The sequence below is a fragment of the Alcaligenes sp. NLF5-7 genome, from assembly GCF_024266725.1.
Classification (GTDB): domain Bacteria; phylum Pseudomonadota; class Gammaproteobacteria; order Burkholderiales; family Burkholderiaceae_B; genus Alcaligenes; species Alcaligenes phenolicus.
Genome location: NZ_CP100755.1, coordinates 3,493,516 through 3,608,858 on the forward strand (window position 1 = coordinate 3,493,516; position 115,343 = coordinate 3,608,858).

Consider the following 115,343-nt stretch of genomic DNA (forward strand, 5'->3'; position numbering starts at 1 on the left):
AGCAGCAAGCTGCGCCTGTACAGATCTTCCTGGCTGATACTCAGGAACAAGCGGGTTGGGCACGTGTCGACGTGCAACCTAATGGTGTCTTGTTTGTGAATCCGCGTGCCGTGGTGGTGCGTGAGGATCTGGTTGGCGTGCAAGCCGGCACCAACGACAGCAAAGAAGGTTTGCTGGCTTTGGATCTGACTCCAGAGGCTGCTCAGCGTCTGCTGCAAGTTACCACTCAGTTCCCCAAAAAGCGTCTGGCTTTGGTCGTGGGTGACACCATGCTGGCTGCCCCTGCTTACGGTTCGCCCGTTAAAGATGGTCGCCTGATTTTCATGGTCGGTACGGAAGCTAACGCTTTGGCTGCTGCCCGCGCGATTGCCGGTCCACAGGCTACCCAGACCAACGGTAAGAAGTAAGCGCTGCTGGCTCGTCTGAATGCTGTCCTGGTCCTGGGTTCACCCATGCCCGGCTTTTTGAAAAACGCGGTGGGTGCAAACCCGCCGCTCTTGTTACTAACAGGAAAGTCGGTATGGTGACCCCGCCAGGCAGTCTCGCTTTTTATATTCTTTCTTTTCGGGTTCTGGTCTGCCTGCATGGGGCTGCGCTGCTGTTCATCATGCTGATGGGCACTGGAGCGATTGGATCTGTTTTCGTCCCCGCTTTTTTGCGCCTGCCCTTGTTCGTTTTTCTGATGGGGCTGGTTTCGGCGTTTCTGGCCTTGTGCTGGAGTCACTGGACCCTGGCGTGGCACAGCTCCAAAGCAGGGCGACGCTGGGCCTGGATACCCGGTTTCTGTTCGGCCTTCTTTCTGGCCTTGAGCCTGGCTCTTTTTGTAATTGGCGTATGGGGTACCTTGGGCCTGGCCGATTTTGCCTATCAGCATAGCGAGTGGCTTACCTCCGGCCAGCAAGATTACGACGGTTTTGTCGTTCCCAATAATGACGAAGCCCAGCCCTACACTATGCCTTATCGGCAACATCCTTAGCTTGCCTTCCATTTGAACGCTACGTTCAGACAGCAGCGTTTCAAGCCTGCTGCGTAGAGTGTCGTTGTATTTTCTGCAATAGTCTCAATTCTTGCTCGCTTTTTTATCAGCCGCAGTCTTAAAATGTGCGCATTGCGTATATTTCATAAGCGAGAGCTAATATGGCCGTCTCCCAACAAGTTTTTTTGCGTGATGCAATGCGTCGCCTGAACCTGACTCGTGACGTTTTTGCGGCACGTATTGGGGTGAAGCGTCGTGCACTGGATACCTGGCTGCTGCCTGAAGGCTCTTTGGAGTCGCGGGCCATGCCCGAAGTGGTGCAGCGTTTTGTCACGGAAATCGTGGAAAACGAAGCCTTGCTGAGCAAGTATGCGCAAAGCGCACAGTCCGGTCCTTTGCGTGACCGTATTGCCACCGGCGGCAAGCATCAGCTCTTGTCCGTAGACCAGTTCACCCGCGAAACCGTGGAAGAACTGTGCAGCCTGGCCGATATCATGCAGCCCATCGCCCGCCGTCAAAAAGTGTCGCGCGTGCTGGAAGGGGCGGTGCTGGGTAACCTGTTTTTTGAAGCCTCCACCCGTACTCGCGTCAGCTTCGGCTCGGCCTTCTGCCGCCTGGGTGGTTCGGTGTGCGATACCACTGGCTTTACCTTTTCTTCCATGGCCAAAGGCGAATCCATTTACGACACCAGCCGCGTCATGAGCGGCTATGTGGATGCCATGGTGATTCGTCACCCTGAGCAAGGTTCGGTCGCGGAATTTGCGCGTGCCACCAACATTCCTGTGGTGAACGGTGGTGACGGTGCGGGTGAACACCCCAGCCAGGCGCTGCTGGATTTGTACACCATCAGCACTGAATTTTCCCGCCTGGGCAAATTGCTGGATGGCGCACATATCGCTCTGGTGGGTGACTTGAAGTATGGCCGTACCGTGCATTCGCTGATCAAGTTGCTGGGCATGTACCGTGGCCTGAAATTCACCCTGATCTCGCCCCCCGGCCTGGAAATGCCCGAGCACATTGTGGAGCAGGTGGCCAAGCAAGGTAAGCACGTCATCGAGCAGACGACGTCCCTGGAAAAGGGCTTGCCTGGTGTGGATGTAATTTACGCTACGCGTGTGCAGAAAGAGCGTTTCGAAGAAGGGCAGGACGGCAGCTTCACGGCGGACTTCCAGGTCAATAAAGCCATTATCGACCGCTGCTGCGGCCCCGATGTAATTGTGATGCATCCACTGCCACGCGATAGCCGTGAAGGTGCCCACGATTTGAGCGTGGATCTGAACCACGACCCTCGACTGGCCATCTTCCGTCAGGCTGACAATGGTATTCCCGTGCGTATGGCGATTTTTGCTGTGCTGCTGGGTGTGGAAACGCTGGTGCAGCATTCCATGCGCGATGTGACCTGGAATCCTCCTTCGCACATCGGCCCGGATGATGCGGTTTTCCACGGCATGTACTAAGTTGAGCAGGTGTCAGCGCTAAGTACACGCAAGCATTAAAAAAAACCGGGGCTCTGATTCAGAGCCCCGGTTTTTTGTTCGTGATTTACTTGGACGTAGGCATGGCGAATTCCGCACCCTTGGAGATGCTTTCAGGCCAGCGCTGCATGATGGATTTCTGGCGGGTGTAAAAGCGGACACCTTCTTCACCATAAGCGTGCATATCGCCAAACAGGCTCTTCTTCCAGCCACCAAAACCGTGCCAGGCCATTGGCACTGGAATTGGCACGTTGATACCAACCATACCCACGTGGATGCGGCGGCCAAATTCACGGGCCACGTTGCCGTCGCTGGTAAAGCACGCTACGCCGTTGCCGAACTGGTGCTTGTTGATCAGTTCAATGGCACTGGCCAGATCCGGTACGCGTACGCAGCACAGCACAGGGCCGAAAATTTCTTCCTGATACACGCTCATGTCGGGGGTGACGTGATCGAACAGGGTGCCACCCATCCAGAAGCCGTTCTCGCAACCTTCACCGGTTTTGGCGCCGTCAAATTCGCGACCGTCGACCAACAGTTTGGCGCCTTCCTGTACACCTTTGTCTATGCAGCTGCTGATGCGCTCGCGCGCTTGCTGTGTCACGATGGGGCCCATTTCGGCGGCGGCATTGGTGCCGTTCAGAATCTTCAGGCTGCGAGTACGTTCTTCCAGCTTGGGCAGGATGCGCTCGGCAGAGTCCCCCACCAGCACGGCTACCGAGATGGCCATGCAACGCTCGCCAGCCGAGCCGTAGGCGGCACCGATCAGGGCGTCCACGGTCAGGTCGATGTCGGCATCCGGCATGACGACCAGATGGTTCTTGGCACCGCCCAGGGCTTGCACGCGTTTGCCGCCGATGGCGCCCATTTCATAAATGCGATTGGCAATCGGGGTGGAGCCCACGAAGGAGACGGCTTGCACGTCCTGGTGATTGACCAGCGCCTCAACCGCGTCTTTATCACCTTGCACCACGTTGAACACGCCATCGGGCAGACCGGCTTGTTTCAGCAGTTCGGCAATGAACAGGCTGGGGCTGGGGTCGATAGGGCTGGGCTTGAGCACAAAGGTGTTACCCGCCGCGATGGCGACAGGGAACATCCACATGGGCACCATGACAGGGAAGTTGAACGGGGTGATACCGGCCACCACACCCAAGGGCTGGCGCATGGTCCAGTTGTCGATATTGGTGCTGACTTGTTCGGTGAAATCGCCTTTGAGCAGTTGAGGAATGCCGCAAGCAAATTCCACAATTTCAATACCGCGGGTGACTTCGCCCATTGCATCGGACAGAACCTTGCCATGCTCGGCCGTAATCATGGCTGCCAGCTTTTCCTTGTTCTCGTTGAGCAAGGATAAAAAGTTGAACAGCACACGGGCGCGGCGTAGCGGTGGGGTGTCGGCCCAGGCGGGGAAAGCGGCCTGGGCGCTGGCCACAGCGGCGTCAATATCTTGCTGGCTACCCAGTTTGACTTTGGCGCTGACCTGGCCGGTGGCCGGGTTGTACACCGGTTGAGTACGTGTACCGGCGCCAGCCTGCTGGCCACCTCCGATGTAGTGAGCAATTTCGGGGGTGTTTAACTCTGTCATGGTGATGCTCCTGCTGGGATGAATTAAAACAAGGGGCGGTAACCCGATCGGGCTGGGCTACCGCCAGAGTACCAAGTATCTAGTGAGAGACAGCGGCAATACCGACTGCAGTTTCAGCGCGGACCTGTTGGGCGTCAAAGCCATCCCGGTCTTCGCTGGCGCGGCGGCTGCTGTCCAGTTTCGATACAAAGTAAATCATGAAGAATGCCAAAGGCATGGAAATCAGGGTGGGGAAGTCGTAAGGGAATACAGCTTCGGAAAAGCCCAGAATGCGAACCCAGACGGCTGGCGACAGAATCACCAGACCCAGGGCCACAAGCAGGCCGCTCAAACCGCCATAAATGGCACCGCGAGTGGTCATGCCGCGCCAGTACATGGACATCAGCAAGACCGGGAAGTTGGCCGAGGCGGCAATACTGAAGGCCAGGGCAACCAGGAACGCCACGTTCTGGTCACGGAACAGCAGGCCCAGGAAAATAGCGACAATGCCAATGCCGATCGAGGCCAGACGGTTGACGCGCATGGCTTGCGAGGGTGTGACATCGTCGCGGCGGATGACTTTGGCGTACAGGTCATGTGCAACTGCCGAGGCACCGGCCAGGGTCAAACCACTGACCACGGCCAGAATCGTGGCAAAGGACACGGCGGCCAGCAAACCAAACAGCAGGTTGCCACCCAAAGCCGTTGCCAGGTGCATGATGGGCATGTTCGAGCCGCCCAGCACCATGCCGCCTACCTTGCCGTCCACATAGAACTCGGGGTAGTTGGGCAGGATGGCCATGGCAGCCAGACCCAGGAAGCAGATCACCACAAAGAAGACGCCCATCAAACCCGTTGCGACGAAGACCGATTTACGGGCAGCGCGTGCATCAGGCACGGTGAAGAAACGCATCATGATGTGAGGCAGACCGGCAATACCAAACACCAGTGACACCGCCAGAGACAGGCCCGAGAACGGATCAGCCATCAGCTTCCAGGGGCCTTTCATGGCCGCGCCAGCCTGGTGGTGTTCGGCCGCCGCACTGACCAGGGCGGAAAAGTCGAAGTTGAAGTAGTACAGGGCCAGGCCAGCCATCAAGAAGCCATTACCCATCATCAAGATAGCCTTGATGATTTGTACCCAGGTGGTTGCCACCATGCCACCCACCACGACGTACACCATCATGAGCAAGCCCACGGCCACCACGGCATAGGTGTAGTCGATGCCAAACAGCAGTTGCACCAGTTGTCCTGCGCCGACCATTTGCACGATCAGGTAGAACAGCACCACGGTCAGCGAGCTGATCGCGGTAAAGATGCGAGTGCTGCGTTCATCCAGGCGGTACGAGACGATGTCGCTCAGGGTGTAGCGGCCCAGATTGCGCAAGCGCTCGGCAATCAGAAACATGATGACCGGCCAGCCCATGAAGGCGCAGACCGCATACAACAGCGAGTCAAAGCCGTTGGTAAAGGCCAGGGACGAAATACCCAGCAAGGTGGCGGCGGACATGTAGTCACCCACAATGGCCAGCCCATTTTGCGTGCCGGTAATGCCACCCCCGGCGGTGTAAAAGTCCGAGCTGGAACGAGTGCGCGACGAGGCCCAGTAGGTGATGCCCAGGGTCACGACCACAAAGGCGGCAAAAATCAGAATCGCTTGTGTATTCATGGGCGCACCTTTGCCAGTACACGTTCGCAAAGCGGATCAAAGCGCGTGTTGGCGACGTGGATATACACGCCTGTTAATAACCAGGACACAAGAATCAGTCCTACCCCGTACACCATGCCGCTGTTGACAGCTCCTCCACTGCCCAGGTCATGGGTTAGAACGCCGGGCCAAAAAATGGCCGTCACGATAAACAGGCCGGTCAGCCCCAGGCAGATGCCGGCGCAGGCAAATGCCAGACGCCGACGCTGCGACTTGAGTTGCTCATATTCCTGTAGCCCGGCTAGTTGCCGGCTTAACTCTTGATGCGACAGCATGGTTTTGTCTCCGTATTGTTGTGATTACTGCCCATGTCCGCCTGGCCGATATTATTTGGTCGGCTTCACTTTATGAGCTTTCTTATTAACAAACTCCCCCAAGCGTTCCTGCACGTCCCGCCCGGTTTGAACTACTGCTGCCATCAAGCCCTCGGCAAAGAGGCCATCGGTGGCAGACATATCGGCAATGCGGCTGATCGAGCTGACAATGGCGTAGTTCGACAAGATGGCATTGCCTGCAATGCGCTGGGCCAGTTCCAGGCTCAGCTCATAGGCTGTTTTGGGGTTGGCTTCGTTGTTGCACACGTAGTGCGCCAGCCCCAGTCGCTCTCCTTCCACGGCATCGAGCACGCGGCCTGTCAGCATCAGTTCGATCATGCGGTTGGGAGAAATGATTTTTGCGGTGCGAACGGTCGCGCCACCGCCGGTAAAGATGCCGCGTGTACCTTCAGGCAGGGCAAAGAAGGTGCTGCTGTCGGCCACGCGAATGTGCGCTGCGCTAGCCAGTTCCAGGCCCCCACCCACGACCGCGCCTTGCAGGCAGGCAATGACGGGGATGCCGCCGTGTTCGATCTTGTCAAAAGCACGGTGCCAGCTTTGGCAGACGCGCAGAAAATCCACGGCGCCGCGTTCCTTGTCATGGTGTTCTTTCAGATCCAGGCCCGCGCAGAAATGGTCGCCTTCTGCCTTCATCAGAATGACCCGGATGTGCTCGGGAATATTGGAGAAGTACGCATCAATTTCAGCAATGGCATCTTCATCCAGGGCGTTGCGCTTGTGCGCCTTGTTCAGCGTGACAATTCCGATGTTGTCCAACTCGGTGGTGAGCAGGAAAGGGGCGGCCATAAAAAACTCCTTGTGTTACGTAAATGCGAGGGCAGTGGTGCAAATCAGCTGGGGTCGGTTTGATCCGCCAGCATTTTGCGCAGTGCCATTTTTTGAATCTTTCCAGTTGCCGTCATCGGCATCTGGTCGATGAAAATTACTTTGTCGGGTACGGACCAGCGGGTGACGCGATCCTGATAGCGCTCCAGCATGTGGGCCTCGTCCAGCTCAGCGCCTTCGCGTGGCACCACGAACAGCACGGGGCGTTCGCCCCATTTGTCGTCGGCCTGGGCGATGCAGGCAGCCAGCTCAACCAAAGGCTCTTCCATGGCGATGTTCTCAATCTCGATCGAGGAGATCCATTCGCCACCGGACTTGATTACATCCTTGCTGCGGTCGGTAATGTAGACGTAGCCATCGGCGTCGATGGAGCCTACGTCGCCCGTGCGGAACCAGCCGTTTTCACTGGCCAGATCGGGTTTGCCGTAATAGCGATCCAAGATCCAGTTGCCCTGGATCAGCAGGTGGCCACTGCTCTTGCCGTCGCGTGGCAAGGTATTGCCTTCGTCGTCAACAGTTTTCAGGCGTGCGCCGAACAGGGCACGGCCTTGCGAGGCCAGCACGTGCTGCTTCTGGGCTTCGGGCAGATCGCTGTGTTTGGGTAGCAATTGGCAAACAGTGCCCAGCGGCGAGGTTTCCGTCATGCCCCAGGCGTGGCGCACGGTAATGCCGTAGCCCGCCCAGGCGGCAATCATATTGGGTGGGCAAGCGGAACCGCCGATCAGGATGCGGCTCAGGGTAGTGAATTGCTTGCCATTGGCTTTGGCATAGTCCAGCACGGTTTTCCAGATGGTGGGTACACCGGCGGACAAGGTGACGCCAGCGCGTTCGCAGAGGGAGTAAATGCGCTCTCCCTGCAAATTTGCACCGGGCAGAACAATTTTGGCTCCGGACATCAGGCCGGAGTAAGGCAGGCCCCAGGCATTGACGTGAAACATGGGGACCAAAGGCATGACGGCGTCAGCGCTGGCAATGCACAGTGCGTTCGGGTGGGCCGAGGCGTAGGCATGCAAGAGGGTGGAGCGATGGGTGTACAGGGCACCTTTGGGATCGCCCGTGGTGCCGGAGGTGTAGCACAGGCCGCTGGCAGTATTTTCATCAAACACAGGCCACTCAAAGCCCGTGCTGTCATTGCCCAGCCAGCTTTCGTATTCATCGGCCAAAGGGCCTTGAGCCTGGCTGCCCATGCGTACCCACTGCTTGACGGTGGGGCACTGGCCGCGCAGATAGCTGATCATTTCTTCAAAATGTTCGTCGTAGAACATCACCGTGTCTTGAGCATCATTGATGATGAAGGCAATTTGCTCGCGCGTCAGGCGCGGGTTCACGGTGTGACAGATCAGACCGATGCCCGAGGTGGCGTAGTAAATTTCCAGATGGCGGTAGGTGTTCCATGCCAAAGTTGCCACGCGTTCGCCGGGCTGCAGGCCTTCTCGGCGCAGTCCCAGAGCCAGATCCTGAACCCGGTGGGCAAATTCAAGATAGCTGTAGCGATGAAGCTCGCCATTATCCAAAGCGGTAACAATCTCCTGCTCAGGGTTATTCTCTACGGCGTGGGTGAGAATTGAACTGATGAGCAAGGGCATATGCATCATATTTCCAGTGCCTAACATGGTGATGTCTCCTTGTATTATGTGTGTCAGCATAGGATGGTTTAGCACCTTACCCAATAGCGAATACTGACGTCGAATATGCAAAAAGTGACAATCTTTGAGAGGTCATAGGAAATGAATGCTTTGCCCGGCACGCTCCCGGTGCCCGTTGATGCAGCCCATACGGCCACCGTGGCGCTGGATCTGGTTCAGGACTGGTTTCATAGCCTGCGCACCAGCTATTCCGAACATGTGCTGGATCATTGCCTGAAGCAGGCGGGCATCGTGAAAGATTTTATTGATCGGCCCGGCGCTCGTTTGACGCGTGATCAACTGGTGCGCCTGTATCAGGAAAGCGCCAGGAAAACGGGCGATGAGATGATGGGTTTCTGGACTCGGCCCATACGCGCCGGGGCCTTGAAATACATTGTGCGCACCGTGCGGGACGCGCCATCCATCAATGTGGCCTTGTACCGTTTCACCCAGTTCTGGAATCTGCTGCTGGATGATTTCAGCCTGAATCTGATACGCACGGATAAAGAGTTGGGCATTGAGCTGGTGCCGCGTTATCCCACCGCCTATGTGCATCGTTTCGGCCATGCACTGATGCTGAAGCTGACGCACGGAATTGTGTCCTGGCTGATGGGGCGCGAGGTGCCGGTGCAGCAAGTGGCCTTTGCATTTCCCAGACCGGCTTTTGCGGCGGACTATTCGGTGCTGTTTCCCGCTTCAGTCAGTTTTGATGCGCCGTGCTCGCATATCTTGTTTGGCGTGGAGTTGGGGCAGGTACGGCCACAACGCACTCAGGTTGAGGCCAGAGCCTTTCTGGAGCGTGCGCCGCGTGACTGGATTTTTACCTCCTATCACGAGCATGCCTTGCGCCTCAAAGTGCGGGAAATCTTGCATACCGACCTAGGCTACACCTTGCAGGATGTGTCCGGCAAATTGCATATGTCGGCGCGCACGCTGATACGCAGGCTGCAAGATGAAGGCCTGTCGTTTCAGGGGATCAAGGATGAGCTGCGCCGAGATTTGGCGATTTTCAAATTGCTGCGCAAAGATATGTCGCTGGCTGAAATTGCTTACGCATTGAAGTTCAGTTCGCCAGCGACATTTCACCGGGCTTTCCGCCATTGGACGGGCATGACGCCCGGTGTGTATCGCGCCGCCCAGCAGGAGCTGGCCTGAAGGGCGGTTCAGCCAAGCGGGCTGTGTGGTCCGGGCTTACTTGCGTTCGCCGCCCAGGACTTCGACCAGATCGCTGATCATCTTGGCCAGCTCGGAGGTCATCAAGGTCATGTCAGCGTCAAAGATTTCGTCATCGTTGACGGCCGTCACATCTTGTTTTTCAGTCAGGATGTCCAGTGGGGCCACGCGTTTGACGTCCAGCGCATCGGTCAGCACAAAGCTGATGCGATCCGCCCAGGTCATGGCCAAACGGGTGCATTGCTTGCCGGCTTCAACGTGCTTGCGCACTTCGTCAATGTCGGCGCTTTGCTTCACGTAGCGCACGGCAGCACCGCTATCGCCGGTGGAGCGCAGTTCAGTGTCCTGGTCCACAGTAAAGTTGGCCAGTTGCTCTTCGCCCACCAGCCAGGAGGTCATGGCGGCACCGGGTGATTGCTCGGTATACAGAGGCTGCACGGGGAAAGGTTCCACGCTCTTGGCCAGCAGGCCCAGAACTTCGTCGCTCTTGGCGGTAGCCGCGGCATCAATAGCCAGCCAGTGGTTGCGGGTATCCAGCCAGACGCGGGTGTCGCGCGAGACGGCGAAGGCACGAGGCATCAAGTCCACAATGACTTGTTCCTTGATTTCCTTCATTTGCTTGCGGCCAGGTTTGTAGCCTTGCTGCTCTTCGATATCACGAGCCTTCTCACGAGCGACTTGGTTGATCACTGTGGTGGGCAGCAGCTTCTTTTCGGCGCGCAGAGCGATCAGGTACTGACCGTTAACTTCGTGCACCAGAGCACTGTTCTCGCGTGGGCTGACCCAGCCCAGGCTTAGCGGTTCCTGGCTGGAACCAGGGGTGAAGCTGTGTTTGGAAAGAGCTTCTTCCAGCTCTTCGGCGGAACATACCCAGTCGGGGGAGAGGCGATAGATGCGTAGATTCTTAAACCACATGGATACGAAGATAAATAAACAGAAGAAAAAGGGCGGGCGTAAAGCCCGAGGCAATGTTCGATTGTACGCGCAGATCTTCCTGTGCCGCCCCGCCATTTACGGACCCTTGCATTTGCTTGACAGAGCGCGGGAAATGGCCGGTGCAACGCGTTTTTTGCCTGGACTGGCTAACGATTGATGTCGTTATGGCGGGTTTCCCGCACAAAGGGCGCACCAATCGCAACCGTCACCAGACAGATCAGAATCGGGTACCACAAACCATCGTAAATATTGCCAGTGACGGCAATCATGGCAAAGGACAGGGTGGGCAAAAAACCCCCGAACCAGCCATTGCCAATGTGATAAGGCAGGCTCATGGAGGTGTAGCGGATGCGGATCGGGAACATCTCCACCAGCATGGCCGCAATGGGGCCGTAGACCGCGGTTACCAGCCCCACCAGATAGGTCAGCAGAACCACCAGCATCACTTTATTGATCTGCTCCGGGTCTGCGCCGTCCGGGTAGCCGTACTGGCGCATGGTCTGAGTCAACTCATTGCGCAACTCTTGCGAGTGACGGGCAAAATCGGCGCGGCTCAGATGTCCGCCTTCAAAACCATCGATCACATGATCGCCAATGCGTACCTGGGCCACCTGACCGGGTGAACCCTTGACGTTGTTGTAGCTGACCGCGTGGCTGGCCATGTAGGACTTCACGATATCGCAAGAGCTGGTGAAGGTGTGGCTGCCCACCGGATTGAACTGGAAGGAGCAACTGGCCGGGTCGGTAATAACAGTGACGGGCGCGTTGCGCTGCGCCTGGACCAAAGCGGGGTTGGCAAAATAGGCCAGGCCCTGGAAGACCGGGTAGTAGGTCAGGGCGGCCAGCAAACAGCCCGTCAGGATGATGGGCTTGCGCCCGATTTGATCCGACAGCCAGCCAAAAAAGATAAATAGCGGGGTGGCCAGTAGCAGTGAAATTACCATCAAGGTTTGCGCCAAGGTGGCATGCAAACCCAGCATTTGGGTGATGAAGAACAAGGCGTAGAACTGCCCCGTGTACCAGACCACGCCTTGGCCGGCCGTCAGGCCGAACAGTGCCAGCAAGGCGATGCGCAGATTCGCCCAGCGCCCGAAGGATTCGGTAATGGGCGAGGTCGACAGCGTGCCTTCTTCCTTGATGTGCTGGAAGGCAGGTGACTCTTTCAGGTTCATCCGTATCCAGACGGAAATCGCCAGCAGCAGCACGGAAATCAGAAAGGGAATGCGCCAGCCCCAAACCACAAATGCTTCTTCCCCGACCAGACTGCGTATGCCCATGATGACCAGCAGGGACAGCAGCAAACCCACGGATGCGGTGGTCTGAATCCAGCTGGTGTAAAAACCGCGACGGTGCTGGGGCGCGTACTCAGCCACATAGGTGGCGGCACCGCCGTATTCGCCACCCATGGCCAGGCCTTGCAGCAGACGTAGGACGATCAGCATGATGGGGGCGGCAATCCCGATGGCTTCATAGCTCGGTAGTACGCCGACCAAAAAGGTGGACAGTCCCATCAGCAAGATGGTGATCAGAAAGGTGTACTTGCGGCCCACGCGGTCGCCAATACGACCAAAGAGCAAGGCTCCAAAGGGGCGTACGGCAAAACCGGCGGCAAAGGCCAACAAGGCAAAGATAAAGCCGGCTGTCGGATTAACGGCGGAAAAGAAGTGTTGCGCCAGAATGGCGGCCATGGAGCCGTACAGATAGAAGTCGTACCACTCGAACATGGTGCCCAGGGCGGAGGCAAAAATAACTTTGCGACCCTGGGTGTCCAGCTTATTCTTGGCTTTCGGGAAGGTTGCACTGGTGATTGTCTGGGGCATGTGCTCAGGCTCTCCAAGGCAAAGACAGTGGGAAACTGACGCGTAAGCGCAGGCCGCTTTCCTGGCCCCCAGTCAGTGGCATGAAGTCGATGGAGGCGCCGTGAATGTCGGCAATCTCCCGCACAATGGCCAGCCCCAGGCCACTACCGTCTGCCTGGTTGCCCATGATGCGATAAAAACGATCAAAAATTCGTGCTTTATGTTCCGTGGGAATGCCGGGGCCGTTGTCCTCGATTTCCAACCAGCCCTTGCCTTGAGTCTGGCCGGTACGCATGGTGATCCAGCCGCCAGCAGGGGTGTAGATCAGGGCGTTATCCAGCAAATTGTTGATCAGCTCATCGAGCAGGACCGGATCCGCTTGCAAGAGGATAGCCTTGGCAGTGTTTTCCAGCCCCAGATCCAGCCCCAGTTTCAAGGCATCGGGCACACGCTGGCCTACATGCAATTCAGTCAGGGTATTCAGGTCCAGGGTTTGCTTGGTAGGGGCGTACAGGGCATCGCTGCTTTCGGCACGGGCCAAGGCCAACATTTGGGTGACCAGGCGCGTGGCCCGGTCGGTGCCGCGTACCAGTTGTTGCAAGCTGGCTTCGGTCTGCCTGGGGTCGCGCTCGCGCAGGGCCAGTTCGGCTTGGGTGCGTATCCCCGCCAGCGGCGTTTTCAACTGGTGGGCCGCATTGGCCACAAACTGCCTTTGAGTGGCTGAAAATTGTGCCTGCTGGGCCAGGAGTCCATTCATGGCATCAATCAGCGGCACAATTTCGGCAGGCGCCTGCTCTTGATCTACCGGCGATAAATCACCGGGCGCACGAGCACGCAAGCGCGCTTGCAGCAGGTTCAGCGGCTCCAGGCCATGTGTCAGCCCCAGGCCCGCCAGCATGGCCGCCAACGGTACCAGAATGAATTGCGGTGTCAGCATCCCGATCAGAATTTCTCTGTGTAGCACCGCTCTATGTTCATTGGTTTCGGCAGCAACCGCCAGAAAGGGCGTGTCGTTTTTGTCCTTGCCCCCCCAGACATAGGCCAGCCGCAGGCTTTGATCATCCAGAATAACGTCCCGGTAGCGCAGTAGGTCGGTGTCATATCCCCAACTGTCGGGAACCGGCAAATTCGCGTTGCCAGCCAGTGGCTCGCCATTGGCATCGCGGATTTGCCATAGCGTAGGGGTCGGGCTTTCCTGGCGCAAAATTGTCTGTGCCCCGTGCGATAAATGGATGGGCTGGCTCAGATCCTGATGGCTGATTTCCACTCGCAACAAGTCCAGGTGATCGCGCAAGGTGCGGTCGTAAGGGGAGTTCGCAATGTGCTGGGCGATGAAGTAGGTAATGACAATGCCTACCGTCCACAGCAAAAACAAAGGCCCGAAAATCCAGATCATGATCTTGTGAATGAGCGGGCGTGGTGCGACACGCTTGCCTTTGGCAGGCGCAGCCTTGTTGCTGGTTGGGGGCGTAGCGTGCTGCATGGACGATCCTTTAGGCTGGAGCGTCTTCTCGCAATTTTTCCGGTTCCAGACAGTATCCCAGACCACGCACGGTCAGGATGCGTACGCCGCTAGGCTCCAGTTTTTTGCGCAGGCGGTGGATATAGACCTCGATGGCGTTAGGGGTGACTTCCTCACCCCACTCACAGAGCAGATCCACAAACTGGTTCTTGCTGATCATGCGGCCGCTGCGCGACAGGAAAATCTCCAGCAAGCTGGTTTCACGCGCCGACAGCTCCAGGGGCTGATTGTCTATATAAGCCATGCGACCTTTCAGGTCGAAGCTTAGTCGTTTGTGATGCAGCAAGGCGCTGCTGGTGCCGGTGCTGCGACGCGTCAGGGCGCGTACACGGGCTTCCAGTTCGGTCAGGGCAAAGGGTTTGGACATATAGTCGTCCGCGCCCAGGTCCAGACCGCGCACACGCTGTTCGACCGTATCGCTGGCAGTCAGGATCAGAACGGGGAGGGTGTCCTGGCGTTGGCGGATTGACTGCAGCACCGACAGGCCGGGCTTTTTGGGCAGGTCCAGGTCCAGGATCAGAAGGTCAAAGCTTTGCAGCTGCAAGGCCGAGTCGGCGCTATCGCCATCGTGCACGACATCAACCGCATAGCCTTCGTAGCGTAAGGAGCGAGAAAGTCCATCCGCGAGAATACTGTCGTCTTCAGCTATTAGTATGCGCATGACCCTACACAAACAGATGATTGAGTGGCTGTTCGGCATTGTTGCACAAGGCTGTAAGGCTGGTCAGTAGGGGATAACGATGCCGGCTAGTTAATTTATTTGAATATCTGTGTATATATACAGTATAATTTGATGCAATAATTAGGTTTGATTTTTAATTGCCGTGCCCGTCCGTTGGGGCGCCATTCCACAGTCAAGGATTTTTCATGGACGATAAAAACAGCAAAGCAGTGGCCTCGGAACGTTCCAAAGCGCTGGCCGCCGCTCTGTCGCAAATCGAAAAGCAGTTCGGCAAGGGCTCGATCATGCGTTATGGCGACGACAACGTCGAGCATGACATCCAGGTGGTCTCCACGGGTTCCTTGGGTCTGGACATTGCTTTGGGCGTCGGTGGTCTGCCACGTGGTCGCGTTATTGAAATTTACGGCCCGGAATCTTCGGGTAAAACCACGCTGACCCTGCAAGTGATTGCAGAGATGCAAAAGCTCAAAGGCACATGTGCCTTTATTGACGCCGAACACGCGCTGGACGTGCAATACGCTCAAAAACTGGGCGTGAATCTGGGTGATCTGTTGATCTCCCAGCCTGATACCGGCGAGCAGGCTCTGGAAATTACCGAAGCCCTGGTGCGTTCGGGTTCGGTAGACCTGATTGTTATCGACTCGGTGGCTGCCTTGACTCCCAAGGCTGAAATTGAAGGCGATATGGGCGATTCCTTGCCCGGTCTGCAGGCCCGTCTGATGAGCCAGGCCCTGCGTAAATTGACGGCCACCATCAAACGCGCTAACTGCATGGTCATCTTCATTAACCAGATCCGTATGAAGATTGGCGTCATGTTCGGCAACCCTGAAACCACCACGGGTGGTAACGCGCTGAAGTTTTACTCCTCCGTGCGTCTGGATATTCGCCGTATCGGTTCCATCAAGCGTGGCGACGAAATGGTGGGTAACGAGACCCGCGTTAAAGTGGTCAAGAACAAGGTTGCGCCTCCTTTCAAGCAAACCGAATTCGACATCATGTATGGCAGCGGTATTTCCCGTGAAGGCGAGATTATCGATCTGGGTGTACAAACCGGCGTGGTCGACAAGGCAGGTGCCTGGTATAGCTACGACGGCAACCGCATTGGTCAGGGTAAGGACAATGTGCGCGAATTCCTGAAAGAGCGCCCCGAGTTGGCCCGCGAAATCGAAAACAAAGTGCGTGAAAAGCTGGGCGTTGCCCTGATGAGCGCTGCTGTCAGCCGTCCAGCCGCTGCTCCTGTGGTTGATCCGGCCGAGGGAGAAGTCTGATTTTTCCCCCAGAGTTCGATGACGAACCCTTTGAGACAGACCCGGAGGAAATCCGGGAACGTAAACAAGCTCAAAGGGAGCGCGTTGCTGCGCTTTCTGCCCGGCCCACTCGGGCGGGCAGAAACGTAGAAGATAGCTTGGGCGACAATGCTCCTGCTGCTGAAAAGAAAGCCCCGTCCAAACGGCCGGGGCTGTCTCTTAAAGCCAGAGCGTTGAATTTTTTATCCCGACGCGAATACTCGCGCCTGGAGTTGGGCCGCCGTCTGGCGCCCCATGCAGAAAGTGCTGAAGAAGTGGAGGCCTTGCTCGACGCCCTGGTCGAACAGAAATGGCTGTCCAACGAGCGCTTCGCACATAGTGTCGTCAATCGCCGTGCCTCGCGTGTGGGCACCCGAGTCATTCTGCAAGAACTGCGTCAGCATGGCGTGGATGTGGAACAGACCGAAATTATCAAAGAAGAGTTGATGGCAACCGAACTGGAACGGGCCAAGCAAGTGTGGGGCAAGAAATTCAGTGCGCCGCCCGATGATCCCCGCAGTTACGCCAAGCAATATCGCTTCATGGCCAGCCGAGGCTTCTCGGGCCGTATCTTGCAGCAGATTCTGGGTGATTGGGAAGACGATCCGGCTTGAATAAGCCATCTGTAATACTTCGTTTTGCTGTGTTTCTTGCTTGTCTGCTGCCGCCATCAAAAAACGAGGTCTCGTTCAAGTTGGCATGAGCCCGCCCGCCTGTACTTTTCCTCTATCTACATAGTGCTTGCGACAGAGTTTTGCCATGCCATTGCTAAATGGCTCAAGACTGCGCCGCCACGATTCCTTGCAGGCTTTTGAAGCAGGTCTCTCGTGCCTGTGCCAAAAAGGCCTGCACATAATCCGCTTGTAAATCCTCACTACGTACCGTGGCGTATAGGGTGCGCCAGATACCGTGCTCTCCCAAACGGCAAGTGCGAATCGAGGTCGGGTTCAAGAACTCCGTCAAGGCCCAGTTTGGCAACGCCGTCACACCACGCTGGCTGGCAACCAGTTGCACGATCATGGGCGTTAGCTCGGCCTGCCGAATCGCAGCGGGCTCCACATCGGCTGGCGTCAGGAACTGCGTAAAAATATCCAGACGATTGCGTTCTACCGGGTAGGTAATCAGAACCTGATCGGTCAATTGGAAAGGTTCTACATAGCGGTACTGCGACAAGGGGTGCTGGTTGGAGACAGCCAGCACCAGCTCGTAGCGAAACAGGGGTTCGTAATGGACAGCCGGATTGTCCTGCGGGTCCGAGGTGATCACCACATCCAGATCCCCGCGCATCAAGGCGGGCAAGGGCGCAAAGGAAAAAGCCGCGCTCAAGTCCAGCGTGACGTCAGGCCATTGCTGCCTGAATGCGTCCAGTGCTGGCATCAGCCATTGAAAGCAGGAGTGGCAATCAATGGCCACATGCAGGCGTCCCGTGCGTCCGGCGGCCAGTCTTTGCAAATCGCGCTCGGTGGCGCGTACACGCGGCAGGATGTCATCGGCCAGCGTCAGGATACGCAGAGCGGCGGTGGTCAGGCGGGCAGGGCGGGTGCGGCGGTTCAGCAATTGCACTTGAAGCCGCACTTCCAGGTCGCGAAGCTGGTGCGAGAGGGCGGACTGCGTAACATGCAGGCGCTCGGCGGCTTCTTGCAAGCTGCCGCTGTCGCGGATGGCGCTCAGGGTTTCGAGATGGCGGATTTCAAGCATGTTGAGGAAAATTCATAATTAGCATGGTGTATTTGATTTTTTTTCAAGTAAGTATACAGGCACAATAGATTTCAGGCGCCTGATACGGGCCTTTTATTTCTAATTTATGGGCTTACTATGACTATTATTCATAATCTGGGTTTTCCTCGCATGGGCGCACAGCGCGAATTGAAGCGCTCTTTGGAAGCCTATTGGGCCGGTCAGGTAAGCCAGCAAGAGCTTTTGGAGACTGGCAAAGCTCTGCGCGCTCAGAATTGGGGTTTGCAAGGCAAGGCTGGGCTGGATACGGTGCCTGTGGGCGATTTTGCCTGGTATGACCAGATTCTGGAGTGGAGCACCTTGCTGGGAGCGGTTCCTGCCCGTTTCGGCCAGGCTGAAAATGCACCCGTGTCATTGGATACCTTGTTTCGCATGGCGCGTGGCCGTGCGCCCAGCGGCACCCCTGCCGCTGCTTGTGAAATGACCAAGTGGTTCGATACAAACTACCACTACATCGTGCCCGAATTCACACCAGGTCAAAGCTTCCGGATTGCCCGTGAATTCTTGTTTGAGCAGATTGAAGAGGCCAAGGCTCTGGGGCACAAGGTCAAGCCCGTGATTCCCGGACCCTTGACCTGGTTGTGGCTGGGCAAGGGCGATGCCTATGAGGGCTTGGCAGACGCGGGCAAGCTGGCCTTGCTGGATACTTTGCTGCCTGTGTATGAACAAGTGCTGGCCCGTTTCAAAGCTCAGGGTGTGGAATGGGTACAGATTGACGAACCTGTTCTGGTTCTGGATTTGCCTCAAGCGTGGCAAGACGCCTTCCGTCGCGTTTATCAAGGTCTGAATCAATCCGGCTTGAAGCTGCTGCTGGCGACTTATTTTGATGATCTGCATAAGAACGTCGCGGTATTGAAGGATTTACCCGTGGCGGGTGTGCATGTGGATGCGGTGCGCGCTCCGGCTGCTTTGCAGGCCGTACAAGCGGTATTGGGGCAAGACCAGGTGCTGTCTGCCGGTGTGATTTCGGGTCGGGATATTTGGCGCACGGATCTGCAAAAAACGGTTCAAACCTTGAAGCCCTTGAAAGCGGTTTTGGGCGAGCGCCTGTGGATTGCGCCATCCTGCTCGCTGCAGCATGTCCCTGTGGATGTGCAAAGTGAAACCGGCCTGGACGCTGAATTAAAGAGCTGGCTGTCCTTTGCGGTGCAAAAACTGGATGAGCTGAAACTGTTGCAAGGATTGCTGGATGGCACTTTGGACGAAGCGGGTCAGCAAGCGGTTCAAGCTCAGCAAGCTGCTTTGCAAACGCGCCGTGAGTCCAAGCGCACGCATAATCCTGCCGTACAAGCCCAGATGGCCAAGATTGACCAGCTCAAGCGTCAACGTACGCCCTTCGCGCAGCGTATCCAGGCCCAGCGCAACAAGCTGAAGTTACCTGCCTATCCCACCACCACGATCGGTTCGTTTCCTCAGACCACGGAAATTCGTACTGCTCGCCGCGACTGGCGTGGGGGAGCCCTGAGTGATGCGGCTTATGAAAAAGCCATGCAGGCAGAAATCGAGCAAGTTATTCGTTTTCAGGAGCGGATCGGTCTGGACGTGCTGGTGCATGGCGAGGCCGAGCGCAACGATATGGTGGAGTACTTTGGTGAACTGCTGGGTGGTTTTGCCTTTACACAAAACGGTTGGGTACAAAGCTACGGGTCGCGTTGCGTAAAGCCGCCTATTATCTTTGGGGATGTGCTGCGCATCACGCCCATGAGTGTGGCCTGGTCCTCCTACGCCCAATCACTGACTGATCGGCCCGTCAAAGGCATGTTGACGGGGCCAGTGACGATGTTGCAGTGGTCTTTTGTTCGTGACGACCAGCCCCGTGCCGATACTTGTCGCCAGCTGGCTTTGGCCTTGCGGGATGAAGTTTCTGATCTGGAACAGGCCGGCATTCGTGTCATCCAGCTGGATGAACCCGCTTTCCGCGAAGGCTTGCCGCTCCGTCAGGGTGATTGGCAGGCCTACCTGGATTGGGCGGTGGATTGCTTTCGCCTGTCCACCAGCGCGGTGTCCGATGAAACCCAGATTCACACGCATATGTGCTATTCGGAGTTCAACGACATCATGCAGTCCATTGCCGATATGGACGCGGATGTGATCACGATTGAAACCTCGCGTTCCAATATGCTCTTGCTGAATGCCTTCGAGAATTTTGAGTATCCCAATCATATAGGCCCAGGCGTTTATGACATTCACTCGCCCAATGTGCCTGATAAGGACTGGATAGTGCGCTTGATGGGGGAGGCGGCCAAGCGCTTGCCCGCCGACCGTTTGTGGGTGAATCCCGACTGCGGTTTGAAGACGCGGGCGTGGTCTGAAACTGAGGCTGCCTTGCTGGCCATGGTGGATGCGGCCAAAGCATTGCGGGCGGCAGCCTGATTTGGTGCAGGCTTGAAATAAGCCGCTTGAATAGATTGACAGGGCAGGGCGCTTTTCGTCCTGCCACTCGATTTCCCAGGCTGGATGAAAACGACCGCCCGTCAGGTGGTCGTTTTTTTCATGCAAATTTGGTATACCGTAGGATCGACACCGCGTAGATCCTGTGTTTGGCCCGCTTGGGATGCGCTTACAGATTATGTAAGTGGCTGATACGGAACATACGAGGTGCGTTATACTTGATCAGTTTCAATCTTGCCGCCCCGTTCATATCAATGCCTTTGCCCCCGCCGTCCGTCGCCCGTGAACCATTGCATACGCGTACCATCACGGTAGAGTCGTTTGCACGGGAAGATGGCCTCTGGGACCTGGAGGCCTCGCTGCTGGATGTGAAGTCCTACGACTTTCCCATACGCAACGGCCAAACCCATAAGGCAGGTGATCCTGTCCACCTGATGCATCTGCGTATCACTATCGATAGCAGCTTTGCCATTGTGGATGCCGTGGCGGTCTACGATGCAGCCCCTTACCAGGACAACTGTTCGTCCATTGCGGACGCCTACCAGAAGTTGGTGGGCCTGAATTTGCTCAAGCAGTTTCGTCAGGGTGTCAAAGAGCGCTTTGGGCGTTCGGCTGGCTGTACGCACATGAGCGAGCTGGCACAAGTGCTGCCAACCGCCGCCGTACAAACCATGGCCGGGCGACGTCGCAGCAGCGGGGAATCAGAGATTTATCGCACCGACAAGCAGCCTTTCCATCTGGATGGCTGCCATGCCTTGCGTTTGAGCGGTCCCGTGGTTGAGGAGTTTTATCCCGTCTGGTATCGACCTAAAGTCACAGACGGGGTGGATTAGTTTTTTGTTTTAGTCAGGTCTCGGGCTCAGGCCTGGAGTTCCTGCCTTCTTTTTTTATTGTGTTTTTAGACTGACAGGTATCACATGAAAATTCACGAATATCAGGGCAAAGCACTGCTTAAGCAGTTTGGCGTTGCCGTGCCACGCGGAATTCCTGCCTTCTCCGTCGATGAAGCGGTTGCAGCTGCGCAGGAGCTGGGTGGCTCTGTGTGGGTTGTCAAAGCCCAGATTCACGCCGGTGGCCGTGGCAAGGGCGGTGGCGTCAAGCTGGCTCGCTCGATGGACGAAGTGCGTCAACTGGCCTCGGAAATCCTGGGCATGCAGCTGATCACTCACCAAACTGGCCCTGAAGGCCAGAAAGTGGGTCGCCTGCTGATCGAGGAAGGCGCGGACATCAAGAAGGAATACTACGTCGGTATCGTTACCGACCGTGCTACCCAGCGCGTGGCCGTGATGGCTTCCAGCGAAGGCGGTATGGAAATTGAAGAAGTGGCCGAGCGCGACCCCGACGCCATTTTGAAAGAATTCGTGGACCCTGCTGTTGGCCTGACCAACGAGCAAGCCACCAAGCTGGCTCGCGGTATCGGCGTTCCTGACGCTTCTATCGAAAAAGCCGTTGCTGAATTCCAGAAGCTGTACAAGTGCTACACCGAAACCGACGCTGAACTGGCCGAGATCAACCCTCTGATCCTGACCGGCTCGGGCGACATCATCGCTCTGGACGCCAAGTTCAACTTCGACGGCAACGCTTTGTTCCGTCACCCCGATATCGTGGCTTTCCGTGACCTGGCTGAAGAAGATCCTGCTGAAGTTGAAGCCAGCAAGTACGACCTGGCCTACATCCAGCTGGACGGCAACATTGGCTGCCTGGTGAACGGTGCAGGTCTGGCCATGGCGACCATGGACACCATCAAGCTGTTTGGCGGCGAGCCTGCCAACTTCCTGGACGTGGGCGGTGGCGCTACGGCCGAAAAAGTTACTGAAGCCTTCAAGATCATGTTGGCCAACAAGGGCGTCAAAGCCATTCTGGTTAACATCTTCGGCGGCATCATGCGCTGCGACGTGATCGCTGAAGGCGTGATCGCTGCGTGCAAGGCCGTCAACCTGAACGTGCCTCTGGTGGTACGCATGAAGGGTACCAACGAAGAGCTGGGCAAGAAAATGCTGGCCGATTCCGGTCTGCCCATCATCAGTGCTGACACCATGGCCGAAGCGGCGACTGCTGTTGTCGCTGCCGCCAAGTAAGAAAAGGTTGAGGATTAGCAAATGTCGATTCTGATCAATAAAGACACCAAAGTCATCACGCAAGGGATCACCGGCAAGACCGGCCAGTTCCACACCCGCATGTGCCGTGAATACGGTAACGGCATGGAAGCCTTTGTGGCTGGCGTGAACCCCAAGCGTGCTGGTGAGGATTTCGAAGGTGTACCTATTTACGCCTCCGTGTCCGACGCCAAGGCTGAAACTGGCGCAACCGTGTCGGTTATCTACGTTCCGCCCGCAGGTGCTGCGGCTGCCATCTGGGAAGCTGTTGAAGCTGACCTGGACCTGGTTATCTGCATTACCGAAGGCATCCCTGTTCGCGACATGCTGGAAGTGCGCAACCGCATGCGCGCAGAAAACCGCAAAACCCTGTTGTTGGGCCCGAACTGCCCCGGTCTGATCACTCCTGACGAGCTGAAGATCGGTATCATGCCCGGCCACATTCACCGCAAGGGCCGCATCGGTGTGGTCAGCCGCTCCGGCACGCTGACATACGAAGCCGTTGCTCAAGTAACTGAACTGGGCCTGGGTCAATCCTCGGCTGTGGGTATCGGTGGCGACCCAATCAACGGTCTGAAGCACATCGACGTGCTCAAGATGTTCAACGACGATCCTGATACCGATGCCGTTATCATGATTGGCGAGATCGGCGGTCCAGACGAAGTCAACGCGGCTTTGTGGGCTAAAGACAATATGACCAAGCCTGTTGTTGGCTTTATCGCTGGTGTGACAGCGCCTCCCGGAAAACGCATGGGTCACGCCGGTGCCCTGATCTCCGGTGGTGCCGACACGGCCGACGCCAAGCTGGAAGTGATGGAAGCTTGCGGTATTCGTACCACTCGCAACCCGTCCGAAATGGGCAAGCTGCTCAAAGAAGTGCTGTAAATAGTAGTACCGGGGCCCGCTTTGGCGGGCTCTTTGTCCGGCTGCCCTGTGCAGCCGGGCAAAATTGGCCAGCCGGTTTCGTCAAGAAAAACACCACAACCCGGCGCATTCCTTCCCGAATCTGGCCAGCCTGATCATGCTCAAACGAATCAAGTAAGAAAAAGAAGCCCCGATGTTGCACAGGCTATGATTAGTTTGCTGCTTTAAGGGGCGTTGTTGTCTTGGGACGGCCTGGCGACAGAAAAAGAACGTTTGTCCCGCGGCTGGGAAGAGAACTCACGTTTAGCTATACGGGAACGAAATGATTGAATTCCTCCAAACCCTGCATTGGGGTTCACTGTTTCAAATTGTACTGATTGATATTTTGCTCGGTGGCGACAATGCCGTCGTGATCGCACTTGCCTGTCGCAACTTGCCCAAGCAGCAGCGCATGCAAGGCATTTTGTGGGGGACAGCAGGCGCAATTATCCTGCGTGTAGTCCTGATTTTCTTTGCTCTGACCTTATTGGATCTGCCGTTTTTGAAAGTGGTGGGCGGTCTTTTGCTCTTGTGGATCGGGATCAAGCTGCTGATGCCGGACGACGACGCACACGGCAATATTCAAGGGGGCGGAACCGTCTGGGCTGCCGTCAAAACCATCATCATTGCGGATTTCGTGATGAGCCTGGATAACGTGATTGCCATTGCCGGTGCAGCACAAAACGCGCATCTGGATCATCAACTGGGCTACGTGATCTTTGGTTTATTGCTAAGTGTCCCCATTATTGTCTGGGGCAGCACCCTGGTTTTGAAACTGATCGACCGTTTCCCTATTGTCGTCACCCTGGGCGGTGCCTTGCTGGGCTGGATTGCAGGCGGCATGCTGGTCACGGACAAGATTGTGGAAAATCAATTTGGCGTGCAGCCCCAGCCTGTTAAACTCGGGGTCGAGATTGTTTGTGCCTTATTAGTGGTGGCGCTGGGCAAATGGCTGGCGCACCGTAAAGGTTCTACCAAGGAAGCTTAGTTCTATGGCAATTTTTAAATCCTCCGACGCCAAAGGTCAGGAAAGCGGTTTGTCCCTGCTGCAAGGCTTAGGGATCCTGGCCATTATCGGTATTGTTGCTGCCGCCATCGTGCGCTATTTTGCTGCATGACCGCTGTGGCTTCTACTCCTCAGGAATTGGTTATTGCCACTCGTGCCAGTCAACTGGCCTTGTGGCAAGCCAAGCATGTTCGCGACCTTTTGCAGCAGCTGTACCCGCAGTGCAAGGTGTCCTTGCTGGAAATGACAACCCGTGGTGACCAGATTCTGGATCGTACGCTGTCCAAAGTGGGTGGCAAGGGCCTGTTTGTCAAAGAGCTGGAAACCGCCTTGCTGGATGGCCGCGCCCATCTGGCGGTGCACTCCCTGAAAGACGTGCCGGTGGTGTTGCCCGAGTCCTTTGACCTGCCCATCATCATGGAGCGGGACGACCCACGCGATGCTTTTGTTTCCAATACTTATCCCAATCTTGAGGCTTTACCTGCTGGTGCCATCGTAGGCACTTCCAGTTTGCGCCGCGAGTCTCAGATTCGAGAGCGCTACCCGCACCTGGACATCCGTCCCCTGCGTGGCAATGTCCAGACCCGTTTGTCCAAGCTGGATCGTGGCGATTACGACGCCATTATTCTGGCTTCGGCTGGTTTGCGTCGTCTGGAATTGGCCGAGCGTATTCGCGATTACATCTCGACCGAAGACAGCTTGCCTGCCGCCGGGCAGGGGGCCTTGGGTATCGAGATTCTGAAAACTCGTACCGATGTGGCTCAATGGTTGGCGCCTTTGGCGCATTCCACCAGCCACGTATGTGCCTTGGCCGAGCGTGCCGTATCGCGTGCCTTGGGTGGTTCCTGTCAGGTGCCATTGGCGGCTTATGCCACCCTGAATGGCGAGGAGCTGAGCCTGAGCGGCCTGGTTGCCGAACCTGATGGCTCCACGGTGTACCGCGCTCAGATCACGGGTGCGGCCAAAGATGCGGAAGCCTTGGGCCTGTCGCTGGCGGAAGATCTGAAGCAGCAAGGTGCTCAAGCCATTCTGGATCGCTTGCTTACGGAACAGCCCGCAGAAGGCGAGTAAAGCGGCATGAACCTGCCCAGTGTATTATTGACCCGCCCCGCGGGACGGAACGAAACCCTGTCGGCTGCCTTGGCCGCGCAGGGTTTTTCTTCCTTGCTTATGCCCGCCTTGAGCCTGGAAGCGCAAAACCTGTCCGAAGAACAATGGCAAGATCCCAAGGATTTTGACCTGGTGCTTTTTGTAAGCAGCAGTGCGGTCAATTTTTACTTTGCGGCTTTGCAAGCGCGCGGTCAACGCTGGCCTGACAAGGTATTGCTGGCTGCAGTTGGTTTTGCTACCGCCGCCTGTTTGCGCGCCCAGCCGGGCGTTTCCCCAGATGCCGTACTTCACCCTGAAAATACGGATTCCTTGCAGGACTCAGAGGCTCTGTGGGCGGTGCTGGAGCCTCGACTGGCGCAATTTGAGCGGGTTCTGATTGTGCGCGGTCATAGCGGTCGTGAATGGTTGGGACAGCAGCTGGAAAACCACGGTATTCAGGTCCAGCGCCTGGCGATTTACCAGCGTAGCCCCGCCCAGTGGAGTACAGAGCAGGGCCGTCAAATTCGTGACAGTTTGCAGGCGGGCCGTCTGGCCGTGTTGCTCAGCAGTTCTCAAAGCGCCGATGCGGTTTTCGCCAATGTACAAAGCCTGGGTTTACTGGATGTTTGGGCGCAATGTGCCTATGTGGTCATACATCCGCGTATTGAAGAACATTTACAGTCCTTATTGTTGCAGGCTGGAATCGCAGCGCCACCAATGGTAAAAAGGTGTACGCCAGACGATGATGACATTGTCGCTGCCTTGATGGCGGTGCTCTCGCGCGATTAGCCTCACACGGATTACAATCTTGCCATGAACGATAAAACAGAGAACGCATCCGCAAGCGAACCGGAGACTCCCATTTCCAGCCCAGCCAATACAGCGGCTCCTCGTCCGTATTCCGAACCCAAAGACAGCACCACTGCGCCGCAGAAGCGTAAAAGTGGCGCGGGTCCGGCTTATGCTTTGACGGCTGTTGTGGTGGTGCTGGCCGCTGCCGGTCTTTGGTACCAGAATTCATTGCTGGAAAAGCATAAGGCCGAGCTGCAAGCCCAGCTGGCGACCAATATCAACACCACAGAGCAGGCGCGCCAAACCGCGCAGCAGGCCCTGGCCCTGGCGCAGCGTCAATCCGACAAGCTTGCCCAGCTGGAAAAATCCTTTAACGATTCCACCGAACAGTTTCATGATCTGAGCCAAGCCTTCCAGACCATGACAGACAGCGGTTCGGAACTGGTTTTGCTGAACGATATTGATCATCTCGCCACGATTGCGCAGCAACAGCTGATGCTGGGTGGCAATGTGGCCAATGCCATTGTTTCTCTGGAAGCTGCTCAGGCGCAATTGGCTCGTGCCAATCGCGTCGGCCTGGCTTCCTTGCAACAAACACTGAATGGCGATCTGGAACGCCTGCGCGCCGCTGCCACGGTGGATGTGGCCTCCTTGTCGCGTCAACTGGACACCTTGTCGCGCTACGTCTCGGAAGCGCCTTTGCTGGTGCCGGATGACGTTGCCGGTGGTGCGAATACTGAAGCGCTGGACTTGCAGTCCGACGTTCAGGAACCCACGGAACTGGCCGCTGATGCCCCTTGGTGGGAGCGCAGCTGGAATACGGTGGAACAGTGGGGTAGCAGCGCCTGGCGCTCGGTCAGCCACGATCTGGGGCAGTTTGTCTCCATCCGCCGTGTCGACGATGCCGCCGCCTTGCTGATGTCGCCGGATCAGGCTGCCCGTCTGCGAGAGAACCTGCGTCTGCGCATTATGGCCGCCCAACTGGCCATGATGATGAACCAGTCCGCCGTCTGGCAGACCGAGCTGAACGCAGTCGCGACAGCGCTGGAAAAACGTTTTGATACGCAGTCCGGTCAGGTTCAGCAGGCCTTGCGTCTGACACGCCAATTGCAGGACACCCGCATCGGTGCTCGTTTGCCTACCGTGAATAACACCTTGGCGGCTATTGAAAGCCTGCGTCAGGCTCAGGCCGGTCGCAGTCAGGATAATGCCGACGACACCAAGACCGAGCAGGGCGATACGGATCCTGTTTTGTCCGACCCTCCTCAATCCACAGAGCCTGCCAGCCAGGAGGAGCCCGCTGCTCCTGCTGCCGAACAGACTGAGTCTGCGACTCCCGCTCAGTCCGAGACGGAACAGCCCGCTCAGGCGCAGGGGTAAGGTATGCGTACTTGGTTCTGGACTCTCATCTTATTTATCGCCGCAGTCGCGCTGGCTCTGGTCTTGCGTGAACACGCCGGTAACGTCTATTTAGTCACGCCGCATTATTTGGCGCGCGCCTCGCTGACTTACGTGGTTCTGTGCACGCTGGGGCTGTTCATCGTGCTGTACGTACTGCTGCGCCTGCTGGCCTGGTTCAGCGATGGTCCGGAGCGTTTCCGCCTGTGGCGTGGTCGTCGCGCTCAACGCCGTGACCAGGCTTTGCTGGAAACTGGATGGATCAGCATTCTGGAAGGTCGTTACGAGCAAGCTGAAAAAGACTTGATGAAGCTGATGAGCAAAACCCGCTCGCAGTCCAGCAAGGTCGTGGCAGGTTTGGCAGCAGCGCGTGCTGCGCATTATCAAGGTCAGATTGCTCAACGTGACGAAGCCTTGGCCGCCGCTCGTGCTGCCGCTGGCGATGATGCTCGTTTGAAAGAGGCCAGTGCCGTGGCTTCGGCCGAGCTGTACCTGGATCAGAATCGTACCGAAGAAGCCATCGAGCTGCTGCAGGATTTGCAGGATGCCAGTTCGCGCCACTTGCACGCCACTCGTTTGTTGTTGCGCGCCTATCGTCAGCAAGGTAATGCTGAACGTGTTTACGAGTTGACCCGTTTGCTGGTGCGCCGCAGTGGGATCGAACGTCAAGAGGCACTGAACCACATCGAATTTGCCGCTGCTGCTCGTTTGCGTGTGGGTGGTGCTGAACAGTTCAAGGCCTTATGGTCGGATCTGAAGTCCGAAGAAAAGATCCTGCCCGGCGTCGCGCTGGAAGCTGCCCTGATTCAAGAACATGAAGGTAATTACGAAGAAGCCGGTCGTATCCTGGAGCCTGCGATTGCAGTCAGTTTCGACAGCCGCTTGCTGGAAGCCTACGCCCAGTGCCCACCTGAATATGTGGGCCGCCGCTTGGCCAAGGCCGAAGAGTGGCTGCGCAGTCAGCCCAACAATCCGGTCTTGCTGTCCACCCTGGGCCATCTGTGCCTGACCAGCCAATTGTGGGGGCAGGGCGAGCATTACCTGTTGCGTAGCCTGAAAATCCAGGGCGATCTGCGTAATCATGCTTTGCTGGGTAATCTGTACGACAGCCTGGGTCGCCACGACGAAGCCGTCTCTTACTGGCGCAAGGCCGCCTCCATGGCCGGCACCTTACCGATTCTGGCGGTCAGCACGGCTTTGCCAGCAGCGGATACTCGTCATGACCCTAGCCATACCGATGCGGACAGCCTGCCATCGCAGGATGACGACGATCTGCCGCATTACACCTATGCCGCCAGCGTCGTGGCCGAGGACCTGCCAGATCAGGGCCGTCCATTGCCTGTGGTGGCCGAGCCAGTGCCTCCTGCTGCCACGCCTTCGCAAGACAGCTTGAGCTCCTCTTCGGATCTGGATGATTACTTTGATACGGCTCCCATCCCTGGGGTCGATCTCTCTCAAACTTCGGATCGTCCTCGACGCTCCAACGATTAATTTCTTTTATTTTTAAAGGTTTGCACGAATGAGCCTCGCCCAAGTACCTGCTGGCAAGAAACTGCCCGACGAGATCAACGTAGTCATCGAAATCCCCATGAACTCGGACCCCGTCAAATACGAAGTTGACGAGAACGGCGTGGTTTTTGTGGACCGTTTCATGCTGACCGCCATGCACTACCCCTGCAACTACGGCTACGTTCCACAAACCATTTCGGACGATGGCGACCCGGTTGACGTGCTGGTGATTGCTCCTTTCCCAATCCAGATCGGTGCCGTGATTCCTTGCCGTCCTATCGGCGTGCTGCATATGGACGACGAAGGCGGTGGCGATGCCAAACTGCTGGCCGTGCCTACCGACAAGCTGTACCCCCTGTACCGCAACGTGAAGTCGCCTGAAGATCTGCAGCCTGAAGAGCTGGAGCGCATCAAGCACTTTTTCGAGCACTACAAAGACATCGAAAAAGGTAAATGGGTCAAGGTCAAGGGCTGGGACGGTATCGAAGCTGCCAAGAAAGAGCTGGTAGACGGTGCCAAGCGCTTTGCTGACGGCCAGGCAAAATGAGTACCGTCATCCCCGCACCCGCCGTTGCGGCCCTGAACGTACAGGGCAGTGAGCAGGTTTTTCCTGTACGCCGCATTTACTGCGTCGGCCGCAATTACGTCGAGCATGCACAGGAAATGGGCTTTACCGGTCGCGAAGATCCTTTTTTCTTCTGCAAACCGGCGGACTCCATCTTGAACGTGCTGCCCGGCCAGGTCTGCGACATGCCTTATCCCTCTCGCACCCAGGATCTGCATCACGAGATCGAACTCGTCGTGGCTTTGTCCAAGGGCGGGCGTGATCTGACTGTGGAGCAGGCTGCTGAATGTGTGTGGGGATACGCGGTGGGTCTGGACATGACCCGCCGGGATTTGCAGACGCAAGCTAAAAAAGCTGGTCGTCCCTGGGAAGTGGGCAAAGCCTTTGACCACTCCGCGCCGACCGGCCCTCTGGTCCCACGCAGCCGTATTGGCGAGCTGTCCCAAGGTGCTATCACCCTGGACGTCAACGGCGAGCGTCGCCAGACCGGCGATTTGAATCAGCTGATCTGGAATGTGGCTGAGTCCATCGCTTACCTGTCGGGCCTGTTCGAATTGTTCCCAGGCGACATCATTTTCACGGGAACCCCAGCCGGTGTCGGCTCGGTGGAACGTGGCGATGTGATGCACGGGGCGATCGACGGTCTGGGTAGCATAGAGGTGCGTCTGGTCTAAACCATCGGCTTGAAGAAAAAATCGCCTCCAGGCGTAATGCCAGTCAGTTAACACTGACTGGCATTTTTATTGGCCGTGCAGTGAGCAAGTTGTTTTTTGGGGTACGCGGTCACTACTCATGAGTAACATGCTTTTCGGGGCGTAATGAGCCCATAGGTATTAAAGCCGGACAAACCCATCCCGCTCGGCTTTTGCGAATATTCTGGCCCGCTGCCAAGGGGCAGACTGTGAACTGACTTTTGGGAGATTCCAATGAGACAGTTCATCAGACGGCAGCGCGGCCAGGGCATGGTCGAGTATTTAATTATTGTGGCTTTGGTCGCGGTGGCGGCTATTGCCGTTTATCAGTCCTTTGGTCAGGTGATTCGCAATCAGACCGCGGCCATGGCCAAGGAACTGGCGGGGGAGGATGGCTCCGAGCAGACTCAGCAAGCGCAATCGGCCGCTTCTGCTGCGGCCGCTCAAGGCAGTGCCAAGAGCCTGAAATCCTTTACGGGCAATGCGCAATGACGCCGCCCAACCGACCACAAGAGGGGGCGGTGTTGGCCTGGGGGCTGATAGCGCTGGCACTTCTGTCTGTCGCCTGGGGCGGCTACTTTCATGTGAACCGGATTGCCGAGCAGCAAGGGCGTTTGTCCCTGGTGCTGGATGCGGCTGCCTATGGTGCGGCCACCGAGCAGGCACGTACCTTGAACTTGCTGGCTTATATCAATCGGGCGCAGTTGGGGCATCAACTGGCTTTGGGGCATTTATTGACCTTGGCAACATGGGACAGGGCAGCGCAAACCCAGTCCGGGCAAGCGCGTAGGGCGAATCCGCCTGTGCACTTGGTCGCCATGATGTTTGGCCCTGCACAGGGGCTGGCGTATACCCAGGCGCGCTCTGCTGGAGACAACCAGCAGGCTTTGGAGCAGGCTTTCCATGCCCATCAGCGTTTGATTCAGGACGTGCTGGCGCTGGCCCAAGAGCAATTGGTAGAGGGTTTACCGCAACGGCGACAAGCCATTATTCAGGCGACCTTGGATGGCAGTTTGCCGGATTGGCCGGCTCAAGCCATTCGCTGGCAGTTTGAGCAGGACGACTGGCCGCAGTTTCTGTTGCTACAGTCCGGACAAGCCCAATGGCAGTCGGGCTTGGTGCATCTGGTGTCTTTATACGGGTTTCTGTCCCCACGGGATTACGAGGCTCGCTCTTATCCCGGTGTCGATCGGCGTTGCCCTTTGAGGCAGCATCGTTTGCGTCGTGCTGGTCGTACCGAGTTTGACCGTTCGGGCCGCTGGCATTCCAACGATACGCAGTCCATGCATATGGTTCGCTCCAACCGTTGGATAGGCTGTTATTTCCGTTAGTATCTGTCAAGCATATATCTATTTGATTTTATTGATATTTTTCTTTTTGCGATGCTGAAAGGTACAAAATCAGGGACAAGCATGACAAGCTGTCTCTGCAGCTCGTCACTAGCCGAGAGCAGGGGATGGCAGAGAGATTCCTTGGCTTGCTCAGGCTAGAGGTTTTTCGAGATCCGCTATTTCGCTACCGGCAATGCCTTTCGATGTAGCGGTAGATCGCAGCCAAGCATCTAATCTGTCAATCTGCACGAAGCGAGTAGGTACCTCATATGGCGGAAATCGCAGCCAAAAGTGCATATCCTTGGAAACGTAGAGTTCCGTTAACGAGAATGGCTTGTTTGCGGGTTCCGGCCAACCCAATAAGGTTCGTAGTGTATCTACGCATTGGATTAAAAAGTCGCGCCTGCCCTCTATTTTCCTTAGTTGACCGAGTTCACTACCGCCTCCAAAAATTCTATCCCGAAGTCGGCGAGTATCTTTTAGGCAGAAAGCTGGTTGGTTGTATTTACACTCAATGGTGTACCATCGGTTTTCCCCCGGTTGGTACGCCAATACATCGAAATCGCCTACGTTAGGGAACTGCATTTTCGGAAATCTGCGTTTGAAGTCGATCCCTTTTATTGCGTGAGGCAGGAGGCGACTACAAACCTCATGCGCGCGACTCTCCAAATTGTCTTCAAGCTCTTTTTTTATTTTTCCGACTGCCGTGCGCACTGTCGGCCAAGGATAGTCGGCTGGAAGATAACCAGCTGAGGTGGATCCCGTCCAGATACTGATTGCACGTGTTACCGATGCCGAGCCCCAAAGAATGTGACCGTTCGGTAGTTCTATTAGCGGTCGAATAGTTAGGCGACTGCCTCGCTTAGAGTGTTCCCAGATCGGAACATCATGTTCTACGATGTCTCTACTAAGAAGGCGCCAAACCTGATCGGGGGATAGGATGAGGAATTCGATTGCTTCTAATGCTACTTCCAACGACAGATTAGGATGGGCCAATATGGCCCGTCCAGCTATGTCTTGCCGATCGGCAATATAGCCGCACGCTAGCTCCCGAGCACCACCAATTGATACCCATTGAGCGAGGGTAGAAAGTACCTGCAGCATGTGTGAGAATGAGAACTTGAGGTCTGCTATGAAAGCACGGTCTAACGCAGACAGGTGTTCTTGCATTGATACGGTTGTAGCAATCCGGTCTTCTTCCACGACGTTAATGCCTAGTCGTAGAGCGGCCATTTCTCGTCCAAAAATTTCTTCTTGTATTGCTCGTCTTTCTGAATAAAACACTTCTGGGACATACTGGTCGCTCACTCGTAGCCCGCCAACGTCGATGTCGTTATGAAGCACATCGCTGGCGTTATATAGTACGAACAGCCAGTCGACCATAGCCAAAATTGAAAGGATCGTTTCAGCTTGTGCTGGAGATGCTTGGGGTGAGGTTAGAACAAGAGCACTTTCTATCAGATATCGGTAGTTTTTACTCTCGCGGACAAATTTTTCGTGAGCTTCAGCTAGGGAGTCTTCTCGGTCGTAGTCAACTGCATGATGCATGCTTTGTTTGATCCGGAACTCTTCCCTGTCATAGGAAGCAATCAAGGCGTCGTACTGTTCGACGCAGTAGCACAATAGACTTTCGCGATCTAGCGTACGAATATGTTGATGTATCGCGTCTCGGTAGGCTGTACGGGCAGGATCGATTAGCGCCTTTGCCGCTTCCAATGTATAGGTGTCTGGGGCGACATTTTGACTTTTCAGCAGGATGGCCAAGTCACGACGGGCTACCTTATAGTCTTCAAGACTGGGCACTTGTGGATCGGTGAAATCCGGTACGTCCACCGTTCTTCGCATACGCCTCAGAGTAAAGCGTGGTTGGCGTGCACCCGTATTGACTAGCGTTTCACGTAGCTCAATCGGCATCGGGGAATCTATGATTTGGAACAAGTGTTCGACGACTGTTAGAGCACAGGCAGCTTCGAAACTCGCATCTTTTGCTGCTTCTTGCTCTTGCGCTAGTTTTGCCAGATTGACGATGAGCCGTGCTTCATAGCTATGCGTGTCGGCGAAGGCTGTTTCCTCCCATTTTGGGATGAGGGGTAGAGTTTTCGCATATTGAAGATCTTCGGGTTCAGCGCTCGCTAACAGATAATCAGCACTGAAGCAATGCAGATTGATCCGTCGAAAAGGTAGCTGTATGAACGGCTCGATGAGCGACGTTCGTTCGGCGATACTGTCAGCGGCGCAATGTATGAAGTGTTCCAGCAATCTTCCGTCCTGAGGCTCCAGATTGACGGCATCAACGTCTAGGATAAAGTGGATCGTGGTTGTCCCGATTTCGGACGACCACGCTAGTTTGGGAGCATTTTTTGCGGTTAGCTTTGTCAGCGTACTTTCGCCATTGCGCTCATGGGTCTCCCATGCGCTATCTTCGTCAGGGAAGATAAGGGGTGCCTGTTTCCAGAACTCTTTAAGTTGTTCATATCGAGAGGAAGCACCCCAATGGGGATCTAAGCCCAGAAACTGAGGAACTACCGCGCCTTCAATGATTTGTGCATGGACATCACGGAACGATGCAAAGAGATCGCATAAATCGTTGAATGGAGCACCACCGAACTCACTTAGGCTATCTACGTAGGTCCAGAACCGTGCCAGTTCATCCACCGATTCAATCGAGTCAAAAATTGTGCATGCATCCACAAGGCTCATTAGGCGCACATCCACCGCTGGTGGCTTTATGACTGAAGGTCCCGTGGAGACAGGAGTATTCACGAGAATTATTTTCACGGCGTCAGGCTTGGGCAGTAACCCTTGTTGATCGCGAAGTTGGAATCCCTTCGAGGTGCCGATGAGTTGAAAACCCCAGTCTTTCTCTTTCATCGCATGACGTATGGCAGTTACAGCTTTGCCCGCCTGAAGTAACTGGCCCGGAGGTACAGGTATAACTAAAAAGTAGTGTGGTCCATCGACAAGGACAGCGGAGATAGGTAGCGACACATTCCTCTGGCGGGAGCGTAGTTGTAGCGGTCCAGACAGGCAAGAGCGGCGCTCGACTCTCTTTGCCACATAGGTGCCTAAGCGTGCCGCCACCTGAATAGGGGTATCAGGTTTAGCCTTTACCCAGGCATCAATGACAACTGCCGTTGCGTTGCGTAGGCACATCGCCCTAGGCGATCCGTCGATCCGGACGGCTAGCCAAGGTAGTGCGGTGCCGTTCATCACGGCATCGTGGAAATTTCTTTGGCTTTGCCAGGAGGAGGGATTTCCTAACTCCGCGATGTAGTGAGTTCGAAGTTGTTTGATCGTAGAAAACTGTGTTAAAGCCGGTACGAGTCCTTCCCAAAACACCTTAGGCGGAACTTCGATGTGACCAGGTCTCCATTGCTCTGTTTGATCACAGTTAGTCTGTTTGGTCTGTTGGAGCAAGTCGCCTTGCAGCCAAATTGCGTTCTCGAGATCAATAAAGGCTTGGGAGTCATTACCATGGAAGATACGAAATGCTTCTATGTGGTCGATAATGCGTTGCACTGGGCCGCCATATAGGACGGCGATCGGCTGTGGCCCGAGGAGGGTTTTCACGTCTCCCCAATCTGCCTCGGGCATATAGTCCTCCAGCATGGGAAATGCAGGCAGTGCTTTGATTAAAGAGCGACTGAACTCTGCGAAGTCCTCGTAGGAAGTTATGCGTTTAGATGTGAAACTGGTGGCTGGTGTTGACACCAACAGACTGAAGGCCAATTGGTGTTTGATCTGGCTTGCCCGGTTCGGCTGCCACAAATCCGAGATGTTGAGTGCGGTAAGTACATCCGCCGGATGGAAACTTGTAAGCGCCGAGCGGACCTGGTTGCAGGATGCTTGGAAGGCTTGATCAGATGCTCTTTGCTGTTCGAGTATCGCTTGCTGTGCTTTGGTCGGCCGATGTGATGTCTTGGCCGCCGCCCGAAAAGACTTCTTGCGCTTTTTCTTACCCATCCAGTTGTTCCTTCCCTTGCCGACTTAGTACATTATTTCCAGCGGTATTTCATGTGTATGGTTCTGACTCTCGACGACTATATCTGCGTTTTTAGTTATCCATGAACTTACAATGGCCTTCTAGGCAAGAAGAGACAGATTTTAAGGCGTTAGCGGCTCTGCAGTGGGTAACATTACATGGCGCCACCGTATCGGTAAGTCTGACTGAAAATTGGCCTCTAATGCTAGTAGCCCAGAATGCCCGGGATTACTCTCTACGGCGAATGCTACGAGTTCGCGGCATCTTTCCGCATTATTAGCATACCGAAAGCGTTCAGCTAGCTCCAAAATCAGAGCTGATTCGAACAGCCGTGGGACTCTCAGGCCGTTTGCAGCGGGGCGTCGGCGAAAATATTTCTCCAGAGTCGCTTGGTGGGTCTCTAGTGGCCACTCAACGGATTGATCCGTTAATGCGTGAGCAAGTAGCGCTTCGGAAGAAGGCTCTCCTAGATCTTCCTCGACTAACGCCTCAATTCTGGATGGCATCTCAGCGATGTCTTGTTCCACCACGGATATATTGAACAACACATGCAGGGTCAGGTACGGTAACCGGAGGCGTTTTTCAAGACGAGGAACGAACTGACAGGCAGCGGCTAACACTGGTCGTAAATCTGTCACGACAGCGTTCGGTTTCTTTAACATGCAGGCAGCAAGTTGCTGCAGGAAGCCCTCAAGTTTTTCACGACCGTGTTTTGTGATGTCGCCTTCTATTCCTGCTATCCAATACTGCGGAGCCATACGCAATTGGATAACGCCGCTTCGTTCCAGGTGATAGTTGTATGGCTCGTGCGCTACAGATGGCTGATTGTCGACAAAATTTATGATGACACTGCGCATCAAACGTGACAGTCCTTGAAGCGTTAAATGAGTAGCTCGCCCGTCAGTAGCGGTCTCCCCATGTACTTGCCCAAAAGTCACAACGTGGGGTAATCGTTGAAGTTGATGTACGTATTTTGATCGGGATTGGTAAGCCGTTGCTAGTACTTCTGTGAGTTCCGACCTACCTAATAACCCATCTCTGGAAGTGCTTGACGATGGGCGAAAGTACGTCGATGACGTATGGCTTATTGTGAACTCTCGAAAGCGTCGTGCTAGTGCCACATGTTCGACGCGGAGTAAAGCATCTCGGACGCGGTGAGCAACCACGTCATCTGCCTCCGATAGGGCTTCGTCGATAGCATTACGCTTGCGCTCGTCAATTGAATTCCAGTCACTCTCATGACTATCAAATTTTTGAGCTAGTGACTCTACAGAGGCGACCAGTAACGTGTAGGCCAGCTCAAGATCGTCAGCAATGCGGTACATTCCATTGACATAAGTTCTGAGAGCACGCATAACGCCAAGGAACGTGTGTCGGGGCAATCCAATGAGCTTCTCAATGAAATCTTTCAGAAACTGAAGCTCTTCAGGTTTGCACCAGATATTTTCGTCAAAGAACCTAAGAACAAGTGCTTGCGGCGTAACCCTTGTGGCAATCCCTGGGTGATTCATGGTTAACCTTCGTGCCAAATCAATGTCTGGCGTACAAACGCAGTTCAATGCAAAACTGACCACAACCGAATAGTCCTGGATATACGGTTCTATCCCGGAGGAAACGAGCACGCCCGCCTCTTGTTTCTTACCTTCAATGTATTCGATGAGTTCGTAGACTAAAACTTTAGGTCGTATCGCGTGGCTTGACGACGTGAAGAGTCGACCGACGGCGGTTTCGACGGTCTCTTCTCTTGAAAGGCTGGCATTTGTATAGAGAACGCCACGCAATAAATTCTCTCTGCCCGAAGGCATAGAGAATAGTTTTCCGGTGGCAATTTGAAGCATATGTCCTCCAATAATCTACGCAGTAAGGCAGCATTTCTTGTATTTTCGGCCGCTACCGCAGAAACAAGGATCGTTGCGACCAATTTTGGAAGGTTGTGAATTTCGAATTAATTTATTAAGGTGCCAGGCAGGCACTCTCGGCTTCATATTCTCTGTGGCTTGATCCCAGTCGTCGGAGTGCTCCCATGGATACTCGATGATGATTGCGAACTGTATTTCTCCAGAGGGTGATACTGATATGCCTTTCCAGCTCGGAGTTCGGGTGGCATACTTGCGCGCTTGGCAATGCGCAACCAGGAAATCCTTAGCCTCTTGTGAAAGCCGTGGATTACAGTGAAATGTCATACCACCAGCATGGCTGCCAATTGAGAAGTCATGCCGCTTACCGTCGGCTCTCGACATGTGTGTAATCCCGTTCAGGCCCTGATGTATGTTTTCGCATGTTTTTTGCCCGAGCGTGAGCAGATGCAAGCCAAGTTCAATAGCTGCTGGGTCGGGGGCCGCCTCAACCTGTCTAATCAGACTCTCGAACATGGTTCCTGCCATGCGCGTCAAGATGCCGTCGGGCGTATGTTGACCAGCAACATTATCTCGCCGTACAGTCATCGCGACATCAAGGTCGGCTGAGATATCATCGGCTAACATTACGAAATTAGTATCGTCTGGAACCCAAAGATTATGTCTAAGATGGTAGCTAAGTGCAGTAAGTTCATGGCTGATACTAAGGCGGTCAATGGTTGTTGTCCGAAGTTTTGCGTAGCTTAAGAACCGCAAAGGGGTGCTCAGCATCTCTGCCATTACATCTAGAAGAAAGATGTCCATGACAAAGGGCGGACCAATAATGTCGGAGATCTGAAATTGTAAAAATTGGCGAGCCTGAAATGCTAGAGCGGGATAGTGATCTGAAATCACACAGAAAAGTAGAATTTCCTTGGGCTGAAAAGGTAGGCTGATCGTAGATCCAGTGTCGTCCTTGAGTTCGCAGTTTCCAGCGATAATCTCGTCGGCGCATAGCTTCGCTTGGTTATAAGACTCTTGTATTGCAGCGGCGAAGTCTCTTTGAATTGCACCATCGTTTCCACTGCGAGCTTCTAGGGTTAAACGCTTGGATTTCGCTTGAACAATAATTAAGCGGTCTCCGAATACGACCAGAATATCAATTTCCCCAAGAGAATTTCCTTTCCGACGATGAAGAAAAACGTTTTTATGGACATGGTTTTGACCGAATACACTTACAAGTCGTTGGTAGGAAAAAGATTCCGTAAATTGACCTCGGTGGGCCTGCGCCACTGTTCTGTACGAGTTGTCTTTCATCATCCAATAGAAAGGTGCGTCGTACAGCGCTTCATAAATTGCATAGTGTTGAAAAAGCAATACTTTTTCATCATGCCAACGTATTAGGGGGGTTCCTGCCAGGGCGTTGTAATCTCCTAGGTTATGGAAGTCCTCATTCTTTCCCGTCAAGCTAAAAGCGTCTATGAATTTGTGGATTATTTCTATAGGAACTTTGCATCGCGCTGCGATTTCCCTAGGTGATTGCTCGAAAGCCATTAGCCAACTAGCGGGTTCTTGACCCAAATCTTTAGCGTTATTGAATATGATTTCTGTCTTTTCATCCATGAGCCGACACATCGTTTCGGCAATAACCTGGCCTTGCTTAAGAGTGAATCCTTTATTTTGCAAAAGCCACTCATCATCCTTTGCATACTTTTTAGCAACCAGATCGCGGTATTGGAAGGAGTATGCTGACTCACCGCTGTAGAAAATGGGCTCTCGCAACACGCTTCCAATAAGTGTCTCGTTTACGGATTCTTGTTTTATGGAAGACGTTGCCATGTCCATATGCATATGCATAGGCAAGGCAAGTGCATCGTGGAGTTCAGCCATTAATGCATCTGTTTTCGCAATAAGCATGTCCCGTACGCTCGGTTTGGGAACGCGGGAATCCATCGAGCCTTGGGCCATGAGGCCAATCAATGTGTTTAATTCCGTACGAATGAGGCGGTTATGGCTGAATAGCGGCTGAAGGTGCTCTGCTTGCATCTCGTTTGTGTACAGAACAAGATTGTCTCTGCGGCATATTTGAGCAATGACATGGACATATCCTGCTTCACGGCATAGAGTGACGAGATCTTCCCAGATTGATTTCTCACTTCGATTCGTTCTCTTGGCCATGATGTCCTGTTATTTGCATATCGAGCAAGCGGTTCTATATCGATGGTGTCCTTCTGGATGCCAATGCATCAGGGTACAACTCTGTCTAACTCATTAAAACGGCTCAATCGGCCTAAAAATCCCGGTTTTCGTCATCTGTCTGCGCAGCTCAAATTGGGCAAGCGACTCCACGACGTCAACCATGGTAAGCAGCTCAAAGTCGATACGTTCCCAATCGCTGCGTTCCACACCGACGGAATACAGATAGTCGTCGCGAACTTGCCCTGTAGCGGGATCGTTGCGTTGCGAGAATCCTGACAGCGTCACGCGACGGGCGCAGGGAAGGGCGGCAAAAGTTTCACCAATGATGCGAAACCCCACTCCATGAACATGAGCCATGTAGCGCTTGCGTACCTGTACCGCTGGCAGTTCCTTGACGGACAGTCTTAGGCCCCGGGCGGGTACGGCCGCGATCTTGGACGGCATATCTTCGATTTCAGGCAGATCCACGTCCAATCGAACTTGTTGTCCTTGTTCCGAGATGTCCAGTGAGACCAGCGTCTCCCGTGGCCAGGCGATGTCTTGCAGATTTTCCTCCAGCCACCGCTCCATGGCGTCAGTGTCATGGTGAATTTCATGCTCAATGAAATGCCGCAGGCGTTCTTGCTCTTGTTCATGCCGGCTTTTGCCTTGCTCCCATGCTGCGAGTTGAGTCTGATAGTCCGCCAGGGCCTGCTGGTGGGCCGCCTCTAGTTTCGCCACCCTCTTTGTGAACAGCTTCTCCCACCAACGTGGGATGGGAGGCGTCGGTAGGACCGGTGCTGGGGATGCGTAATACTCCGGTACGAAGCGAGGAGAGGAGTGCGGGGCTGGGGTATCGAGATGAATGGTGGCCAGCGTGTCCAATTCGCCGTTGATCTCGTCGCATTTACGCTGGATGAGTCCTTGGATGGCTTCCCGATTCTGCTTCTTTGCCTGCTCGACCATGGATTCGTTAAGCGGGTTGCCGTCTTCATCATGAAAGGTCAGCACGCCATCGTCGGTTACGCCACAGGTGAGGGAAATGGTGCGAGGCGCTGATGCAGGCTGTGGGGTAGTTGATTGCCGTTGGCGAGGTGCAGGCTTATACAGATTCTGACTGGACGAGAACCCCATGAAGCTGGTGTTGACACGTGCGCCGCGCTTGCCAATGCCGACCGTTGCACCGCGAGGCCCCAGCGTCCAGCTCATCCCCGATTTGCTTAGATTCATGCGTATGCCCGGCGCCAATTTGATGGATCGCCGAAAGCGCAAAGCCATACTCTTCCCCTCACCTTATGGGTAACGATTTGCTTAACTGTATATCACAAACAGTTACCAGGGGTGTGAAACAGGGGCTTTTAGACTCGGATCCGACTCGACAAATAATGAGGCCGCTTCAACCAGATGGTCGCGCCCGGGACGAACTAATCTTTTTCCCAGTGCGATTTAGGCAGCAACTCATAGATTTCTTCGGGGCTACGCCAGTGTTTTAAGCGCGTCAGCGCGTCGGCGACCTCCAGCAGCTTCTTGGCTGCGGCGAGCCGCTGCTCAATGTCGCCTTTGGCGTCCTCTGAGACCTGAGCCGCTTGCGCCATGGCCTCCTCAAAGAAGGCGGCAATGCGTTTGCGTTCATTCCATTCTTCGATGATGGCCAGCAGTTCCGTATGGGAGGCTTCCAGCGCTTTGGCACGGCGCTTTGCTTGTTCCTCCAAGATGTATCGTTGTTTTTCCTCCTCCCATTCACGTGCCCGCTTTTCAGCCGCCAGACGGGCCTCTTCGATGAGGTGACGGATGGTTGAGGGGTGCGTTTCGAGCGTGGCAACGATGTCTCCCAGTTCTCCGCTCAAGGCGCTGGATTTGCCACGCCACTGCTGGCTCCAGCTTGTGCCAGAGTAGGGGGAGTAGGCCTGAAGGCAAAACTCGCCAGAGGGGACCAGTTTTTGCGTGGTCCAGGTGTGATTGCCCAAGAGCGTTTTCGTGGAGCGGCTGATCTGCGATACAGGAACATACTCGCCCCTGACATACTGCATCTCGACGGATTCGCACAGCTCGAACAGGGAAAGGCCGATTGCGATCGAGTCGATATACACCACGGTAGGACGCTCTGGACGCCAAAGTCCGTCGTGATACCCACGCTGTTTGGTTGGTGGGAATGGATCCGGGTTGTGCCTATGAAAATGATCGCTGTTATTGGCCATTCGAACCCGGTGACCACGTGCTTCCAGTAGTCGGTACAGCTTGTTGGCCAGTCGGACGATGGTATCAAGCTGTTTGGGTGAGGTGATAAGGTCTGGCAGCAGGCGTTTGCGTGGCCTGTAATAGCCTTCCTCAGTCGTTTTGCCTTCCGGGATGAGACCGACGACGCCTTCAATCAGGGGATGTGTCGCAGGGACTCTTTTGAGAGGGGAACGGGGGCCGGGTTTTTGCGTTTCCTGGTCGGTGGGGGCGGCGGCATCGGCGTTCGGGTCGTGATCAGGTGTTGGCACGGGGGCCACGGCTTTGGGTGGATTTGGCGTGCGCGGCGCTCGTGGCGGCGCAGGCGGCGTGTCGGCAGGACACCATTGCAGTTCATCGCCGGGTTCCGCTTCGGGCAAGGCGGGCTTGGGCGGCGCTTTGCCGACAGCGAGCTTGTTCCAATAACCAGGGCGCGGCCGGGGCACTCGTAATCGATCGCATACCCTTGCCAGAAAGCTGCCGGAAACGCCATACTTCGCCGCCAGATGCATTGCCGGCTCGGACCAGATCGCGTCGTAGAGCTGTTCTCGAGTTATGGTTTTTTGATCACTTGATTCGTTTCCGGAATGGGTTGTTTGATCCATAGGTCGCGACCTTTTGGGAAATGCTCGATCATTTACATTATCCCCGACCTGAACATCGCTTTTGTGTCTGTGCAGATCTTGATCCCAGAATGCCGGCCGCGTGTCGCGGATTAGCTTGGTAAGGTTGTATCGAATTCACCAACCGGGGCCGCGTAACCATCAGGATCTTCGATCCACGCATCCAGCGCTTCGGATGTCCAGCCGCAGGCCCGTCCACCCAGCTTCACCGGTGCCGGAAAGCGGCCAGCGGCGATGCGTCGATATAGCGTCGGACGACTCAACGAAGTAATCCGGATGACCTCCTTCATGCGATAGAAGGCGGGCTTGGGCAGATGAGGCGTGGTGTCGGTTGGCATGACGATTCTCCATGGCTTGCATACACACTCATAGCATGCCGTGATGGCGCAAGTTGCCCAACCTAGATAGGCGTTCAGGGGCGTAGCCGGGCGGGAATTACGCGATTTGTGCAGGCACGAGTGTATCTAGCAGTAGTCCACGAGCCGCCAAGCGAACCCCGGAGACGTTTACCCAAGTACCTTCAGTCGTGCCCGGTAATCCAACGCTTCCAGTTCGAGATTGGCGGGCAGTGATCCTCTGAGAATGAACAGTTGAGGCTTGCTGGAAAACTCGAAGATGCGATACAGGCAGAAGGCGTCCTCGGATTCCTCGGAGAACTCCACTTCGTTTCGGGTCACAATGAACGGCGTCATGCTACCGCCATTGGTTGTTTTGACTTCTATGAACCGCGCCTGTTCATCGTCCTCGAACGACAGGATGTCGTAGCCGGTGCCGTCCCCGAGACGATCCGATACCCAGTCAATTTTGCCGACCAGGTCATGTCGATCCGCGTGGGTCAGTCGTGCTGTCTCGAATTCCACCGTCCACGCCTCGCCGTTGTGGCCCAGCATTCGGTTATGTTCGTCTCGCTGCGCGTAATCGAATTTGCGAGCAAAGCGCGGGTGCTTACGTCTCACGGGTGGCGATTCGACCTTGGGCGGATCGACCAGGACGCCGAGGAATTTTTGTTCGCCTGGGGCGGTTTGGGCCTCTAAATCATCCATGACGGTGGCCAACACGGTTTGGTGTCGACCGACGTAGTCGGCTACGGTCTGACGCAGCAATTCTTGTAGGTTGGACCTGGGTTTATATCCACGAATGTAGGGCAGACCAAGCTGATCGAGTACTGCGGAAATGTTCTGGTGTTTTAACTCGATCGACGCTTTGCTGCGCGTGATGAGCGTGCTGCGAAGATGCTCGTTGTGCTCGGATTTACTGTAGGACCGGCCCGCGGCTTCCTTGCGAAGCATCTCAAAATAATCTCGGACGGTTGCCTCGACCTCGTCAGCGGTCCAGTCTTGCCCCACGCGAACCACCTGAAAACCCAGATCGGTCAAGAGGTGCTCGACGGTGGCCTCGCCTCCGGAAAAATCCGTGGCCTTAAGGGCGCCCTCGTCGGGAAACGCATAGCCATAGGCGGCCCCGACAATGGCTTTCGAGTCATAAAGTTTGCCGCTGGCCGGATCGCGAAGCATGTATTCCCGCGATTTGCCAAAGCCGTATTTTTCCAGAAAATAGGCGCGGCCGACGCGGTCGAATTCCGCGATGGCGGCTTCGACTGGCGCACGGGACTGAAGTTTTGCGAGGCTCATGGGCGCCAGTTTTCGCTATGGAGCGATCGCTGTCAACTTGAGACGTTCCTGGTTGTCAGCATCCCAACCGTCGTACAGGTCAAGTGCTTCACCGGGCTTGAGGATGCCGCGTGCGGTGAATGACAGGCGCGTGACGCTCGGACACTCTGCTGTTTGGGTCAGCTTGCCGTCTTGTCCGGGTACAGGCTGTTTACGCGCTGGGCCAGCTTTGAGGGCGTTGACGTTTGCCACCAGTAAGGTGCGGTTATTGTCGAGATTGAAGCCGGTGAGATCCAGTGTGACTTGGGTATGAAGATGTCCATCAGCATTGACCGCTCCGTAGAATACGCAGGCCTTATCGAATTTTTTTCCTTCTTGACTGAAAGTGTGTGTCAATGAATTGATCGCATCGCCATGGACGGGAAAAATCACCGTGCCGTCTATGTAGGATGGAGACGCAACCTGAATTGTTATGTCTTTGGCATGACTGGTCGAGATCAAAAGCGTGGTGCCCAACACAAAAATCAATGAGTTGAGTTTTGCTGTTTTTTTTGTAGTAATTCGCATTGAATACTCTACATCGTGGTGGTGGATAACGACATTTATAACGGCAGAATGTTGCGATTATTTAGTGTGGCTGACACGGGCGGAGTCAATACGCCATTCTTGGCCTTTGTGTGACCTCGAATCGTTCCGTATCGAAGCCTAATAGGAGAACCTCGTCGATCTTTTCCGCTTCTCGAGTCAACCGTATCTTTGCTATCCCCGAAAGGTAGTCGTCCTGTATGACCCATTCCTGCCGCTCCCAGGGCTCTGGAGGCTCTTCTGGCCCATGGTAGGCCCAGTCCATCCAGCACAACTCATGCTGAACTTCGATGGTTGCTTCAAACGTCAGGGTGCACTCATCATCACCGATGCCGATTATCTGCATCGCTTCGATTGTGCATCCCGCGTATTTGGACTGGCCGATTCGAAATTGATCGTCGCGTACATAGAACTCGAACCCCGGCACGCACTGATCAATCTCTTCGATCAGAATGTCAATATTCTGGTCAATAGCCCCGTGTATTTTTTCGATGTCCGCATCGTCGCGAAGCAGCAGCTCCGTCAAGCGGGGAAGGGTCTTGAAATAGAGCAAGGATGGGTAGCGTTCGCAAGCCGTTTTCAGATCATCGTCCAGGGAGACGACGGCAATGCAGGTGTCTGGATGCTGCTTCGCATACGCATCGAGGGAGGCCAAGGCGAAGGCGTCAGGAAATTCCTTGCGCTTTTTTCCCTCTCCAAAGGGTGGTGCACACCGATCATACCAATCCATGATCTGGGTAAGATCAATGCTCTCGTATCCGAGTCGAACGACTTCAAACTGCTTCAGGAATTGCTCCCAGGCCTCGAAGGCAACGCGCCGGGCTTCCCATTGGTTTGACGGCGCGCGTTGGTCAGGATAATGAACCCACTTTGCCAAAAATGGTGTTTTACGCCGCACTTCCGCTAAGTTTTTCAGCGCCTCATTTGCTAGCGAGACTAGGTGACGCTTGACCTCGCGCTCCGTAACGTCCGGCAGCAGTAGGTGGATGGCATTGGCAGTTACCACAGGAACGAACGCGCTAAGCACGACGGAAGAAAAGTTATAGCCTTGCCCAGCCAAGATGCTGGTATCGAGAAAGACGGCAGTGGGTTTCATGGCGACACTATGGGATGTTGTTTTTCAACGATCATACAAGCCGCCTTCTACTGGCGCACGCGCAGGCAATTCAATGTACGGTTGCCGAGCCGACGTCCTGGAATGTGGTTCTGTCGATCATCGCCTGAAAAAGCTGCATTACCGCCTGCTCGCTGGGTGTGTCCAGGGTTCGATTGGCGATGCGTACCGCTTCAAGCATCGTGTCTTGAATATGGCGTGAAACCACCGGTTGTGATGCTCTCCAGCCGGTTGGCATCAACCCTTCCAGGGGGCTATTGTCGTCATCCTCGTCCCATTGCATGTCGATCTCCTCGAAAAGCCATGTTCCGATTCTGGTCGACGACGGGGCGGGCGTCTATACGTAGTTCTCACACGGACGAAAACGTCTCACTGGGATCGGCCGTGTTAATCTTTCGGGGACGCATTGAAAATTTTCAACTGTGCCTCAAAAGCGCGCTTAAAGGCGGGCCGGGCTTCGCCACGCGCCACATAGGCGTTCAGGTTCGCATACTGATTCAGCAGGTCCTCTCCGGTTAGCCGGCGCAGTACCGAGACCACCATCAGGTCGCCGGCGCTGAATTCGCCGTCCAGCCATTCGCCGTCGCCCAGTCGGCGGGAGAGCTGCCCCAGGCGATCGTTGACCCGGGTATCCAGCAGGGGCAGGCGCTCCGTGTACCAGACCTTATCGCGCTCAAGGAGCATGGTCATTTCCCGTTCGACGATGGGTGGCTCGATCGTGCTGAGCGCGGCAAACATCCAGGTGACGGCGCGCGCCCCGGCGTTGGCATCGCGTGGCAGCAGGCCTGGGGAATGTTGGGCGATATGCAGCACGATGGCGCCTGATTCAAACAGCGCGAGGCCGTCTTCCTCATAGGTTGGAATCTGCCCGAAGGGGTGACGCGCGAGGTGGGCGGGCTCCTTCATCGCCTTGAACGAGACAGGACGGACCTCATACTGCTGGCCGGCTTCTTCCAGCGCCCAGCGCACCGGCATGTCGCGCGCCAGACCCTGGCCGCCATCGGGCGATCGTTCTAAAACCGTAATGGTGGGGGTCATGGGGACTGTCTCCTGCAACCGTGCGTGGCGGGGCGGACCACGCCATGGACCATGTCATGAATATTTTACTGATGGGCCTTGATGGCAAGCTCGTCAGAGGTCAGAGATTGGCCTGTACCTGCTCGTGCAATGCGCTGGCCGTCTGCCGCAGCGCTGGTTGGCACGCCTGCCAATCGCGCGTGGTGCCCCGCATGTAGTCGTTTCGCGCGTGGGTCAAGATGGCGGCTTGTGTGTGGGGCAGGCGAGCAGTCGCCCAGTCGGCAGCCCTATCCTTGGACACGAACTCGCCGGTGGCCAAGGTGTGCCACATACGCGCCAGGGTAAGCAGGACGTTTCGTTCATCCCCGGATAACGACGTCATCAACGTCGGCAGGCCATCTTTCATGGCCCGACGGACGTCCGCTTTCGGCACCGCAGGCAGAAGGTCTGTGGCGGTGGGGCCGATCAGAGGGATGGCCTCCTGTCGGGCTTGTGCCAGGACCACGGTCAATTCGGGATCGGACACGGGTTCAGTGACTGCCCCTGCCTCGTAGTCGTGACGCAGCCATTCTCCGTACACGAATTCGCAACGTGCCGGATAGGGCAGGGCTTCAAGATCGGCGCGCAGAAAAATCAACATTTCCAGCGGGCGGCGTTCCGCGGGATCCGACGGGTAGCGGCCCGATATCGCCATCAGTTCGGTAATCAGATGGCGCCGAGTCTCGGGCGCGATCGGCTGGTCAACGACCCCCAGCATATCGATATCGCTGTGAGGACGAAGTCCGTCGGCGACGGCTGAGCCGTGACGATATATCGCGCACAACGATCCCGCCAAATGGCTTTGAAGGATCGCCCTTGCGGTATCGACTTCAGCGGGAAGGGTGGGCAGGCGGATGGGCATCGACATAGAGGAATCCCTGCGCGGTGTCTTCGAAGGCGCGACGTAGCGGTGGCGCAGGGCGGGGGGCTTGGCTAGGGTTCTTGGCGCGCCGCCAGCACCTGCGCCAGTTCTTCGCGAACTTGCGTGAGCAGTGCGTCGGCGTCATGCGTATTGTCTGCGTAAGCCAGCGTCAGCAGGGTCAGTGGATGCACGTCCATGACCTCACAAAGTTCGGCAAGTTTGTTCAACGTGGGGTTTTTCAGGTCGCGTTCCAGTGAGCTCATATAGGTGCGGCTGGACACGTCGGAGAACGCTTCCTGGCTCAAGCCACGCGCTTTCCTGACGGTCTTTAACGCCTTCGCCAATGAGTATCCTGCTGCCACCTATGGTTTCCCCTTAAAAACCAAAATGACAGCCTATTGCGACCTATAGGGCTACAATCTATAGTGTTCATTTTCTGTGATTGCGTCGTTTCTGCCTCTATACTGGCTGCGACGGCACCGCGTCTTTCGGGTTGCGGCGAGTGTATGTTGTCGCATACGTCGTTGTGAAACACTGATGTGCGACGGTGGGTCCATATCTTTGCAAAGGGAGGGCGCCGTGAGCCTGCTGACCGACGACCAGCGTGTGCTGTTGCTTGCCAATGGCCGTGCCCGTGCGGACGATCCCACCTTTGATCCGTTGCCGGTGGTGCGTCTGTTCACGCCGGATGCGCACGCCACGTGGCTGCTGGCGGCGCTGGATCCGGACGATGGCGATACGGCCTATGGCTTGATAGACGTCGGAATCGGCATGCCCGAGCTGGGCACGGTGCGCCTGTCCGATTTGTCCTCGATTGTGGGGCCGCACGAGCGTCCGGTCATGCGGGATCGGTATTTTGAGGCGACGCGGACGCTCTCGGCTTATACACAATTGGCCATTGATAACGGCTCCATCGTCGATTGAAGCAAAGGTGTGTGCGGGGCGGAGTTGGACGCGTCGGTGACACGTTGCCCAGTTTTTGTACCTACATTGTCTATTCTTGTGGTTTCCACTGCGTCGCCCTGGCCGGGCCGCGCTGCTTCAGGTTCGCTTTTCGCTCATCCCTGACGGGACGTACCCGCCTTGCGTATCGCTGACGCCTGGCGCGTGCCTATCGGCACTTGCCTACCCCGGACCGTTTGCTGTTGGGAGAGGGGCGGCCTTACTGTTCCCTTCATTGTGTCACGCCGTTCTCGCCGTCAAGGGCGGGCGCGCATGGCTGCGCTGGCGTCCTGCGGACGTCTTCGACCCTGTGACGGCTTGCGCTGCGGCGTGACCCCTTCGGTTCCAGGCAATTCCGCCTGAGACTTCGAACCGGAGGCTGACATGCAGCAATATTCCCTTTCTCTTAATTCCAATGCCCTGAACGCCGGCGCGTTGCTGGTGCGCGATGCGGGGGGCGCGGTGCGCCCGGCCAGTCGCAAGGAGATCCTTGTCGTGGCGCGCGAACTGGTCAATACCGAGGAGCTGCGTGGCCAAGCGCTGAACAGCCCCACTGCGGTACGCGACTTTTTGCGGATGAAGCTCAATCCCAGTCTGGAGCATGAGGTCTGCGGGATGATGCTCGTAGATTCGCAGCATCGACTGATCACCTATCTGGAGCCTTTTCGGGGCACGCTGGATCAGGCCAGCGTTTATCCTCGCGAGATTGCTAAGCTGGCATTGCAGCACAACGCCAAGGCGATCTTTTTGGTGCATAACCATCCGAGTGGGGTGGCGGAGGCCAGTCAAGCCGACATTCAACTGACCAAACATTTGAAGCAGGCGCTGGCGTTGATCGACGTGACGCTGCTGGATCACTTCATCGTGGCCGGCGCGTCGGTCGTGTCCATGGCGGAGCAGGGATTGGTCTGAGCGGCTCTTTTGGGAAGCCTGCGGGCTTCCCTTATTCTTCTGTTAACGAGAGGCCTAGGCGTCTCACCGGCCGGGCGGGACGCCTAGGCGGAGTTGCGGACGAAGTCTTCGACCAGGGCTTTGGCTTTGGCTGAATCAATGAGTGGCGGTGAGTAGGGGCGTGCGGTCATGATGCTACGCAGCTGTTCGGGCGTAATGCTGTCGAATGTCGCTTGAACCGTCACACCAAAGCCCTTTGTCAGCTCCCATGACATGCTTTTGACAACCGCGCAGCAGTCCATGCAAATGAACGGAATATGGCGCCATGCCTTACTCCTCGGCGTGGGCGAATGAGTCTGAAAACCGATTTTTCCATTGCGGTACTTCACGGTTTGGTGCTTGGGCCTTTCGCAGCTAGGACAGTGCCAGTCGTCGTCGACTTCTTTCCACATTCTGGCCGAACCCGGCTGAGACAGAATGATCGCTTGATAGTTGGCTGGTGGCGTACGGGAGGGTTTCTTCTGCTCCTGGCGCCAACGGCTCCAGTTGGAGCGATGGGATATCGTCTTTTCCTGGAAGGCGCGTTGTAGCGCTTCGGAGGAAATCCATTCAAAGCCCCATTGGTTGCTGTGAATGCGGGTTCGGTTTTCCAACGTGGGAACCGGAATAAAGTCCAGCGGGTATTTTTCGTACCAGTGGTCTTGAGTGACGGCGGCCTTGGCGACCTCGAAAATCAACGCCATCCGCGCCTTGTAGGCAGGGCGGACGGTTGTCCAAAGGCTCTTTAACGCTTCTTCGTTGATCTGGTGCGACGCATGAGGGCTTGATTCAATGAACTGCTGGAGTTGTCCAATAGAAAACGATTGATGTTTGAGGTTTAGCGGGTCGTGCTGCGAAAGCAAGGCTTTGGCGCGAGCGTCTGCATTATTGCAGTCTTCGCAGATCAGTACGGGATCGTAAGCAGCAAAGGCGGCAGCCATGCGTTCAACCAAGGCTAACCCGGTGTTGGTCTGATGATTCGTTTCGGTGTGTATGAACGCCTGACTGAAGGCGGCTTTGAGCGCCTCACTCATATGGTCATGATGCTCAACCAGTTTGGCCAGGATCTGCCCCTTGTTGCCTGGCCGGGATATGTCGAACTTGCTTCTGTGGCAGCACGGGCATTGCCAGCTTTGTGCAGTTCCGATCCAGTGGCTGTTCATTTCGAATCCACTCAGGCGGTGGTGTGATTTGATCCGGCAAGACAGCGGGGAGTCCGGGCCATCCAACAACGTCAGCGTGCCATTGTTAATACATTGGATTGCCAGCTCCAGCGCTTGAGCGCGTTTAGCGGATTCTGCTTCATAGTCGCGTCGATGCTCCTGCGCCCATAGTGTCAGTGCGTTGGGTCCCAGGCTCAATGAATCGGGTTCTTTGTCGTCGGTGTTCTCCACGATTGCGCTCCTTTGCTGTCTCTCTCGTCGATCCATTCTCGGCCGTCTAGACCAGCGTATCGGATTCGGTGTGTGATCAACGTATTCTACGTTCCCCGCCGAATGCCTACAGGCGAGCCAGTTGATCACACGCACTGGAGCGTCTACCCCATGGTGGGGGCGCGTGTTGACATGTTGAGCGCGGTTTTTCCTGGAGTATCGACCGTCAGATGAAGGGGGCTGGGTGCGTTGACGGTACCGGCGCATCTTTCAGGGCAACGTTGGCCCGGATCGATGTTGGTGGTTCATGCGCATCGCCGGTCATTGCGACGTGCGGTGGACGGCCGTCGTGTTCCATTAGCGTCAACAGACCGTCGATCGTTTTGACAAGATGGGTTAGGGTTTCCCAGTGTGATTGTCCATGCTGGCTGCAGAGGGCTAGATCCAGCGCACCGAGGGTGCGTTCGAGCGTCACCAGCAGTGCTGGCGTCGTTTCTTTGATGCACGGGCTTGTGTGGGGATGCTCTGGAGTCATTCAGGCCGTTAGGGCAGTGATGATCGCGCCGACCATCAGCGATGTGAGCAGCATCACCACGACAAGAATCAGCGCGTGCAGCACCGCGCCGATTTCATGTGAGATGTCGCCTTCCAGGCGCGACGGTTCCTCGTGTGCGCCGGTCGATGCCGCGCGATATGTACCCATATTGAATGGCTGTAGTCCAGACGGTGCGTGAATGGTTACATAGGGATATTTCAGAATCATTGCGTGCGGTTGAGGGTGCTTACGGCGGTCCGGTCGTAGGGCTGCTTATTTACCGATCAGATGCGGTGCGCTATGGGGCGTGGGCGGGCGCTGCGGAAAGGCCGACTGGCCGAACTGATTGCCCATCCGGTTGCCGATGGTGGCGGGGTTGGGCAGCCCCATGGCGTTGGGGCCTCGCTGCGTGATAGCTTCGGACTCCAGGGTGCCGGTTCGGGGCCCGGACGCCTCGACGTTGGGCGTGAGCTGCTCGTTCAGGCAATCGTAGGACAGCGCGGCGCGGCCATTGACCACCACATCCACGCAACCCGTGTTTTTGGCACGCTCCGGTGCGGGCGACACATCCTGACCCCACGCGGCGGAGGCGGGCAGGGACAGCAGCAGGGCGAATAGGGGAAGGCGCATGGCGATAGGGAAAAGACGACAGATGACCGTCTTATTAGTGGATTTCATTCACCCTACATCAAACTGAAGCATCCATCGATGACACTTTGGTTACCCGTGAAGCGTAAACCGGGATGTCTGATGGTTGTGGTCCATCGCTTGTCATGGGGTGTGTTCGATCGGCGCCGTCCCCCTTCGTGCGCCCACGGAACGTGTTTGATGTGAAGTTTTTGTGACATCCGGTTCATCATCAGGGGCTGGGCCGTCTCTAAGACAACGAGCCATGCGGCGCGTCTTGTCCGGGGTCAGGTGATCTTGCGCACGAGGCGTGCCGTTCATCTGATTGAGGAACGAGAAGCATCGTGAGGCCAGATACTGACATTGCCGGGGCCGCCGCCCGGTTTTACACTCGATGGGGCGCCTGCGCCCGGCGGGCCGCCGCGCTGGCGCTGCTGCCCACGCTATTGCCTTGCGCCGCGTTGGCCCAGGGCGAGCCGCAGGTCAATATCAACGAGTACATCGTGCGTGGCAACACGGTACTCGATAACCGCGCCATCGAAAAGGCGGTGTATCCCTATCTGGGACCGAACCGCACCTTGTCTGACGTCGAAAAGGCGCGGGACGCCCTGCAGGAAGCCTATCACGCCCAGGGCTACCAGTCGGTGTACGTCGACCTGCCCGAGCAGGCGGTGCAGGACGGCGTGGTCTTTTTCCAGGTGAGCGAAACCAAGGTCGGGCGTGTGCGCGTGGTGGGCGCCGAGCATTACTCGCCGCTGGCCATCCGCGACGGGGTGCCCGCGCTGCAAGAGGGCAAGGTGCCCGATTTTGCGCAAGCCCAGACCGAGCTGGCCGCGCTGAACCGCGGCGGCGGCCGCCAGGTCATGCCCATGGTCAGGGAAGGGCAGCTGCCCGGCACCATGGACGTGGATCTACGCGTGGAGGACAAAAACCCCTGGAGCGCCAGCATCGGCCTGAACAACGACTACAGCGCCGACACCACCAATTTGCGCAGCGTCGCCACGCTGGGCCACGACAACCTGTGGCAGCGCGGGCACGCTTTTTCGCTCACGTACTTCACCGCGCCGCGCGATATGGACGACGCCAAGGTTTGGTCGGCGTCCTACTCGCTGCCGCTGTCCGAGCGGTGGCGCCTGGCGTTCTCGGGATACAAGTCCGACAGCGACGTGGCCACCGTGGGCGGCACCAACGTCCTGGGCAAAGGCCATTCCTTCGGCATGCATGCCACCTACACCTTCCCGCAGGCGGGTAATTGGTACAACACCTTCTCCCTGGGCCTGGACTACAAGGACTTCGACGAGCACACGCGCTTTGGCGAGGAGTCGCAGTCCGTGCCGCTGACCTATCTGCCGGTCACGCTGGCCTATAACGGCTACCGCTACACCGAGCGCTCGCAAAGCAGCATCGGACTGACGCTCACCGGCGCGAGCCGCAGCTTTTTCGGCATGAACAGCGAATGGGACGAGTTCGACGACAAACGTTATCTTGCCAACCCCAGCTTCATGGTCTTCAAGGGCGATCTGAGCCACACCGAGACCTTCGCCAAGGATTGGCAGCTCTACGGGCGCGCGGGCTTTCAGCTGGCCTCGGGTGCGCTCGTGTCCAACGAACAGTTCTCGGCGGGCGGCGCCACCAGCGTGCGCGGCTATCTGGCCGCCGAGCGTAGCGCGGACGATGGCTGGATCGGCTCGCTGGAGCTGCGCACGCCGTCGCTGGCCCGTTGGCTTGGCCCGCACGTGAACGAATGGCGCTTCTACGCCTTTGGCGACATGGCCGGATTGCGCCTGCGCGATCCCTTGCCTGAACAGGAATCAAGTTTTCGCCTAGCCAGCATCGGCCTGGGCACCCGTTTGCAGATGTTCGACTGGCTGTCGCTGCACGCGGACTGGGCCTATCCGCTCAAAGACAGCGCCAACACCGACCGACATGATCCGCGCCTGCACTTTAGCGTGCGCGCCAGCTTTTAACTCTTTGCCTGAATCGTTCCCGGAGTATTTCACCCATGCAACGCCTCATTATTCTCATCCTCGCCCTGGCGGCGAGCTGGCTGCCCTCGGTGGCCAGTGCCTGGTGGCAGCCTGACTGGCAGTACCGCAAACAGATATCCATCGACACCACGCCTGAGGGCGGCGCCATCGGCGAGACGGTGGGTCGCACGCCGCTGCTGGTGCGCCTGCACACCGGCAACTTCGCCTTTGATGGCACAAATGAAAACGGCTCGGACCTGCGTTTCGTGACCGGCGACGACCAGATCGTGCTCAATCACCAGGTGGAAAGCTTCGATCCGCTGATGGGCATGGCGCTCGTGTGGGTCGATATCCCCGAGGTGCTGGGCGGCGCACGCCAGGACATCTGGATGTACTACGGCAACGAAAAGGCGCCGGTCGCCTCCAACGGCCAGATCACCTTCGATCCCAACTACACACTGGTCTATCACTTCGATGGCGCGTTGGGTGCGCCGGCGCGCGACAGCACGGCCTACACCAACCATGCGCAGACGCCGCCGGCCGGTGTGATCGACGGCGTGGTCGGGCGCGCCGCGCAGTTCGCGGGCACCGCGCCCATGATGCTGCCGGCCAGCCCCTCGCTGGCGGTACCGGCCGCGGGCGCGTTCACGTTCAGCGCCTGGATCCGCGCGGATCAGCCCGCCGGCCAGCAACTGGTCTATGCCCGCCGCGATGGCGCCAACAGCCTGCTGATCGGTCTGGATCAGGGCGTGCCCTTCGTTGAGGTCAACGGCCAACGCAGCCCGGCCGGTGCGCCGGTGTCGCCGGGCGCCTGGCAGCATCTGGCCGTGACGGCCGACGGCAGCCAGATCGTGTTGTATGTGCAAGGGCGCGCCACCGCGTCGCTGGCCGCCAGCTTGCCGCCGCTCAATACGGTCGCCGCCCTGGGCGGTGACGTGCCGGGCGCCGCGCCGGCCGTTCAGGCGCCTGTGGAGGCCGAGGCTGTCGTGGCCGAAGGCGTTGAAACGCTTGAGGCCGATGCCGCGACGGTGGCGGCGCCCAGCGTGACTTACGCTCCGTTTGTGGGCGCCATCGATGAGTTGCGCCTGTCCAAGGTGGCGCGTCCGGCGGCGCTGATCTTTGCCGACGCCACCGCACAAGGCGCGGAATCGCGTCTGACCGTCTACGGCGTGGATGAAGAGCAGTCCGGTTTCGGCTTCGGCGCGCTGGGCTTTTTGTTCGCGGCCGTGCCGTTCGATGCCTGGATCGTGCTGGCGGTGCTGGCCTTCATGATGGTGCAGTCCTGGATCATCATGGCGCGTAAAAGCCGCGCTGTCGGCCGCATTCAGCGCGCCAACAGCGAGTTTCGCACCGTGTTCGCCAAGGTGGGGCAGCAGTTGGAAATGCTGGCCGACGATACGAGCCTGGCCGGGCGTCTGAAGGACGCGTCCTTGTGGCGCCTGTATGAAACCGCCATCAACGAAGTGCGCACGCGCCGGGCGCAAGGCGTGCATGCCATGACGCCGCAGACCATCGAATCGATCCGCGCCTCCATGGACGGGGTGCGCACCAAGGAGAACCAGCGGCTGGGCGCGCGCATGGGCATTCTGTCCAACGCCATCGCCGGCGGCCCTTATATCGGGCTGCTGGGCACGGTGCTGGGCATCATGGTGGTGTTCCTGGGCACGGCCATGGCCGGTGACGTGAACATCAACGCGATTGCGCCCGGGATGGCCGCCGCGCTGCTGGCCACCGCCGCCGGTTTGTTCGTCGCGATTCCGGCCCTGTTTGGCTACAACCGCATCGTGGGCCGCAACAAAGAGGTCGGCGCCGACATGCGGGTGTTCGTCGATGAGTTCGTGACCCGCCTGGCCGAAGTCTACAACCAGGCGCCGCCCGAGGCCACACAGGGCGCCGCATCCAATGCGCCCAAGCCCCCCAAAGCCCCCAAGGCGACCGGTGTGAACGGCCAGTCATCACACGATGCCCGCCTGGCCAGCACCGCGCCGGTCGGCACGGTCTGAAGGAGCGCGACATGGCCGCGATACGCGACGAAGACGAGGACATGGACTCGGCAAGCGACATCAACATCACGCCGCTGGTGGATGTGCTGATGGTGGTGCTGGTCATGTTCATCCTGACGGCGACCGCGCAGGTCTCCGGCATTCAGGTGAACCTGCCCAAGGCCAGCTCCACGGTGTCCCTGGTGCAGCCCAAGACCAAGGCGATTTCCATCAACGAGGCCGGACAGGTGTTTCTGGATGCGTATCCAGTGACGCTGCCCGAGCTGGAAGACCGACTGCGCACCGAAAAGGCGCTCAACCCGGACTTTCCGATTATCGTGCGCGGCGATTCGGTCGTTCAGTACCAGAAGGTGGTGGAAGTGCTGGATCTGTTGCGACGCCTCGAGCTTTCTCAAGTCGGTCTGGTGACCGGCAAACCCCAGTAGCCCCGTTGGTGTTTCTACGATGTTGCCTGAATCTCCCAAACCCGATGATCGCCAGCACCGTGCGCCGGATGAGCCCGAATCGCTGGGCAGTCTGTTAGACGCCTCCGAGCCGGCGCGCCGGCCGTGGCGGCGCATCGTGGTGATTGTTTTGATTGCGGCGCTGGTGGCCGTACTGGGCTGGCTGGTCTGGAAATGGGCCGACGACATGGCCGGCATCAGGCGCGAGACGCCCAAGCCGGACATGCTCATCCCCTTGCCGCCGCCACCGCCGCCACCGCCCGAACCCGAACCGCCGCCCGAACCCGAGGAACCCAAAGAGGAAGAGGTCGTGGAGCCCGAGCCCGAACCGGAGCCGACCCCGATCGAGGAGCCGCAGCCGCAGGACGAGGCGCCGCCCACGCCCTCGGACGATCTGTCCGACCCCATGCAGATGGACGGCGAGGCGCAGGCCGGCACCGACAGCTTCAACATCGGCGCCGGCCAAGGCGGTGGCATGGGCGGCAGCGGCGGCGGACGCGTGGGCAATGCCACCTACAGTCAATACCTCGCCTATGCGGTGCAGAAGATTCTGCGTGAGGACAGCCGCACCCGCAATCTGGTGTACCGCGTCCAGGTCGAGCTGTGGCTGACCGCGGGCGGCGACATCACCCGCGTGGAAATGACCCAATCCTCGGGTGACGCCGAGGTCGATGCCGCGCTCATTGCCGCGCTGCGCGAAGTGGGTCGCCTCGATGAACGTCCACCGGCGTCCGTGTCCATGCCCATCCGGGCCAGGGTCACGGGTCGACGGCCCGGCTGAGCCTGAACGAATTTTATGACCCAATTATCTGGAGCGTGTTTTTCATGAAATCCCATCCCACCCGGTTGGCCTGCGCGGTGGCGCTGGCCTTGTCCTGCGCGGCCGGCCCTTTGCTGGCGCAACCGGCTCCGTCGCAGAACGCCACCATCAACCTGATCCGCCTGCTGGTCGAGCAAGGCGTGCTCAAACCCGAACAGGCCGAGGCGCTGGTCGCCCAGGCCGAGGCCGAAGCCGTGCAGGCGCGTGACATCGGCGCGGCCGGCGCCGCCCAGGCGCAGCCCGGCGATGTGCGCGTGACCTACATCCCCGAGACCGTGCGCGACGAGATCCGCAACGAGGTCAAGGCCGATGTGATGGCGCAGGCCCAGGCGGAAAACTGGGCCGCGCCCAATACCTTCCCGGACTGGGCCTCGCGCATCACGGTCGAGGGCGACGTGCGGGTGCGCAACGAGTCGCGCCTGTTCGACGGTGGCAACAGCAATGAAATCATCAATTTCAATAAGTGGAACGAGAACGGCCCCATTCCGACCGTGGTCGGCAACGAGCCTTACGGTCTGGCCATCCCTTACCTGAACACGCGCCAGGATCGGCGCAATCAGTGGCGCGTTCGGGCCCGACTGGGCATCAAAGCGCACCTGTCGGATCAGTGGGAGGCCGGCATCCGCCTGGCCTCGGGCAGCGACGATAACCCCGTGTCCACCACCGACACGCTGGGCAACAGCATGGGCAAGAAGAACCTCTGGCTCGATCAAGTCTATCTGCGCTATCGCCCCATGGACTGGGCCACGATCACCGCGGGCCGCGCGGCCAACCCCTTTGATTCGACCGATCTGCTGTGGTCGAACGATCTGAACTTCGACGGTATTTCGGCGGCGTTCAATAAGCCGCTGTCGGGTCGCCCGGTCACGCTCTTCGGCGGGCTGGGCGCCTACGCGCTCGATTACTCCAGCAACCCGTGGAGCAACGATGAATGGGGCGAGGGCAAAAGCGAGAACAAGTGGCTGTTCGGCGCGCAGATCGGCGCCGAGTGGCGGATCAACCCGCGCAACAGCCTGCGCGGCAGCCTGGCCTACTACCACTTCGACAACATCACCGGCCAGCGCTCCAGCGCCTGCACGGTGTACTCGGCCAGCGACGTGTGCGACACCGACTGGTCGCGCCCGTCCTTCATGCAAAAGGGCAACACCCTGTTCCTGCTACGCGACATCCGCCAGTGGTCGGCTGATCCAGCCGATTGGAACGAGTGGCAGTACGTGGGCCTGGCCTCGGAGTTCAACCTGCTGGACGTGAACCTGCGCTGGGATACCCGGATCATGGACGGCCTGAACCTGCGCCTGGCGGGCAACTATGTGCGCAACCTCGCGTACGACGAGGACAAGATGATCGGCCGCGCGGGCGGGCTGTACAACATCGCCAGCAACGGCACCTATACCGCGGACGGCGTGCCCACCGGCGTGGAAAGCGGTCCCAACGCCTGGATGGTGCAAGCCACCGTGGGCAACGGCCTGGGCCTGATCAACAAGGGCGACTGGATGGCCTTTGCCGGCTACAAGTACATCGAGCCGGACGCCATGCCCGACGGCTACAACGATTCGTCCTTCCATCTGGGCGGCACCAACGCGCGCGGCTACTTCATCGGCGCGGGCTACGCCTTCGAGAAGAACGTTTACGGCCAATTGCGCTGGAGCAGTTCCAAGGAAGTCTATGGCGCGCCGCTGTCGATCGATGTGCTGCAACTCGAACTGAACGCCAGGTTCTGATGCCATGAAACTGTTGACCGACTTCAAAGATCGTGCGGTATCCGCGCGCCAGGCGCTGCCCGCGTTTTTGCTGGTGCTGGGGCTTGCGCCCTGGGGCGGCATCGTGATGGCGCAGCAAGCCAGCATGGAGGATCGTCTGCGTACCCAGTTGCGCTCCACCACCCAGCAATTGCAGCAGTTGCAAAGCCAGCAGGCGCAATTGAACGCCGCCAAGATGGCCGCCGAGACTGAGCGCGATGCTCTGCGCAAGCAGATCGAGCAACTGCAGGCCAACCTGGGCAAGGCGCAGGGGCAGGCCAAGGCGCTGGCCGAGGAACAGGATGCCGTGCAGGCAGCGGCCCGCAGCCAGGTGGCGTCCGCCCGGGCGCAGGCCGGCAAGGTGCGCACCGAGTACGAAGCGCTGCAGCAGCAGGCCGCGAGCGTGGAAACCCAGCGCGCGGCGCTGGCCGCCAACCTGGCGCAGCGCGATGCGCAATTGACGCAATGCACGGCCAAGAACGCCGAACTGTATGCGGCAGGCAAGGAAATCCTGGCTGCCTATGAAAGCTTCAGCACGGCCGATCTGCTCAAGATCCGTCAGCCCTTTGCGGGCGCGGCGCGCGTGCACTTTGATGAGCATGCCCAATCGCTGGGCGACAAGCTGTACGACGGCCGGTATGTGCCGGGCGCGGCCGAACCGGCTGCCAATTGAGTTCAAACAGAACGTTATAGGAATTGCATCATGACTGATACCACCACCGAAATCATTCACGCGGTCTCGACCGACCAGTTGCAGGAACTGCTGCAGGAGATGGGTTGTCGCGTTTCCATCTCGGAGCAGAACGGACAGCGACAGTTGCTCAGCGCCACGCAAGGCATCGGCTTTTCCGTGCGCCCGGGCAATCCCGCCCCGGAAGCCGAGCGGTTTCTGGATTACACGCTGAGCAGCGCCTTGCGCGTGCAAGGTGCGCTGCCGGACGGCGTCGAGTCGTCCTGGAACATCAGCAAGCGGTTTGCGCGCCTGACGGCCCAGGGCGATTTTCTGGTGCTGGAAATGGACGTTGTGGTCGCCGGCGGCGTGACGCGGGCCGCGTTGCGCGCCAATGCGGAACTGTGGGATCGCCTGCTGCAGGAGTTTCTGTTGTTCCTGCGCCAGTATGCCCAGACGAACGCATCGCCTGAGGCCTTGGCGGCGGCCAGCACAGACGAAGCGTCCTCGGATGCGGTGCCACCGGCCGCAGACGAGCAGTCGGCCACGGAATCGTCGGCCGTATGACAGTGGGGCGCACGACCATGAAAGTGACCACTACGCGCTTTCTTGCGCAAAGTGCGATCGCCCTGGGCTTGTCCGTGGCGCTGGCCGGGTGCAACCGGGCCGAAGAGGCGCCCGTGCAGCCGGAAGAGCCGGCTGCCGCGGTGGCCCCGGCGGCTGCCGATGCGCCGGCGACGGCACCGGATCCGTCGGCCGACGTGATTGAGGCACCGCCTGCCGACGCGCCCGCGCCATCCCCGGCGGTGGCCTCGTTGGGGGCTGTGACCGTGTCGCAGGACGAGTTGCAGCGCTTCCTAGGCGCCTTGCCCCAGGCGCAGCGTGAAGCGCTCACGCAGGATCGCGTGGTGCTGGAACAATGGCTGCGCAGCCGGCTGGCCGATAAGGCGCTGGTGGCGCAGGCGCGTCAGCAAGGCTGGCACGAGAAGCCCGAGATTCGTGCCGCCGCCCAGGAAGCCGAGGCGCAGATCATTCTGCGCACCTACCTGCAATCGGTGTCTGTGCCGGGACCGGAATATCCATCCGAGCAAGAGCTGCAGGCCGCGTACGAGGCAAACCAGGCGCAGTTCCACGTGCCCGCGCGCTATCGCGTAAGCCAGATATTTCTGGCGGCGTCCGAGGGCGATGCCAAGGCGGTGGCCAGTGCGACCAAAGAGGCGCAGGCCTTTGTCAAGCAACTGCGCGAGGACCAGGCCGATTTTGCGGCGCTTGCAGCGGAGCACTCGGACGATCAGGCCAGTGCTGCGCGTGGCGGTGACACCGGCTATTTGCCCTTAGCGCAACTGGTCCCGGGGCTGCGCGCCGTGGTGGCCAAGTTGGAACCGGGCCAGGTCAGCGATCCCGTGGCGCAGCCGGCGGGCGTGCACATTCTGAAGCTGGTGGATGCGCGCGAGGCGACGGTGCGGCCCTTGACGCAAGTGCGCGGGGCATTGACTGAGGCCTTGCGTGCGCAACGTCAGCAGGATGCGGCCCGGGCGTATTTGGCGGGAATGCTCGACGCCGACACCGTGTCGGTGGATGGCAAGGTATTGAGTTCGTCACTGGACGCGATGCAACAGACAGCAGGGAATTAAGGGGTAAACAAAGATAAGCCGCGGATGGCTTTGTAGCGATCAGTGCTGTGAAAGCGTGTTGGCAGCGTTCCACTCCAAAGGGTTAATCGCCTAGAAAACCGGGGCCGTACACCGGGGCACAGTACTGATCGCACGAGGCCATCCGCGGGCTGCGGATACCTGCTTCGGCCCCGGCCCCGGCCATGGGCGTACGCGGGGCAAAGCGGGGCGTGTGCCGCACTCACGCAAAAAAGTTTAGAGCAGATTTGAAGGCAGAGGGTTTTGTGCGATCGGTGCTGTCAGCGCGTGTCAGCGGCGCGTAGGGTTACACCCATCGAATGTCGTCCTAGCAACCGGGGCTTTACACCGGGGGGCAGCACCGATCGCACAGGGTCACTTCATGCCCGCGTGGGTTTGCGCGTGGCGTTGAAGCCGGGGCCTGTGAGGGCGCCCAGGCACGTTAAAAAGCGGGGGGTCCGATCCGGAGCTGCCCATCGAAGAGGGAGATGCAGATGTCCTGGTGGCGGATGGCGCTGGATCGAAGCGTAGGGCGGGTCGCGATGCGGCAAGACCCGAACACGGCACGGTTGCCGGGGCGTGTTCTCCAGCTGTGCCGGCAACGGTGGCGCAGGCTGATCGCGGCCGTGACCGAGCGTCATGCCTCGGTCGCGCAGCCGGTCCTGCCTGCCGATCCTACGTTGACCGAGCTTCCTCCTTTACCCAGGATGGCCTACGTGGGCGAAGTCCGGTTTGCGATCGAGTGCACCTTGGCCGCGGATGCGTCATTGATGGTGCGTCTGTGGCAAATGGAAACGCAAGCCGTGTATGCACGGGTCTCGGTCGATGACAGCGGACAACTCGTTGCGCTGACGCTGAACGATCCGCCCGAACCCTTTCTTGAGCATGAGTTCCGTCAACGGTTGGTGGGCATCCGGCTTGATGCACCGCCGCCACCGAGCCTGCGTTGGCCTATTTTATTGCGTCTGGATTGGGGCCATGGCGCGTCCGTGTCGGTAAGCGGCTCTGTCACCACGGCGCAGCGGGAGACGGGTCGATGAGCGAGGCCGGCCTGCCGCCAAGCCATGACGCCGTCGCGCTGCGGACCGCTTGGCGGTGGGTGTGGCGTGGACGTCGGCGGGTGGTGGCGGTGACGTTGATCGCTTTGGCCGTGTCGGCACTGCTTGCTTGGACGGTGGTGCCGGTGACGTATGAAACCCGGGTCGAGTTGCTGCCGCCCAGGCCGGCCGATTTGTCGGCCTATGCATTGGCGCATCAGTTGTCGTCGGTGGTGGTGACGCATGCGCTGGCCGATCAGGAGGCGCCGCAAGGCGCTGACGCCATTCCGACTCTGGGCGTGGAACAAGCCTATCGGATATTTTTGCGTCATCTGACCTCGGCGCAGTTGCGCGATCGTTTTTTCACGGCGCATGTCCAGCCGCAGATCGCGACAAGCGATACGCCGTTGTCGCGTGAGCGGCTGCGCAACCGGCTGGACGAATCGGTGCGTATTGTGCTGCCTGATGCTCGCAGTGGCCGCGGCCAGCGCAGCACCCTGATCTGGCGCGGCGCCGATCCCGAACAAATCGCGGTCTGGGCCAATACCTACGTGGCCTGGGCGATGCGGGCGGCGCAGGACGCGTTGCTGGATGATCTGCGTAGCGAGATACAAATGCGCTGGCAAGGTGCCCAGACCCAGGTCGAAGTGTTGCGTCAGTCGGGTGCCGTCGAGCGCCGGTTTGAGATCGCGCGTGTGCAGGATGCGCTGAACCTGGCACAAAGGGTGGGGCAGGTCGGCCCGGCCCAAGGCCTCTGGATCCTGGAGTCGGCGTTGCATGAGCGGGCGTACCTGCGGGGCAGTCAGGCTTTGCAGGCGCAACTCGATGTCCTGCTTGCCCGTGAACAGGACGAACCCTACATCCCGGAATTGTCTTCGGTGCGGCATCGCCAGATGCTGTTGGAGACCCTGGCGGCACAGTCCTTGTCGATCCGGGTGGCGACCTGGGATGCGCGCGCGTACGTGCCGACCGCGCCGATCGGGCCGGGTCGGCCGGCCCTGGCGCTGGGCGGCGGTGTGCTGGGATTGCTGTTGGGCCTGGGCTGGGCGGTAGGTCGCGGTGCATGGGTGTCGTCCGGGGCGCCACATACCGTCCGGACCGATGTTCGGGGCGCGTAAGCCCCTTGGAAGGAGAAAGTCATGCGGTTATGGCGGGTGTCTGGCACGCCCTGGGAACGTCACGGGCAGTCGACGCGTTGGTTCAATGCGAGGACGCCTGCCATCGCGGTGTTTCATGTGTCGCCGCTTGCGGCGGTGTGCGCGCGGCTGGTCCATCAGCGCCGCCATACCCCGGAATTGTTAGATCCTGAGGAGCGCCTGTACTCGATCCGCGTGTCCTTGCGTCAGGTGCAGGCGGCACATGTGTCCCGCGGCTGGTACGACAATCTGAAGGAGACCCGTACGGTCGCTGCCGCGTGGCGCATGCAAGCCTTGTGTCCGGTGTTGAAGGTGCCGGCGCGTGATGGCCAGCATCAGTATCTGGTGAACCTGCGTTTTCCCTCGCTGGAGGACATTTCCGTTCGTTTGGACGAAAAGCACCCGTTTGCGCGCAGTGTGCGTAAGGCCCGCGAATGTTTGCATGAAGGGTCGGATTGGTTGGTGCTGCCGTGATGCCGACATGCCCCTATAAATGCTGGCGTTTTTTTGCCGTAACTTTTATGACCTGCACCGGGTGGAAGGAAAACACGGGCGTCACGGCTCTCCTCTTGCGGGAGCTTTTGTCTAAAAATTAGGTTCAATACTGAAGTCTCTTGGCATGTCTAAAATACAGTGGAATTTCTTCAACCCATACTTTTTTGCTGTTCTCAAATACTTTGCTATAAAAATTGTTCCGGTATTTATTGGGTCATTTGTTTTTGCGGGGGCCATTGCTAAATACGGAAATCATGATGCGCTAAATAAGGCAATCATGGAGTCCGCTTATAAGCCGTCGAAGGAGACATTTCGTGAATGCGTCCGCGCTCATAATCGATTATTTATCGCTGAGCAAGAGTTGTCTGCGTCATATTTGGTGATGGCGGAGGAGCTTCAATTTGTTATGTCAAATGGCATTAAACCGCTTCCCGAAGAGTATTGGTTTTTAGCTAAAGGAATTAACAAAAACCAACAAGATTTGCTTGATGAGACTCAGAGGCTCCAAGGACATTTGCCGGTTTGCTACGACACCCTTTATAGCCAGTTAGACGATTTGGGGATCCTTCTTGGGATATCTGATCAGCTCGAAGTTGAGTTTAAAGATAGGGCGGAGCGATTCAATGAGTTACATCGCTCTCGTACCAAGGAAGCCAATAAAGCGATTGAGGGAATCGATCCGCTAATTATTCAAAGATCATTTCGCGGTGGATTCGAAACTACTTTGGCTCAACAGCCAAGCGTCATGTTAGATGCTTTCAAGCGATTGGCTGATCATGCTCAGGGGCTCTCCGAATCGGATAAGCATCTTTTTGAGCTTGAGCAAAAATTCTATCAACGAATAAACTCAATTGCGACCGCTCAAATTAAATCGAGATTTAGCAAGGGAATATGGTCCTTCTTGTTGAGCTGAGTCAGCTCAATGATAGGGAATTGTTGCTTAGGGCGTGGTGACGGCTCACGCCCTCCGAAAGTAATCCATTCATGGCGCCTCTGCCTCGGCAGACCGCGCTGCTCCAGGTTCGTTATCACTCATCCCTGACGGGACTGGCCTTGGCCAGCCTTGCACATCCCTGACGCCTCCGGCCCGGCTTCCCCGCTTCGGGCCTGCGCGCTGGCGCTTGCCTGCGGGCAGCACCATAAGGACTGGCTGTTGCCTGCCCAGCCATCTTTCCTGACTTCATCACCTTATCCGCGACTGTAGCCCGTGGCCGCGTGCCGGCAAGGCGCGCCAGGCCGTGTCCTCGGCTCTCGCCTGCGGGCCGCACCCACCTGTCGCTTTTTTTCCTTGACGGCCCACGTTCGTGGGCTCCTGACCGTCGCGGGCGACGAACTCAGGAAAGACGGTGGCAACGAGGCCAACCGGGTTCTTCGTGCCGACCGCACAACAAAGCTCAAAGGCTTGGGCTTCCGAATCTTGGAATCCGGTGTGCGGTGAAAAGCAAACCCCTTTCTTTGTCAGGAGAAATCCCATGCTTGCATCCCGTTTTGCTTCCCGCTCCCCCGTACTGCGCAGCGATACCCCGCTATCTGATGACCAGATCAGGGCCGTGGTGCCGTCCATCTATGCCGATGCCCCACACAACAGCCGTTCAGAACGCTACCGCTACATCCCCACGGCGGCGGTACTGACGGAACTACGGAAGGAGGGTTTTCAGCCCTTCATGGTGACGCAAACTCGCGTGCGCAACGAAGCACGGCGCGAACATACCAAACACATGATTCGGCTCCGTCACGCCAATCAGGTGAATGACAGCATCGCCAACGAAATCATTCTTTTGAACTCCCACGATGGTACGAGCAGTTATCAGATGCTGGCCGGGGCATTCCGTTTCGTATGCAGCAACGGCCTGGTATGCGGTGACATCGTGGCTGATGTGCGCATCCCGCATAAAGGCGATATCGCCGGGCAGGTGATCGAGGGCGCGTATGCGGTGCTGGACGGATTCGAGCGGGTGCAGGAATCCCGCGAAGCCATGCAGGCCGTCACGCTGGACGAAGGCGAAGCGGAAATTTTCGCCCGCGCCGCGCTGGCCTTGAAATACGACGACTCCGACAAGCCCGCGCCCATCACGGAAAGCCAAATTCTGATGCCGCGCCGGTATGACGACCGCCGCCCCGATCTGTGGATGGCGTTCAACCGGGTGCAAGAGAACCTGACCAAAGGCGGCTTGCGTGGCCGCAGCGCCAACGGACGCCGCCAGAGCACCCGCACCGTACAGGGCATTGATACCGACATTCGTCTGAACCGCTCCCTGTGGCTGCTGGCCGAGGGCATGCGCCAGTTGAAAGCCTGATTCCCCTACGCGGCAGGGGCAGGCAGCAACCCTTGCCGCGCTTTTCGCTGCTGCCTTTCACAAACCGCAAGGAGTTTTCATCATGAACGCCATCAACCTAACCGAAACCCACGCCATTGACACGGCCGACGCCGCAACCGACACCTTTACCCAGGAACAGAGCCTGATACGGGTGCCGCTGGCGCGGCTGCGCCCGTCCAAGCGCAACGTACGCAAGACCGCAGGCCAGTCTATCGACGCACTGGCAGAAAGCATTGCCCGCGTGGGGCTACTGCAAAACCTGACCGTCATACAGGCCCGCGACGGCGAGCATTACGACGTCGTGGCCGGTGGCCGTCGCCTTGCCGCGCTCAAGCTGCTGGCCAAGACCCGCCGCATCCCGAAGGATTGGGAAGTGCCGTGCCTGCTGGTGTTGGACGCCAACGCCCGCACGGTGAGCTTGACCGAGAACGTGCAGCGCGAAGCCATGCACCCGGCAGACCAGTTTGAAGCGTTCGCCGCGCTGGTGGCCGAGGGCCGACCCATCGAAGACATTGCGGCGGACTTTAGCGTCACCCCGCTGGTGGTGCAGCGCCGTTTGAAGCTGGCGAACGTCTCGCCGCGTCTGCTGGCGGATTACCGTGCGGATGCCGTGAACCTTGAGCAGTTGATGGCGCTGGCCATCACGGACGACCATGCCGCGCAGGAAGCCGCGTTATACGATGCACCGGACTGGCAGCGTCATCCGTCCGCGTTGCGTGAACGGCTCACCGAGCGGGAAATCGACGCAGGCCATCCGCAGGTGCGTCTCGTTGGGCTGGACGCCTACGAAGCCGCAGGCGGGGGCCTTCGCCGTGATCTGTTCGCGGAGGACGAGACCGGGGTGTATGTGACCGATGTCGCGCTGTTGGAAACGCTGGTACGCGAAAAACTGGACGGCCATGCCGCCCAGGTGAAGGTCGAAGGTTGGGCCTGGGTGGATACCGCCTACGCCGTAACGTTTGCCGACCTGCAAACCTTTCAACGCGCCCCGCGAGAACGGCGCAATCCCACCAAGCGGGAGGCCGATCGCATGGAAAAGCTGGAAGCCAAGATGCAGGCCATCGGCGAAGCCCTGGATGTCGCGCTTGAAGAAGATGACGAGGGCAAGGCCGACGCCTTGCAGGCCGAAGGCGATAGCGTGGGCGAACAATTGCAGGCGCTGGAAGATCGTTTGCTGGACTATGCCCCAAACGTCAAAGCTGCCGCCGGGGCCATTGTCACGCTGGATCGGCAAGGTCAGATGGTTGTACATCGCGGCTTGATGCGCGAAGCGGAAGCCCGCGCACTGCGCACTTTGGAACGACTGCGGGAGGGGTTGAGCGGCGAGGACGATGTCCACGGCGACAGCGCGGATGACGACTTGCCCAAGGCCGCTTCCATGACCGATCGGCTGGCGCAGCGCTTGAGCGCCCACCGCACCGCCGCGCTGCAAATCGAACTGGCCCGCCGTCCGCACGCGGCGCTGGCTGCCGTGGTGCATGGCATGGTGCAAACCGTCTTGCAGCGTGATCGCTATCATCGCGATGGCTTGCCGCTGGAAATACGTTTGACCGTGCAAGACCGGTTGGAAGGCATCGCCTCGGATTGGAAAGTGTCGCCCGCCGCCCTGGCCCTGGCCGAGTTGCAACAGGCAGTGGGGGAAACCTTGCCGCAGGCCAGTGCCGAACTTTTCGCCGTCTTGCTGGCAATGCCGCAGGGTGAATTGCTGCGGCTGATGGCCGTGTGCGCAGCGGCAACGGTGGACGTCATCACGCCCCGCGCTACATCGCAGCAACCGGGCGAGGGGCTGGCACAGGCCGTGGGGTTGGACATGGTCGCATGGTGGCAGCCCACTGCCGAAGGCTATTTCCAGCACATTTCCAAGGCCATGATTCTGGAAGCCGTGGGCGAGTTTGCGCCTGACCATGTTTCCCGGCTGGAAAAGTTGAAAAAGGCCGAGCTTGCCAGCGAAGCCGAGCGGCTGGTGCAGGGGTCGGGTTGGATGCCTGCCATCTTCCGGGGGCAGGCAGCGCAGGATGCAGCCACCGAAACCGACGCCGATGAAGCGCTTGATGCAGTGGATGCGGTCGCCGCGTAATACTTGGCAATGGGCCAGCGCTCCGGCTCAATGCCGGGGTGCTTCGCGGCCCAGTCAGCATCGGCCCCAACGCGGTGACGCCTTGGGGCCGATGGGTCAAAATCCGGGCGCTGCATCGCCGCGCCCGGTGACAAAGTCAAAAGAAAATCAGCCGGACGCCGCCTTCTGGCTGGCCGGTGCATCAGGCTCAACGGCTGAAGCACAGCCGCGTTTCACGCGGAAGTATCCAACGAAAAACCCAGTGATATCGTGGGGGCTGTCTTGCTTTCGGTCATTGTGTCATGCCGTTCTCAGTTGCAAGGGCTACGCGCCGCCGTGGGCGTCGCTTGCGGCCGCAGGCCGTCTTCGACCCTGGCAACCTGCGCTGCGTCATGCCTTCGGGTTCCGGGCAATCCCGCCCTGAATACTGGAGAACACCATGTCCATCATCGAAACCGAACACCCCATCATCACCGCGCAGCGCGTGCAAGCGGCAAAGCGCATGGACTTCTTGCCAAGCGCCTTTGGCGCGCATTACCTGCAGGGGGAAAGGCTTGTTTTCAGCTGGTTGCGCGAGCTTTCTGACGACTACCAGGGCGGATACTGGCATTATTACTGGCTGTCCAATGGGGCCTTTTACATGGCGCCTGACGTAGCGACCAAGTTGCGCCTTGTGTGGGCCAATAACTTTTTTGACGGCGCAATGTCGGCCGATGCCGCTGGTATCGTCGCTACATTTTACGGACTCAATCACTTGATCTCCATCACGCATAACGACATGCTGATCGAGCGATATTATGGGCTGCGGGAGTATGTAGACCGGCATCCCGAGGCCAGTCTGATCTGGCGTGCTATCGACTGATGCTCGTCATCGTATCCGCGCTTCGGCGCGGGTAGGGTCTCTCGCGGGAGGGCTGTCACGTTGTCTCGCTGTATTCGGCTCCCCCGCATTGGTGAATTTTCAGTCAATTTAAAAAAACGGCTTACGCGGACTGGCCATAGGCAGGACTCGAAGTCGTTATGCACAGGCTTGTTCACCGTTTTTGGGGATAAGTACCGGTGCCGCCGGGTCATGGCGGGCGGACGCTACTCGGATAGGGTCAAGACCAGCCTCGAAGCGTTCGTCGGAAGGTTGGGTCCACCAGCGGTGAAGGGCGCAAAGACCGTGCGCTGGGCGGGTCCCGCACCTGGAGGGCTTTTATCGAAGCGCACGGATGTTGTCGTCGATTCGACTTTGTATGGTGCGCAGCGTGTCTTGGGTGATCCGGCCTGGGTGCAGTTGCCTGGCGCGAGCGGTGAAACCGCTGGCGACCTGACAGATGCGGTCGATGGTGTCCGCGGCCTCGTGTGCTGACAGTTCCGCCTCTTCCGTGCCCAGAGCAAGCAGATGCTTGCGAGTGATGCACAAGGCTTCGCCCATCACGTCCATCTGGTGATAGCCACCCGGCCCTTCGCAGAAGGTCACGTCATACGCCGGGGCCAGCGTCCACTGGCCGGTGGCCGACATGAGATAGGCGAAGTTCTTGGTGTGGTCATCGCGGTTGTGGAACACGACATTGAAGACGGCGCGCTCGAAGGCCAGCGCTTTTTCGCGCACGTCGTTGGTGCAAAGTCCGGTCGCTCGCAGAAAACCGACATAGTCCAAGGTGCCCGGGCTGCGGAAATCAGCCCCGATAAAGGCCGCGAGGCTTTGCATGGGTACGCGCATGTCCTGGTGGCGGTCAAACCGCTTGCTGGCAAAGGCGGCCTGGCCATTGGGCAGGTCGAAGTATTCCGTGTCCGGAGTGTTGATGCCGCATTCGCGCAAGCATTCGGCATAGACCGCTTCGATGGCACACACTTCGGCGGGCTCGTGCTGGGCCGGAAACTTGACTAGCCACGCTTCCAGGCCAGGCGCCGCTGCAGTGGTGAAGTTGCCGTGTTTGGCGTCGCGATACAGCAACGCCTTCGGTCGGGCGCCGTGCGGAGAGCCACCTATCTGCAACAGCTTCTGCAAGAAGGCGCCGCCCTCGCCGCTGAGCACATCCTGGATTTCAGCAGCCAGTTGAGCCAGGGGAATATCTTTGACTGGGGCGGATACCTCCGAAGCCACGGGCTCGAACGACATGGCTCCCATGGCTTGGGCGCCGATATAGGTCAGCCGCTCTAATGCGCCTATGCGCGCGGGGTTGAGGCCGCGGCGTTTGAACAGGCGGTCCATCAGCAACATGCCCCAGCCGTCAGGCAGCGAATCATAGACGGGCCCCGGTAGCCCCATTTGATGCGAAGGAAAGTCTTTGCGCAGCTTGGGGCCTTTCAGGGGAAGACGAAGCGCGGAGAGTTCCAACCCTCGGCTCAGCGACTGGTCGCTGAATTCAAACGCGATCAGGGGACGGCCTGTGATAGCGGTCGAGGACACCAGCGTTCCCCACTGCCAGTGCTCGCCCCAGCCATCGTAGTAGACATCGATTCGTTCAAGCATTTTGCGTCTTCTTTTTGATTCGCTGACGCCGTAGGCTGTTCTCATAGCGCGCAATGTCGTCGAGACTGTCCAGTTTTGGCTTGAACAGGCTTTCCAGTTCCTCTAGGCGGCCAAGTACCATGGCTACGCGCACCACGCTGTCAAACGCGACGTTGCGACCCGCTTCAAGGTTGGACAGCGTATTGACCCCGATGCCGGCGCGTGCGGCCACTTCGGCCTGCGTCATCTGCTGAGTCAACCGCTCGGTACGCAGGCGCGCGCAGAGCAGTTTGATGACCTCGCTAGGTTTGCTAAGGATTAAATCCATAATTTAGTGTGTTAACTTATCTTTTCTATGTTAACACCCAGAATTATAGAGTTAAATCGCTTTATCGGCAATGTGAGGCATGGGGCCGTTGCTGAGGGTGAGCAGGTCTGCGGTCCAGGATCGTCAAGGGTGTTCCCGCTAACCATACGGTCATATTCAATGTGTTGCGCGACCACACATAGGTGCCAGCGCCGTTATGGTGCGGGCGAACCCATACCGTTCGCCTGACTACGCCACAGCGGGTGGCGGGATCGGCTTTGTCTGTCCATGCTGGAGCCGTTCGTGTCGTCGGCGTGCATGATGCGTCGTCGAGACAGGCTCGGTCTGGAAACGTGTCTTCTCATCGCAGTCATCCTGTTCGCCGTATCCGTGCGGGTGCGGGTTGCCGTCAACGGGGCATCACCTTCATACGGCGTGGATAAGCGGGGCAGGACCGGCGTTGCATCGGGCGGGGAAGCGGCCTGAATCATGAGTCCTTGCGCATCGTCCGATCCCATCGCGGCCTTGTTTGGCGTGAATCCTGTCTTTGGCGCGTCAGCCCAGGCTGACTCGGGCTATTGCGGCGCAACCGTCCGGCACAACGATTTTCCCCTGCGCGGGGCGCATTCCTCGCGAGACAAAATCCTTGTGCCTCCCGGCCGTTCACTGACGTTGCCGTCCCTTTCGGGATGCGCCGCGCCCGGCCTTCGACGATCGGATCACGACAAGGACGCGATGGGCGCGGACTTGCAACCTCAAGGAGAAACATCATGGCTCACATCGGCACATTCACCCAGCAGGACGAAGGCTACACCGGCACGATCCGTACGCTCACCCTCAACGCCAAGGTCAAGCTCGTTCCCGTTGACAAGGATAACGACAAGGCTCCGGACTACCGGCTGCTGGCAGGCACATATGAGCTGGGCGCGGCGTGGAAGAAGATTTCCAACAACGACCGGCCCTATTTGTCGGTGACGATCGACGATCCGACCTTCGCCACAACGGTTTACGCCCGCTTGGTCGAAGCCGAGGACGGCAATCACCACCTGCACTGGTCGCGACCGAAAGCGAACTGAACGGTTCGCCCAGCGCCCGGCCAGCCGGGCGCCGGCCTGGCACCCAAGGGTGCCAGGCTGCAGCAGTCGTCCGATCAGCGCTTCTTGTTCGACTGCGACACCACGGTGCCGGCTAGCGTTTTGGTGACCGCGGCCGAGCGCGGGTTGTCCAACGCGCGCGAGGCGCGCGCCTCAATGCCCGCGCCCGTCTGGGCGCGACTGCCCGATTGTCGCAAGGCCGAGCCGGCCAGCGATTTCTGAAGAGCACTGGCCGATGGGCTGCCCAGTGTCTTGCCGGCGGTCGAAGCGACGCGGGCCGACGTTTGTTTGTTATTGGTCGCCATGATGGCTCCTATCGCTCCAGTCATTGAGCCAGTCGGGGTTTGTTGGAGTCAAACACCCTGGCTGTTGAAATGAAAGCACCATATATAGTGTTTTCATTGTTAATTATGTCCATATATTGTGTTTATACCAAGGTTTGGCCCGGCAGTCATGCTCTGAGTGTGGTGGATTGACGACGTTGCGCAAATCGCCAGACCTATGACGCATCGAGACAGGCAGTTTGTGGTCTGGTCGCCTCTAGTAAAACCTCGTAGCATTTGAGGCTTGGACGCCGTGGCGGGCAGGCCGGCTTTGCATCAGACAACCGTCGGGGGAGCGATGTCGCTATTGACGCAGGCGCAATGCGCGCAACTCATGGCCAACGGAAGCGCGCTGGCCGTGGATCGATCATTTGATCCCATGCCTGTGGTCAAGCTGTTCTTGCCCGATGCCAGAGTAGGCTGGTGGCTGGGGTGGATCGATCCGGATACGCCGGATGTGGCGTTCGGGCTGTGTGACATGGGGCTGGGCTTTACGTGCGAGACACCGATCCAATTGTCCGCACTCCAGACGATACGGGGGCCACAGGGGCGTTGCGTGGTGGTGGATCATGGCTTTGTGCCGCGCTATACGCTGTCGAAGTATGTATCACAGGCGAGAAGGGATGGGCATGTGATCGACTGACGACGCGTCAGCGCGGATGCCGGTTCGAAGGAGCAGGGCATGCGAACGAATGCTGCGCAGCACGCCTGGAGCGGGGTGGCGGCGTATATCTATGTGTTGGAGCTGGATGCGGTCGGATGGGCCTGGGAGTATCTGCGCCGCAATATCGCCTATCAGCGACTCTGGCGGCATCGCTATCGCTTGGCGGCGGATGCTGTGGCGCCGTGGCACTTAGCCCAGCTCGAAGACCCTGGTCTGGATGCGCGACAGGCGCATCCCGTGTGGCAATATCCGCTGGCCGATCAGGTCGCCTTGCATGGCATGAGGCCGACGCCCGGGCTGGCCTTGCCGGTGTTCAGCTTGTGGGCCTTGCGCGGGCGCAAGCAGGTGCGTGCGCTGTCGGGCGGCTACGCGCTTCAGGTGCGCCAGGCATCCCATACGCTTCGCGCGGTATGCGACGTTCGCGCGATGGAAGGCGCTGCGGCCGACCTTGTCATACCGCTGAATCGTTATGGGTCCAAGCGGTTGCGGGCTTTGCAGGCGCAATGGCGCAGCGCACCGTCGGAGCGCTTGTTTCGTGATGAGGCCCACCGCCTCGATGGGCAGACGTCTCGCGCCTCTCGTGCGGGGCAATTGCATCTGCATGCCTTGATGGCGCTGGATGCTTTGCAGGCCAATGCCAGCCATCGCGACATCGCAGTCGCCCTGGTGGGCGAGGCCCGCACCCGGGAGCAGTGGCATGCCGATGCCACGTTGCGCGGCCTGGTGCGTCACTACCTGCGGCGCGGCCGTTATTTCCGGGACGGCGGGTATCGCAGCCTGCTGACAGCGAGCCGCGCGGGTTAGACGTTTTTTCTTCTTCGATGGGGCGCTCCCCAAGGCGACGACGTTGTCGGCGCCTTGGCGCGCCTGCGCGCATGACCCGGTAACGAACACGGGCGCGACTTCATTACCCTTCCGGCTGCGCTCGGGGTTGCGCAGACTGTCTCCAGCCGACCTGCGTTCGGTGGTTGGCGCAACACGACGAAGGAGACGGCCATGCAAGCCATTCATCCCGCTGCACAAGGTTCACACTCGCCGTTGTCAACGGCGACTTCGCCCGCAACCCCCCAGCACGCTGCGCTGCGCTATCTGACGAATGAGGAAGCGGCCGCGTTGTTGCGGCTTTCTCCGCGCACGCTGGAAAAGCAGCGCGTACAAGGCGGCGGGCCGCGGTTTCGCAAGTTCGGCCGGCGCGTGATGTATGCGATGACCGATCTGGAGGCCTGGGCCGATGCGCAGGTCTACGACATGACCTCTGACCCGGAATACCTGGCGCGCCACGCCGGCCGTTAGGCCGGTAGGGCGCACCCGGTATTCAGGTATCCCCCGTGGGACGCACGCCGCCCAGTGCGGCCGAGCCGCTGGCCGTGTTCCGCGCGCTGCCCGGCGACATGACGCCGCGCGATGCGCAGGATTTGATGGCCTATCCGTTCTTTTCCTTGGCCAAATCGCGGCGCATTGCGCCCATTCGCTTCGAGGCCGGATCCGTGCGCATTCTGGTCGAAGGCGTGGCCGAGCACGGCATCGCCACCATCTGGGATGCCGATGTGCTCATCTGGGCGGCCAGTCAATTGGTCGCCGCGCGCGATCTAGGGCTGCCCACCTCGCGCCTGATGCGCGCCACCCCGCACGAAATGCTGAGCTTCGTGGGACGCGGGCGCTCGATGCGCGACTATCAGCGGCTTAAGGCTGCGCTGGATCGCTTGCAGTCCACGACCGTGGCGACCACCTTGCGCCAGGGATTGGCGCAGCGCATGCACCGCTTTTCCTGGGTCAACGAATGGAAAGAGATCGTGCGCGCCGACGGACAGCCGGCCGGCGTGGAGTTGGTGCTGCCGGACTGGTTCTATCACGGCGTGCTCACGGAAAGTCTCGTGCTGTCCATCGATCCGCGTTACTTCCGTTTGACGGGCGGCATCGAGCGCTGGTTGTACCGCGTGGTGCGCAAGCACGGCGGGCGTCAGCGCGCGGGCTGGCGCTTCGATCTGCCCTATTTGTACGCCAAGTCCGGTAGTCAAGCCAGATTCACCGATTTTGCAGGCGATGTGCGCCGAGTGGCGCAGCGTCAGGCGCTGCCCGGCTATCGCCTGCAGGTCGCCCGCGTGGGCGAGATGGAGTGGTTGATATTTCAGCGCGAACGCATCGCGTTTGCAGAATAAAGGAGAAACGGCATGTGGATAAGCTGTGGATATGTCTGTGGATGGCCTGTGAATAGGGTCGTGCTATCAGGCGCACGCGCTTCGTGCTATCGGGCGCAGAAAGTTCGTGCTATCAGGCGCAGCGATACGCGCAAAGCCGCGCCGGCAAAGGCGTTGCGAGGCCCTTCTAACTCCCTAACTCAATACCTAACAATGCTGATAGACGCAGCAAACGGTGGCCAATGTGTGCTCATCAGCGGGAGGCTGCCATGCAGACGGTGATGCAGGCATTACGGTTGGATAGCGCGCGGGCCTCGTCCGCCACCATGCGCGTCAGTTTGCTTGAGTGGCGGGGCAGCGCCAGCGTGCGCTTGCGCTTTGGCACGCCATGTCGTGTGATCGCGCTGGGCGGCGGGCGCACGCAGGCCGTGTTTGAAGCGGGCCAGCGTTGCGCGCGTTCGCTTCGCGTGCGCAATGGCTACGGCTTGGTTCGCCAGGAGCTGCTGATTCTGCAAGCCGGCTGCGCTGGGCAGGTGATGCAGCGGGTGGCCGGTGTGTCGCCCGGCGCTCGCGTCCTGCTGCGCGCGCAGGGGCACACGCAGGTGACGGCCGTACTGACGCTTATCGACCGCATCGAAACGGCGGGGTTCGTCCCGGAGGATGTCGCGCCGTGCTACTGGCAAAGTGTCCATAACCGCTTGATGGCGCAACAGGCCTTGCCGATGTATACGGCAGCCCGACACGCGGCCTGGTCAGCGCGCCGGACGCTGCAGGAGTAAGCCGATGGACAAGGTTCAGCTGCGCGGTGGAGATTTTCCGTGTTCGATGGGTTCGGTGGGACTGCGCGCGCGACTTGCGGTAGGCGGGCTGGCGTGTGGCGGATTGCTCGCCCTTTTCGCGCCCGCTTGGATGGGGTCATCGCCGCGTCTGGTCTACAACCCATCCGACAGCGCGCCGCGCGGCTTTTACGCGGTCAAGTCGGTTGCTGTTCAGCCAGGCGACTGGATCGTGACACGCTTGCCGGCCGAGGTGATCCGACTCGCCGCTGAGCGGGACTATCTGCCGGCCGGGGTGCCGCTGCTTAAGCGGGTGGCGGCGATATCCGGTGATCACGTCTGCGCACGGGATGCGCACGTGTGGATCAACGGGGTGCCACGCGCTGCCGTGCTGTCGATGGATCGCCACGGACGGCCCTTGCAGGCGTGGCGGGGCTGTCGGGTGCTGGCGGCCGGTGAGCTGTTTCTGCTGAGCACAGCGCGGCCGGCGTCCTTCGACAGTCGCTATTTCGGGCCGATCCTTCGGCAGGCGGTGCATGGCCGGGCGCGGCCGTTGTGGACATGGGATTCGGCATCAGGCTGCGACGGCTTGGGCGACGACGATGGGCTTGCTTCTGCGGCCGCCGAGGTACCGCCCGTGCCGGGGCGTGGCGCATGAAACGACAGTGGATCGACATCGCACTGTGCAGACATCTTGCTCCCGCGCAGTCGGCATTGATGCGTGAAATGTCCGTGGGCGGTGGTGTCCGCGGGATGCCGTCGGCGGGCAGCGGAATCTGAGAACGACAGATTGGGAGAGGCGGTATGGACAGAGAAAGAGCGGGGGCAAGATTAAAGGGGCGGCACCTGTCGGGCCGCAACGCCTTGTCTGCACAGGGGGGAGCGCGGCACGCAGGCCGGCTGGGGGCGTGCCGCCGTCAACGCGTAAACCGCATGGTCATTGGCGTGGCGCGGTGCTGTCTGCGCTCCTATACGCTGACGTTGGCTCAAAGGAGGCGGTATGGCGAGTGATGATTCCGATGATCTGCGTATCCGTCCAGGCCGGCCTCGCGCATCGAATCAAGGGGGCGGTGAGCGATTCGTGACGACCGTTTTGCGTCAGGCGTCGCGTGTGGGGCCAGGTTTGGGAGGCCGGTCTGCTGGTGCTGCGGATGGGGCATTGGGGCGTGGGCCAGGGCGCGGGCAGAGCTTTGGCCGGGGGCGTGTGGCGGCCCGGATGCTGGCGCAGCGTGCGCACCCCGGCCATCGCCGGGTCATCATCAAATCGCGCTTCGTGCGCCTCAAATCAGGCAGCGCTGCAATCGGTCGCCACCTGCGTTATATCCAGCGTGACGGCGTGACGCGCGAGGGGGAGGTGGGGCAGGCCTACGATGCGGATCATGACAGGGCAGATACACCCGCGTTCGAGACGCGCAGCCGTGACGACCGGCATCAGTTCCGCTTCATCGTGTCGCCCGAGGATGCCGAGGACCTGGGCGAGCTGCGCGACTACACGCGTAAGCTGATGCGGCAAATGGAAGTGGATCTGGAAACCCGGCTCGATTGGGTGGCGGTCGATCACTGGGATACGGACAATCCGCATACCCACATCGTCCTGCGCGGCAGAACCGATCATGGGCAGGATCTAGTCATCGCGCCGGAGTACATGAGCCAAGGCATGCGTGACCGCGCGGTGCAGATCGCCACCCAATGGCTGGGGCCGCGCACGGCGCTGGAGATCGAGCAGGGCCTGCAGCGCGAAGTGGGCCAGGCGCGGCTCACCAGCCTGGATCGCACGCTGCTGCGCGTGGCGCCGGATCAGGTGGTGGATATGACAAAACCGGTGGGGGATGTGCGACAACAGCGTTTGCTGCGTGCGCGGCTTCAGGTGCTGGTGCGCATGGGCCTGGCGCAAGAAACGGGGATGCAGCGTTGGTGTCTGGCGCAAGATATGGCGCCCCGGCTTCAGGCGCTGGGCGAACGTGGCGACATTATCAAAACCCTGCATCGCGCCTTGCGCGGTCAAGCGCGCGAGTGGGTGGTCGATGGGCCGACGGTGGGTGCAGGCATGGCAGCTCCAGTGGTCGGCGTGGTGGTCGGGAAGGGGCTTGCCGATGAACTGCGCGATACAGGGTATCTGGCTTTGGATGGCGTCGATGGCCGTGCACATTACGTGCGCGTAGCGTCGGGCGTGGAACTGTCGCAATTTGCACCGGGCAGCATTATTGAAGTGCGTCCGATGAAAGACAGCGTGGCGGATCGGCAGATTGCGGCGCAGGCACGGGATGGGATTTATCGTGCGGCCGATCAACGAGTGCAATCGGATGGGCCGGCGCTTCCGGCTGGGCAATCGGTCGCGGGGATCCTGCGGCGTCTGGAGGCGTTGCGTCGTGCCCGCGTCGTGCAGCGCATCGAGGACGGCGTATGGAAGATACCGCCCGATCTGGTAGTCAAAGGCCGTGCCTATGACCAGCGGCGCACCGCCGGGGTGGAAGTGCTGACGCGCTCCGTGTTGCCGCTGGCCGACCAGGTCAAGGCATTGGGGGCCACTTGGCTCGATACGCAACTGCTGACACGCGACAAAGCCATTGCGCCGACCGGGTTTGGGGAGCGTGTTCAGGCAGCGATGCAGGCGCGTACCGAGCACCTGATCGATCAGGGGCTTGCCAGCCGGCGCGGGCAGCGAGTTCTGATGGCGCGTAATTTGTTGGCGACACTCAAGGGCCGCGAGCTAGAGGCAGTGTCAAAAACCATGGCGCGGGAGACCGGGCGTGCATTTCGGCCCTTGAAGGCGCGCGATACGGTGTCGGGTGTCTATCGCCAATCCGTCAATCTGGCCAGCGGCCGGTTTGCGGTGGTGGACGATGGCAAGCAATTCAGTCTGGTGCCATGGCGGCCGGTCATTGAGCAACGGCTGGGCCAGACTCTGACGGCGACGGTTGCTGGCGGCAGGGTTGATTGGTCGTGGGGTCGGCAGCGAGGGATTGCGCTGTAAGTCTGATGCGGTTTCCCTATTTATGCTTTTCCATCTCTTGGTCAAAGAGGTGATCAAACATCGTATCCCTTGCCGGCACGCCAGGAATGCTGTGCATAAGCGTATCTACCGGGTTGCCGGGATGTGCGTAGCGCAGGTGTGCAGCGCAACGGAAATCTTCATGCAGTTCAGGTTGCTGGGATCGGAAGTAGATCGCGTTCTTAGCGTAGATTTGTACCGTGTGGTTGTATCGATCAACCTCTTGCTCGTCCAGTACCAACGTAAACAATCTGGGTTCGACGGTATAGCTTGACGGGCGGCAGACAAGAATGCTGATATGCGGCGTGATGGGAACGAGCAGTTTTGGCGACTGCGGTGCCATCTGTGCGTTTGCGACATTATGGAAGAAGCCGTCGCCAAAAACGAATTCTTTGTTTTGCGAATAGATGGCGACAAACTTGCCACGCGCACCGATACTATCCGCAATGAGACGCTGCGAGTGCCTCATATTGAGTCCTATCAGTGCGCTTCTTTCCGCAGACGGAATGGTTCCTCGATAGTGTTCGGCAACTGCGACGGACGCCTCGCGGTTCATCGGAGAGCGAACTGCCAATGACACCGCGCATTCGCTCATAAGACGTAAATCAGCCTCGGTGTACGGTTGAGATAAGAAGCGTTCTTTTCGTTCGACGCCCAGTATGGGCCTACGCTCAAGTCCTTCCAGCCATTTAATTAAGCGAGGAAAGCCAGAGTCGGCTATGTCGAACGCGCGTTCGAAACTCTCATCCCATGGGGAAGGGGCACCCGCTGTTCCCAACTTGATATGGTGGCCATTGCCGATAACCCCGAGATTCGCCGGCGGGATGCGGATGCAATTTCCATTTGGCCTTAGCCATCCCACATTACCGTCTTCTGCGGCCCAATGGCGTGATACACATTCTGGCCACCAGTGATGGCGTTCTGATTTCAACTTCTTTTTGGTCGACATGCTAGCTGAGGCGCTGTTTGCAACGTGAACACGGAGGGAACACGCGATCTGCAATCTTCATATCTCATCCTGAAACAAGATTGCGGCATAGTCCATGGCCCCGTGCAGGACATGCAGAACGACGACCCGATCCGCTTCGGTGCGGTAGAAAATCAAGTGGTTTCCATGAACGCGGCGCCGGATGCCATGCGTTTCATAATGCGGTACCAGCGGGAAGGCCAGAGGCCTATCGGCAAGGCTCAAACACTTTTCGCGCAGTTCGCGCACAAACGTCAATGCTCGCGTGGGGCTGTCCTGGGCAATGTAATCGCCGATGTTTTCCAGGTTACGTACCGCTTCGTCCGTCAGGTGGACGATCATGTCGGCTTGTTCGCCATGGCCCCGTATTTGGCCTGAAGCCGCTCAAAGACTTCGTCAGCGGGTTGGGTGCGCCCGGCGTCCGCATCGGCCAGCCCGCGTGCGATCGAGGCATCAAAGGCAGCCAGCTTGGCCTCACGGTCTTGGATGAGCCGCACGCCTTCGCGCAGTACCTCGCTCTTGGAACCGTATCGTCCGGTCGCGACGAGACGCCCGACAAACGCCTCAAGTTGTTGACCCAGATCTGCACTGATCATGGTTGGATCCTCTCGTGTGAATTATGGAAAAAGCATAGCCGCTTTAATAACTATTATCAAGAAGAGGGATAGGTAAAGCAGAAGGGGTCCGTCATACAAGCGTTGAATGGCAACAACCTGTCATCTTGCTGTCATCTGGTTTTCATATTGCGTATGTAACATTCGTTTCTACGCTGGCGCTTGGAGCGCTTGGCCCGATTTACCCGCGACCCGATTTGCCCATGTATTCCCTTCGCCTCTTGCTGGAGTCGTTCTGCCTGTTGCCCGCGTGCGAGCGGTTGCGGCGTTCATAGCTGTGTGCTGCTTGGGCGCTGTCTTATTGGCACCCGCGGCCCGCGCGGAACAGTTGCCTGGTGTCGAGGCGCCCGCTACGGCAACGGTGCATGAGTTCGATTTGCCCGCGCAGGATCTGGCAAGCGCGTTGGACCAATACCAGACGATCACGCGGCAGTCGGCACTGTACGAAACCCAGCTGGTTCGGGGCAAGACGTCCACGACCGTTCGCGGCCGCTTCACGCCCAGGCAGGCACTGTCCAAGCTGTTGCAAGGCACCGGACTGACCGCAGAAGTGGTCAATGAGCGCTCCGTCATGCTTAAGCGTTCAACCGTGCGACGCCCCTTGACGGCGACCGAGCAGGCGCTGGCCGAGCGGCGTTACGATGGGCAGACCCAGCAGCGATTGACGCAGGCCTTATGCGCGCATCCCGCGCTGCAAGCAGGCAAGCATCGTATGGTGTTGCGCTACTGGATTGATGATGACGGCCGTATTGAGCGGCTCAAGGTGCGTATCGCCGCTGCGCCGGCATTGGAAGCCGGTGTCCGCGCCGCCTTGCTGGGTACGCATGTCGGTTTACCACCGGCCGGGGTGTCACGCTCGGCGGTGGTGCTGGTACAGCCTCAAACGGATCGCAAAGAGGCCTGTCAGCCATGAAAGAGTCTGGGCTGGGCCGTCTGCGTAAGCTCATCGTCGAGCGCTATGACCAGCTCAAGGCTCAGGTGGCCCATCGCCTGGGCAGCTCCAGCGACATGGCCGGAGACGCATTGCATGAGGCCTATGTGCGCCTCGCCTCGCGCGATGATCTGGATGGCGTCCAGCATCCCCAAACGTACCTGATCAACAGTGCGGTCAACGCCACCATCGACCGTATCCGAAGCGATGCGCGCCTCGTCAATGAAGCGGAGATCGGCTCATTGTTTGAGCTGGTCTACGACGGGCCGGGGCCGGATCGCGTGGCAGAGGGGCGCAATCAGATGGATCAAGTGATGGAAATTCTTGATACCCTGCCGCCTCGACAATGTGCATTATTGATTGATTTCCGTGTTCACGGCGTGGATACGGAAGAATTGGCCCAACGCTGGGGCATTTCACGTGTCCTGGTGCGACGGGAAATTCAGACGGCTCATAAAGCCTGCCTGGCAGCGATGGAGAAACTCGAAGCGGCTAAAGACCCAGAACGACCATGAACCCTAAACGCCCCCTGCCTGTTTCGTTTTCGGGTGCTCAAACGTCTATATATCAGGTGATCCTGCCTGACGATAAAAAAGGCGAGCGATGAGCACTGCACATCCCACTTCCGGCTCCGTCTCTGGCGCGAGCACGATGGACGCGTCTGCGCTGCGTCAGCAGGCGCACGACTGGGCGATCAAGCTCAAAACGGGCGCGCCCACCACCGATGATGTGGCGGCTTTTCATGCATGGCGCAATCAAAGTCAGGCGCACGCCTTGGCGTGGAGCCAGGCCTGCGAGGATTGGAAGACCTTGGGGCAGGCCGCGCAGCAATACGAGCAGCGTTATCCCCAAAAGGTACGGCGCCCGCAACGGGTGCGTCAGGGACGGCGTATGTTTTTTGGGGCGGCCGCCTCGGCCTTCGGCGCCTTGGCGGTGGTCAGCATCGTGCGTCCGCCTCTGGGCTTATGGCCGTCCTGGTCGGAGCTGCAGGCCGATTACCGCACCGGCACCGGCGAGCAGCGCGAGCTGGCGCTCTCCGAAAATGTGCAGGTTTCCCTCAATACCCAGACCGCGATCATGGTGCAACCGTCCGCCAATCTTCCCACGGTGTCTTTGATCGCTGGCGAAGCGGCTATCGCCTCACGGGGCGGGTCGTGTGAAGTGGTGGCGGACGTTGGGCGATTGGTTGTGAGTTCCGGCGACTTTGAGGTTCGTCGTCTGGAGGGCGGGCAGGTGCGTGTGCGTTGCCTGGAGGGGCGCGGTGAACTTCATCATCCCATTCGCACCGTTGCGTTGACCAGTCGCGAAGAAGTCACCTACGACAGGCATCATCTGGGTGAGCGGATTCAGATGGTCGCCGCGGCCAGCAACTGGCGCCAGGGCATGGTGGAGTTTGACGATCTGCCGCTGGCGCGTGTGATCGAGGAAATCAATCGCTATCGTCCGGGCCGTGTGGTGCTCATGAATGATGCGCTGGCACAGCGCCGATTCTCTGCCAAGTTCCAGATTCAGGCATTGGACGATGCGATTGCTCTGATGGAGGATGTGCTGGGCGTGCGGGTGCGCCGCGCGGGAGATCTGGTGATCTTGACCTGAGTGTCAAAAAAGTTTCACACAAAATCTGTTTCCCAAAACGCGGCTCAAACGTCCTTATAGGTAGTGGGCATGTCTCCTCGGGAGATTTGCCGTTCAGATACTGCCTTTGCCAGGAACAGATTGATCATGTCCCAAGCCGCACTTTCCTCCAGTCAGTCCAACAGCCGCAGTTATCGGTCTCGCGGGATGTCACCGCTTTCAAAGCGTGCGCTTCGCTTGACCCCTGTGGCCGCCGCCATGCTCATGGTGCTGGGAGGGATCGGAGCGTCCAATGTCTCGGCGCAGACTAAGCCCGTAACGGGGGCATGGTTTGCCGCCAAGGGCGGGCAGGCGCATGGGGTGGCAAGAGGCGGTCCGATGCCCGGTGTGCCCAACGGGGGCGCGAATCCCGCAGCACGACAGCAGGCGCAGGCGCGCCAGAAGCTGGCGCGTTCGGTGGAAAACCTGGGCCGCTCGGCGGCGGCTATCGCCGCGCAACAGGCGGCACAAAAGGCCGCGCGGGCAGCGGCCGCTGGCAATCCGTCTGTACCGGATGGGCATGTGCAAGGCGGTGTGTGGGATCGGGATGCTGGCGGCAATCTGCATACGTGGACGGGGGCGGAGCGTCCTGTACATACCCAAACTGGCGGCAAGCACAACATCGCCATCAAACAGACGGACAGCAAGGCAGTCCTGAATTGGGAAACCTTCAACGTGGGTCGCAACACCACGGTGGAGTTCCAACAGCAGAAGACCGATGCGGTGCTGAACCGCGTGGACGGGGCCGATATGGCACCCAGTCAGATCCAGGGCGCCATCAAGGGCGACGGCACGGTCATGGTGGTCAACCAGAATGGTGTGGTGTTCTCGGGTACCAGTCAGGTCAACGTGCGCAACCTGGTGACAGCGGCCGGCACGATCACCGATGAGCAGTTCAACAACAACGGTCTATACAACGGCAACAGCCCCACCTTCACCGACGCCGCCGGCAAGGTCGTCGTCGAGCGCGGCGCGCAGATCGCCACGCATGCCCCAGCCGCCAGCACCCAAGGCGGCGGCTATGTGCTGCTGCTGGGAAAGGAAGTGCATAACGACGGTACGCTCGCCGCGCAGGCGGGGCAGGTGGCCATGGCTGCCGGTGACAACTTTGTCATCAAGAAGGGGCAGGGTACAGAGGGCAACCAGCAATCGACCACGCGCGGCAACGAGATTCAAGCGGGTGGAACAGGCGCCGTACGTAATACCGGCCTCATCCAGGCACCTACGGGTGATATCAGCCTGACCGCCACTGAGTTGCGCCAAGAGGGCGTGGCGGTGGCGACGACCTCCACCAGTCAGCGCGGTACCGTGCATCTGAAAGCCACGGGTGCTGACGGCGCCGTGATCCTGGGCAAAGACAGTGTCACCGCCATTCTCTTGGATGAATCCGATGCCACGGCGCTTGATAATCAGCGCGATGGCCTGCTAGGTCCGGTGGTCGATCCCGGCACAGGGAATATCGTGCCCGCTGACCCGACCCGCCGCGACCTGTCGCTGGTGGATATTGAAAGCGGCGGCACCGTGGACTTTGAAGGAGATTCGCTGACGCTTGCCACAGGCGGGCAGATCATGGTCGATGCTGCACAGCGTACCTTGGTCAGAGATGGCGCCGAACTGGACGTGTCGGGCGCCCTCGGCGTCAAGGTTGCGATGGACTCGAACAACCTGAAGATTAATGTCCAGGGCAACGAGATGCGCGATGCGCCGGTCAACCGCGACAGCGACCCTGAGAATGGCAGGAGCCTGATCAGCAGCACCGACGTCTGGCTGGATCGGCGAGATCTGGTCCTGGTGCCGGCCGGCACCAACGGCTATGAGACTGACCGCTGGTACACCGCTGGTGGCTTGTTGGAAGTTAGCGGCTATTTGGCCACCAGCGGTCGCAGTGTTGGCGAATGGATGGCGCAGGGCGGCATCGTCCAGTTCACAGGCAATGATGTTGTGACGCAAGCCGGTTCGCATATCAACTTGTCGGGCGGTACGCTGGATGTCCAGGATGGCTATCTGCGCCAAAGCTGGCTGCGCGGCGCCGACGGTCGACTCTACGAAGCATCGCGCGCGCCCGGCGATCTTCTGTACAGCGGGTTATACCGGGGGTTTGAGGCGACCAGCGAACGCTGGGGCCATACGCGTACTTTTTACAACCCCTTAATCGCCCCAAGCCGGCGCTTTGAACCGGGCTATACCGTGGGCCGGGATGCCGGTAAACTCGTCATCGGTACCCGAAATGCAGTACTGGAGGGGCAGATTGTTGGCGAGACTTTTCAAGGGGATCGCCAGACGCAAGCCGCGCAGGCTGGGATCGACGGCTACTATCAGTCGCAGAAGGCCGTGGCGCGACGGGGTCAACTGATTGTTGGTGACTATACGCCGTACTACGTCAAGGACAGCGGCACGCTGCAGTATCGCCTGACAGCCAATGACCAGACCATTCGGGACGTGATCCTGGGCAACACGGCAGAGCAGATCGCTGCCGGCTTGGCGCTGAGTACGGTGCAGCCCGAGGAGCGCGAAGGCAAGCTCTATCTGAACAGCGATGACTTAAACGCCGCCAATTTGGGCGGCCTCCAGATCGCGGCGGGCAACACGATTACCGTTGAAAACGACCTGAATGTCGCCCATGGCGGGGCTATCACCTTGTACGGCCCAGCCGTTAATGTGAATGCTGACCTGACCGCGCACAGCGGTGCTATTCACCTGGGTAATGTGCTCAACCAGATTGGTGTAAACAATACCAATATCCAGGATGTGCCTGTCTACGCGCCAAGCGGTACTGCTAGCGTCACGGTGGCAGACGGAGCAACGATCAACGCCAGCGGCCTATGGAGTAATTTGCTACTGGAGCCGAATAATTACGCGTTATTACCTTACCAGAATGGCGGCAGCGTCTCGATTCGTAGTAGCGGCGATATTACTCTGAGCGAAGGCAGCTTGATCGATGTCTCATCCGGCGCGGCTTTATTGGCTGATGGTGGACAGCAGGGCGGGCACGGCGGCAACGTCGCTTTACATGCTGGTTTGCTTAGCCAGAGCGGCAAGCTGGCTATGGACGGCGCAATTCAGGGCCATGGCGTCAACGGCAGCGGCACGTTAAGTCTTCAGGCCGGCTCGGCGGTTTATATCGGGGACGAGGCCATTCTTGAAAGCGGTTATCTGGAAGCCGGAGAGCCAGCGCCGATTGCCGTGTTGCTTGACGAGCCCATTACGCAGGGGAAAGGTGAGGTTTTGCTGGCAGATGCTCGCTACAACCAGGTGGTTGCGGGTCAGACCCTCGTGTCTCCAATAACTTTCACTGATACTGGAAATACACTATCCATCTCCGTTGGCCCTGGAGGCTGGAATCTCGCCGACGGCGTGCTTACCGACATGGACGTGTACGTTGGGAGTACGCGCTACCGAACTTTACGCGGTGAGACTGTTCCGGAAGGGGCTGTTATTACTCGAATCAATGCGGGAACTTTACCGGCGGGTTACGAGCTTCCAGATAGTTTGGCTGTTCTGCCGACACCGACCTATACCGTCACAGTAGGTCAAGTCGCGCCGATGGACACAGTGTTAGCGGAGGGTACTGCGGTTGCAGCAGGAGCGATTTTTAGTAACCGCGTTGCCATACAATCGCCGCTCAACCTGACGGCGGACTTTTTTAATAAAGGTTTTGGTTACTACGATGTGGTGGGCCAGTATGGCCTCACGGTTGCGGATGGTACGCAAGTCAATGTCACCATGCCGGTGCTGCGCATCAATGAGCAGGCGCGTGGCCAGACTACGGGGGCTGACATCCGTCTTGCATCGGAGCAGTGGACCCCGCCGCTGTATCTGGAAGACCCCATTAACGCTCGTTTAACCCAACGTCAGGGCGCAGGCCTGAACCTACAGGCTGGAAGTGAACAATCGCGTATTGGGGATATGCCTAACGTGCAAGCGGTGGTGGGCAAGGGCGCACAGATCAATGTCGATCCCGGTCAGTCGATTGCCGTGCGCAGCATTGGCCAGCTGACGGTGGATGGTAGGCTTAATGCTTGGGGCGGTGATATTGTACTGGACAGTGTGGCCCCTACAGGTGCAAACACCGAGCTGGAGCGAGCTGAAGCCGCAGGTCATGGCCGTTCCATCTGGATTGGTGAGAACGCCATATTGGATGTGGCGGGCCGGGCAGTCACCGCAACCGATGCACGGGGCAATCGCTACGCTGAGGTCAACCGGGGCGGCAGCCTTGTGATCGGTGGCGAGTTCGATCCGGCCACCGGCATGGCCGATGCAGCCAATCTTTTTGTGGTGGTGCGTGATGGTGCCTTGCTTGATGCTTCTGGCTCCAGCGCTGTGCTAGATGTGCCAGGGCAGGGTGCAATCAATGTGGCGAGCGCTGGCGGTGATATCACGCTGGCCTCCAGTCATGGCCTGTATCTTGATGGAACCTTGTTGGCCAACTCTGGTGGTGCTGGCGCGGCAGGGGGTAGCTTGACCACGGCGCTGGAGGCGCCGATTTACCGGGTCAGTGGCGGTATCAACCCTGAGGAACGGGTGCGTCAGGCGCGGGAATTTATCCTGACAAAGACTAGCACCGGCATCGGCTTGGCGACGGGTATTGATGCTGGCGCCGCAGCGGATAGCCTGACCTATGGCCGAGGGCAGCTGGGTGCGGATCAGGTCGAGGCGGGCGGCTTTGATAACTTCACTCTGCTCAGCAATGGCCTGCTTAGCTTTGACGGTGATCTGTCCCTTGTGATGGGCCAGTCCTTGAATCTGTACGCCGGAGCCTTTGGGTTGACTGATACGGCGGCAGATGACACCCGTGTTGAGCTGTTTGCTCCTTACGTTCGTTTGGCCGGTGCCGGGGCGACCAGCCCACTTGATAACTATATGCAGGCAACGATACGGGGCGGTCTAACCTCTCTGTCCGAACAAGCTCCTGCCGGTATGTTTACAGTGCAAGCCGGGCAACTGCTCGAGCTGCGGGATGGCACTGCGTTTGGAGTCCGTGACGGTGCGAAGATAAACAATTGGGGGGACCCTCAAGACCTCTTGTTGGAAGTGGTTGATCGTCGCGCGTTCGATAATGTGGAGCTGGTCAGTCAGGGTGATCTGCGTTTTCTGGCGACTACGGTGTCTGGCGGTACTGTGCTCAATACGCCAGGTGATCTGACCTTGGCCGCGGCACAGATCTATCCAGCCACTGGTGCCAGCGCTGTTGTCTACGCTGGGTGGAAAGGCGGTACCACACAATATGATCCCGAACGCATCCTGACGTTGTTGCGCACCACCGAAGAAGTGCCAGACGTACCGCATTCGGTATTCGGTAGTCTGGTCCTGGGTGCGGATACCATTGAGCAAGGTGGTATTCTTCGCGCCCCACTCGGCTCAGTACAGGTGGGGGAGTCCCCTGGTTCGTCCCGCACCACCAAGGTGGTGAATTTACTTGACGGTAGCCTGACGTCGGCCAGCGCTGCCGGGCTGGTCATGCCCTACGGAGGCACGACTGATGGACTCACCTGGCAATACTCTGGGGACAAGGTGCAATTGCAGGGAGTAGGCACATTGGCCGCGGGTAGCGTGACCCTGTCTGGGCACTTGGTTGATGTGCAGGAGGGGGCGGTGATCGACCTGTCCGGTGGTGGGCAGTTAACCGGTGCAGGCTTTGTGTCTGGCCGTGGCGGCTCCACCGATGCGCGTTATAACCCATTGGTGCAAATTGGCAGTGACGGTTTTATGTTGCCAGGGCTGGATAGTAATCCGGTCTACGCTATTGTGCCGGGCGTACAGGGCGTAGCCCCTGTGGGTGGGGAAGCGGGGGCAGTCGATCCCAATGTTGGCCAGCAACTGACAATAGGTGCGGGCGTACCGGGATTGCCTGCAGGCACTTATACGCTACTGCCATCGACGTATGCATTGCTGCCCGGCGCTTATCGTGTGGAGGTCAATGGTCTGGCTGGGCGGGGTGCAGTAGCTCCCGTAACTCCCATGCGCAATGGCTCATTTGCTGCCTCCGGGATCATGTCGATTGCCGGTACTGGCATCCGCGACAGCCTGGCCAGTCAGTTGATCGTGACCCCGGCGGATACGCTGCGCACGTATTCGCAATATAACGAAACCAGCTATACCGACTTTGTGCGTGCTGATGCTGCCCGTCTTGGGGTGCCACGTGCGCTGATCGAAGCTGATGCTAAAAGCCTGCGCTTGCATTTCGCCAGTCGCGATACGGATAAGGATGAGCTAAGCCTACGCTTTGACGGGAATGTATTAGGCGAAGCTGCTGAGGGGGGCTATGGCAGTACCCTTGCTATAACGGCACTTAGCCTGCGCGACAGGATAGAGATTCTTTCTGATGGCGGGTTGCCCAGCGAGGATTATGCCACCGCGTTACGAGCATCGGATCTTGACAATATAGCTGTGAACCGCTTGACCATCGGCGGGACGCCACGCGTGAACTACGGGCAGGGTGGTAATATGCTGCTCGTCGATGACGGCAACCCCGTCGCTGGTATTACTGTGCGCAGTGGTGCGGTTCTGACTGCGCCGGAAGTGATGTTGATCAGTACTGGCCTTCAAAGTGACAGCAGTAGCGCCATTGAAATTGAACAAGGTGCTGTCATCAATACGTTGGGGCAAGGCGATGCAGCCTATGATTCAAATGATGGCTTCATTTATCAGCCGGGTAAAGCCAGTGTCGTGGCTGTGTCCAATGGAACTTTGCAGTGGCTGGCACCGGAGAGTTCTGGTAACTCAGGTCCTGGACATATCCGCATCGGCGGTTGTGCGACAGTTGACTGCACCGGCACCACTCAACTCTATTCCGAAGGCAGTATTTCTTTTGTCACCAATAACGATTTTGAGTTGGACGATAACGTCCGCTACGGCACCCGCCATCTGAGCCTGGGCGTTGGTTCTTTCAATATCGGCAGTACCGAAGCACTGGCCGCTGCAGCGGCGCGTAACGCCATGACGCCTGGCTTGGCGCTCAACCAGCAGGTGATGGAGCGCTTGTTGCAAGGGGATACCTCAGTGGGTGCCCCGGCTCTGGAAACGCTTGAGCTGATTGCCGCTAACTCGGTGAACTTCTTTGATTCGGTCACCTTGTCCACGCTGGATGCCAATGGCAAGTCGTTGCTGGATAATCTGCTGCTGACTACTCCCGCCATCTATGGCTATGGGGATGCTAGCGATGTGGCGTTGATCGAGACCGGCCACCTGATCTGGAACGGTTCCGGCGATACCCCCGGTGCAGTGGTAAGCGATGGCGCAGGTACCGGCAGCGGTAGCCTGACGGTAGATGCCGAACGCATTATCTTCGGTTATGGCCCTTGGGGCCAGCCCGATGGCATCAGTTCATTAGACCGTCTTGCGTTGGGCTTTGCCAATGTGAACCTGAACGCCAGCGACAGTATTACGGCCAACAACAAGGGCACGCTGGCGGTGTATCAGAGCCAGAGCGCCTATGTGCCGGGTGAGGGCGTGTCGTATCAGGGTGGCAATCTGAACATCACCACGCCGCTGATTACCGGTGAGGCTGGATCAGTCAATAACATCACTGCTGGCGGCGCCATTACGGTGGCAGCACCAGCAACGGGTGCGGCGAACCCCGCTGCGCTGTCGGCATTGGGTGCCGAGTTTTCCCTGACTGCAGGCCAGGGCTTAAGCCTGGATGCCACCGTGGCCCTGCCCAGCGGCAAGCTGACGCTGGCGGGTACCGGTGATCTGACCCTGGGCGATAATGCTCACCTCGACCTGTCTGGCCGCAGTGTTGAGTTTTTTGATGATGAAGACGCCACCCAATACAGTTGGGGGGGTGATGTCAATCTGGAGAGCACTGCTGGCAATATTCGCCTGTCGGCGGGTTCCATTATCGATCTGTCTGCCCAGCATAACCAGGGTGGTCGTTTGACCGCCATTGCGCTGGCCGAGGCTGCTGGTCTGGTCGATCTGCAAGGGCAGATTCTGGCCGGTGCCAGTGACTATTACGAAGCGGGCGGTACCTATGTGCCGTACCTAGCCGGTGGTATTACGCTACGCGCCCAGCACTTGGGCAATGACTTGACTGGTGCTTTTGCTGCGCTGAACCAGCGTTTGAACTACGGCAGTGTTAACGGCCTACGCAGCTTCCAGATCAAACGAGGTAACCTGACCATCGGTAATGAGGTCAAGGCGAATCAAGTTGAGGTGTCGCTGGATAACGGACACCTGACCGTGGCAGGTATTGTGGATGCCAGCAGTGAGCGAGTGGGTGCGATTCGTCTGGCCGCTAAGAATGGTTTGACCTTGGCCAGCAATGCGGTACTCGATGCTCATGGCACCATGCTGCGCCTGGATAGCTACGGCCAGATCATCGATGCACCCAACCGCGCCATGGTGGAGTTGAACTCGGGCGACGGACGATTGACACTTGCCAATGGCGCACGTATTGACTTGCGCCATGGCACTGACGATGCCCGAGTGGCAGCCGACCCCCGTCTGCACGATGGTCGCAACCGTGGCACGGTGGAACTGTTTGTGCCGCGTTTGGGTGGCGCAGTTTCGGGCGATGCGGATATTGATGCCAGCGGTAGTCTCAGCATTCAAGGCGCTCGCTCCATTGCTGTCAACACCGTGCAGCGCTACGACGATGCAGCCTATGGCACAGATGCCGCAGCCAGTGGCAAACCCTATCAGGTGATTGATCAGGCCTATCTGGATGCCAAACATGCTGACAGCACAGCGTTTATCAACGCAGCACTGCAGAACACGAATCTGCTGAACACCAAACTGGCAGGCTTGAACACTAGCGCTTACGCTAATGCCTTCCACCTGCGCCCTGGCGTGGAAATTATCAGCAAGACAGCTGATGGCGACTTGGTGGTGAGCGGCGACCTGGACTTGTCGGGGCACCGCTATGCCAGCTTGAACCCGCACACCCAAAAGACCACGGTCTATGGTTCAGGTGAAGCCGGTGCGCTGGTCATCCGTGCCGGTGGTGATTTGAATATTTATGGCAGCATCAACGATGGCTTTGCGCCGCCGCCCGATACCCCGGATGATAATGGTTGGGTACTGACTCCTGGTGAGCAGGCTTACGGTGGCGATGTGATTGTGCCCGGTGCGGGAGTGCAATTGGCCAAGGGGACGGTGTTCCCGGTGAATAAAACGCTGAACTATGCAGTATCGATTAATGCCTTTAACCTACCGGCCAACACCGAGTTGCCGGTACAAGGGGTACTGGCTTCGGGGCTGACCCTGCCAGCGAACACAGTGCTGAGCGCGGATATTCGTGATGCGGGTGGCAATGTGCTGTATGCCGCAGGTACGCTGCTGGAGCAGGACACCACGCTACCACGCGGCTCCCGTCTGGATGCAGGCAGTCGAGTACCGGCAAACGCTTCATTGACCGCCATGACCTGGCCTGCGGGTGTGGCCTTGCCAGCGGCGGTTACGCTGGCAGCCAATACTACGCTGCCGGTGGGCGGTTTGATTCCGTCCATGACAGATGTGAAGCTGGTGGGTGATGCCATGTCGGTGCCGCTGCGCAGCGTCAATGGCGAGAGCATGGGCCGCAACTGGGCGGTAGCAGCGATGTTGCCGGAAGGCTCGCAGTCCTGGGGTATGCGATTGGTGGCCGGGGCGGATACGCAGGCGGCTGATCCACGATTGACCCGTCAGAACGCGACGGGGCGCTTGGTGTTGGCCGATACGCATTACAGTCTGTTCAATCAACGAGAAGCAATAGCCGCAGGCGGCGAAACCGTATTGGTCTGGCTGGAAGGCAACTGGTATGGACAGGAGCCTGGCACACCGGTGACGGACGATTGGTCATGGGCCTGTGATGAGTGGAACTGTACGGAAGTTACGCTGGCTCCTGAACCTATTCAAGTTTGGCTGGAAGGTAACTGGTATGGGCAGGAGCCTGGCACGCCGGTAACGGACGATTGGGCATGGGCTTGCGATGAATGGAACTGCGTGATGCATGCGCCGCCGGCTCCTGATCCCATCCTGGTTTGGCTGGAAGGCAACTGGTATGGCCAAGAGCCTGGCACGCCGGTGACGGATGATTGGTCATGGGCCTGCGATGAATGGAACTGTGTGGCGCAGGCACCGGAAACCGGTGGCTGGAGTGACCCCATTGCCGTTTACCCGATGGCACAGAACTTCAGTGTGCTGCGTACGGGTACTGGAGACCTTGACTTGATCGCCGCTGGTGATGTGTCCATGCAGTCGTTGTATGGTGTTTACACTGCCGGTACCTCGACTGCCTCACGGGCCGGTGAGGCAGCGGGAGGCTTTAATCGGGCACGCAGCCAGACCGATCCGGAGAATGGTATCTATCTGAACACGGGGGCCAGTTCGGACCCTGATGGCGGGGCTGGCTATGAGGCGCTAGTGAACGGTGGTGCCGACAGCACCTACGCGGCCTGGTATCCAGATGGTGGCGGCAATTTGTTGCTGCGCACAGGCGGCAACCTGACTGGGGACTTGATTGGCACGTATAGCCCCGCTTGGGATGGGCAGGAATTGCGCCGTCAGCGCAGCAGTGTGAATCAGGGTAACTGGCTGTGGCGTCAGGGCAGTGGCGATACGGCTGGGGTTGACCCGACCGCTACCAGTTGGTGGATCAACTTTGGCACCTATGTGCCGGGTAGCACGGTATCGAATAAGAACTACGGTCTGGATACTACTGCCGAGGCTGCTGCATCCTCCATCCCAGAACTGGTGGGTTTCACCGGCATTGGCACCTTGGGTGGTGGCAACCTGACGGTGGATGTGTCGGGTGATGCGGGTATGCTGAACCGTCGCGGCGTGTCGCATAACGATGTACCGCGCAGTGAAGGCTTGGTGCTGGCCGTTGGCAGTACGGGTCGTGTGACCGAAACGGGCGAACTGCTGCTAACGGGTGGTGGGGATCTGAACCTGCGGGTGGGGGGGGATCTGAATCCAGGCTTGCAGGCGCGTGTCAGTGATCGTACACGACAGAATCTGGATTTGAATGGTGTACTTAGCAATCTGCGTGGCGGCTTGCAGTTGCAGGCAGGTGAAATAGGCGGCATCGGTTTGACCTATTACTCGACATCTCAGGTGCAGGCTGATCGTACGGAAATTAGGGCATTTGACCCCTATACATCCTCGCTGGGTACCGCAACGGGTGGTTTGGTATTGATGTTGGGCGACTCGGCTGCCAGCCTGACGACTAGAGGTGATCTGGTGCTGTCGGGTACCGGTGATCCGGGTCGGGTGGCTTTACCGTATACGCGTGAAGAGGATGGCTATAGCTGGTTCTCGCTGTGGACCGAGAACACGGCAATCGATTTGTTCTCAGCAGGTGGCGATCTGACGCCTAGCGTACAACTGGGTGATGTGCAGGTGAACGTCAATATTCCGGTTCAAGGTCACAACCATTCAAATACCGATGGTCGTTTTGTCTTCCCCTCTCAACTGAGTGTAGTGGCGGCGGACGGCAGCATCTTTATGGGCAGGTCTGCATTGGGCGGTGTGACGGATAACCAGTTCAACGATACCTACCATCTGCTGCTGACACCTTCGGCTAATGGCCGACTGGAACTGCTGGCGGGTGATTCCATCTATGCGGGTGGCTATACGGTGAGTCAGTCCGGCGCCAGTCTGGATGCCTTGGCTACGCCTTTCACGCCCGCTTACGCAAAGTTCCCTGGTGGGATGTTGTCGACCACGGTGCATAACTTGAGCGCGGACGCGCAGGTGCCGGATTACAACAAATTCTCTCTTTTTACCTTCGGCCCCAATACCTACTCGGGTGAGTTGGTCTTAGCACAACCGGCGCGGCTGTATGCCTTGAACGGAGATATTGTCGGCTTGAGAACAGGGAGCATTTTGGAGTTTGACTCCGGTGGTCGTGCCGGTCAGGTCTGGTATGAAGGCGCCGGTCCGGTGTGGACCCGTGCCGGGGGTGACATGGTTCGCTTTGGCATGCTGTTGGGGGACTCCAGCATCATGCCAATGGATATCGCTTACACGATGGCTGATCCTTACTTTGGTGGTGGCTCCAATACGGGCAACCTCTTCCTGCATAACGACATCAGCGATGTTTCTATTGTTGAAGCGGGTGGGGACATCCTTTATAGCGGCTTTAATGTGTCTGGCCCTGGTACCTTGGAGATCAATGCCGGGCGCAATATTTTGATGACTGGGCAGGCGGGTAGTAACTACGCCGAAACTGCCGTCACCAGTATCGGCCCCATCTTGGCTGGTGATAATCGCCCTGGTGCCAGCATTGTGATGCAGGCAGGCATGGGGGATCACGGTGCGGATTGGTCGGGTTTCCTTGACCTGTACCTGAGCCCGGCGAATCTGATTGATGCTGGCTTGCCGTTGGCTGATCAAGAGGGCAAGGTGGCCTATACCTATGAAGCTGAACTGATCGAGTGGTTGGGCGAGCGGTACGGCTTTGTGGTGAGTGCTGATGAGACGGCTGCGGACGAAGCGCTGGCGTATTTCGCCGGGTTGGGTGTTGAGCAGCAGCGGGGGTTTGCCCGCCAGGTGTACTTTGCAGAGTTGAAGGCGGGCGGGCGTGAATTTAACGATCCCAATAGCCCGCGCACTGGCAGCTATCTGCGGGGCCGTAACGCCATTGCATCGCTGTTCCCTGAGCTGTCTGCTGCTGGCGAGGCCGTCGTTTATCAGGGTGATTTGCTGATGTACGGTGGTTCTGGGATTCACACCAACACGGGCGGTGACATTCAACTGTTGACGCCGGGTGGGGGGCAGACCTTTGGGGTTGAGGGGGCGGCTCCTCCATCCACCGCAGGGGTGATCACGCGAGGGCAGGGCAATATTCAGATGTACTCGCGTGACAGCATTCTGCTGGGCCAGAGCCGGGTGATGACGACCTTTGGTGGTGACATTCTGGGCTGGTCGGCCGAAGGCGATATCAACGCGGGTCGCGGTTCCAGTACCACTATTGTGTATACACCGCCGCGTCGGGTTTACGATCAGTGGGGCAACGTGACCTTGTCGCCGCAGGTGCCTTCGACAGGTGCGGGTATCGCCACGCTGAATCCGATTGCCGAGGTAGAGCCTGGGGATATCGATCTGATCGCGCCGCTGGGCACGATTGACGCGGGCGAAGCAGGCATTCGTGTATCCGGTAACGTCAACGTGGCGGCCTTGCAGGTGCTGAACGCCGACAACATTCAGGTGCAGGGGGATTCCACGGGCGTACCGGTCATTGCGGCGGTCAACGTCAGTGCCTTGAGTTCGGCTAGTGCGGCGGCTTCGTCGGCGGCCTCGGCAGCGCAGGATACCGTGGCGCGTGCGCGGGCTGAGGCGCGACAGAACCTGCCGTCCATCATCAATGTGCAGATTCTGGGCTTTGGCAATGAAGCGCCGCAGTCGGTGTCGTCGGGTGCGCGTCCTGCCGATCAGGCGGCCAGCTATCGCCCGGACAATCTGGTGCAAGTGGTCGGTCGTGGCGATTTGTCTGCCGCGCAGCTGAGCGGACTCACCGCCGACGAACGCAAGCATCTCGATCTGTGATGCGTACGGGCTGCGGTGCAGGTGCCGCAGCCCGATTGTTTTTGTACGCAGCAGCAAGGGAGCGGCACTTGAACATCAGGTATTTGCAGTATTTCGTGGTGCTGGCCGAAGAGCAGCACTACCAGCGGGCGGCCGAGCGGTTGGGGATTGAACAGTCGCCATTGTCGCGGGCTATTAAAGCGCTCGAAGCCGAGTTGCGCGTCAAGCTTTTTCATCGCACGTCCAAGGGCACGCGTATCACCCCGGTCGGGGCTGCCTTTGTCGATGACGCCCGCCGCATCCTGAGCGCGGTCGATCAGGGCTGGCGCACCCTGAAAAACGAAGACGTTTTTACCGAACCGCTGCGCATCAGTCTGGCCGACACCACGCTCGGTCTGGCCAATGCGCGCCTGTCCGCTTGGTTGGCGCAGGTTCGCGAAGCCTTCCCGCAGGCCGACTTGCGTCTGACCGAGCAGTCCTACAACGAGGCGTTGCGCGACGTACGGGCCGGGCAGGCCGATGCGGCCATCGTGCAGGGCGGGCTGAGCAATGGGGCCGATCTCGTCTCGGCGCCGCTTTGGCATGATCCGATCGTGGCCGTGCTGCCGCGCGCCCATGAGCTGGCCGAGCTCGCCGTGGTGGGCCTTGAGGCGTTTATGCGCCATCCCCTGATCGATTGCTCGCCGGCCAGCGAGGCGGCCAGCTCTTCGGTTGTGCATGAGCGTTTTGCCCGGCTGGGCGGGGAACTCATCACCGGGGAGTATGCCAGCACGGTGCTGGGCATGGTCGCGCTGGTGGCGGCCGGGTTTGGGTTGGGCTTTGCCGGCCAATTGCAGATGCAGGTGCTGCGGCATCCCGATCTTGTCGTGCGTCCCTTTGACGATCCCGAACTGGTGTTCACCACCAGCCTGGTCTATCGCAACGATGGAACGGGCGCCGGCCTGGCTGAACTGCTGGCCTGGTGCGGTGACGCGGAGCAGTCGCTTCCGGTCTGACCTGTTGCGTCTTGGGACAGGCGGCATTGGGCTTTGACGTGCCTTTTAGCCGTCATCAAACTGTCATCTCAATGGCATCTTCCCACTGTCTATCGTGGCACGTGTTGGCGTGCGGCGGCAGTGGTGATTTCCCGGTGCGACCCGCCGGATGGCCTCCCGAATTGTTGACCGATCACGCCGTGCTTGCCGGGTGATCGGGGCTTGACACGCTGTATTGCGCCGGTGCTCGCCCCAGCAGGTTGGGGTTCCGGCGCTGACCGACCAGACTGATGGTGTATGGGCGCGGCACCGTGCAACGCACGTGTGCCGCACGGTATTCATTCGGGGAGGAGCCATGGCGAGGCCAGGATCGGCACAAACGGGCGTGCTTTTCGGACAGATCGCGGTGGTGAGCGTGTTGTCCGTGGGCTGCGTGTGGGCCGCCACGCAATGGGCGGCTGCGGCGCTGGGCTATTCCCCACGGTTGGGCGAGCCGTGGTTCTTCATCGCTGGAAGGCCCGTGTATGCCCCGTGGCAACTCTTTTTCTGGTGGTTTGCGTACGAAGCCTATGCGCCGCACGTTTTTGCGCGGGCAGGCATGATCGCGGCCTGGGCCGGCGTGCTGCCCCTGGGTGCGGCCGTTGCCATGTCGGTGTACCGGGCGCGGCAGGCCAAACGCGTTACGACCTACGGTTCGGCTCGTTGGGCCGACAAGGACGACGTCGGCAAGGCGGGCTTGCTGGATCCCCGCGGCGTGGTGCTGGGCAAGTGGGTGGAGCGGGGCAGAGTGCGCTATCTGCGTCACGACGGGCCCGAACACGTGATGGGCTTTGCGCCCAGCCGCTCGGGCAAGGGCGTGGGGCTGGTGGTGCCGACCTTGCTGGCCTGGCCCGGCTCGGCCGTGGTGCATGACACCAAGGAAGAGAACTGGGCGCTCACCGCCGGCTGGCGCGCGCGCTTCTCGCACTGCCTGCTGTTCAATCCGACCAATCCGCGCTCGGCTGCCTACAACCCGCTGCTGGAAGTACGCCGGGGCGGGAACGAAGTGCGCGATGTGCAGAACATCGCCGACGTGCTGGTGGACCCGGAAGGCTCGCTCGAGCGCCGCAATCATTGGGAGAAAACCTCCCACTCCCTGCTGGTGGGGACCATTCTGCACGTGTTGTACGCGGGCGAGGACAAGACCTTGCGCGGCGTGGCCGCGTTTCTGTCCGATCCGGCCCGTCCGTTTGAGATGTCGCTGCGGATCATGATGCGCACCGCCCATCTGGACGACGGCCCGCATCCGGTGGTGGCCTCGGCCGCGCGCGAGGTGCTGAACAAGTCCGACAACGAGCGCTCGGGCGTGCTGTCCACCGCCATGTCGTTTCTGGGACTGTACCGCGATCCCACGGTAGCGGCCGTCACTTCGCGTTGCGATTGGCGCATTGCCGATCTGCAGTGCGCCGAGCATCCGGTGACCTTGTACCTGGCCGTGCCGCCGTCCGACATCAGCCGCACGCGGCCGCTGATGCGGCTGGTCCTGAACCAGATCGGGCGCCGGTCGACGGAATCGCTCGATACGGTCGATGGCATGCCGCGTCGCCGTCGTCTGCTCATGATGCTCGATGAGCTGCCTATCCTGGGGCGATTGGATTTCTTCGAGTCGGCGCTGGCGTTTCTGGCCGGCTACGACATCAAGGCCTTTCTGATCGCGCAGTCGCTCAATCAGATCGAAAAAGCTTATGGCCCAAACAACGCCATTCTGGATAACTGCCACGTGCGGGTCGCCTTCTCGTCCAACGACGAGCGCACGGCCCGGCGCATCTCCGATGCCTTGGGTACGGCCACCGAGCTTCGTGCCCAGCGCAATTACGCGGGGCATCGCCTGTCGCCTTGGTTGGGACATTTGATGGTGTCGCGCCAGGAAACGGCTCGCGCGCTACTTACCCCCGGCGAAATCATGCAGTTGCCCGCCGACGACGAGATCGTCATGGTGTCGGGCCAGCCGCCCATCCGCGCCAAGAAACTCCGTTACTTCGAAGACCCCAGCTTCGCCAAGCGGGTGCTGCCTGCGCCGGTGCTGCGCGAGGACGGCTATCCCGATCTGCCCGCCGCCCGTGCCGACGATTGGAGTGGCAGGCCGATCCCGCCGACGCCGTCCGAGGCTGGGGAAGGTGTTGAGAACTGGGCGAGCGAGGGTGGGCTGGCGCAACGCCCCGAACTGGATGAAATGCCCGATACGGTGCCGACTATTTCCGGCGATTCGGCGTTGCTCTGGGGCGCGGACGATGAGCCGGAGATGGTCGGTGGTGCGGACGGTGATTTACAGCGGGCGGCCCGGTTGGCGGCCCTGGATCCTGAGGATGGTATTGCGTTATGACTCGTGCACGTCTGAACCTGTTCATTCAGCCCGATCATGCCAGGCGCCTGGCTGAGCTGTCGGCGATGCGAGGGCTATCCAAGTCTTCCATCGTCGCGGCGGCGCTGGCATCGTTCCTGTCGCCCGATGCGGCCGATCAGCGCGAGGCGGCGGTCAGCCGGCGGCTGGATCGGCTCTCACGCCAGTACGAGCGGCTCGAGCGCGACCAGCAGATTCTGATCGAGACCCTGGCCTTGTACGTGCGCTATTTTCTGACGGTTTCCCCACCGGTCGCCCCGTCGCAGCAAGACGCGCTACGCGCCCAGGGCAAGCTGCGCTATGGCCAGTTCATCGATCAGCTCGCCCGCCATCTGCAGCGCGGTCGCAGCCTGGTGCGCGACGTCCATGGTGAGATCTATCCCGAATCCGTTGCCGCGCAGGACGACGAGGCGCCGCCGTTGCCGGGAGATGATCATGAGTGAGCGGAATCAGGATCTGGCCGGTGTGGCGCGCACGCGCAGTCTGGAGATGCTGCGCACCGCGATGGGGCCAGCGATCACGGCAGCCCTGGACGACCCCGAGGTCGTGGAGATTCTGTTGAACCCGGATGGGCGGCTGTGGGTGGATCGACTGGGCAGCGGGCGCGAACCGACCGGCCAGTCGCTGGCCGCGTCGGACGCGGAGCGCATCATCCGGCTGGTGGCGGCCAGCGTGCGCCAGGAGGTGCATCGCGAGCGTCCCATTCTGTCCGCGGAACTGCCAGGGCGGGGCGAGCGCTTCGAAGGCGTGCTGCCGCCGGTGGTGTACGCGCCCGCGTTCGCCATCCGTAAGCATGCCGCCGGCGTTTTCACCCTGGACGACTATGTGCGTGACCGCATTCTGTCGTCGGCTCAGGCAGCGTTTCTGCGCGAGGCGGTGGCGGATCGCCAGAACATTCTGATCGCGGGCGGCACCAGTTCGGGCAAAACCACGTTCACCAATGCCTTGCTCGCGGTCATGGCGGGCCTGAATGATCGCGTCATCATTCTTGAGGACACGGTCGAACTGCAATGTCACACGGACGACCACGTGCAGTTGCGCACCGCGCCGGGCATGGTGTCGATGGCCGCGCTGGTGCGTTCGACCTTGCGCCAGCGCCCCGACCGCATCGTGGTGGGCGAGGTACGCGGCGCCGAGGCGCTGGATCTGCTTAAAGCCTGGGGCACGGGCCACCCGGGCGGAATCGCCACCTTACACGCCAACTCCGCCTACGGCGCGCTGATGCGGCTGGAGCAATTGACGCTGGAGGCGGCCTCGGTGCCGCCGCGCGCGCTGATCGCCGACACCGTCAATGTGATTGTCTTTCTGGCCGGCCGCGGCGCAGGGCGCCGGGTGCGCGAGATCGCGCGCGTCACCGGCCTGGACGGCGAGCGCTACACCCTCGAACCGATTCTTTGCCCCATGGGAGACCTGTCATGAACCTGCCTTCTTCCTTTCAGCGTCAACTGCGGGGGTTTCTGCGCCGCTATGGATGGCTGTTTCTGCTGCTGGCCGTGGGCAGTCTGCAGGCGGCCGGCTCCAGCATGCCGTGGGAAGCGCCGCTGGAGTCCATCCTGGAATCGGTGCAGGGGCCGGTGGCGCGCATCGTGGCGGTCATCATCATCGTCATCACCGGCTTGACGCTGGCCTTTGGCGATACCTCGGGCGGGTTCCGGCGGCTGATTCAGATCGTGTTTGGCCTGTCCATCGCGTTTGCCGCTTCCAGCTTCTTCCTGTCGTTCTTCGCGTTCTCCGGCGGGGCGCTGGTATGAGCGGCCTGCCTGACGGTTTTGAAGCGCCGCTGCACCGGGCGCTGACCGAGCCGATTCTATTGGGCGGGGCGCCGCGTACCGTGGCCATTGCCAACGGCACGCTGGCCGCCGCCATCGGCCTGGGCCTGCAACTGTGGCTGCCCGGCGTCGCGTGCTGGTTCGTCGGCCACATGCTGGCGGTTTGGGGCGCACGTGTGGATGTGCAGTTCATGCCGGTCTTTGCCCGGCATGTGAAGCATCCCGCGCTGCTGGATGTGTGAGGGGCAGACCATGATGAACCTGAGCGCCTATCGTAAACGCCCCGCCTTGCTGGCCGACTGGCTGCCCTGGGCGGGCCTGGTGGTCGACGGCGTCGTGCTGAACAAGGATGGCAGCTTTCAGCGTACGGCGCGGTTTCGCGGTCCCGATCTGGACAGCGCCACCGGCGCCGAGTTGATGGCCGTCACCGCGCGCCTGAATAACGCGCTCAAGCGCTTCGGCTCGGGCTGGGCCTTGTTCGTGGACGCGGATCGCGGCACGGCGCGCGCCTATCCGGCGTCGGCGTTTCCCGATGGGCTGTCCTGGGTGGTGGACGAGGAGCGCCGCGCCGGCTTCGAGGACGAGGGCGCGCACTTTGAAAGCCGCTACTACCTGACGGCCGTCTGGTTGGCGCCCGAGGAATCGCGGGCCCGCGCGGCGCGCCTGCTGTATGAGAATGCACCGCAGCAGGGCGTTGATTGGCGTGAGCGTTTGGCCGGTTTTATGTCTGAGACGCAGCGCTTTTTCGACCTGCTTGATGGCGTCATGCCCGAGCTGTCCTGGCTGGACAGCGCCGAGGTACTCACGTATCTGCACGGCACGATCTCGACCGAGCGTCATCCGGTGGCGGTGCCGCAGGTGCCGTTTTATCTGGATAGCCTGTTGTCTGATCGGCCCCTGGTCGGCGGCCTTGCGCCCATGCTGGGCGAGCAACATCTGCGGGCCGTGTCGGTGCGCGGCTTTCCGCCCTCGACCTGGCCCGGCATCCTGGACGATCTGAACCGGTTGGGCTTTGCCTATCGCTGGATGACCCGTTTTCTTTGTCTGGACAAAAACGAGGCGCAGGCCGAACTGACCCGCATGCGCCGGCAATGGTTTGCCAAGCGCAAGAGCGTGGTGGCCTTGCTGCGCGAGACCCTGTCGCAGCAGGAAAGTCCGCTCGTCGATACCGATGCGCACAACAAGGCCATGGATGCCGATGCGGCCTTGCAGGAGCTGGGCTCGGACGACGTGGCCTACGGCTATCTGACGACCACGGTCGTGGTGATGGATGCGGATCCCCACGTTGCCGATGAAAAGCGCCGCCTCATCGAGCGGGCGATCCAGGGGCGCGGCTTCGTGACCATGCCCGAGACGCTCAATGCCGTGGATGCCTGGCTGTCGTCGTTGCCAGGTCACTGCTATGCCAACGTGCGCCAATACCCGGTGTCCACCCTGAACCTGGCCCACATGATGCCGGTCTCCGCCGTTTGGGCCGGCCAGGAGCGCAATACTCATCTGGATGCGCCGCCGCTTATGGTCACGCGCACCGATGGTGCAACCCCCTTTAGGCTGGTGACGCATATCGGCGACGTGGGCCATACCCTGGTGGTGGGGCCCACGGGCGCGGGCAAGTCCGTGCTGCTGGCGATGCTCGTGCTGCAGTTTCGGCGCTACGCCGGTTCGCGCGTGTTCGTCTTTGAGATGGGGCGGTCCTTGCGGGCTTGCCTGCTGGGATTGGGCGGCGAGTATTACGACCTGGGCACGGACGGCGACATGGCGTTCCAACCGCTGGCGCGCATCGACGAGCCCGGCTATCGCAGTTGGGCCGGGGAGTGGCTGGAGGCGCGGCTGCGGCAAGAGGGCGTGGAGGTGGATGTCGAGGACAAGGCGATGGTCTGGTCCGCGCTGGGCAGCCTGGCCTCGGCCCCCACGGCGCAGCGCACGCTGACGGGGCTGTCTGCCTTGCTGCAAGCCAATCGCTTGCGCCAGGCACTCGCGCCCTACGTGTTGGGCGGCGCGCATGGCCGGCTGCTGGACGCCGATCACGACCGCTTGGGCGTAGGGTCGGTGCAGGGCTTCGAGATGGAGGCGCTGATGCACAGCAAGGCCGCCGCCATGGCTGTGCTCAGCTACTTGTTTGCCCGGCTGGAGGCGCGCTTCGATGGCGCGCCCACCTTGCTGGTGCTCGATGAGGCCTGGCTGTTTCTGGACGATCCGGTCTTCGCGGCGCGCATCCGCGAGTGGATGAAGACCTTGCGCAAGAAGAACGTCTCGGTGGTCTTCGCCACGCAGTCGCTGGCTGACATCCGCGATTCATCCATCGCGCCGGCCATCGTCGAGAGTTGCCCCAGCCGGATTTTTCTGCCCAATCCGCAAGCCCTGGAGCCGCAGATCCAGTCGATCTACGAAGGCTTCGGGCTGAATGCGCGCCAGATTCAACTGGTGGCCCGTGCCACGCCCAAACGCGATTACTACTACCAGTCGCGGCTCGGAAACCGCGTGTTCGATCTGGGGCTTGGACCGGTGGCGCTGGCCTTTGCCGGGGCGTCGACTCCGCCGGATCAACGCCTGATCGACGCGGTGCTGGCCGAGTGCGGGCCTGCGGGGTTTGCGGCCGGCTGGCTGCGCCATCGCGGGTTGGACTGGGCCGCCGACATGCTCGGGCAGTTCAGCCTATCGGAGTCTGTTGCTTCACCCTTATCGGAGAATTTCTCATGAACAAGCCATTGACGCTTTTATTGGCAGGCGTGTTGACGCTTGCCACGCCCGCGGCGCTCGCCTGGCGCACGGTGTTCGACCCATCCAACTACACGCAAAACGTCATGACAGCGGCGCGCACCCTGGAGCAGATCAACAACCAGATTCAGCAATTGCAGAACGAAGCGCAGATGCTGATGAATCAAGGCAAAAACCTTGCGCGGCTGGATTTCGACAGTACCCACCGCCTGCACGCCAACCTGTCCACCACGATGCGTCTGGTCGATCAGGCCCGTGGCCTGGCCTTTGACGTGTCGCGGCTGGACGGCGAGTTTGCGCGTCTGTATCCCGATCAGTACGGCGCGGCCGTCAGCGGCGACCAGATGACGCAGGATGCCCGCGAGCGCTGGACGCAATCGTTGGAATCCTTGCGTACCACCGTCACGGTGCAGGCGCAGGCCATGCAGAACCTGAAAGACGACGAGGGCGTGTTGGCCGACATCGTGGCGCAAAGCCAGTCGGCGGCTGGGGCATTGCAAGCGACGCAGGCCACCAATCAGCTGCTGGCCCTGCAGGCCAAGCAGGCCATTCAGCAACAGCAACTGCAGATCGCCCAGGACCGGGCGGTGGCCATCGACAAGGCCCGGGCCATTGCGGATGAGGAGCGCGCCCGCGAAGTGCGGCGGCGCTTCACCGGCGACGGCCAGAGCCAGTACACGCCTGCGCCGGTCAGGTTCTACGACTAAGAGGAGGGTGACATGCGCACGATTATCAATATCGTGGGGCTGGGAGGTGTGGTGCTGTTGGCCTTGGCCGGCTGCGGCGACGCGCAGGAGCGCAACGTCGATCCCGACGTCGTGATGGAGTCGGCGGTGAAGGATGAGGATCGGGTGATGCGCGAGGCCGCCGAGAACCGCAAGCGCTTCATGGGTGACGGTAAGGCCAAGTACACGCCGCAACCGGTGGAGGGCTTTTAACCGTGAACGACCTGGCTGTCATCGACCGCTTTACCGATGTGTTTTCGCGCTACATCGACAGCGGCTTTGGGCTGCTGGGCGGCGAGGTCGCGTTTCTGACCGCCACCCTGGTGGTCATCGACATGACGCTCGCGGGCCTGTTCTGGGCCCTGGGCGGCGCCGACGATGTGCTGGGCCGGTTGCTCAAGAAAACCCTGTACGTCGGCGCCTTCGCGTTCATCATCGGCAACTTCAACGCCTTGGCGGGCATCCTGTTCCGGTCGTTTGCCGGCATGGGACTGGTGGCCTCGGGCAACACCATTACGGCCGCGCAACTTCTGCAGCCCGGTCGCCTGGCGCAGGTGGGCGTGGATACCGCCGCGCCTTTGCTGGAACGCATCGGCGAGTTGTCCGGTTTTACCTCCATCTTCGCCAACTTCGAGACCATCGTCGTACTCGCCCTGACCTGGGTGGTGGTCGTGCTGAGCTTCTTCGTGCTGGCCGTGCAGCTATTCATCACGCTGATCGAATTCAAGCTGACCACGTTGGCCGGCTTCGTGGTGCTGCCTTTTGCCTTGTGGAACAAGACGGCGTTTCTGGCCGAGAAGGTGCTGGGCAACGTCATCGCCTCGGGCCTCAAAGTGCTGGTGCTGGCCGTGATCGTGGGCATCAGCACGCTGGTGTTCAACGATTTTCGGACCGGGTTGAGTGCGGAGCCCACGCTCGACGAAGCGGCCGCCATCATGCTGGCCTCATTGGCCATGCTGGGACTGGGCATCTTCGGGCCGGGCATCGCCACGGGGCTGGTGTCGGGCGCGCCGCAGTTGGGCGCGGGGGCTGCGGCCGGCACGGCGCTGGGCGTGGCGGGTGTGGCGGCCGCAGGGATCGGCACCGGGGCCATGGTGGCCCGGGCGGGCGTGGCCGGCGTGCGCGGCGGCGCCTCGATGGCCGGTGGCGCACGCCAGGCGTATGCGCAGGCGGCGGGCGCTTCCGGGCAGACCGGCTTGAAGGCGGCTGCCGCAGGCTTGGGCGGTGTGGCGCGCGCTGGCGCGGCGGCGGCGACCGGCGGCTCGGGTACGTCCGCGGCATCCGGTGGTGTGGCGTCGAACCCGCCGGCCTGGGCAAAACAGGCGCAAAGTCGACAGCGTGCCGCGCAAGGCGCGACGCTGGCTGCGCATGCGGTGCGCGCGGGCGACGGTGGCGGGGGAGGCGGCGCCAGTCCGTCCTTGCGCGACAGCTCGGATTCTTAGGAGGGGACGATGCGATTTCGACGACCTTCGGTCAAATACAGCGACACGCCCGAACCGGTCACGCCTTATCAGAAGGCGGGGCAGGTCTGGGATGCCCGCCTGGGCAGCGCCCACGCCCAGGCGCGCCACTGGCGGCTGATGGCGTTCGGGTGTTTTCTACTGGCGTTGGGTGGGTCGGGCGCCTATGTCTGGCGTTCGACGCAATCGCTGGTTACGCCCTATGTAATCGAAGTGACGACCCTGGGCGAAGTCCGGGCCGTCGGCCGGGCCGAAGGTTGGAGGCCGCCGGCTGACCCGCAGGTGGCGCACCACCTTGCGCGCTTCATGGATCAGGTGCGGGCCATTTCCCTGGATCCGGTCGTTGTGCGCCGGAACTGGCTGGATGCCTACGACTACACCACCGACCGGGGCGCGGCATTCCTGAACGAGTATGCGCGGGCCAACGACCCGTTTACGCGTATCGGCAAGGAAACCGTGACGGTGGAGGTGGCCAGCGTGGTGCGCGCCAGCGACCGCTCGTTTCAGGTGCAGTGGGCCGAGCGCCGCTACGTGAACGGTGCGCTAGCCGGCACCGAGCGCTGGACGGCCATTCTGACCGTGGTGCTGCAGCCGCCCAAAACCGAAGAAAAGCTGCGCAAGAACCCCTTGGGCATCTATGTGGACGGCATCAACTGGAGCCGCCAACTGTCGGGAGGAACCACCCCATGAAGACATTCGTTTCCCTGTTGACTGTGTTGGCGCTGGCCGGTTGCGCAACGCACGGCACGCCGCCGCCCGTCATCGCCTTGGATGAACCGCCGGTGGTGGCAGAGACTGTTCCGGTGGCGCCGCCCGCGCCGGTCAACGTTGTGACCATTCCCGAGCCGCTGCCCCTGCCGGGGCAACTCAAGGCCATCGAAGACCGGTCTATCAAGCCCGAGCCGGCCAGCCCGGCCACGCGGATTGCGCAGGCCAACCGGGAAGCCCGGATGGCGCCCACGCGTGATGGATTTATCAATGCCATCCAGGTCTGGCCGTACTCGGACGGCGCGCTGTATCAGGTATACGCCAGTCCGGGGCGGGTCACATTGATTTTGCTGCAGCCAGGCGAGCGCCTGATCGATATGTCGGCTGGCGACACGGTGCGCTGGATCGTAGGCGATTCGATGAGCGGCAGCGGCCAGAGCGCTCGCGCCAATCTGCAGATCAAGCCCGTACGCCCGGGCCTGAAAACCAACCTGGTGGTGACCACGGACCGGCGCATCTATCTGTTGGAACTGACCTCCACCGAATCGGCCTGGATGGCCTCGGTGTCCTGGGACTATCCACAGGATCGGCTCGATGCGCTCAAGGCGCAGGACGAAGCCTCGCGCCTGACCACACCGATGGCGGCGGGCCTGTCAGTGGACCAACTGCGATTCCGCTATGAGGTCACGGGCGATGCGCCGCCCTGGCGGCCGCTGCGCGCCTTTGATGACGGGCAGAAGGTGTATATCCAGTTTCCCGCCGGTATCGCACAGGGTGATCTGCCGCCGCTTTTTATGGTAGGGCCGGACAGCGATTTGCAACTGGTCAATCATCGCTATCAGGCGCCGTACTACATCGTGGACCGGCTGTTTGGTGCAGTTGAACTGCGCCTGGGCGGTGACCGGGCGCAGGCCGTACGCATCAGCCGTACCGATGGCAAGACCGCCTGGAGGGGCTTATGACTGCGGGGGATCGGGATGAGTCGCTTGATGAGGTGGGGGCCGCCGGCACGGGTGGCGCGTCTCAGGGATTTCAGGCCGTTGCGGACCCTACGGCGTCGTCATCGTCGACACCCAAGGAGGACGCGCAGGCCTTGGAGCTGCGCGCCGCGCCCGCGGCCGTCACGCGCCTGAACCGGCGCACCTTGATGGCGCTGCTCGGCGGTGCGGCGCTGCTGGTCATGATGGCGACCATCTGGTCCTTGCAGCCGCGTGAGCGCAAGGGCGCGGACCCAACGGAGCTGTATAACGTGGATCGTATTTCACGGGCCGAAGGGCTGGCCATGCTGCCCAGCGATTACAGCCAACTGCCTCAACCGAAACTGCCCGAGCTGCCGCCGGTGTTGGGCGATCCCTTGCCGGGCGACCTGGGCCGGCCGGTCTTGCGCGCCGAGCGCGAAGCCGGCATGCATCCGCATGGCGGACCCGATGCGGCCGAGGCCGAACGCCTGGCTCGTCTGAAGGAAGCGGAAGAGGCCGCGCGTTCTCCCTTGTTCTACAAGCCGAGCCAACGCGGCGGCTCGGTGGCGGGAGGTGGATCTGCCTCCAGCGGACTGGGTGCTGGGTTCGATGCGACGCTGCTGGCCGATGCGGATGCGCAGGCCGGTGCGGTGGACGCGGTGCCTGCACAGAATCTGCAGGACAACAAAGCGGCGTTTGCGCGGGGCGGCGATGTTGCCACTCAAAGCGCTCATGGCCTGACGGCTGCCCGCGCCCCGTACACCCTGATGGCAGGTACCGTGATTTCAGCGGCACTTGTCACAGGCATCAAGTCCGACTTGCCCGGCGAGGTGATGGCCACCGTCACCTCGCCCGTATACGACAGCGCGACGGGCGCGCATCTGTTGATCCCGCAAGGCTCGCGCCTCATGGGCCGCTACAACAGCCAGGTGGCCTATGGCCAAAGCCGCGTGCAGGCCGTGTGGGAGCGGGTGATTCTGCCCGATACGTCCTCCGTCACGCTCGATAGCCTGGCCGCCACGGATCCGGCCGGGTTCGCCGGCTTGGAGGATGAGGTGGACTGGCACTGGGATCGCATCCTGGCCGGCGCCGCACTGACGACTTTGCTGGGGGTGGGGGCCGAGTTGGCTGCGCCTGATACATCAGGCAGCGATGGGCGCATCGTGATCGCGACCCGCGATAGCGTGCAGGACAGCGTTAACCAGGTGGGCCAGGAAATGACCCGGCGCAACATGAACATTCAACCCACATTGACGATTCGACAGGGTATGCCAGTACGAGTCATCGTCAACCGTGATGTGACCTTGAGACCGTATAGACCTTTGTTTATCAACCGGTGAGGACGATATGGCGACGAAACTGCGATTAGGCCCGCTGCCCAAGCAACAGGCGGTCAAGCTGACGATCAGCGTACCTGCGCAATTGAAGGACGATCTGGAGCGCTACGCCGCCGCGCATAGTCAGTTGTATGGGGAAAAGGTTGATGCGGCGGCGTTGATTCCGCACATGTTGGAACGGTTCGTGGCGACGGATCGGGGGTTTCGGCGTGATCGGCGTGGCGCGTAGCGTTTTGATGAGCCCTATATTAAGCTCTATAGTTGACTCTAAATAGAGTTCAAAGGAGCACCGCCATGGATGCCATTTACGCCGATTTTTCCATCAGTATGTCCGAGTTCAAGAAGAACCCGGCACAGGTGCTGCGTACGGCGGGGGAAAAGCCTATGGCCGTGCTCAATCACAATCGGCCTGCTTTCTATATGGTGACGCCTAAATTGTTTGAGGCGCTGGTCGAAGAACTGGCAGACCGGGACCTTGTGACCATCGCACGCCAACGGCTGGCACTGAAGGACACCGCCGTCGAGGCGGATATTGAGCAATTCTAAGGCCAATAGAGAGGGCTCGCAATATTGCTCAGCGTAATTCACAACAATGAGGAAGTGCTGTGCGCATCACCAATAAGAATTACACCCCGCTGGGGATCCTGGCTGAGCTTCTGGCCTATAGCCCGTCTACTGACGAAGGCACGAATCGGTTCTCCGAGAAGGAGCTGAGCAGCCACACCTACTTGCTATCCGCGCTGCGCGAGCGTTTGGAAACGATATTGAATTTCTTTGAACGCCTTGGATGTGAATCGAGTGAGAATCAAGGTCTTGATGACAACGGGGTCGACCTTTTGCTGAGATTTGAAAGCAGTGGAGAGTCGCGACGCGTGGGCTTTCAGATCAAGTCCAATAGGGAGGCTGACAACGCTGCGAAAATCGCTCAAGCGCTCAAGCAGAAGTCGCCCAAACCCGTTGTCGATCCCGAGGATACCCTGCTAAAAACACTGAAGCGACAGGCGCATGAGGCGCGTCTGGAAACCAAAGTCGACGAATGGTGGGTTCTGCCATGTTTCGATTTCAAGAAGCATAAAGGGCGGTTTACTGCCATCAACGCCCACTTCAACAACCACCCAGATCTGCGTTGGCCAGTTCGCGTCGTGCCTCCTCAGCAAATCCTTGGCCTACTTGAAATGTCTTTGGCCGAGATTGATGCGGTTTGTACTTTACTGTTGTGTCGTGATGACGAGGTGCTTAATGCTTCGAGGAACGAGTTCGGGAATCTCTCTGGCGCTGCTCAGAACTTCATTAGGGAAACGTTCTATAGCGCTCTTGTGGGTGAGGTAACAGTCGAGGATCGCGATTTCTTTGATGCTGTACGTGGCGACGAAGATCGTCCCGACGTTGGAGAGTTGTTCGAAGAGCTTGAATGTTGCGGCTACGTCAAAAGGGCATGTGTTGAGGAGAACCACAATCTCTATCCTCACGCATTTCCAGGCCTCTGCGCGTTGTATTTTGAAGGTCGAGTCCGTCACGACCTCAAGCCGTCACAGGCCTCGACCTTCGTGTGGCGCCTGCTTGAGGACGTACAGCCTGCTCCTGAGGTGCTACAGAAGAAGGACTAAGGTCTTAGCGTTGATCTAATCCTTGGAAAAATGCGCAGGACATATCGGGACAGAGGAAGGTGAGTGGGTTCTGCGGGCCCAGAACATATTCCGGCCACTCGTTCGCAATCGTCTCGATTGCGGCGGCTGAACGTTCATCGGAGCCGGGCTGTACACAATTTTGTGCACCCTCGTAAAAGGCTTCGATGATTTCGATCAGCTTGGGCGCGCCGAGGATCGCTGGCAACGTCACACGAAAGCTTGTCGCGCCGTTGCCAAGGCAAAGATGTACGGCGTGTTTGTGCTGTAGTTTTGTCCATTGCAGTAGCCTGTGATAGTCATAGTGGCGTGTGCCGCGCGCCGTGATACTGACGTCATAGAGAAAGCCTGGTCGTCCTGCGATCGGCACATCCCATGTTGCCCAAGGCATGCCTAAGGTCTCGACCGTCATCGCAAAGCGTTCGGCCGGATCGGCATGACCGATCCGAGCCCACTTGTTGTCGTGGACTTTCGACCATGGAAACAGGTCGAAGGGCAGGAAGTGCGCGACGACCGCATCATTTGTCTGAGGCAGGACTGGATGCGTGTCGTTGTATGACGTGCAGAAGCGCCAGAAGCCCTGATCGATGTCGCGCAGGAACTGTCTGATGCGTGGCAGGTCGTCTTGATGTAACGACCGAAAGTGTGCGATCCGGTGCCGGATTGCGATCACCTCTTCAAGCTTCGCTTCCCAGATTGTCTTCGGTGGAAGGTAGGCCTCGAATAAGCGCCAGTGATTGGTGATGACTCGCTGAAGCTCGGACAGTTGGATGAAGCTCAATACCTCATCTTCCGGTGTCGGCATGTGAACCATCCGTTTGTCGTTGCGCTTGGGGACGACTGCCTTCTCGGCATTGATTTTTATTTTCCACTCTGTGCCATCAAGGGCGCGAAGCTGAACATAGACCAGGCACCGAAGCCATGTTTCGAGCTGCCAGAGATGCGCGTAGGTCCTGAGTATGTCGGGCGAAAGCTCCGAGATGCCGAAGAGCGGTTGATCGGCAGCGGGGTGACTTGTCATTGCGGATACTCTCTTGATACTCGGCTTTTGGCACAACGTAAACGCTTCCCCAAATCTGCTGGCATTGGTTTATCGTTGCGAAGCTTCTTCGATGTTGTATGGGGACAGCAAGCTGCGGCTTGGATGCAAGGTTGGGGATTGCGGGTAATGGATTAGGCAATAAAGGTTTCGGGGCTAGGAAAGTCCTCGTAGCCGACCAGTCCGACAAGGCCAATCATGTTTACACGACCTACCTGAGCAACAAGTTTCATTTTCCGACTCACTTTGGGGCCAGATTTCCCTTTCGATGCCTTGCGCACGATTAGGCGACTTTCATTACGAACTTCACCGAGATATTTGCCGTCGATGCCATATATTTCGTCGCCAATAAAGGTTCCAATATGCATACCGTTTTGCAATCGAAGCTCATTGCCACGCCTATAACCGAAGGATTTTCCTTTCCACGTCCACAGCCAACTCATAAGCATTATTCCTTCGTAACAGGTCTACGGTTGCCACTCAGCGAGCGTTGAAAGTGTGTCCGCTGGCACGCATATCCTACCAGTAGACTCATGAACCAGGACATCGCCTTGTTCTAGCTCAAAGCTCCGCTTTTTAAAGGGTGACTGAATTGGAAGCTGCTGCTGGCCAATTCCGCTTGGTGGTAAGCGTATCTGGCAGTGGCTTTTTATCACGTCTGGTCTTGGAAGCTAGCCACATCAATCCGGCGATTGAGTCGGGGATGTCTCGCGATTGCGCGTCCGTAGTGCTGGATTTACGTAGCCATGAGCGCCAATGACACCGGTTGAATACCGATGACACTGACGTCGCCGTGTGATATGGTTCTTCTGGATGTAAGTATTATTTACAGCATGTCGGGGTTGTCTTTTGTCCAATAACATTCCGGTCATGGCCGCTGCGCAATTTGCAGCGACGTTAGCTCTGCGGCCTCGCTTGTTCTCTTGGTTCCTAGGCGCTGGCGCCTCGGCGGCTTCGGGCATTCCGACCGGTTATGCCATGATTGGCGACTTCAAAAAGCGCATATTCTGCCGGGAGACGGGCTACTCCTTGCGAGAGGTCGATGCGGGAGATCGGCTTTGGATTGAACGAATCGACGATTTCTTTCGTCGGACCGCGTTACTGCCGCCTGATGGTGATCCTCGCGAGTACTCAGCGGCTTTCGAAGCGGTATACCCCAACGAAAAGCAACGGCGCCAGTACATTGATGATGCCATTCGTAAGGGCACGCCCTGCTTTGGCCATCGAATGCTGGCTGTCTTGATGGCGAGCAAGCAGCTAAGCTGCGTCTTCACAACCAATTTCGATGCGCTGGTCGAAGATTCGGCGACAGAAGTCAATGCACTGTTGCCTGCGGAGGCCAGAGTCAAGCCCGTTGTGGCCGCACTGGATTCGGCAGACCGGGCGCAGCGTTGCCTGGATGAGTCAGACTGGCCGCTCATCGCCAAGCTGCACGGGGACTATCAGTCCATCCAGATCAAAAACACCGACAGTGAACTGGAACACCAAGACGAAAGGATGCGTCACGTCCTGACGGAGTCGTGCAAACGCTTTGGGCTGGTGGTCGTGGGGTACAGTGGGCGCGACGCTTCTGTGATGCAAGCGCTGGAATCGGTGTTAAGGGATCCGAACCCCTATCCCAATGGTCTGTACTGGGTGACGTCGTCGGCTAATCGATTGCTGCCTGCTGTGCAAACGTTATTGGACAATGCGGTGCTCGCGGGCGTGGATGTCGCCATTGTGGAAGCCAAGACCTTCGATGAGCTGGCTGCGGATTTGTTGGCGCAAACTCAGCTATCGGACGTGCTGGTGGAACACGTATTGCAGTATCGGGCACCGTCTCGGCTCGAGCCCGTCAAGCTGCCTGCGGAAGACGCCCGATCCTTTCCTGTTCTGCGTTATTCAGCTTTGTTGGTCAGTGAGTTGCCTCGTGTGGCAAGGCGCATGGTCTTGAACAAGACGGCAACCACGGCGGACGTGCGCCAGCAGTTGAAAGAGCAGAGATGCCGGGCGGTCGTGGCTGCCATGGGTCGGGAGTTGGCAGTGTTCGGCAACGATGCACAGGTTGTGGAGGCGCTGGTGGACTTCGAGGCGCAGCCAGCCGGTACGATTGAGTTGAACCCGGATCGGGACAGCTGGGCGCTGGGTTTACTGTACGAGGCCATGGTCAGGGCACTTTCCCGGTACCGGCCGTTGCTGCCTCGCTATAAGCGTTCAGGTCATTCGCTGATCGTGGCGGCTCCCCGCGACGATGAGGCTCCGGAAAGGGCGCAGGAGCGCCGGGCACGGCTTGCGGCGCTTCGTTCGGCCTATGCGTCCGAGCTGACGGGTACGGTGCCTCAGCTCGGCTATCCTTATCAGGAAGGTATCTTCGTGAAGTTGGAGCAGATCGAAGACCGATGGTGGTGTGGTTTTGAACCCTTTACCTTCGTGAACGTCCCGCGAGTGGACTCGTCTGAAGGCGAAGGACAGGACGACGAAGGAGTGGGTCGGCCTGCGGCTGCTCGAGCTGGCGATCCCGCCGGCGACTGGCGACGTGAGCGCTGGGTTCAGAAATACAACCGGCAATGGGCGGGCATCATCAATGCGTGGGCGGCCTTGTTGACCACGACGGATAGCGAAACACTGTCAGCGTTCGGTCTATCCAGTGAGCAAGGGGTGGATGCGGTGTTTGCGTTCTCGCCGGTGACCGGTTGGAGTCGACCGGCGCATCATGACAATTACTTTGACAGGACAAAGTAATGGCGCATCACCCCTTAGCCTCCAAGCTTCCACCGTTTACGCTGCTCGATGAGCCGTTGCTGGCCTTTTCTCCTGAGCAGTCCGATGACGTGGATGTTCATCCGCTTCGAGGCCTGAGCCGGTACGGTCCGTTTTCCAAAGGGTCGTTCGGCGCCTTTACCGCGAATGTGAGGGTGGCCACGGTTGGCCCCGATAGCGCGTTCAAGCAGCGCGGCACGTTGTTGGCGATGTTGCGAAATCCGTTGCAACCCTCAGATCGAACCGAATATGTTCCCACTTATCCCGGGTTCGAAGCGCTATTCAACGTGGGATTGGTGTCAGCCCCTCCAGCAACCCATATCCGTTGGCCTGATTCGCTTAGCCAGCTTGATGGGCAGGGTACGGTGGAGCAACGGCTTTACCAGGCGATGGATGCGGCGC

At 59.1% G+C, this 115,343-nt stretch carries 101 protein-coding genes and 1 pseudogene (2 of these 102 only partly in view); 67 read left to right on the forward strand and 35 right to left on the reverse strand.

Going from position 1 to position 115,343, the window contains the following annotated elements; all coding sequences use genetic code 11:
• The 3 genes from MID00_RS16080 to MID00_RS16090 form a co-directional block, all read left to right on the forward strand.
• Positions 1–407: the 3' portion of a hypothetical protein gene (locus tag MID00_RS16080; protein WP_009461761.1), read on the forward strand. Its footprint begins 181 nt before the window's first position; the window shows 407 of its 588 coding nt (coding positions 182–588); its start codon lies off the left edge, out of view; the stop codon is at positions 405–407.
• A 113-nt stretch (positions 408–520) separates the two neighbouring features.
• The gene (locus MID00_RS16085) at positions 521–976 is read left to right on the forward strand and encodes a hypothetical protein (RefSeq protein WP_021446511.1); all 456 of its coding nucleotides are present in this window, start codon (positions 521–523) and stop codon (positions 974–976) included.
• A 161-nt stretch (positions 977–1,137) separates the two neighbouring features.
• Complete coding sequence (locus MID00_RS16090; RefSeq protein ID WP_026483408.1) at positions 1,138–2,433, forward strand: aspartate carbamoyltransferase; 1,296 nt, start codon at positions 1,138–1,140, stop codon at positions 2,431–2,433.
• 85 nt (positions 2,434–2,518) lie between these two features.
• Here MID00_RS16090 and MID00_RS16095 read toward each other — a convergent pair whose 3' ends face one another.
• The 5 genes from MID00_RS16095 to MID00_RS16115 all read right to left on the reverse strand — a co-directional run bounded on the left by MID00_RS16095 (position 2,519) and on the right by MID00_RS16115 (position 8,499).
• On the reverse strand, positions 2,519–4,039 hold the full coding sequence (locus tag MID00_RS16095) for a CoA-acylating methylmalonate-semialdehyde dehydrogenase (RefSeq protein WP_254499059.1): 1,521 nt from the start codon (positions 4,037–4,039) through the stop codon (positions 2,519–2,521).
• Positions 4,040–4,118: 79 nt separating this feature from the next.
• Positions 4,119–5,687 carry a cation/acetate symporter ActP gene (gene actP / locus MID00_RS16100; RefSeq protein WP_009461764.1) on the reverse strand — a complete coding sequence of 523 codons (1,569 nt, stop codon included), beginning with the start codon at positions 5,685–5,687 and terminating at the stop codon, positions 4,119–4,121.
• Positions 5,684–6,001: a DUF485 domain-containing protein gene (locus tag MID00_RS16105; RefSeq protein ID WP_009461765.1), complete on the reverse strand. Its 318-nt coding sequence runs from the start codon at positions 5,999–6,001 to the stop codon at positions 5,684–5,686. Before MID00_RS16105 ends, actP begins: the two co-directional genes overlap by 4 nt.
• 51 nt (positions 6,002–6,052) lie before the next feature.
• Entirely contained in the window at positions 6,053–6,847 is a 795-nt protein-coding gene (locus tag MID00_RS16110) for a crotonase/enoyl-CoA hydratase family protein (RefSeq protein ID WP_009461766.1), read from the reverse strand.
• 44 nt (positions 6,848–6,891) lie between these two features.
• Entirely contained in the window at positions 6,892–8,499 is a 1,608-nt protein-coding gene (locus MID00_RS16115) for a long-chain-fatty-acid--CoA ligase (RefSeq protein ID WP_031231977.1), read from the reverse strand.
• A gap of 114 nt (positions 8,500–8,613) precedes the next feature.
• On the opposite strand from MID00_RS16115, the gene MID00_RS16120 reads away from it, so the two are divergent.
• Complete coding sequence (locus MID00_RS16120) at positions 8,614–9,666, forward strand: AraC family transcriptional regulator (protein WP_009461767.1); 1,053 nt, start codon at positions 8,614–8,616, stop codon at positions 9,664–9,666.
• 36 nt (positions 9,667–9,702) lie between these two features.
• Here the strand turns inward: MID00_RS16120 and MID00_RS16125 are convergent, their stop codons facing one another.
• The 4 genes from MID00_RS16125 to MID00_RS16140 form a co-directional block, all read right to left on the reverse strand.
• Positions 9,703–10,599 (reverse strand): recombination-associated protein RdgC, encoded by an 897-nt coding sequence (locus MID00_RS16125; RefSeq protein WP_254499060.1) that lies wholly within the window; start codon positions 10,597–10,599, stop codon positions 9,703–9,705.
• 167 nt (positions 10,600–10,766) lie between these two features.
• Entirely contained in the window at positions 10,767–12,344 is a 1,578-nt protein-coding gene (locus tag MID00_RS16130; RefSeq protein WP_230940555.1) for an MFS transporter, read from the reverse strand.
• 100 nt (positions 12,345–12,444) lie between these two features.
• Positions 12,445–13,902 carry a sensor histidine kinase gene (locus MID00_RS16135; protein WP_254499061.1) on the reverse strand — a complete coding sequence of 486 codons (1,458 nt, stop codon included), beginning with the start codon at positions 13,900–13,902 and terminating at the stop codon, positions 12,445–12,447.
• Positions 13,903–13,912: 10 nt separating this feature from the next.
• The gene (locus MID00_RS16140) at positions 13,913–14,602 is read right to left on the reverse strand and encodes a response regulator transcription factor (protein ID WP_003799515.1); all 690 of its coding nucleotides are present in this window, start codon (positions 14,600–14,602) and stop codon (positions 13,913–13,915) included.
• A 206-nt stretch (positions 14,603–14,808) separates the two neighbouring features.
• Between MID00_RS16140 and recA the strand changes: the two genes are divergently transcribed.
• The gene (recA, locus tag MID00_RS16145) at positions 14,809–15,891 is read left to right on the forward strand and encodes a recombinase RecA (protein WP_021446515.1); all 1,083 of its coding nucleotides are present in this window, start codon (positions 14,809–14,811) and stop codon (positions 15,889–15,891) included.
• A 212-nt stretch (positions 15,892–16,103) separates the two neighbouring features.
• Positions 16,104–16,523 (forward strand): recombination regulator RecX, encoded by a 420-nt coding sequence (gene recX / locus MID00_RS16150; protein ID WP_063690512.1) that lies wholly within the window; start codon positions 16,104–16,106, stop codon positions 16,521–16,523.
• A 163-nt stretch (positions 16,524–16,686) separates the two neighbouring features.
• On the opposite strand, the gene MID00_RS16155 is transcribed toward recX, so the two are convergent.
• Complete coding sequence (locus tag MID00_RS16155; protein WP_254499062.1) at positions 16,687–17,607, reverse strand: LysR family transcriptional regulator; 921 nt, start codon at positions 17,605–17,607, stop codon at positions 16,687–16,689.
• 117 nt (positions 17,608–17,724) lie between these two features.
• On the opposite strand from MID00_RS16155, the gene metE reads away from it, so the two are divergent.
• The 14 genes from metE to MID00_RS16220 all read left to right on the forward strand — a co-directional run bounded on the left by metE (position 17,725) and on the right by MID00_RS16220 (position 31,418).
• Positions 17,725–20,019, forward strand: a complete 2,295-nt coding sequence (gene metE, locus MID00_RS16160) for a 5-methyltetrahydropteroyltriglutamate--homocysteine S-methyltransferase (RefSeq protein WP_254499063.1) — start codon at positions 17,725–17,727, stop codon at positions 20,017–20,019.
• A gap of 272 nt (positions 20,020–20,291) precedes the next feature.
• Positions 20,292–20,870 carry a DUF2889 domain-containing protein gene (locus MID00_RS16165; protein WP_035272843.1) on the forward strand — a complete coding sequence of 193 codons (579 nt, stop codon included), beginning with the start codon at positions 20,292–20,294 and terminating at the stop codon, positions 20,868–20,870.
• 84 nt (positions 20,871–20,954) lie between these two features.
• Positions 20,955–22,115, forward strand: a complete 1,161-nt coding sequence (gene sucC / locus MID00_RS16170; RefSeq protein WP_009461782.1) for an ADP-forming succinate--CoA ligase subunit beta — start codon at positions 20,955–20,957, stop codon at positions 22,113–22,115.
• 21 nt (positions 22,116–22,136) lie between these two features.
• Complete coding sequence (gene sucD, locus MID00_RS16175) at positions 22,137–23,018, forward strand: succinate--CoA ligase subunit alpha (protein ID WP_009461784.1); 882 nt, start codon at positions 22,137–22,139, stop codon at positions 23,016–23,018.
• A 301-nt stretch (positions 23,019–23,319) separates the two neighbouring features.
• Positions 23,320–24,024: a TerC family protein gene (locus MID00_RS16180; RefSeq protein ID WP_009461786.1), complete on the forward strand. Its 705-nt coding sequence runs from the start codon at positions 23,320–23,322 to the stop codon at positions 24,022–24,024.
• Positions 24,025–24,028: 4 nt separating this feature from the next.
• Positions 24,029–24,154, forward strand: a complete 126-nt coding sequence (locus tag MID00_RS20620) for a hypothetical protein (protein WP_003799533.1) — start codon at positions 24,029–24,031, stop codon at positions 24,152–24,154.
• Positions 24,151–25,113, forward strand: coding sequence for a hydroxymethylbilane synthase (gene hemC / locus MID00_RS16185; protein WP_009461790.1), 963 nt, complete (start codon positions 24,151–24,153; stop codon positions 25,111–25,113). Before MID00_RS20620 ends, hemC begins: the two co-directional genes overlap by 4 nt.
• 6 nt (positions 25,114–25,119) lie before the next feature.
• Positions 25,120–25,920, forward strand: coding sequence for a uroporphyrinogen-III synthase (locus MID00_RS16190; protein ID WP_250755812.1), 801 nt, complete (start codon positions 25,120–25,122; stop codon positions 25,918–25,920).
• A gap of 24 nt (positions 25,921–25,944) precedes the next feature.
• Positions 25,945–27,303, forward strand: coding sequence for a uroporphyrinogen-III C-methyltransferase (locus MID00_RS16195; RefSeq protein WP_254499064.1), 1,359 nt, complete (start codon positions 25,945–25,947; stop codon positions 27,301–27,303).
• Between the two features lie 3 nt (positions 27,304–27,306).
• Complete coding sequence (locus MID00_RS16200) at positions 27,307–28,812, forward strand: heme biosynthesis HemY N-terminal domain-containing protein (RefSeq protein WP_250755809.1); 1,506 nt, start codon at positions 27,307–27,309, stop codon at positions 28,810–28,812.
• A gap of 28 nt (positions 28,813–28,840) precedes the next feature.
• Entirely contained in the window at positions 28,841–29,377 is a 537-nt protein-coding gene (gene ppa, locus MID00_RS16205; protein ID WP_009462201.1) for an inorganic diphosphatase, read from the forward strand.
• A complete protein-coding gene (locus tag MID00_RS16210) occupies positions 29,374–30,069 on the forward strand; it encodes a fumarylacetoacetate hydrolase family protein (protein ID WP_009462199.1) in 696 nt (231 codons plus the stop codon). Before ppa ends, MID00_RS16210 begins: the two co-directional genes overlap by 4 nt.
• Positions 30,070–30,321: 252 nt before the next feature.
• Positions 30,322–30,579, forward strand: a complete 258-nt coding sequence (locus MID00_RS16215; RefSeq protein ID WP_009462197.1) for a hypothetical protein — start codon at positions 30,322–30,324, stop codon at positions 30,577–30,579.
• Positions 30,576–31,418, forward strand: coding sequence for a hypothetical protein (locus tag MID00_RS16220; protein ID WP_254499065.1), 843 nt, complete (start codon positions 30,576–30,578; stop codon positions 31,416–31,418). The genes MID00_RS16215 and MID00_RS16220 overlap by 4 nt, the downstream gene beginning before the upstream one ends.
• A gap of 150 nt (positions 31,419–31,568) precedes the next feature.
• Here the strand turns inward: MID00_RS16220 and MID00_RS16225 are convergent, their stop codons facing one another.
• From MID00_RS16225 to MID00_RS16285, 13 genes and pseudogenes are all read right to left on the reverse strand, one after another.
• A complete protein-coding gene (locus tag MID00_RS16225; protein ID WP_254499066.1) occupies positions 31,569–35,381 on the reverse strand; it encodes a hypothetical protein in 3,813 nt (1,270 codons plus the stop codon).
• A 141-nt stretch (positions 35,382–35,522) separates the two neighbouring features.
• Positions 35,523–37,238: a hypothetical protein gene (locus MID00_RS16230; protein ID WP_254499067.1), complete on the reverse strand. Its 1,716-nt coding sequence runs from the start codon at positions 37,236–37,238 to the stop codon at positions 35,523–35,525.
• A 15-nt stretch (positions 37,239–37,253) separates the two neighbouring features.
• Positions 37,254–37,337: pseudogene (locus MID00_RS16235) on the reverse strand (SEC-C metal-binding domain-containing protein); the annotation flags it as partial.
• 2,169 nt (positions 37,338–39,506) lie between these two features.
• Complete coding sequence (locus tag MID00_RS16240; RefSeq protein ID WP_254499068.1) at positions 39,507–40,691, reverse strand: DUF4236 domain-containing protein; 1,185 nt, start codon at positions 40,689–40,691, stop codon at positions 39,507–39,509.
• Positions 40,692–40,837: 146 nt separating this feature from the next.
• Positions 40,838–42,232: a hypothetical protein gene (locus MID00_RS16245; RefSeq protein ID WP_254499069.1), complete on the reverse strand. Its 1,395-nt coding sequence runs from the start codon at positions 42,230–42,232 to the stop codon at positions 40,838–40,840.
• A gap of 110 nt (positions 42,233–42,342) precedes the next feature.
• A complete protein-coding gene (locus MID00_RS16250; protein ID WP_254499070.1) occupies positions 42,343–42,588 on the reverse strand; it encodes an AlpA family transcriptional regulator in 246 nt (81 codons plus the stop codon).
• Positions 42,589–42,756: 168 nt separating this feature from the next.
• Complete coding sequence (locus MID00_RS16255; RefSeq protein ID WP_254499071.1) at positions 42,757–43,881, reverse strand: DUF3883 domain-containing protein; 1,125 nt, start codon at positions 43,879–43,881, stop codon at positions 42,757–42,759.
• 15 nt (positions 43,882–43,896) lie between these two features.
• The gene (locus tag MID00_RS16260; protein ID WP_254499072.1) at positions 43,897–44,427 is read right to left on the reverse strand and encodes a hypothetical protein; all 531 of its coding nucleotides are present in this window, start codon (positions 44,425–44,427) and stop codon (positions 43,897–43,899) included.
• An 85-nt stretch (positions 44,428–44,512) separates the two neighbouring features.
• Positions 44,513–45,541, reverse strand: coding sequence for a PIN domain-containing protein (locus MID00_RS16265; protein WP_254499073.1), 1,029 nt, complete (start codon positions 45,539–45,541; stop codon positions 44,513–44,515).
• Positions 45,542–45,611: 70 nt separating this feature from the next.
• Entirely contained in the window at positions 45,612–45,842 is a 231-nt protein-coding gene (locus MID00_RS16270) for a hypothetical protein (protein ID WP_254499074.1), read from the reverse strand.
• A 104-nt stretch (positions 45,843–45,946) separates the two neighbouring features.
• Complete coding sequence (locus MID00_RS16275; protein WP_254499075.1) at positions 45,947–46,597, reverse strand: glutathione S-transferase family protein; 651 nt, start codon at positions 46,595–46,597, stop codon at positions 45,947–45,949.
• Positions 46,598–46,697: 100 nt separating this feature from the next.
• The gene (locus tag MID00_RS16280; RefSeq protein WP_254499076.1) at positions 46,698–47,483 is read right to left on the reverse strand and encodes an aminoglycoside adenylyltransferase family protein; all 786 of its coding nucleotides are present in this window, start codon (positions 47,481–47,483) and stop codon (positions 46,698–46,700) included.
• Between the two features lie 65 nt (positions 47,484–47,548).
• Positions 47,549–47,839: a helix-turn-helix domain-containing protein gene (locus tag MID00_RS16285; RefSeq protein ID WP_254499077.1), complete on the reverse strand. Its 291-nt coding sequence runs from the start codon at positions 47,837–47,839 to the stop codon at positions 47,549–47,551.
• Between the two features lie 175 nt (positions 47,840–48,014).
• Here MID00_RS16285 and MID00_RS16290 point away from each other — a divergent pair, with 175 nt between their 5' ends.
• Together MID00_RS16290 and MID00_RS16295 are read left to right on the forward strand one after the other, a co-directional pair.
• Entirely contained in the window at positions 48,015–48,401 is a 387-nt protein-coding gene (locus MID00_RS16290) for a DUF2958 domain-containing protein (RefSeq protein ID WP_254499078.1), read from the forward strand.
• Between the two features lie 402 nt (positions 48,402–48,803).
• Positions 48,804–49,331 (forward strand): JAB domain-containing protein, encoded by a 528-nt coding sequence (locus MID00_RS16295; RefSeq protein WP_254499079.1) that lies wholly within the window; start codon positions 48,804–48,806, stop codon positions 49,329–49,331.
• Between the two features lie 83 nt (positions 49,332–49,414).
• Here MID00_RS16295 and MID00_RS16300 read toward each other — a convergent pair whose 3' ends face one another.
• From MID00_RS16300 to MID00_RS16310, 3 genes are all read right to left on the reverse strand, one after another.
• Positions 49,415–50,743, reverse strand: a complete 1,329-nt coding sequence (locus MID00_RS16300; RefSeq protein WP_254499080.1) for a hypothetical protein — start codon at positions 50,741–50,743, stop codon at positions 49,415–49,417.
• 514 nt (positions 50,744–51,257) lie between these two features.
• Positions 51,258–51,425, reverse strand: coding sequence for a hypothetical protein (locus MID00_RS16305; RefSeq protein WP_254499081.1), 168 nt, complete (start codon positions 51,423–51,425; stop codon positions 51,258–51,260).
• Between the two features lie 105 nt (positions 51,426–51,530).
• Positions 51,531–51,935, reverse strand: a complete 405-nt coding sequence (locus tag MID00_RS16310; protein WP_254499082.1) for a hypothetical protein — start codon at positions 51,933–51,935, stop codon at positions 51,531–51,533.
• A 293-nt stretch (positions 51,936–52,228) separates the two neighbouring features.
• Here MID00_RS16310 and MID00_RS16315 point away from each other — a divergent pair, with 293 nt between their 5' ends.
• The 15 genes from MID00_RS16315 (at position 52,229) to MID00_RS16385 (ending at position 69,061) form a co-directional block, all read left to right on the forward strand.
• Positions 52,229–53,851 carry a ShlB/FhaC/HecB family hemolysin secretion/activation protein gene (locus MID00_RS16315; protein ID WP_254499083.1) on the forward strand — a complete coding sequence of 541 codons (1,623 nt, stop codon included), beginning with the start codon at positions 52,229–52,231 and terminating at the stop codon, positions 53,849–53,851.
• A 35-nt stretch (positions 53,852–53,886) separates the two neighbouring features.
• Positions 53,887–55,854, forward strand: a complete 1,968-nt coding sequence (locus MID00_RS16320; RefSeq protein WP_254499084.1) for a DUF2341 domain-containing protein — start codon at positions 53,887–53,889, stop codon at positions 55,852–55,854.
• Between the two features lie 11 nt (positions 55,855–55,865).
• Entirely contained in the window at positions 55,866–56,279 is a 414-nt protein-coding gene (locus MID00_RS16325; RefSeq protein ID WP_254499085.1) for a biopolymer transporter ExbD, read from the forward strand.
• A gap of 19 nt (positions 56,280–56,298) precedes the next feature.
• Positions 56,299–57,078 carry a TonB family protein gene (locus MID00_RS16330; protein WP_254499086.1) on the forward strand — a complete coding sequence of 260 codons (780 nt, stop codon included), beginning with the start codon at positions 56,299–56,301 and terminating at the stop codon, positions 57,076–57,078.
• Positions 57,079–57,122: 44 nt separating this feature from the next.
• The gene (locus MID00_RS16335; RefSeq protein WP_254499087.1) at positions 57,123–58,838 is read left to right on the forward strand and encodes a putative porin; all 1,716 of its coding nucleotides are present in this window, start codon (positions 57,123–57,125) and stop codon (positions 58,836–58,838) included.
• Positions 58,839–58,842: 4 nt separating this feature from the next.
• Positions 58,843–59,529, forward strand: coding sequence for a DNA repair protein (locus tag MID00_RS16340; protein WP_254499088.1), 687 nt, complete (start codon positions 58,843–58,845; stop codon positions 59,527–59,529).
• 30 nt (positions 59,530–59,559) lie between these two features.
• Positions 59,560–60,093: a YbjN domain-containing protein gene (locus tag MID00_RS16345; RefSeq protein ID WP_254499089.1), complete on the forward strand. Its 534-nt coding sequence runs from the start codon at positions 59,560–59,562 to the stop codon at positions 60,091–60,093.
• A gap of 17 nt (positions 60,094–60,110) precedes the next feature.
• On the forward strand, positions 60,111–61,160 hold the full coding sequence (locus tag MID00_RS16350; protein WP_254499090.1) for a peptidylprolyl isomerase: 1,050 nt from the start codon (positions 60,111–60,113) through the stop codon (positions 61,158–61,160).
• 623 nt (positions 61,161–61,783) lie between these two features.
• Positions 61,784–62,197 carry a hypothetical protein gene (locus tag MID00_RS16355; RefSeq protein WP_254499091.1) on the forward strand — a complete coding sequence of 138 codons (414 nt, stop codon included), beginning with the start codon at positions 61,784–61,786 and terminating at the stop codon, positions 62,195–62,197.
• Complete coding sequence (locus tag MID00_RS16360; RefSeq protein ID WP_254499092.1) at positions 62,194–63,312, forward strand: hypothetical protein; 1,119 nt, start codon at positions 62,194–62,196, stop codon at positions 63,310–63,312. Before MID00_RS16355 ends, MID00_RS16360 begins: the two co-directional genes overlap by 4 nt.
• A gap of 21 nt (positions 63,313–63,333) precedes the next feature.
• Complete coding sequence (locus MID00_RS16365) at positions 63,334–63,804, forward strand: hypothetical protein (protein ID WP_254499093.1); 471 nt, start codon at positions 63,334–63,336, stop codon at positions 63,802–63,804.
• Positions 63,805–63,949: 145 nt separating this feature from the next.
• Positions 63,950–64,738 (forward strand): hypothetical protein, encoded by a 789-nt coding sequence (locus tag MID00_RS16370; RefSeq protein ID WP_254499094.1) that lies wholly within the window; start codon positions 63,950–63,952, stop codon positions 64,736–64,738.
• A 559-nt stretch (positions 64,739–65,297) separates the two neighbouring features.
• Positions 65,298–66,122, forward strand: a complete 825-nt coding sequence (locus MID00_RS16375; protein ID WP_254499095.1) for a DUF932 domain-containing protein — start codon at positions 65,298–65,300, stop codon at positions 66,120–66,122.
• A gap of 82 nt (positions 66,123–66,204) precedes the next feature.
• Positions 66,205–68,220, forward strand: coding sequence for a ParB/RepB/Spo0J family partition protein (locus tag MID00_RS16380; RefSeq protein ID WP_254499096.1), 2,016 nt, complete (start codon positions 66,205–66,207; stop codon positions 68,218–68,220).
• 418 nt (positions 68,221–68,638) lie between these two features.
• Positions 68,639–69,061 carry an antirestriction protein gene (locus MID00_RS16385; RefSeq protein ID WP_254499097.1) on the forward strand — a complete coding sequence of 141 codons (423 nt, stop codon included), beginning with the start codon at positions 68,639–68,641 and terminating at the stop codon, positions 69,059–69,061.
• 336 nt (positions 69,062–69,397) lie between these two features.
• Here MID00_RS16385 and MID00_RS16390 read toward each other — a convergent pair whose 3' ends face one another.
• The 3 genes from MID00_RS16390 to MID00_RS16400 all read right to left on the reverse strand — a co-directional run bounded on the left by MID00_RS16390 (position 69,398) and on the right by MID00_RS16400 (position 71,311).
• A complete protein-coding gene (locus tag MID00_RS16390) occupies positions 69,398–70,660 on the reverse strand; it encodes a type II toxin-antitoxin system HipA family toxin (RefSeq protein ID WP_254499098.1) in 1,263 nt (420 codons plus the stop codon).
• Complete coding sequence (locus MID00_RS16395) at positions 70,653–70,967, reverse strand: helix-turn-helix domain-containing protein (protein WP_368044552.1); 315 nt, start codon at positions 70,965–70,967, stop codon at positions 70,653–70,655. The genes MID00_RS16390 and MID00_RS16395 overlap by 8 nt, the downstream gene beginning before the upstream one ends.
• A 194-nt stretch (positions 70,968–71,161) precedes the next feature.
• Positions 71,162–71,311, reverse strand: a complete 150-nt coding sequence (locus MID00_RS16400; protein ID WP_254499099.1) for a hypothetical protein — start codon at positions 71,309–71,311, stop codon at positions 71,162–71,164.
• Positions 71,312–71,716: 405 nt separating this feature from the next.
• On the opposite strand from MID00_RS16400, the gene MID00_RS16405 reads away from it, so the two are divergent.
• Entirely contained in the window at positions 71,717–72,022 is a 306-nt protein-coding gene (locus MID00_RS16405; protein WP_254499100.1) for a DUF736 domain-containing protein, read from the forward strand.
• A gap of 74 nt (positions 72,023–72,096) precedes the next feature.
• Here the strand turns inward: MID00_RS16405 and MID00_RS16410 are convergent, their stop codons facing one another.
• Positions 72,097–72,369: a hypothetical protein gene (locus MID00_RS16410; protein WP_254499101.1), complete on the reverse strand. Its 273-nt coding sequence runs from the start codon at positions 72,367–72,369 to the stop codon at positions 72,097–72,099.
• Between the two features lie 292 nt (positions 72,370–72,661).
• Here MID00_RS16410 and MID00_RS16415 point away from each other — a divergent pair, with 292 nt between their 5' ends.
• The 7 genes from MID00_RS16415 (at position 72,662) to MID00_RS16445 (ending at position 78,915) form a co-directional block, all read left to right on the forward strand.
• Entirely contained in the window at positions 72,662–73,006 is a 345-nt protein-coding gene (locus tag MID00_RS16415) for a DUF2958 domain-containing protein (RefSeq protein ID WP_254499102.1), read from the forward strand.
• A gap of 39 nt (positions 73,007–73,045) precedes the next feature.
• On the forward strand, positions 73,046–73,831 hold the full coding sequence (locus MID00_RS16420; protein WP_254499103.1) for a DUF2285 domain-containing protein: 786 nt from the start codon (positions 73,046–73,048) through the stop codon (positions 73,829–73,831).
• A gap of 192 nt (positions 73,832–74,023) precedes the next feature.
• Positions 74,024–74,320 (forward strand): helix-turn-helix domain-containing protein, encoded by a 297-nt coding sequence (locus tag MID00_RS16425; protein WP_254499104.1) that lies wholly within the window; start codon positions 74,024–74,026, stop codon positions 74,318–74,320.
• A gap of 35 nt (positions 74,321–74,355) precedes the next feature.
• Entirely contained in the window at positions 74,356–75,186 is an 831-nt protein-coding gene (locus tag MID00_RS16430) for a replication initiator protein A (RefSeq protein ID WP_254499105.1), read from the forward strand.
• A 248-nt stretch (positions 75,187–75,434) separates the two neighbouring features.
• Positions 75,435–75,944 carry a DUF2840 domain-containing protein gene (locus MID00_RS16435; RefSeq protein ID WP_254499106.1) on the forward strand — a complete coding sequence of 170 codons (510 nt, stop codon included), beginning with the start codon at positions 75,435–75,437 and terminating at the stop codon, positions 75,942–75,944.
• Between the two features lie 4 nt (positions 75,945–75,948).
• Positions 75,949–76,599 (forward strand): conjugative transfer signal peptidase TraF, encoded by a 651-nt coding sequence (gene traF, locus MID00_RS16440; protein WP_254499107.1) that lies wholly within the window; start codon positions 75,949–75,951, stop codon positions 76,597–76,599.
• Between the two features lie 342 nt (positions 76,600–76,941).
• Positions 76,942–78,915 (forward strand): DUF3363 domain-containing protein, encoded by a 1,974-nt coding sequence (locus MID00_RS16445; protein ID WP_254499108.1) that lies wholly within the window; start codon positions 76,942–76,944, stop codon positions 78,913–78,915.
• 16 nt (positions 78,916–78,931) lie between these two features.
• On the opposite strand, the gene MID00_RS16450 is transcribed toward MID00_RS16445, so the two are convergent.
• The 3 genes from MID00_RS16450 to MID00_RS16460 are packed head-to-tail and all read right to left on the reverse strand — an operon-like array spanning position 78,932 to position 80,496.
• Positions 78,932–79,882: a DUF4238 domain-containing protein gene (locus tag MID00_RS16450; RefSeq protein ID WP_254499109.1), complete on the reverse strand. Its 951-nt coding sequence runs from the start codon at positions 79,880–79,882 to the stop codon at positions 78,932–78,934.
• A 57-nt stretch (positions 79,883–79,939) separates the two neighbouring features.
• A complete protein-coding gene (locus MID00_RS16455; RefSeq protein ID WP_254499110.1) occupies positions 79,940–80,242 on the reverse strand; it encodes a type II toxin-antitoxin system RelE/ParE family toxin in 303 nt (100 codons plus the stop codon).
• Entirely contained in the window at positions 80,239–80,496 is a 258-nt protein-coding gene (locus MID00_RS16460; RefSeq protein WP_254499111.1) for a type II toxin-antitoxin system ParD family antitoxin, read from the reverse strand. Before MID00_RS16460 ends, MID00_RS16455 begins: the two co-directional genes overlap by 4 nt.
• Before the next feature lie 304 nt (positions 80,497–80,800).
• On the opposite strand from MID00_RS16460, the gene MID00_RS16465 reads away from it, so the two are divergent.
• From MID00_RS16465 to xopAX, 20 genes are all read left to right on the forward strand, one after another.
• Entirely contained in the window at positions 80,801–81,427 is a 627-nt protein-coding gene (locus MID00_RS16465; RefSeq protein WP_254499112.1) for an STN domain-containing protein, read from the forward strand.
• The gene (locus MID00_RS16470) at positions 81,424–81,960 is read left to right on the forward strand and encodes an RNA polymerase sigma factor (protein ID WP_254499113.1); all 537 of its coding nucleotides are present in this window, start codon (positions 81,424–81,426) and stop codon (positions 81,958–81,960) included. Before MID00_RS16465 ends, MID00_RS16470 begins: the two co-directional genes overlap by 4 nt.
• 88 nt (positions 81,961–82,048) lie before the next feature.
• Positions 82,049–83,041 carry a FecR domain-containing protein gene (locus MID00_RS16475; RefSeq protein ID WP_254499114.1) on the forward strand — a complete coding sequence of 331 codons (993 nt, stop codon included), beginning with the start codon at positions 82,049–82,051 and terminating at the stop codon, positions 83,039–83,041.
• Between the two features lie 126 nt (positions 83,042–83,167).
• A complete protein-coding gene (locus tag MID00_RS16480; protein WP_254499115.1) occupies positions 83,168–96,529 on the forward strand; it encodes a filamentous haemagglutinin family protein in 13,362 nt (4,453 codons plus the stop codon).
• A gap of 68 nt (positions 96,530–96,597) precedes the next feature.
• Positions 96,598–97,503, forward strand: coding sequence for a LysR family transcriptional regulator (locus MID00_RS16485; RefSeq protein WP_254499116.1), 906 nt, complete (start codon positions 96,598–96,600; stop codon positions 97,501–97,503).
• 334 nt (positions 97,504–97,837) lie between these two features.
• Positions 97,838–99,844, forward strand: coding sequence for a conjugal transfer protein TraG (locus MID00_RS16490; RefSeq protein WP_254499117.1), 2,007 nt, complete (start codon positions 97,838–97,840; stop codon positions 99,842–99,844).
• A complete protein-coding gene (locus MID00_RS16495; protein ID WP_254499118.1) occupies positions 99,841–100,305 on the forward strand; it encodes a CopG family transcriptional regulator in 465 nt (154 codons plus the stop codon). Before MID00_RS16490 ends, MID00_RS16495 begins: the two co-directional genes overlap by 4 nt.
• Positions 100,298–101,281 (forward strand): P-type conjugative transfer ATPase TrbB, encoded by a 984-nt coding sequence (gene trbB / locus MID00_RS16500; protein WP_254499119.1) that lies wholly within the window; start codon positions 100,298–100,300, stop codon positions 101,279–101,281. Before MID00_RS16495 ends, trbB begins: the two co-directional genes overlap by 8 nt.
• Positions 101,278–101,613: a TrbC/VirB2 family protein gene (locus MID00_RS16505; protein WP_254499120.1), complete on the forward strand. Its 336-nt coding sequence runs from the start codon at positions 101,278–101,280 to the stop codon at positions 101,611–101,613. The genes trbB and MID00_RS16505 overlap by 4 nt, the downstream gene beginning before the upstream one ends.
• The gene (locus MID00_RS16510; RefSeq protein ID WP_254499121.1) at positions 101,610–101,873 is read left to right on the forward strand and encodes a VirB3 family type IV secretion system protein; all 264 of its coding nucleotides are present in this window, start codon (positions 101,610–101,612) and stop codon (positions 101,871–101,873) included. Before MID00_RS16505 ends, MID00_RS16510 begins: the two co-directional genes overlap by 4 nt.
• Positions 101,874–101,883: 10 nt before the next feature.
• Complete coding sequence (gene trbE, locus MID00_RS16515) at positions 101,884–104,331, forward strand: conjugal transfer protein TrbE (RefSeq protein ID WP_254499122.1); 2,448 nt, start codon at positions 101,884–101,886, stop codon at positions 104,329–104,331.
• A complete protein-coding gene (trbJ, locus tag MID00_RS16520) occupies positions 104,328–105,056 on the forward strand; it encodes a P-type conjugative transfer protein TrbJ (RefSeq protein ID WP_254499123.1) in 729 nt (242 codons plus the stop codon). Before trbE ends, trbJ begins: the two co-directional genes overlap by 4 nt.
• Before the next feature lie 12 nt (positions 105,057–105,068).
• Positions 105,069–105,287, forward strand: coding sequence for a hypothetical protein (locus tag MID00_RS16525; RefSeq protein ID WP_254499124.1), 219 nt, complete (start codon positions 105,069–105,071; stop codon positions 105,285–105,287).
• 2 nt (positions 105,288–105,289) lie between these two features.
• On the forward strand, positions 105,290–106,516 hold the full coding sequence (gene trbL / locus MID00_RS16530; protein WP_254499125.1) for a P-type conjugative transfer protein TrbL: 1,227 nt from the start codon (positions 105,290–105,292) through the stop codon (positions 106,514–106,516).
• A gap of 9 nt (positions 106,517–106,525) precedes the next feature.
• On the forward strand, positions 106,526–107,224 hold the full coding sequence (gene trbF, locus MID00_RS16535) for a conjugal transfer protein TrbF (protein WP_254499126.1): 699 nt from the start codon (positions 106,526–106,528) through the stop codon (positions 107,222–107,224).
• Positions 107,221–108,204, forward strand: coding sequence for a P-type conjugative transfer protein TrbG (gene trbG, locus MID00_RS16540; RefSeq protein ID WP_254499127.1), 984 nt, complete (start codon positions 107,221–107,223; stop codon positions 108,202–108,204). Before trbF ends, trbG begins: the two co-directional genes overlap by 4 nt.
• A 185-nt stretch (positions 108,205–108,389) precedes the next feature.
• Positions 108,390–109,541 (forward strand): TrbI/VirB10 family protein, encoded by a 1,152-nt coding sequence (locus tag MID00_RS16545; RefSeq protein WP_368044568.1) that lies wholly within the window; start codon positions 108,390–108,392, stop codon positions 109,539–109,541.
• A 7-nt stretch (positions 109,542–109,548) separates the two neighbouring features.
• Positions 109,549–109,767, forward strand: coding sequence for a DUF2274 domain-containing protein (locus MID00_RS16550; RefSeq protein WP_254499128.1), 219 nt, complete (start codon positions 109,549–109,551; stop codon positions 109,765–109,767).
• Between the two features lie 65 nt (positions 109,768–109,832).
• Complete coding sequence (locus MID00_RS16555; RefSeq protein ID WP_254499129.1) at positions 109,833–110,084, forward strand: type II toxin-antitoxin system prevent-host-death family antitoxin; 252 nt, start codon at positions 109,833–109,835, stop codon at positions 110,082–110,084.
• A 59-nt stretch (positions 110,085–110,143) separates the two neighbouring features.
• On the forward strand, positions 110,144–111,145 hold the full coding sequence (xopAX, locus tag MID00_RS16560) for a XopAX family type III secretion system effector (RefSeq protein WP_254499130.1): 1,002 nt from the start codon (positions 110,144–110,146) through the stop codon (positions 111,143–111,145).
• Between the two features lie 4 nt (positions 111,146–111,149).
• Here xopAX and MID00_RS16565 read toward each other — a convergent pair whose 3' ends face one another.
• Positions 111,150–112,184, reverse strand: a complete 1,035-nt coding sequence (locus MID00_RS16565) for an SAV2148 family HEPN domain-containing protein (protein ID WP_254499131.1) — start codon at positions 112,182–112,184, stop codon at positions 111,150–111,152.
• 152 nt (positions 112,185–112,336) lie between these two features.
• Positions 112,337–112,645 (reverse strand): hypothetical protein, encoded by a 309-nt coding sequence (locus MID00_RS16570; protein WP_254499132.1) that lies wholly within the window; start codon positions 112,643–112,645, stop codon positions 112,337–112,339.
• A 406-nt stretch (positions 112,646–113,051) separates the two neighbouring features.
• Here MID00_RS16570 and MID00_RS16575 point away from each other — a divergent pair, with 406 nt between their 5' ends.
• Positions 113,052–114,923 carry an SIR2 family protein gene (locus MID00_RS16575; protein ID WP_254499133.1) on the forward strand — a complete coding sequence of 624 codons (1,872 nt, stop codon included), beginning with the start codon at positions 113,052–113,054 and terminating at the stop codon, positions 114,921–114,923.
• Positions 114,923–115,343, forward strand: partial view of a nuclease PIN gene (locus MID00_RS16580; protein ID WP_254499134.1) — the 5' end (the start) only. It continues 1,031 nt past the right edge of the window; only the first 421 of its 1,452 coding nucleotides appear in the window; its start codon is at positions 114,923–114,925; its stop codon lies off the right edge, out of view. Before MID00_RS16575 ends, MID00_RS16580 begins: the two co-directional genes overlap by 1 nt.

Bases quoted from the DNA above. Each gene is read 5' to 3' on its own strand.
- MID00_RS16480 (WP_254499115.1), top strand. From the start codon at position 83,168: ATGTCCCAAGCCGCACTTTCCTCCAGTCAGTCCAACAGCCGCAGTTAT.
- recA (WP_021446515.1), top strand. From the start codon at position 14,809: ATGGACGATAAAAACAGCAAAGCAGTGGCCTCGGAACGTTCCAAAGCG.
- MID00_RS16220 (WP_254499065.1), top strand. From the start codon at position 30,576: ATGACGCCGCCCAACCGACCACAAGAGGGGGCGGTGTTGGCCTGGGGG.
- MID00_RS16240 (WP_254499068.1), bottom strand. From the start codon at position 40,691: ATGGCTTTGCGCTTTCGGCGATCCATCAAATTGGCGCCGGGCATACGC.
- MID00_RS16155 (WP_254499062.1), bottom strand. From the start codon at position 17,607: ATGCTTGAAATCCGCCATCTCGAAACCCTGAGCGCCATCCGCGACAGC.
- MID00_RS16455 (WP_254499110.1), bottom strand. From the start codon at position 80,242: ATGATCGTCCACCTGACGGACGAAGCGGTACGTAACCTGGAAAACATC.
- MID00_RS16390 (WP_254499098.1), bottom strand. From the start codon at position 70,660: ATGCTTGAACGAATCGATGTCTACTACGATGGCTGGGGCGAGCACTGG.
- MID00_RS16180 (WP_009461786.1), top strand. From the start codon at position 23,320: ATGATTGAATTCCTCCAAACCCTGCATTGGGGTTCACTGTTTCAAATT.
- MID00_RS16270 (WP_254499074.1), bottom strand. From the start codon at position 45,842: ATGCAATGGGACGAGGATGACGACAATAGCCCCCTGGAAGGGTTGATG.
- MID00_RS16290 (WP_254499078.1), top strand. From the start codon at position 48,015: ATGTGCGACGGTGGGTCCATATCTTTGCAAAGGGAGGGCGCCGTGAGC.
- MID00_RS16335 (WP_254499087.1), top strand. From the start codon at position 57,123: ATGAAATCCCATCCCACCCGGTTGGCCTGCGCGGTGGCGCTGGCCTTG.
- metE (WP_254499063.1), top strand. From the start codon at position 17,725: ATGACTATTATTCATAATCTGGGTTTTCCTCGCATGGGCGCACAGCGC.
- MID00_RS16495 (WP_254499118.1), top strand. From the start codon at position 99,841: ATGACTCGTGCACGTCTGAACCTGTTCATTCAGCCCGATCATGCCAGG.
- trbF (WP_254499126.1), top strand. From the start codon at position 106,526: ATGCGATTTCGACGACCTTCGGTCAAATACAGCGACACGCCCGAACCG.
- MID00_RS16255 (WP_254499071.1), bottom strand. From the start codon at position 43,881: ATGAGCCTCGCAAAACTTCAGTCCCGTGCGCCAGTCGAAGCCGCCATC.
- MID00_RS16250 (WP_254499070.1), bottom strand. From the start codon at position 42,588: ATGCCAACCGACACCACGCCTCATCTGCCCAAGCCCGCCTTCTATCGC.
- MID00_RS16525 (WP_254499124.1), top strand. From the start codon at position 105,069: ATGCGCACGATTATCAATATCGTGGGGCTGGGAGGTGTGGTGCTGTTG.
- MID00_RS16225 (WP_254499066.1), bottom strand. From the start codon at position 35,381: ATGGGTAAGAAAAAGCGCAAGAAGTCTTTTCGGGCGGCGGCCAAGACA.
- MID00_RS16120 (WP_009461767.1), top strand. From the start codon at position 8,614: ATGAATGCTTTGCCCGGCACGCTCCCGGTGCCCGTTGATGCAGCCCAT.
- MID00_RS16260 (WP_254499072.1), bottom strand. From the start codon at position 44,427: ATGCGAATTACTACAAAAAAAACAGCAAAACTCAACTCATTGATTTTT.
- MID00_RS16380 (WP_254499096.1), top strand. From the start codon at position 66,205: ATGAACGCCATCAACCTAACCGAAACCCACGCCATTGACACGGCCGAC.
- MID00_RS16375 (WP_254499095.1), top strand. From the start codon at position 65,298: ATGCTTGCATCCCGTTTTGCTTCCCGCTCCCCCGTACTGCGCAGCGAT.
- MID00_RS16210 (WP_009462199.1), top strand. From the start codon at position 29,374: ATGAGTACCGTCATCCCCGCACCCGCCGTTGCGGCCCTGAACGTACAG.
- MID00_RS16275 (WP_254499075.1), bottom strand. From the start codon at position 46,597: ATGACCCCCACCATTACGGTTTTAGAACGATCGCCCGATGGCGGCCAG.
- sucC (WP_009461782.1), top strand. From the start codon at position 20,955: ATGAAAATTCACGAATATCAGGGCAAAGCACTGCTTAAGCAGTTTGGC.
- MID00_RS16200 (WP_250755809.1), top strand. From the start codon at position 27,307: ATGCGTACTTGGTTCTGGACTCTCATCTTATTTATCGCCGCAGTCGCG.
- MID00_RS16320 (WP_254499084.1), top strand. From the start codon at position 53,887: ATGCAACGCCTCATTATTCTCATCCTCGCCCTGGCGGCGAGCTGGCTG.
- MID00_RS16510 (WP_254499121.1), top strand. From the start codon at position 101,610: ATGAGCGGCCTGCCTGACGGTTTTGAAGCGCCGCTGCACCGGGCGCTG.
- MID00_RS16345 (WP_254499089.1), top strand. From the start codon at position 59,560: ATGACTGATACCACCACCGAAATCATTCACGCGGTCTCGACCGACCAG.
- MID00_RS16230 (WP_254499067.1), bottom strand. From the start codon at position 37,238: ATGCTTCAAATTGCCACCGGAAAACTATTCTCTATGCCTTCGGGCAGA.
- MID00_RS16470 (WP_254499113.1), top strand. From the start codon at position 81,424: ATGAAAGAGTCTGGGCTGGGCCGTCTGCGTAAGCTCATCGTCGAGCGC.
- hemC (WP_009461790.1), top strand. From the start codon at position 24,151: ATGACCGCTGTGGCTTCTACTCCTCAGGAATTGGTTATTGCCACTCGT.
- ppa (WP_009462201.1), top strand. From the start codon at position 28,841: ATGAGCCTCGCCCAAGTACCTGCTGGCAAGAAACTGCCCGACGAGATC.
- actP (WP_009461764.1), bottom strand. From the start codon at position 5,687: ATGAATACACAAGCGATTCTGATTTTTGCCGCCTTTGTGGTCGTGACC.
- MID00_RS16420 (WP_254499103.1), top strand. From the start codon at position 73,046: ATGCGAACGAATGCTGCGCAGCACGCCTGGAGCGGGGTGGCGGCGTAT.
- MID00_RS16325 (WP_254499085.1), top strand. From the start codon at position 55,866: ATGGCCGCGATACGCGACGAAGACGAGGACATGGACTCGGCAAGCGAC.
- trbB (WP_254499119.1), top strand. From the start codon at position 100,298: ATGAGTGAGCGGAATCAGGATCTGGCCGGTGTGGCGCGCACGCGCAGT.
- MID00_RS16365 (WP_254499093.1), top strand. From the start codon at position 63,334: ATGCGGTTATGGCGGGTGTCTGGCACGCCCTGGGAACGTCACGGGCAG.
- MID00_RS16550 (WP_254499128.1), top strand. From the start codon at position 109,549: ATGGCGACGAAACTGCGATTAGGCCCGCTGCCCAAGCAACAGGCGGTC.
- MID00_RS16265 (WP_254499073.1), bottom strand. From the start codon at position 45,541: ATGAAACCCACTGCCGTCTTTCTCGATACCAGCATCTTGGCTGGGCAA.
- MID00_RS16215 (WP_009462197.1), top strand. From the start codon at position 30,322: ATGAGACAGTTCATCAGACGGCAGCGCGGCCAGGGCATGGTCGAGTAT.
- MID00_RS16555 (WP_254499129.1), top strand. From the start codon at position 109,833: ATGGATGCCATTTACGCCGATTTTTCCATCAGTATGTCCGAGTTCAAG.
- MID00_RS16435 (WP_254499106.1), top strand. From the start codon at position 75,435: ATGCAGACGGTGATGCAGGCATTACGGTTGGATAGCGCGCGGGCCTCG.
- MID00_RS16405 (WP_254499100.1), top strand. From the start codon at position 71,717: ATGGCTCACATCGGCACATTCACCCAGCAGGACGAAGGCTACACCGGC.
- MID00_RS16295 (WP_254499079.1), top strand. From the start codon at position 48,804: ATGCAGCAATATTCCCTTTCTCTTAATTCCAATGCCCTGAACGCCGGC.
- MID00_RS16565 (WP_254499131.1), bottom strand. From the start codon at position 112,184: ATGACAAGTCACCCCGCTGCCGATCAACCGCTCTTCGGCATCTCGGAG.
- MID00_RS16350 (WP_254499090.1), top strand. From the start codon at position 60,111: ATGAAAGTGACCACTACGCGCTTTCTTGCGCAAAGTGCGATCGCCCTG.
- MID00_RS16165 (WP_035272843.1), top strand. From the start codon at position 20,292: ATGCCTTTGCCCCCGCCGTCCGTCGCCCGTGAACCATTGCATACGCGT.
- MID00_RS16095 (WP_254499059.1), bottom strand. From the start codon at position 4,039: ATGACAGAGTTAAACACCCCCGAAATTGCTCACTACATCGGAGGTGGC.
- MID00_RS16340 (WP_254499088.1), top strand. From the start codon at position 58,843: ATGAAACTGTTGACCGACTTCAAAGATCGTGCGGTATCCGCGCGCCAG.
- MID00_RS16360 (WP_254499092.1), top strand. From the start codon at position 62,194: ATGAGCGAGGCCGGCCTGCCGCCAAGCCATGACGCCGTCGCGCTGCGG.
- MID00_RS16450 (WP_254499109.1), bottom strand. From the start codon at position 79,882: ATGTCGACCAAAAAGAAGTTGAAATCAGAACGCCATCACTGGTGGCCA.
- MID00_RS16395 (WP_368044552.1), bottom strand. From the start codon at position 70,967: ATGGATTTAATCCTTAGCAAACCTAGCGAGGTCATCAAACTGCTCTGC.
- MID00_RS16280 (WP_254499076.1), bottom strand. From the start codon at position 47,483: ATGTCGATGCCCATCCGCCTGCCCACCCTTCCCGCTGAAGTCGATACC.
- MID00_RS16460 (WP_254499111.1), bottom strand. From the start codon at position 80,496: ATGATCAGTGCAGATCTGGGTCAACAACTTGAGGCGTTTGTCGGGCGT.
- MID00_RS16305 (WP_254499081.1), bottom strand. From the start codon at position 51,425: ATGGGTACATATCGCGCGGCATCGACCGGCGCACACGAGGAACCGTCG.
- MID00_RS16245 (WP_254499069.1), bottom strand. From the start codon at position 42,232: ATGGATCAAACAACCCATTCCGGAAACGAATCAAGTGATCAAAAAACC.
- MID00_RS16505 (WP_254499120.1), top strand. From the start codon at position 101,278: ATGAACCTGCCTTCTTCCTTTCAGCGTCAACTGCGGGGGTTTCTGCGC.
- MID00_RS16330 (WP_254499086.1), top strand. From the start codon at position 56,299: ATGTTGCCTGAATCTCCCAAACCCGATGATCGCCAGCACCGTGCGCCG.
- MID00_RS16545 (WP_368044568.1), top strand. From the start codon at position 108,390: ATGGCGCTGCTCGGCGGTGCGGCGCTGCTGGTCATGATGGCGACCATC.
- MID00_RS16105 (WP_009461765.1), bottom strand. From the start codon at position 6,001: ATGCTGTCGCATCAAGAGTTAAGCCGGCAACTAGCCGGGCTACAGGAA.
- trbG (WP_254499127.1), top strand. From the start codon at position 107,221: ATGAAGACATTCGTTTCCCTGTTGACTGTGTTGGCGCTGGCCGGTTGC.
- MID00_RS16410 (WP_254499101.1), bottom strand. From the start codon at position 72,369: ATGACTGGAGCGATAGGAGCCATCATGGCGACCAATAACAAACAAACG.
- MID00_RS16190 (WP_250755812.1), top strand. From the start codon at position 25,120: ATGAACCTGCCCAGTGTATTATTGACCCGCCCCGCGGGACGGAACGAA.
- MID00_RS16140 (WP_003799515.1), bottom strand. From the start codon at position 14,602: ATGCGCATACTAATAGCTGAAGACGACAGTATTCTCGCGGATGGACTT.
- MID00_RS16115 (WP_031231977.1), bottom strand. From the start codon at position 8,499: ATGTTAGGCACTGGAAATATGATGCATATGCCCTTGCTCATCAGTTCA.
- MID00_RS16085 (WP_021446511.1), top strand. From the start codon at position 521: ATGGTGACCCCGCCAGGCAGTCTCGCTTTTTATATTCTTTCTTTTCGG.
- trbJ (WP_254499123.1), top strand. From the start codon at position 104,328: ATGAACAAGCCATTGACGCTTTTATTGGCAGGCGTGTTGACGCTTGCC.
- MID00_RS16110 (WP_009461766.1), bottom strand. From the start codon at position 6,847: ATGGCCGCCCCTTTCCTGCTCACCACCGAGTTGGACAACATCGGAATT.
- sucD (WP_009461784.1), top strand. From the start codon at position 22,137: ATGTCGATTCTGATCAATAAAGACACCAAAGTCATCACGCAAGGGATC.
- MID00_RS16445 (WP_254499108.1), top strand. From the start codon at position 76,942: ATGGCGAGTGATGATTCCGATGATCTGCGTATCCGTCCAGGCCGGCCT.
- MID00_RS16425 (WP_254499104.1), top strand. From the start codon at position 74,024: ATGCAAGCCATTCATCCCGCTGCACAAGGTTCACACTCGCCGTTGTCA.
- MID00_RS16475 (WP_254499114.1), top strand. From the start codon at position 82,049: ATGAGCACTGCACATCCCACTTCCGGCTCCGTCTCTGGCGCGAGCACG.
- MID00_RS16135 (WP_254499061.1), bottom strand. From the start codon at position 13,902: ATGCAGCACGCTACGCCCCCAACCAGCAACAAGGCTGCGCCTGCCAAA.
- trbE (WP_254499122.1), top strand. From the start codon at position 101,884: ATGATGAACCTGAGCGCCTATCGTAAACGCCCCGCCTTGCTGGCCGAC.
- traF (WP_254499107.1), top strand. From the start codon at position 75,949: ATGGACAAGGTTCAGCTGCGCGGTGGAGATTTTCCGTGTTCGATGGGT.
- MID00_RS16385 (WP_254499097.1), top strand. From the start codon at position 68,639: ATGTCCATCATCGAAACCGAACACCCCATCATCACCGCGCAGCGCGTG.
- MID00_RS16370 (WP_254499094.1), top strand. From the start codon at position 63,950: ATGTCTAAAATACAGTGGAATTTCTTCAACCCATACTTTTTTGCTGTT.
- MID00_RS16195 (WP_254499064.1), top strand. From the start codon at position 25,945: ATGAACGATAAAACAGAGAACGCATCCGCAAGCGAACCGGAGACTCCC.
- MID00_RS16125 (WP_254499060.1), bottom strand. From the start codon at position 10,599: ATGTGGTTTAAGAATCTACGCATCTATCGCCTCTCCCCCGACTGGGTA.
- MID00_RS16090 (WP_026483408.1), top strand. From the start codon at position 1,138: ATGGCCGTCTCCCAACAAGTTTTTTTGCGTGATGCAATGCGTCGCCTG.
- MID00_RS16310 (WP_254499082.1), bottom strand. From the start codon at position 51,935: ATGAAATCCACTAATAAGACGGTCATCTGTCGTCTTTTCCCTATCGCC.
- MID00_RS16490 (WP_254499117.1), top strand. From the start codon at position 97,838: ATGGCGAGGCCAGGATCGGCACAAACGGGCGTGCTTTTCGGACAGATC.
- MID00_RS16130 (WP_230940555.1), bottom strand. From the start codon at position 12,344: ATGTTCGAGTGGTACGACTTCTATCTGTACGGCTCCATGGCCGCCATT.
- MID00_RS16570 (WP_254499132.1), bottom strand. From the start codon at position 112,645: ATGAGTTGGCTGTGGACGTGGAAAGGAAAATCCTTCGGTTATAGGCGT.
- MID00_RS16400 (WP_254499099.1), bottom strand. From the start codon at position 71,311: ATGAGAAGACACGTTTCCAGACCGAGCCTGTCTCGACGACGCATCATG.
- MID00_RS20620 (WP_003799533.1), top strand. From the start codon at position 24,029: ATGGCAATTTTTAAATCCTCCGACGCCAAAGGTCAGGAAAGCGGTTTG.
- MID00_RS16415 (WP_254499102.1), top strand. From the start codon at position 72,662: ATGTCGCTATTGACGCAGGCGCAATGCGCGCAACTCATGGCCAACGGA.